Annotated in this window: 99 protein-coding genes; 45 read left to right on the forward strand and 54 right to left on the reverse strand. The window is 65.7% G+C overall.

From position 1 onward, the window contains the following. Positions 1–293: 293 nt before the first annotated feature. Genes LJ656_RS16000 through LJ656_RS16010 form a run of 3 tightly spaced genes read left to right on the forward strand, consistent with a single transcriptional unit; the run spans position 294 to position 6,312 of the window. Positions 294–1,535, forward strand: a complete 1,242-nt coding sequence (locus tag LJ656_RS16000; protein ID WP_230510380.1) for an efflux RND transporter periplasmic adaptor subunit — start codon at positions 294–296, stop codon at positions 1,533–1,535. Positions 1,536–1,553: 18 nt separating this feature from the next. Continuing rightward, positions 1,554–4,796 carry an efflux RND transporter permease subunit gene (locus tag LJ656_RS16005; protein ID WP_230510381.1) on the forward strand — a complete coding sequence of 1,081 codons (3,243 nt, stop codon included), beginning with the start codon at positions 1,554–1,556 and terminating at the stop codon, positions 4,794–4,796. A 1-nt stretch (position 4,797) separates the two neighbouring features. Next, on the forward strand, positions 4,798–6,312 hold the full coding sequence (locus LJ656_RS16010) for an efflux transporter outer membrane subunit (RefSeq protein WP_230510382.1): 1,515 nt from the start codon (positions 4,798–4,800) through the stop codon (positions 6,310–6,312). A gap of 237 nt (positions 6,313–6,549) precedes the next feature. Here the strand turns inward: LJ656_RS16010 and LJ656_RS16015 are convergent, their stop codons facing one another. Next, complete coding sequence (locus LJ656_RS16015) at positions 6,550–7,959, reverse strand: nucleobase:cation symporter-2 family protein (protein WP_230510383.1); 1,410 nt, start codon at positions 7,957–7,959, stop codon at positions 6,550–6,552. Between LJ656_RS16015 and LJ656_RS16020 the strand changes: the two genes are divergently transcribed. Then, a complete protein-coding gene (locus tag LJ656_RS16020) occupies positions 7,954–8,217 on the forward strand; it encodes a hypothetical protein (RefSeq protein WP_230510384.1) in 264 nt (87 codons plus the stop codon). The two genes, LJ656_RS16015 and LJ656_RS16020, sit on opposite strands and share 6 nt — an antisense overlap. A 130-nt stretch (positions 8,218–8,347) precedes the next feature. Then, positions 8,348–9,817, forward strand: a complete 1,470-nt coding sequence (locus LJ656_RS16025) for a xylulokinase (protein WP_230510385.1) — start codon at positions 8,348–8,350, stop codon at positions 9,815–9,817. Between the two features lie 158 nt (positions 9,818–9,975). Here LJ656_RS16025 and LJ656_RS16030 read toward each other — a convergent pair whose 3' ends face one another. From LJ656_RS16030 to LJ656_RS16045, 4 genes are all read right to left on the reverse strand, one after another. After that, positions 9,976–10,758 (reverse strand): metal ABC transporter permease, encoded by a 783-nt coding sequence (locus LJ656_RS16030; RefSeq protein WP_230510386.1) that lies wholly within the window; start codon positions 10,756–10,758, stop codon positions 9,976–9,978. Beyond that, the gene (locus LJ656_RS16035) at positions 10,751–11,716 is read right to left on the reverse strand and encodes an ABC transporter ATP-binding protein (protein WP_230510387.1); all 966 of its coding nucleotides are present in this window, start codon (positions 11,714–11,716) and stop codon (positions 10,751–10,753) included. Before LJ656_RS16035 ends, LJ656_RS16030 begins: the two co-directional genes overlap by 8 nt. Beyond that, positions 11,713–12,834: a metal ABC transporter solute-binding protein gene (locus LJ656_RS16040; RefSeq protein WP_230510388.1), complete on the reverse strand. Its 1,122-nt coding sequence runs from the start codon at positions 12,832–12,834 to the stop codon at positions 11,713–11,715. Before LJ656_RS16040 ends, LJ656_RS16035 begins: the two co-directional genes overlap by 4 nt. 85 nt (positions 12,835–12,919) lie before the next feature. Next, positions 12,920–13,414, reverse strand: coding sequence for a Fur family transcriptional regulator (locus LJ656_RS16045; RefSeq protein WP_230510389.1), 495 nt, complete (start codon positions 13,412–13,414; stop codon positions 12,920–12,922). 276 nt (positions 13,415–13,690) lie between these two features. Here LJ656_RS16045 and LJ656_RS16050 point away from each other — a divergent pair, with 276 nt between their 5' ends. The 6 genes from LJ656_RS16050 (at position 13,691) to LJ656_RS16075 (ending at position 19,919) form a co-directional block, all read left to right on the forward strand. Next, on the forward strand, positions 13,691–14,470 hold the full coding sequence (locus LJ656_RS16050) for an L-iditol 2-dehydrogenase (protein ID WP_230510390.1): 780 nt from the start codon (positions 13,691–13,693) through the stop codon (positions 14,468–14,470). 94 nt (positions 14,471–14,564) lie between these two features. Beyond that, positions 14,565–15,887: an ABC transporter substrate-binding protein gene (locus LJ656_RS16055; RefSeq protein WP_230510391.1), complete on the forward strand. Its 1,323-nt coding sequence runs from the start codon at positions 14,565–14,567 to the stop codon at positions 15,885–15,887. Positions 15,888–16,199: 312 nt separating this feature from the next. Further along, positions 16,200–17,132: a carbohydrate ABC transporter permease gene (locus LJ656_RS16060; protein WP_230510392.1), complete on the forward strand. Its 933-nt coding sequence runs from the start codon at positions 16,200–16,202 to the stop codon at positions 17,130–17,132. Then, a complete protein-coding gene (locus tag LJ656_RS16065; protein WP_230510393.1) occupies positions 17,129–18,004 on the forward strand; it encodes a carbohydrate ABC transporter permease in 876 nt (291 codons plus the stop codon). The genes LJ656_RS16060 and LJ656_RS16065 overlap by 4 nt, the downstream gene beginning before the upstream one ends. Then, a complete protein-coding gene (locus LJ656_RS16070; RefSeq protein ID WP_230510394.1) occupies positions 18,001–18,705 on the forward strand; it encodes an HAD family hydrolase in 705 nt (234 codons plus the stop codon). The genes LJ656_RS16065 and LJ656_RS16070 overlap by 4 nt, the downstream gene beginning before the upstream one ends. A 104-nt stretch (positions 18,706–18,809) precedes the next feature. Next, the gene (locus LJ656_RS16075; RefSeq protein WP_230510395.1) at positions 18,810–19,919 is read left to right on the forward strand and encodes an ABC transporter ATP-binding protein; all 1,110 of its coding nucleotides are present in this window, start codon (positions 18,810–18,812) and stop codon (positions 19,917–19,919) included. A 106-nt stretch (positions 19,920–20,025) separates the two neighbouring features. On the opposite strand, the gene LJ656_RS16080 is transcribed toward LJ656_RS16075, so the two are convergent. The 3 genes from LJ656_RS16080 to dalD all read right to left on the reverse strand — a co-directional run bounded on the left by LJ656_RS16080 (position 20,026) and on the right by dalD (position 24,039). After that, a complete protein-coding gene (locus LJ656_RS16080; RefSeq protein ID WP_230510396.1) occupies positions 20,026–20,976 on the reverse strand; it encodes a sugar-binding transcriptional regulator in 951 nt (316 codons plus the stop codon). 85 nt (positions 20,977–21,061) lie between these two features. Next, a complete protein-coding gene (xylB, locus tag LJ656_RS16085) occupies positions 21,062–22,543 on the reverse strand; it encodes a xylulokinase (protein WP_230510397.1) in 1,482 nt (493 codons plus the stop codon). Positions 22,544–22,626: 83 nt separating this feature from the next. Continuing rightward, positions 22,627–24,039 (reverse strand): D-arabinitol 4-dehydrogenase, encoded by a 1,413-nt coding sequence (gene dalD, locus LJ656_RS16090; protein WP_230510398.1) that lies wholly within the window; start codon positions 24,037–24,039, stop codon positions 22,627–22,629. A 395-nt stretch (positions 24,040–24,434) separates the two neighbouring features. On the opposite strand from dalD, the gene LJ656_RS16095 reads away from it, so the two are divergent. The 7 genes from LJ656_RS16095 to LJ656_RS16125 all read left to right on the forward strand — a co-directional run bounded on the left by LJ656_RS16095 (position 24,435) and on the right by LJ656_RS16125 (position 32,626). After that, positions 24,435–25,412 (forward strand): AraC family transcriptional regulator, encoded by a 978-nt coding sequence (locus tag LJ656_RS16095; RefSeq protein WP_230510399.1) that lies wholly within the window; start codon positions 24,435–24,437, stop codon positions 25,410–25,412. 154 nt (positions 25,413–25,566) lie between these two features. Further along, the gene (locus LJ656_RS16100; protein ID WP_230510400.1) at positions 25,567–26,550 is read left to right on the forward strand and encodes an ABC transporter substrate-binding protein; all 984 of its coding nucleotides are present in this window, start codon (positions 25,567–25,569) and stop codon (positions 26,548–26,550) included. A 97-nt stretch (positions 26,551–26,647) separates the two neighbouring features. Beyond that, a complete protein-coding gene (locus tag LJ656_RS16105; protein ID WP_230510401.1) occupies positions 26,648–28,168 on the forward strand; it encodes a sugar ABC transporter ATP-binding protein in 1,521 nt (506 codons plus the stop codon). Then, complete coding sequence (locus LJ656_RS16110; protein ID WP_230510402.1) at positions 28,155–29,156, forward strand: ABC transporter permease; 1,002 nt, start codon at positions 28,155–28,157, stop codon at positions 29,154–29,156. Before LJ656_RS16105 ends, LJ656_RS16110 begins: the two co-directional genes overlap by 14 nt. 46 nt (positions 29,157–29,202) lie before the next feature. Next, positions 29,203–30,291, forward strand: a complete 1,089-nt coding sequence (locus tag LJ656_RS16115; protein ID WP_230510403.1) for an alcohol dehydrogenase catalytic domain-containing protein — start codon at positions 29,203–29,205, stop codon at positions 30,289–30,291. A 56-nt stretch (positions 30,292–30,347) separates the two neighbouring features. Continuing rightward, entirely contained in the window at positions 30,348–31,892 is a 1,545-nt protein-coding gene (locus tag LJ656_RS16120; RefSeq protein ID WP_230510404.1) for an FGGY-family carbohydrate kinase, read from the forward strand. After that, complete coding sequence (locus LJ656_RS16125; protein WP_230510405.1) at positions 31,889–32,626, forward strand: SDR family oxidoreductase; 738 nt, start codon at positions 31,889–31,891, stop codon at positions 32,624–32,626. Before LJ656_RS16120 ends, LJ656_RS16125 begins: the two co-directional genes overlap by 4 nt. A 4-nt stretch (positions 32,627–32,630) precedes the next feature. On the opposite strand, the gene kynA is transcribed toward LJ656_RS16125, so the two are convergent. From kynA to kynB, 3 genes are all read right to left on the reverse strand, one after another. Further along, positions 32,631–33,599: a tryptophan 2,3-dioxygenase gene (kynA, locus tag LJ656_RS16130; protein ID WP_230510406.1), complete on the reverse strand. Its 969-nt coding sequence runs from the start codon at positions 33,597–33,599 to the stop codon at positions 32,631–32,633. A gap of 10 nt (positions 33,600–33,609) precedes the next feature. Then, complete coding sequence (gene kynU, locus LJ656_RS16135) at positions 33,610–34,860, reverse strand: kynureninase (RefSeq protein WP_230510407.1); 1,251 nt, start codon at positions 34,858–34,860, stop codon at positions 33,610–33,612. Positions 34,861–34,967: 107 nt separating this feature from the next. Continuing rightward, positions 34,968–35,600, reverse strand: a complete 633-nt coding sequence (gene kynB, locus LJ656_RS16140; RefSeq protein WP_230510408.1) for an arylformamidase — start codon at positions 35,598–35,600, stop codon at positions 34,968–34,970. Positions 35,601–35,730: 130 nt separating this feature from the next. Between kynB and LJ656_RS16145 the strand changes: the two genes are divergently transcribed. Next, positions 35,731–36,246, forward strand: coding sequence for an Lrp/AsnC family transcriptional regulator (locus LJ656_RS16145; protein WP_075302565.1), 516 nt, complete (start codon positions 35,731–35,733; stop codon positions 36,244–36,246). A gap of 74 nt (positions 36,247–36,320) precedes the next feature. On the opposite strand, the gene LJ656_RS16150 is transcribed toward LJ656_RS16145, so the two are convergent. Next, positions 36,321–36,830 carry a flavin reductase family protein gene (locus LJ656_RS16150; RefSeq protein ID WP_230510409.1) on the reverse strand — a complete coding sequence of 170 codons (510 nt, stop codon included), beginning with the start codon at positions 36,828–36,830 and terminating at the stop codon, positions 36,321–36,323. A 397-nt stretch (positions 36,831–37,227) separates the two neighbouring features. Between LJ656_RS16150 and msrA the strand changes: the two genes are divergently transcribed. Next, positions 37,228–37,767: a peptide-methionine (S)-S-oxide reductase MsrA gene (gene msrA / locus LJ656_RS16155; protein WP_230510410.1), complete on the forward strand. Its 540-nt coding sequence runs from the start codon at positions 37,228–37,230 to the stop codon at positions 37,765–37,767. On the opposite strand, the gene LJ656_RS16160 is transcribed toward msrA, so the two are convergent. The 3 genes from LJ656_RS16160 to pdxH form a co-directional block, all read right to left on the reverse strand. After that, positions 37,754–39,001: a DUF72 domain-containing protein gene (locus tag LJ656_RS16160; protein ID WP_230510411.1), complete on the reverse strand. Its 1,248-nt coding sequence runs from the start codon at positions 38,999–39,001 to the stop codon at positions 37,754–37,756. The genes msrA and LJ656_RS16160 overlap by 14 nt on opposite strands. 71 nt (positions 39,002–39,072) lie before the next feature. Next, positions 39,073–40,287, reverse strand: a complete 1,215-nt coding sequence (locus LJ656_RS16165) for an SAM-dependent methyltransferase (protein ID WP_230510412.1) — start codon at positions 40,285–40,287, stop codon at positions 39,073–39,075. Positions 40,288–40,426: 139 nt separating this feature from the next. After that, positions 40,427–41,068 (reverse strand): pyridoxamine 5'-phosphate oxidase, encoded by a 642-nt coding sequence (gene pdxH, locus LJ656_RS16170; RefSeq protein WP_230510413.1) that lies wholly within the window; start codon positions 41,066–41,068, stop codon positions 40,427–40,429. A 260-nt stretch (positions 41,069–41,328) separates the two neighbouring features. Between pdxH and tcdA the strand changes: the two genes are divergently transcribed. Further along, complete coding sequence (gene tcdA / locus LJ656_RS16175) at positions 41,329–42,186, forward strand: tRNA cyclic N6-threonylcarbamoyladenosine(37) synthase TcdA (protein WP_075302553.1); 858 nt, start codon at positions 41,329–41,331, stop codon at positions 42,184–42,186. Between the two features lie 71 nt (positions 42,187–42,257). On the opposite strand, the gene trxA is transcribed toward tcdA, so the two are convergent. Together trxA and LJ656_RS16185 are read right to left on the reverse strand one after the other, a co-directional pair. Next, positions 42,258–43,106, reverse strand: coding sequence for a thioredoxin (gene trxA, locus LJ656_RS16180; protein WP_230510414.1), 849 nt, complete (start codon positions 43,104–43,106; stop codon positions 42,258–42,260). Between the two features lie 150 nt (positions 43,107–43,256). Beyond that, positions 43,257–44,132, reverse strand: coding sequence for a pirin family protein (locus LJ656_RS16185; RefSeq protein WP_230510415.1), 876 nt, complete (start codon positions 44,130–44,132; stop codon positions 43,257–43,259). A gap of 186 nt (positions 44,133–44,318) precedes the next feature. Between LJ656_RS16185 and LJ656_RS16190 the strand changes: the two genes are divergently transcribed. Next, complete coding sequence (locus LJ656_RS16190) at positions 44,319–45,200, forward strand: EamA family transporter (protein WP_230510416.1); 882 nt, start codon at positions 44,319–44,321, stop codon at positions 45,198–45,200. A gap of 111 nt (positions 45,201–45,311) precedes the next feature. Here the strand turns inward: LJ656_RS16190 and LJ656_RS16195 are convergent, their stop codons facing one another. Together LJ656_RS16195 and tsaE are read right to left on the reverse strand one after the other, a co-directional pair. After that, positions 45,312–46,958 (reverse strand): N-acetylmuramoyl-L-alanine amidase, encoded by a 1,647-nt coding sequence (locus LJ656_RS16195; RefSeq protein WP_230510417.1) that lies wholly within the window; start codon positions 46,956–46,958, stop codon positions 45,312–45,314. Beyond that, positions 46,940–47,581 carry a tRNA (adenosine(37)-N6)-threonylcarbamoyltransferase complex ATPase subunit type 1 TsaE gene (gene tsaE, locus LJ656_RS16200; RefSeq protein ID WP_230510418.1) on the reverse strand — a complete coding sequence of 214 codons (642 nt, stop codon included), beginning with the start codon at positions 47,579–47,581 and terminating at the stop codon, positions 46,940–46,942. Before tsaE ends, LJ656_RS16195 begins: the two co-directional genes overlap by 19 nt. Positions 47,582–47,598: 17 nt before the next feature. Between tsaE and queG the strand changes: the two genes are divergently transcribed. The 3 genes from queG (at position 47,599) to xerD (ending at position 50,425) form a co-directional block, all read left to right on the forward strand. Further along, the gene (queG, locus tag LJ656_RS16205) at positions 47,599–48,843 is read left to right on the forward strand and encodes a tRNA epoxyqueuosine(34) reductase QueG (protein WP_230510419.1); all 1,245 of its coding nucleotides are present in this window, start codon (positions 47,599–47,601) and stop codon (positions 48,841–48,843) included. Between the two features lie 140 nt (positions 48,844–48,983). Next, positions 48,984–49,454 carry a methylated-DNA--[protein]-cysteine S-methyltransferase gene (locus LJ656_RS16210; protein ID WP_230510420.1) on the forward strand — a complete coding sequence of 157 codons (471 nt, stop codon included), beginning with the start codon at positions 48,984–48,986 and terminating at the stop codon, positions 49,452–49,454. Beyond that, complete coding sequence (gene xerD / locus LJ656_RS16215) at positions 49,451–50,425, forward strand: site-specific tyrosine recombinase XerD (RefSeq protein ID WP_230510421.1); 975 nt, start codon at positions 49,451–49,453, stop codon at positions 50,423–50,425. The genes LJ656_RS16210 and xerD overlap by 4 nt, the downstream gene beginning before the upstream one ends. A 7-nt stretch (positions 50,426–50,432) precedes the next feature. Here xerD and LJ656_RS16220 read toward each other — a convergent pair whose 3' ends face one another. Beyond that, a complete protein-coding gene (locus LJ656_RS16220; protein WP_230510422.1) occupies positions 50,433–51,995 on the reverse strand; it encodes a class I adenylate-forming enzyme family protein in 1,563 nt (520 codons plus the stop codon). A gap of 186 nt (positions 51,996–52,181) precedes the next feature. Here LJ656_RS16220 and ybaK point away from each other — a divergent pair, with 186 nt between their 5' ends. Both ybaK and plsY read left to right on the forward strand, forming a co-directional pair. Next, on the forward strand, positions 52,182–52,673 hold the full coding sequence (gene ybaK / locus LJ656_RS16225; RefSeq protein WP_230510423.1) for a Cys-tRNA(Pro) deacylase: 492 nt from the start codon (positions 52,182–52,184) through the stop codon (positions 52,671–52,673). Positions 52,674–52,825: 152 nt separating this feature from the next. Beyond that, positions 52,826–53,461 carry a glycerol-3-phosphate 1-O-acyltransferase PlsY gene (gene plsY / locus LJ656_RS16230; RefSeq protein ID WP_230510424.1) on the forward strand — a complete coding sequence of 212 codons (636 nt, stop codon included), beginning with the start codon at positions 52,826–52,828 and terminating at the stop codon, positions 53,459–53,461. A gap of 61 nt (positions 53,462–53,522) precedes the next feature. Here the strand turns inward: plsY and LJ656_RS16235 are convergent, their stop codons facing one another. Further along, on the reverse strand, positions 53,523–54,008 hold the full coding sequence (locus LJ656_RS16235; RefSeq protein WP_075302531.1) for a YajQ family cyclic di-GMP-binding protein: 486 nt from the start codon (positions 54,006–54,008) through the stop codon (positions 53,523–53,525). A 273-nt stretch (positions 54,009–54,281) separates the two neighbouring features. On the opposite strand from LJ656_RS16235, the gene murB reads away from it, so the two are divergent. Further along, complete coding sequence (gene murB, locus LJ656_RS16240; RefSeq protein WP_268998646.1) at positions 54,282–55,439, forward strand: UDP-N-acetylmuramate dehydrogenase; 1,158 nt, start codon at positions 54,282–54,284, stop codon at positions 55,437–55,439. A 140-nt stretch (positions 55,440–55,579) separates the two neighbouring features. On the opposite strand, the gene argF is transcribed toward murB, so the two are convergent. Then, positions 55,580–56,509 (reverse strand): ornithine carbamoyltransferase, encoded by a 930-nt coding sequence (argF, locus tag LJ656_RS16245; RefSeq protein WP_075302529.1) that lies wholly within the window; start codon positions 56,507–56,509, stop codon positions 55,580–55,582. Positions 56,510–57,009: 500 nt separating this feature from the next. Between argF and LJ656_RS16250 the strand changes: the two genes are divergently transcribed. Further along, a complete protein-coding gene (locus LJ656_RS16250; protein ID WP_230510425.1) occupies positions 57,010–57,357 on the forward strand; it encodes a DUF3579 domain-containing protein in 348 nt (115 codons plus the stop codon). Between the two features lie 255 nt (positions 57,358–57,612). Here the strand turns inward: LJ656_RS16250 and rpsT are convergent, their stop codons facing one another. Continuing rightward, a complete protein-coding gene (gene rpsT / locus LJ656_RS16255; protein WP_013090353.1) occupies positions 57,613–57,891 on the reverse strand; it encodes a 30S ribosomal protein S20 in 279 nt (92 codons plus the stop codon). 531 nt (positions 57,892–58,422) lie between these two features. On the opposite strand from rpsT, the gene murJ reads away from it, so the two are divergent. Next, positions 58,423–59,973: a murein biosynthesis integral membrane protein MurJ gene (gene murJ, locus LJ656_RS16260; RefSeq protein ID WP_230510426.1), complete on the forward strand. Its 1,551-nt coding sequence runs from the start codon at positions 58,423–58,425 to the stop codon at positions 59,971–59,973. A 5-nt stretch (positions 59,974–59,978) separates the two neighbouring features. Beyond that, positions 59,979–60,821: a SirB1 family protein gene (locus tag LJ656_RS16265; RefSeq protein ID WP_230510520.1), complete on the forward strand. Its 843-nt coding sequence runs from the start codon at positions 59,979–59,981 to the stop codon at positions 60,819–60,821. A gap of 154 nt (positions 60,822–60,975) precedes the next feature. On the opposite strand, the gene LJ656_RS16270 is transcribed toward LJ656_RS16265, so the two are convergent. The 5 genes from LJ656_RS16270 to lpxK form a co-directional block, all read right to left on the reverse strand. After that, on the reverse strand, positions 60,976–61,734 hold the full coding sequence (locus LJ656_RS16270; RefSeq protein WP_230510427.1) for a 3-hydroxyacyl-CoA dehydrogenase: 759 nt from the start codon (positions 61,732–61,734) through the stop codon (positions 60,976–60,978). A gap of 301 nt (positions 61,735–62,035) precedes the next feature. After that, a complete protein-coding gene (gene adk, locus LJ656_RS16275) occupies positions 62,036–62,701 on the reverse strand; it encodes an adenylate kinase (RefSeq protein ID WP_230510428.1) in 666 nt (221 codons plus the stop codon). A gap of 214 nt (positions 62,702–62,915) precedes the next feature. After that, positions 62,916–63,710, reverse strand: a complete 795-nt coding sequence (gene kdsB, locus LJ656_RS16280) for a 3-deoxy-manno-octulosonate cytidylyltransferase (RefSeq protein WP_230510429.1) — start codon at positions 63,708–63,710, stop codon at positions 62,916–62,918. Between the two features lie 212 nt (positions 63,711–63,922). Beyond that, entirely contained in the window at positions 63,923–64,126 is a 204-nt protein-coding gene (locus LJ656_RS16285) for a Trm112 family protein (RefSeq protein ID WP_007180583.1), read from the reverse strand. Further along, positions 64,107–65,123, reverse strand: coding sequence for a tetraacyldisaccharide 4'-kinase (gene lpxK / locus LJ656_RS16290; protein WP_230510430.1), 1,017 nt, complete (start codon positions 65,121–65,123; stop codon positions 64,107–64,109). Before lpxK ends, LJ656_RS16285 begins: the two co-directional genes overlap by 20 nt. 643 nt (positions 65,124–65,766) lie before the next feature. Here lpxK and xseA point away from each other — a divergent pair. The 3 genes from xseA to LJ656_RS16305 all read left to right on the forward strand — a co-directional run bounded on the left by xseA (position 65,767) and on the right by LJ656_RS16305 (position 68,968). Beyond that, positions 65,767–67,146: an exodeoxyribonuclease VII large subunit gene (gene xseA / locus LJ656_RS16295; RefSeq protein ID WP_230510431.1), complete on the forward strand. Its 1,380-nt coding sequence runs from the start codon at positions 65,767–65,769 to the stop codon at positions 67,144–67,146. A gap of 227 nt (positions 67,147–67,373) precedes the next feature. Further along, complete coding sequence (gene sodB, locus LJ656_RS16300) at positions 67,374–67,952, forward strand: superoxide dismutase [Fe] (RefSeq protein ID WP_013090345.1); 579 nt, start codon at positions 67,374–67,376, stop codon at positions 67,950–67,952. A 467-nt stretch (positions 67,953–68,419) separates the two neighbouring features. After that, the gene (locus LJ656_RS16305; protein WP_230510432.1) at positions 68,420–68,968 is read left to right on the forward strand and encodes a glycine zipper family protein; all 549 of its coding nucleotides are present in this window, start codon (positions 68,420–68,422) and stop codon (positions 68,966–68,968) included. Positions 68,969–69,230: 262 nt separating this feature from the next. Here the strand turns inward: LJ656_RS16305 and LJ656_RS16310 are convergent, their stop codons facing one another. Together LJ656_RS16310 and clpP are read right to left on the reverse strand one after the other, a co-directional pair. After that, positions 69,231–70,883 carry an NYN domain-containing protein gene (locus LJ656_RS16310; protein ID WP_230510433.1) on the reverse strand — a complete coding sequence of 551 codons (1,653 nt, stop codon included), beginning with the start codon at positions 70,881–70,883 and terminating at the stop codon, positions 69,231–69,233. 140 nt (positions 70,884–71,023) lie between these two features. Further along, positions 71,024–71,671 (reverse strand): ATP-dependent Clp endopeptidase proteolytic subunit ClpP, encoded by a 648-nt coding sequence (gene clpP / locus LJ656_RS16315; RefSeq protein WP_230510434.1) that lies wholly within the window; start codon positions 71,669–71,671, stop codon positions 71,024–71,026. Between the two features lie 259 nt (positions 71,672–71,930). On the opposite strand from clpP, the gene LJ656_RS16320 reads away from it, so the two are divergent. Next, positions 71,931–73,070 (forward strand): sigma-70 family RNA polymerase sigma factor, encoded by a 1,140-nt coding sequence (locus tag LJ656_RS16320; RefSeq protein ID WP_230510435.1) that lies wholly within the window; start codon positions 71,931–71,933, stop codon positions 73,068–73,070. On the opposite strand, the gene LJ656_RS16325 is transcribed toward LJ656_RS16320, so the two are convergent. The 3 genes from LJ656_RS16325 to LJ656_RS16335 form a co-directional block, all read right to left on the reverse strand. Beyond that, positions 73,026–74,300, reverse strand: a complete 1,275-nt coding sequence (locus LJ656_RS16325) for an EAL domain-containing protein (protein WP_230510521.1) — start codon at positions 74,298–74,300, stop codon at positions 73,026–73,028. The two genes, LJ656_RS16320 and LJ656_RS16325, sit on opposite strands and share 45 nt — an antisense overlap. Before the next feature lie 303 nt (positions 74,301–74,603). Continuing rightward, positions 74,604–76,070, reverse strand: coding sequence for a multidrug transporter subunit MdtD (mdtD, locus tag LJ656_RS16330; protein WP_268998648.1), 1,467 nt, complete (start codon positions 76,068–76,070; stop codon positions 74,604–74,606). Between the two features lie 126 nt (positions 76,071–76,196). Next, on the reverse strand, positions 76,197–77,615 hold the full coding sequence (locus LJ656_RS16335) for an aminotransferase-like domain-containing protein (protein WP_230510436.1): 1,419 nt from the start codon (positions 77,613–77,615) through the stop codon (positions 76,197–76,199). 158 nt (positions 77,616–77,773) lie between these two features. Between LJ656_RS16335 and LJ656_RS16340 the strand changes: the two genes are divergently transcribed. Then, positions 77,774–78,079, forward strand: coding sequence for a DUF2917 domain-containing protein (locus LJ656_RS16340; protein ID WP_230510437.1), 306 nt, complete (start codon positions 77,774–77,776; stop codon positions 78,077–78,079). A 28-nt stretch (positions 78,080–78,107) separates the two neighbouring features. Here the strand turns inward: LJ656_RS16340 and LJ656_RS16345 are convergent, their stop codons facing one another. Beyond that, complete coding sequence (locus LJ656_RS16345) at positions 78,108–79,352, reverse strand: citrate/2-methylcitrate synthase (protein WP_230510438.1); 1,245 nt, start codon at positions 79,350–79,352, stop codon at positions 78,108–78,110. 126 nt (positions 79,353–79,478) lie between these two features. On the opposite strand from LJ656_RS16345, the gene LJ656_RS16350 reads away from it, so the two are divergent. Next, positions 79,479–80,900 (forward strand): CoA transferase, encoded by a 1,422-nt coding sequence (locus tag LJ656_RS16350; protein WP_230510439.1) that lies wholly within the window; start codon positions 79,479–79,481, stop codon positions 80,898–80,900. Between the two features lie 144 nt (positions 80,901–81,044). On the opposite strand, the gene LJ656_RS16355 is transcribed toward LJ656_RS16350, so the two are convergent. Next, the gene (locus tag LJ656_RS16355) at positions 81,045–81,791 is read right to left on the reverse strand and encodes a GntR family transcriptional regulator (protein ID WP_230510440.1); all 747 of its coding nucleotides are present in this window, start codon (positions 81,789–81,791) and stop codon (positions 81,045–81,047) included. A 243-nt stretch (positions 81,792–82,034) separates the two neighbouring features. Between LJ656_RS16355 and LJ656_RS16360 the strand changes: the two genes are divergently transcribed. Continuing rightward, on the forward strand, positions 82,035–82,880 hold the full coding sequence (locus LJ656_RS16360) for an aldo/keto reductase (RefSeq protein ID WP_230510441.1): 846 nt from the start codon (positions 82,035–82,037) through the stop codon (positions 82,878–82,880). Between the two features lie 224 nt (positions 82,881–83,104). Here LJ656_RS16360 and LJ656_RS16365 read toward each other — a convergent pair whose 3' ends face one another. The 12 genes from LJ656_RS16365 to LJ656_RS16420 form a co-directional block, all read right to left on the reverse strand. Then, on the reverse strand, positions 83,105–83,578 hold the full coding sequence (locus LJ656_RS16365; RefSeq protein WP_230510442.1) for a Rap1a/Tai family immunity protein: 474 nt from the start codon (positions 83,576–83,578) through the stop codon (positions 83,105–83,107). Positions 83,579–83,906: 328 nt separating this feature from the next. After that, positions 83,907–84,737 (reverse strand): hypothetical protein, encoded by an 831-nt coding sequence (locus LJ656_RS16370; RefSeq protein ID WP_230510443.1) that lies wholly within the window; start codon positions 84,735–84,737, stop codon positions 83,907–83,909. A gap of 535 nt (positions 84,738–85,272) precedes the next feature. Continuing rightward, on the reverse strand, positions 85,273–87,531 hold the full coding sequence (locus tag LJ656_RS16375) for an ABC transporter ATP-binding protein (protein WP_230510444.1): 2,259 nt from the start codon (positions 87,529–87,531) through the stop codon (positions 85,273–85,275). Continuing rightward, entirely contained in the window at positions 87,528–88,448 is a 921-nt protein-coding gene (locus LJ656_RS16380; protein ID WP_230510445.1) for an ABC transporter permease, read from the reverse strand. The genes LJ656_RS16375 and LJ656_RS16380 overlap by 4 nt, the downstream gene beginning before the upstream one ends. After that, positions 88,445–89,473 (reverse strand): ABC transporter permease, encoded by a 1,029-nt coding sequence (locus LJ656_RS16385; RefSeq protein WP_230510446.1) that lies wholly within the window; start codon positions 89,471–89,473, stop codon positions 88,445–88,447. The genes LJ656_RS16380 and LJ656_RS16385 overlap by 4 nt, the downstream gene beginning before the upstream one ends. Before the next feature lie 79 nt (positions 89,474–89,552). Beyond that, complete coding sequence (locus LJ656_RS16390; protein ID WP_230510447.1) at positions 89,553–91,226, reverse strand: ABC transporter substrate-binding protein; 1,674 nt, start codon at positions 91,224–91,226, stop codon at positions 89,553–89,555. Between the two features lie 199 nt (positions 91,227–91,425). Then, positions 91,426–92,460, reverse strand: coding sequence for a HoxN/HupN/NixA family nickel/cobalt transporter (locus LJ656_RS16395; protein ID WP_230510448.1), 1,035 nt, complete (start codon positions 92,458–92,460; stop codon positions 91,426–91,428). Between the two features lie 28 nt (positions 92,461–92,488). Further along, the gene (locus LJ656_RS16400; protein ID WP_230510449.1) at positions 92,489–93,016 is read right to left on the reverse strand and encodes a cupin domain-containing protein; all 528 of its coding nucleotides are present in this window, start codon (positions 93,014–93,016) and stop codon (positions 92,489–92,491) included. Between the two features lie 258 nt (positions 93,017–93,274). Further along, on the reverse strand, positions 93,275–95,380 hold the full coding sequence (gene fusA / locus LJ656_RS16405) for an elongation factor G (RefSeq protein ID WP_230510450.1): 2,106 nt from the start codon (positions 95,378–95,380) through the stop codon (positions 93,275–93,277). A gap of 265 nt (positions 95,381–95,645) precedes the next feature. After that, on the reverse strand, positions 95,646–96,161 hold the full coding sequence (locus tag LJ656_RS16410) for a DUF192 domain-containing protein (protein ID WP_230510451.1): 516 nt from the start codon (positions 96,159–96,161) through the stop codon (positions 95,646–95,648). A 143-nt stretch (positions 96,162–96,304) separates the two neighbouring features. Continuing rightward, positions 96,305–96,502 carry a hypothetical protein gene (locus LJ656_RS16415; RefSeq protein ID WP_230510452.1) on the reverse strand — a complete coding sequence of 66 codons (198 nt, stop codon included), beginning with the start codon at positions 96,500–96,502 and terminating at the stop codon, positions 96,305–96,307. A 372-nt stretch (positions 96,503–96,874) separates the two neighbouring features. Continuing rightward, positions 96,875–97,444, reverse strand: a complete 570-nt coding sequence (locus LJ656_RS16420) for a pseudouridine synthase (protein ID WP_230510453.1) — start codon at positions 97,442–97,444, stop codon at positions 96,875–96,877. A gap of 393 nt (positions 97,445–97,837) precedes the next feature. Between LJ656_RS16420 and icd the strand changes: the two genes are divergently transcribed. Next, positions 97,838–99,094 carry an NADP-dependent isocitrate dehydrogenase gene (gene icd / locus LJ656_RS16425; protein ID WP_230510454.1) on the forward strand — a complete coding sequence of 419 codons (1,257 nt, stop codon included), beginning with the start codon at positions 97,838–97,840 and terminating at the stop codon, positions 99,092–99,094. Between the two features lie 198 nt (positions 99,095–99,292). Here icd and LJ656_RS16430 read toward each other — a convergent pair whose 3' ends face one another. Continuing rightward, complete coding sequence (locus LJ656_RS16430; RefSeq protein ID WP_007180614.1) at positions 99,293–99,499, reverse strand: cold-shock protein; 207 nt, start codon at positions 99,497–99,499, stop codon at positions 99,293–99,295. Between LJ656_RS16430 and LJ656_RS16435 the strand changes: the two genes are divergently transcribed. From LJ656_RS16435 to clpA, 3 genes are all read left to right on the forward strand, one after another. Then, positions 99,447–99,908, forward strand: coding sequence for a hypothetical protein (locus tag LJ656_RS16435; protein ID WP_230510525.1), 462 nt, complete (start codon positions 99,447–99,449; stop codon positions 99,906–99,908). The genes LJ656_RS16430 and LJ656_RS16435 overlap by 53 nt on opposite strands. A gap of 152 nt (positions 99,909–100,060) precedes the next feature. After that, positions 100,061–100,375: an ATP-dependent Clp protease adapter ClpS gene (gene clpS / locus LJ656_RS16440; RefSeq protein WP_008919570.1), complete on the forward strand. Its 315-nt coding sequence runs from the start codon at positions 100,061–100,063 to the stop codon at positions 100,373–100,375. Then, positions 100,372–102,669 carry an ATP-dependent Clp protease ATP-binding subunit ClpA gene (clpA, locus tag LJ656_RS16445; protein ID WP_230510455.1) on the forward strand — a complete coding sequence of 766 codons (2,298 nt, stop codon included), beginning with the start codon at positions 100,372–100,374 and terminating at the stop codon, positions 102,667–102,669. The genes clpS and clpA overlap by 4 nt, the downstream gene beginning before the upstream one ends. Before the next feature lie 114 nt (positions 102,670–102,783). On the opposite strand, the gene dut is transcribed toward clpA, so the two are convergent. From dut to LJ656_RS16475, 6 genes are all read right to left on the reverse strand, one after another. Further along, the gene (gene dut, locus LJ656_RS16450) at positions 102,784–103,230 is read right to left on the reverse strand and encodes a dUTP diphosphatase (protein ID WP_230510456.1); all 447 of its coding nucleotides are present in this window, start codon (positions 103,228–103,230) and stop codon (positions 102,784–102,786) included. Between the two features lie 28 nt (positions 103,231–103,258). Beyond that, a complete protein-coding gene (locus tag LJ656_RS16455; protein WP_230510457.1) occupies positions 103,259–104,266 on the reverse strand; it encodes an LLM class flavin-dependent oxidoreductase in 1,008 nt (335 codons plus the stop codon). Between the two features lie 88 nt (positions 104,267–104,354). Continuing rightward, entirely contained in the window at positions 104,355–105,572 is a 1,218-nt protein-coding gene (gene coaBC, locus LJ656_RS16460; protein WP_230510458.1) for a bifunctional phosphopantothenoylcysteine decarboxylase/phosphopantothenate--cysteine ligase CoaBC, read from the reverse strand. A gap of 114 nt (positions 105,573–105,686) precedes the next feature. After that, on the reverse strand, positions 105,687–106,181 hold the full coding sequence (gene lspA / locus LJ656_RS16465) for a signal peptidase II (protein WP_230510459.1): 495 nt from the start codon (positions 106,179–106,181) through the stop codon (positions 105,687–105,689). 14 nt (positions 106,182–106,195) lie between these two features. After that, the gene (ileS, locus tag LJ656_RS16470) at positions 106,196–109,033 is read right to left on the reverse strand and encodes an isoleucine--tRNA ligase (protein WP_230510460.1); all 2,838 of its coding nucleotides are present in this window, start codon (positions 109,031–109,033) and stop codon (positions 106,196–106,198) included. 164 nt (positions 109,034–109,197) lie between these two features. Next, on the reverse strand, positions 109,198–110,193 hold the full coding sequence (locus tag LJ656_RS16475) for a bifunctional riboflavin kinase/FAD synthetase (protein WP_075302445.1): 996 nt from the start codon (positions 110,191–110,193) through the stop codon (positions 109,198–109,200). A gap of 138 nt (positions 110,194–110,331) precedes the next feature. Between LJ656_RS16475 and purN the strand changes: the two genes are divergently transcribed. From purN to LJ656_RS16490, 3 genes are all read left to right on the forward strand, one after another. Continuing rightward, a complete protein-coding gene (gene purN, locus LJ656_RS16480; protein WP_230510461.1) occupies positions 110,332–110,985 on the forward strand; it encodes a phosphoribosylglycinamide formyltransferase in 654 nt (217 codons plus the stop codon). Next, positions 110,982–112,241: an RsmB/NOP family class I SAM-dependent RNA methyltransferase gene (locus LJ656_RS16485; protein ID WP_230510462.1), complete on the forward strand. Its 1,260-nt coding sequence runs from the start codon at positions 110,982–110,984 to the stop codon at positions 112,239–112,241. The genes purN and LJ656_RS16485 overlap by 4 nt, the downstream gene beginning before the upstream one ends. A gap of 93 nt (positions 112,242–112,334) precedes the next feature. Then, positions 112,335–113,744, forward strand: a complete 1,410-nt coding sequence (locus LJ656_RS16490; RefSeq protein ID WP_425605946.1) for a mechanosensitive ion channel family protein — start codon at positions 112,335–112,337, stop codon at positions 113,742–113,744. Positions 113,745–113,931: the final 187 nt, after the last annotated feature.

The raw sequence follows: 113,931 nt of genomic DNA on the forward strand, positions 1-113,931 counted from the left end.
TTACATGCATTCGTGAATGTATATATAATAGCACCCCACGATCGGATGGCCCAAGCCGTGACGACCGGTTAATATCCGTCACTGTTGCCTTTCAAAACACTCCCGCGCCTGTCCACACGGCAGGCGCCGTGCGGCATTCCCGGGTTGGCGCATTTCTCAGCAGGGTGCCTTTGCAGCGCGGTTGGCAGCGCTGGGCGTCCGGTCAAGCGTCGCAAGACGCCTGTGTGCGCTGTCGTCCCCGGGGTAGGGATGCGCGCACTTTTTCATTCTCAGTCTTTGACAGAGGTTGCTCCATGCGCGTCGAACGGGTTCCATTCCGCTTAATCAGTGCCGCGACGGCTGCCATTTTGCTGGCGGCATGCGGACCAAAACAATCAGCCCCGCCGCCACAGGCGCCCGAAGTCGGCGTCGTCACACTTGAGCCGACGACCGTGCCCGTCGTCACCGAACTGCCCGGCCGTACCAGTGCCTTCCTCGTCGCGCAGGTGCGCGCGCGGGTCGACGGCATCGTGCTGCGCCGCGAGTTCACCGAGGGTAGCGAGGTCAAGGCCGGCCAGCGTCTGTACAAGATCGATCCGGCGCCGTACATCGCGTCGCTGAACAATGCGAAGGCCTCGCTCGCGAAGGCGCAGGCGAACCTCGTGTCGACCACCGCGCAGGCGAACCGCTACAAGGTGCTGGTCGCGGCCAACGCGGTCAGCAAGCAGGACTACGACAACGCGGTCGCCGCGCAAGGCCAGGCCGCCGCCGACGTGGCCGCCGGCAAGGCCGCTGTCGACACCGCGCAGATCAACCTCGGCTACACCGACGTGACCTCGCCGGTGACCGGCCAGATCGGCGTGTCGCAAGTTACGCCGGGCGCATTCGTGCAGGCGAGCGCCGCGACGCTGATGGCCACGGTCCAGCAGCTCGATCCGGTCTACGTCGACCTCACGCAGTCGAGCCTGGACGGTCTGAAGCTGCGCCGCGAGATCCAGGAAGGCCGTCTGAAGACGTCCGGCCCGGGCGCCGCGCAAGTGTCGCTGGTGCTCGAAGACGGCCGCGTCTATCCCGAGAAGGGCAAGCTGCAGTTCACCGACGTGACCGTCGACCAGGGCACCGGCTCGGTCACGGTGCGCGCGATCTTCAAGAACCCGAACCGGGTGCTGCTGCCGGGCATGTTCGTGCGCGCGAAGATCGAAGAGGGCGTCAACCAGAACGCGCTGATCGTCCCGCAGATCGGCGTCACGCACGACCAGAAGGGGCAGCCCACCGCGCTGGTGGTCGGCGCCGACAACAAGGTCGAACTGCGTCAGCTGGCGACCGCCGGCACCTTCGGTACGTACTGGGTGGTCTCGGACGGTCTGAAGCAAGGCGATCGCGTGGTCGTGCAGGGCGTCGACAAGGCGCGCCCGGGCCAGCAAGTCAAGCCGGTGCCGGCGCAACTGCCGCCCACGCCGGCTTCCGGCGCGGCCGCAGGCGGCGCGCCCGCGGCAAGCGGCGCAGCCCCGGGGCAACCCGCGGCTCAACCCGCCTCCGCCGCGTCGGGCGCGTAATAACAGGGAGCCCGCCTCATGGCAAAGTTCTTTATTGATCGCCCGATTTTTGCATGGGTGATCGCCATCATTCTGATGCTCGCGGGTATCGCGTCGGTGTTCACACTGCCGATCGCGCAATACCCGACCATTGCGCCCCCGGCCGTGCAGATCAGCGCGAACTATCCGGGCGCATCGGCGAAGACGGTGGAAAACACCGTCACGCAGGTGATCGAGCAGCAGATGAGTGGTCTCGACCACCTGCTGTACCTCGCGTCGACTTCGGACGACTCGGGCACGGCCACCATCACGCTGACGTTCGCGGCCGGCACCAATCCCGACATCGCGCAGGTGCAGGTGCAGAACAAGCTGCAACTGGCCACGCCGCTGCTTCCGCAGGTCGTGCAGCAGCTCGGCACCAAGGTCACGAAGTCGAGCAGCAGCTTCCTGCTGGTGATGGCGTTCGTGTCCGAAGACGGCAGCATGACCAAGTACGACCTCGCGAACTACGTCGCGTCGAACATTCAGGATCCGATCAGCCGTATCGACGGCGTGGGTACGGTGACGCTGTTCGGCTCGCAGTACGCGATGCGGATCTGGCTCGACGCGAACAAGCTGAATAACTTCAGCCTCACGCCGGTCGACGTCGAAGCCGCGTTGCAGTCGCAGAACGTGCAGGTCGCGGGCGGCGGGCTCGGCGGCACGCCGTCGGTGCCCGGTCAGGTGTTGCAGGCCACCATCACGCAGGCCACGCTGCTCAACACCCCCGAGCAGTTCGGCAACATTTTGCTGAAGGTCAACAAGGACGGCTCGCAGGTGCGTCTGCGCGACGTCGCGCGGATCGAGCTCGGCGGCGAAAACTACAACTTCGACACCAAGTACAACGGTCAGCCGACGGCAGGCTTCGGTATCCAGCTGGCCACCGGCGCGAACGCGCTCGCCACCGCGAAGGCGGTGCGCGCGAAGGTCGCCGAACTGTCGAAGTATTTCCCGCACGGTCTGGTGGTCCAGTATCCGTACGACACCACGCCGTTCGTGCGTCTGTCGATCGAGGAAGTGGTCAAGACGCTGCTCGAAGGTATCGTGCTGGTGTTCCTGGTCATGTACCTGTTCCTGCAGAACCTGCGCGCGACGCTGATCCCGACGATCGCGGTGCCGGTGGTGCTGCTGGGCACGTTCGCGATCATGAGCATTGTCGGCTTCTCGATCAACGTGCTGTCGATGTTCGGTCTGGTGCTTGCGATCGGTCTGCTGGTGGACGATGCGATCGTGGTGGTGGAAAACGTCGAACGGGTGATGCAGGAGGAGGGCTTATCGCCCCGCGAAGCGACCCGCAAGGCGATGGACCAGATCACCGGCGCGCTGGTCGGCGTGGCGCTGGTGCTGTCGGCGGTGTTCGTGCCGGTGGCGTTCTCGGGCGGCTCGGTCGGCGCGATTTACCGGCAGTTCTCGCTGACGATCGTCGCGGCGATGGTGCTGTCGGTGCTGGTCGCGTTGATTCTCACGCCGGCTCTGTGCGCGACGATCCTCAAGCCGATTCCGAAGGGGCATCACGAAAAGGCCACCGGTTTCTTCGGCTGGTTCAACCGTACCTTCAATTCGAGCCGCGACAAGTATCACTCTGGCGTGCACCACGTGATCAAGCGCTCGGGCCGCTGGCTGATCATCTATATGGTGGTGATCTTCGCGGTGGGTCTGCTGTTCGTCAAACTGCCGAAGTCGTTCCTGCCTGACGAAGACCAGGGCACGATGTTCGTGCTGGTGCAAACGCCGTCGGGTTCCACGCAGGAAACCACCGCGCGCGCGCTGAAGGACGTTTCCGACTACCTGCTGGTCGACGAAAAGGCGATCGTCGAGTCCACCTTCACGGTGAACGGCTTCAGCTTCGCGGGCCGTGGCCAGAACGCGGGTCTCGTGTTCGTGCGGATGAAAGACTACGCGCAACGCCAGCATGCGGACCAGAAGGTGCAGGCGCTGGTGGGCCGGTTGTACATGCACTTCGCGGGCTACAAGAACGCGACCGTGTTCCCGGTCAATCCGCCGTCGATTCCCGAACTCGGCACCGCCGCAGGTTTCGACTTCCAGTTGCAGGATCGTGCCGGTCTCGGCCACGCGAAGCTGATGGAAGCGCGCAACATGCTGCTCGGTCTCGCCGCGAAGGATCCGACGCTCGCGCAGGTGCGTCCGAACGGCCTGAACGATACGCCGCAGTTCAAGGTGAACATCGATCGCGAGAAGGCGGAAGCGCTCGGGGTGTCCGTATCCGATATCAACACGACCTTCTCGGTCGCGTGGGCGTCGGCGTACGTGAACAACTTCCTCGATACCGACGGCCGGATCAAGAAGGTGTACCTGCAGGGCGACGCGCCGTTCCGGATGAAACCGGAAGACGTCAGCGCGTGGTTCGTGCGCAACAGCGCGGGCGCGATGGTGCCGTTCTCGGCCTTCGCGAGCACCGAGTGGATTTTCGGTTCGCCGAAGCTCGAGCGCTACAACGGCATCTCGTCGGTGGAAATCCAGGGCGCGGCCGCACCGGGCAAGTCGACCGGTCAGGCGATGGCGGCGATGGAATCGATCGTCACCAAGCTGCCGGCCGGGGTCGGCTACGAGTGGACGGGTCTGTCGCTGCAGGAACGCCAGTCGGGTTCGCAGGCGCCGATTCTGTACGGCATCTCGATCCTCGTCGTGTTCCTGTGTCTGGCGGCGCTGTATGAAAGCTGGTCGATCCCGTTCTCGGTGATCATGGTGGTGCCGCTCGGCGTGATCGGCGCACTGCTGGCCGCGACGCTGCGCGGGCTCGAGAACGACGTGTTCTTCCAGGTGGGTCTGCTGACCACCGTCGGTCTGTCGGCGAAAAACGCGATTCTGATCGTCGAGTTCGCGCGCGACCTGCAGCAAAAGGAGGGGATGGGGCCGATCGAGGCCGCGCTCGAAGCTGCCCGTCTGCGTCTGCGCCCGATCCTGATGACCTCGCTCGCGTTCATTCTCGGCGTGTTGCCGCTCGCCATCAGTAACGGCGCCGGCTCCGCCAGCCAGCACGCGATCGGTACCGGCGTGATAGGCGGGATGCTGACCGCGACCTTCCTCGCGATCTTCATGATCCCGATGTTCTTCGTGGTGATTCGCGCGAAGTTCGGCGGCGAGAAGGAAGACCCGGACGAGGCGCTCAAGCACTACGAACAGCATCATCCGCACGATCCGCAAGGCGGCGCGGCGGGTGACTCGGGCAACGCGCCGGATGGCAAGGATGCCGGCAAGGACTCGGGCAAGGATGGGCATTGAGATGCAAAAACACTCTTTGATTGCAGTGGCGGTGGCATTTCTGGCCGCGGGTTGCACGCTGGCGCCGCATTACGAGCGTCCGGCCGCGCCCACGGCGGCCACCTTCCCGAGCGGCGGCGTGTATGACCAGCAGCCGGGCACGGCTGGCGCGCGCAGCGCGAACGGCCAGGCCGCGGCCGACATCGGCTGGCGCGACTTCTTTGTCGATCAGCGTCTGCAGGAGCTGATCGCGATCGCGCTGAAGAACAACCGCGATCTGCGCGTGTCGGTGCTGAACATGCAGGCGTCGGCCGCGCAGTATCGGATCGTGCGCGCGGGCCTGCTGCCCACGCTCGACGCGGCTGCGTCGGGCACCCGCCAGCGCACGCCGAAGGATCTGACCTTCACCGGCCAGACGCTCTCCACCACGTATTCGGTCGGGCTGAACGCGTCGTGGGAGATCGACTTCTTCGGGCGCGTGCAAAGCCTGAAGGACCAGGCGTTGGCGACTTACCTGGGCACCGCGCAGGCGCGCAAGGCGGCGGAAATCTCGCTGGTCTCGCAGGTCGCGAACCAGTACATGACGCTGCTCGAACTCTACGATCTGCAGAAGGTCACCGAGGACACGCTGGCGAACGCGAAGGAGTCGTACCGGATCACCAAGGTCCAGTTCGACAACGGCACCGGTACCGAACTCGATCTGCGTCAGGCGGAAACGGTCGTCGAGACCGCGAACGCGAACCTGCAGTCGCAGGCGCGTCTGCTCGCGCAGGCCGAAAACGCGCTGGTGCTGCTGATCGGCGAGCCGTTGCCGGTCGATCTGCCGCGCGGCTTGCCGTCGGGCGACCAGAACCTGCTGACCGATATCCCGGCAGGGCTGCCGTCCGATCTGCTGACGCGTCGTCCCGACATCATGGAGGCCGAGCAGAATCTGCTCGCGGCCAACGCGAATATCGGCGCGGCGCGCGCGGCGTTCTTCCCGAAGGTCTCGCTGACCGGCAGCTTCGGCACGCTGAGCCCGACGCTCGGCGGGCTGTTCAAGCCGGGGTCGGCGGCGTGGAGTTTCGCGCCGTCGATCACGCTGCCGATCTTCGAGGGCGGCCAGAACCTCGCGAACCTCGATCTCGCCAACATCCAGAAGAAAGAACAGATCGCCACGTATGAAAAGGCGATCCAGACGGCCTTCCGTGAAGTGGCTGACGGCCTCGCCGCGCGCGGCACCTACGATCAGCAGATCGCGGCGCTCGAACGCGACACGGCGGCCGAGCAGCGCCGGCTCGATCTGTCGAACCTGCGCTACAAGAACGGCGTCGACAGCTATCTGACGGTGCTGACCGCGCAGACCGCGCTGTACGAGGCGCAGCGTTCGCTGGTGACCGCGCGGATGGAACGCCTGCAGAACCTGGTGACGCTGTATCAGGCGCTCGGCGGCGGCTGGATCGAGCACACCGGCGACCAGCCGCGTCCCGCGGACGCGCCGGTCGACTACGGTGCGGCGAGCGCGCCGGTCGCGGCTTCGGCGGCGACGGCGGGGTGAGCTTGATGAAGCGCTGAACGGCGCTCGCGTCATGCGGCGCGGCCTGCTCGAAAGGGTCGGCGCGCCGCGGATGCGCAAAGCGCTGCAGCAAAGCGAAAACGCCACGGCATGCCGTGGCGTTTTTTTATGCGCGGCATTCGGCGCCGCGCGGATCGAAGCGGTCGGCCCTGGCCTTAGCGAGCGCCTTGTGAGTCTCGCTGGCGACTCACCGCATGCCCCGCCGAGGCCGCACCTCGCTCAACGCAAATCCGCCGCGCGCAGCATTTCGTTGTGCTGCGGCTCGCCGCCCGTACGCGCATCGAGGTCGTGCCCGGCGCGGCGAATCTCGCACGTGGCCTTCTTTTCGCTCTTCACGCCGTTGAAGATCAGGTTCAGCACGACCGCCGACACCGACGCGAGCAGAATCCCGCTATGGAGCAGCGGCGACAACGCCGGCGGCAGCTGCGCGAAGAAGTGCGGCGACACCACCGGCACGAGCCCGAGCCCGATACTGACCGCGACGATGAACAGGTTGTGCTGGTTGCGCACGAAGTCGACCCGCGAGAGCACCTTGATGCCGTTCGCCGCGACCATCCCGAACATCACGATGCCGGCACCGCCGAGCACGAAGGGCGGCACCGACGCAACCACCTGCGCCATCTTCGGAAACAGCCCGAGCAGCACCAGAATCACGCCGCCCGTCGCGCAGACGAAGCGGCTCTTCACGCCGGTCACGCCGATCAGCCCGACGTTCTGCGAAAACGACGTATGCGGGAACGAATTGAAGATCCCGCCGATCAGCGTGCCGAGCCCGTCGACGCGCAGCCCGCGCACCAGCGTCTTCTGATCGACCGGACGATCGACCATGTCGCCGACCGCGAGGAACATGCCGGTCGATTCGATGAAGGTGACGAACATCACGGTGACCATCGTCGCGATCGACAGCGGATCGAAGTGCGGCAGTCCGAAATGAAACGGCATCACGAAGCCGACCCACGGCGCGTGGGTGACGCCGTCCATGTTGACGCGGCCGAGCAGCAGCGCGATCACGAAGCCGGCGACGATGCCGAGGAGCACTGCGATGTTGGCGATGAAGCCCTTTGCGAACTTGTTGATCAACAGGATCAGCGTGAGCACCAGCAGCGACAGGCCGAGGTACACCGGATTGCCGTACTCCGGATTGCCGACGCCGCCGGCCGCCCAGTTGATGCCGACTTCCATCAGCGACAGTCCGATCACCGAGATCACCACGCCGATCACGACCGGCGGAAAAAAGCGCAGCAGCTTGCCGACCGCCGGCGCGAGCACAATGCCGATCACGCCGGCCGCGATCGTCGAGCCGAAGATGTCGAGGATGCCGAGCGACGGGTTGGTGCCGATCGCGACCATCGGCCCGACCGCGGCGAAGGTGCAGCCCATGATGACCGGCAGGCGGATGCCGAAGATCCACAGCCCGAGTGTCTGGATCAGCGTGGCGATGCCGCACGAAAACAGATCGGCGCTGATCAGAAAGGCGATCTGATCCTTCGGCAGCTTCAGCGCCGCGCCGACGATCAGCGGCACCGCGACCGCGCCCGCGTACATGACCAGTACGTGCTGGATTCCGAGGGTGAGCAACTGGCCCGCGGGTAGGCGCTCGTCGCACGGGTGAACCGCGTTCGCTTGCATATCGTCTCTCTCCACCATCTCGTTTGGGATGACTCCAAGGTATCGGGGACGAAAAAGCGCAACAAGACCGCTGGCGCCTATTCCGGCATTCCCGGCGACGATATGCGGCGGCGTCGTTTGAAAGGCGAATTAAAGGTGCATGGCTGGGCGGCCGGTGAGCGATTGCTCGCGCAGCGGCGCCGGGCCCCGCTGGACGGCGGATACGCGCGGCGCGGCGCACGAGGACTGTCGATTCGTTGCGGGCGGGCATATGTGTGAGAATCAATGGCGTGTATCACGCCTCTCACATAGTCCTGTTTCGACGCGCGTCGCGGCGCGACGGGGTTAACCCGCGAAGCGGGATTTTTCTACACTTCATTTCGACGTCCTGACCGACGTCCCGACACCCATGAGTTTTCTCGGCATCGACCTCGGCACCGGCTCCCTGAAAGCGGCAATCGTCGACGAAGAGGGGCGCGAGCAGGCGGTGTCGAGCGTCGCGTATACGCTGGATACGCCGCATCCGGGTTGGGCCGAAATCGACGTGCGCATCTGGTGGCGCGCGCTCGTCGACGCGCTCGCACAGTTGCCGCGCGAGTTGCGCGACGGCGTGCGGGCGATCGGCTTTTCCGGGCAGATGCACGGCGTCGTGCTGGTCGATGCGGCCGGCGACGCGGTGCGGCCCGCGCTGCTGTGGCCCGACTCGCGCGCGCTCGACCTGCTCGACGCGTGGCCCGAGCCGCAGCCCAATCCGGTCGCGCCCGGCATGGCCGGGCCGCTGCTGCGGTGGATTTTGCGCCACGAACCCCAGAGCGCGCGCCGCACGCGCTGGGCGTTGCAGCCGAAGGACTGGCTGCGGGTCGCGCTCGGCGGCGCGTGCGTGACCGATGCGTCCGATGCGTGCGCGACCGCGCTCGCCAGTGCCGCCGGCGTGTGGGACGACGCGCTGCTGGCGCGTCTGGCGATCCCGCGCGAGTGGTTCGCGCCGTTGGCGCCGTCGTATGCGGCGGCCGGCAGGTTGTCGCCGCGGGCCGCGCAGGCGCTCGGCTTGCGCGCCGGCATCGTGCTCGCGACCGGCGCCGCGGATACGCCGTGCGCGGCGCTCGGCAGCGGTCTCGCGGACGACGGCGACGCGTTGCTGACCACCGGCAGCGGCGGCCAGATCGTCGTACTCGCGAATGACGAACCGGCGGCGCTGCGAGGTCTGCACTGCTATCGCGCGGCAAGCGATCACTGGTACCGGATGGCGGCGATGCAGAACGTCGGCATCGCGCTGGAGCGGGTGCGCGGGTGGCTGTCGTATGAATGGGCGGACGCTTATCGGGAAGCGTTTGGGGATCCGAACTATTCGGCGGCCGGCGGCGCGCCCGTTTGCGCATCGAATCTGACGTTCCTGCCGTACCTCACCGGCGAACGCACGCCGTGGCTCAACCCGCAGGCGCGTGGCGGCTGGCTCGGTCTATCGCTAGAACACACGCGCGGCGCGATGATGCGCGCCGCGTTCGAAGGCGTCGCGTTTTCACTGCGCGCGGGGCTCGACGCGATTCGTGCGAGCGGCGCGAGCGTGACCGCGCTGAAGCTCGCGGGCGGCGGGTCGGTCGACGCGCGCTGGCGAGAACTGCTCGCCGATGCGCTCGAGGTCGAGTTGTACGCGCTCGATTGCCCGAACGCGGCGCCGCGCGGCGCGGCGATCCTCGGCGGTGTTGCGTGCGGGCATTGGCAGACGCGCGATCTGGCCGCGCTCGCGCCCGGCGCGACGCGGGTGGCGGGTTCGAGTGGCGATGCGGCGCTCGCCGGGCGTTACGCGCGCTTCGTCGAGTTGTATGGCTGCGTGGTGCCATGGTTCGGCGGCGCGCCGCAGCGCTCTGGACAGAAGTAAGGGCACGGCAGCAAGCTCGCAGTGGCAATCGCCCAGCAAGACCTGGCGGCAATAACGGCGCGACAATAACGGCGCGGCAATCACTGCGCCGCCCGCAATGCAAAACGGCGGCACGTCACCGTGCCGCCGTTTTGCATTTCAACGAGTCCCGCGCCGGCTCAATGCCGCTTCAACAAACTCCCGCCATACACCAGCGCGGACAGCACGGTAATCCAGAAACTGGTCGGCCAGTCGGTATAGAACGCGAGCGTCAAACCGAGCCACGCCTGCGCGAGCGCGAACAGCGCGGCCAGCACCAGCCCGGTCGAGAGCCGCGTGCTGAGGTTCTGCGCGGCGGCGGCCGGACCGACCATCAGCGTGAACACCAGCAGCACGCCGACGATCTGCGTGCACGCGGCGACCGCCAGCGCGGCGATCGCCAGAAACAGCACCGACACGCGACGCAGCGACACGCCCTTCGCCTCCGCGAGTTCGGGCTGTAGCGACGCGAACAGCAACGGCCGCATGATCGCCGCGAGCGCGGCGAGGCTGACCACGCCCAACGCGGCCAGCACGCCGAGCGTCGATGCATTGACGCCGAGCACGTTGCCGAACAGCAGCGCGGTGACCTGGGTCGCATACGCGGTGAAGAAGTGCAGGAACAGCAGCCCGAAGCCGAGCGACAGCGACAGGATCACGCCGATCGCGACATCGCGTCCCGCGAGCCGCTCGCCGAGCGCGCCCATGCCGACGCCGGCCGCCAGCGTGAAGCCGATCATCCCCCAGATCGGCGAGATGCCGATCAGCACCGCGCCGGTCGCGCCGGTGAAGCCGACGTGCGACAGCGCGTGACCCGCGAAGGTCTGGCCGCGCATCACCAGAAAATAGCCGACCACCCCGGCCAGCACCGCGACGATCCCCGACGCCGCGAACGCGTTGACCATGAAATCGTATTCAAACATCGTGCGTGTGTCCGTCGCGAGAATCGTGCTGGTGGGAGTGATGGTGCGAATGCCCATGCTCGTGCGAATGGCCGTGCGCATGACCGTGCGAATGACCGCCGGCTTCGTCGTGTTCGTGCTCGTGATCGTGCTTCTCGACCTCGACGCCGCCCGACATCACGAAGATGCGGCCGTTCACGCGCATCACGTCGATCGGCGAACCATACAGACGCGACAGTACCGGCCGGGTGATCACTTCATCGACGGTGCCGAGCGCGGCCACGCCGCTGCCGAGATACAGCACGCGGTCGAGCGAATTGAGCAGCGGATTGAGTTCGTGCGCGGAAAACAGCACCGCGATGCCGAGTTCCCGCTGCACGCGCCGCACCAGTTCGACGACGCTTTTCTGATGATGCGGATCGAGGCTGATCAGCGGTTCGTCGAGCAGCAGAAGCTTCGGATTGCCGAGCAGGCATTGTGCGAGCAGCAGGCGCTGGCGCTCGCCGCCCGACAGTTCCGACAACGGCCGCAGCGCGAGCTTGCTCGCGCCGACCAGATCGAGCACCCGGTCCACTTCCGCGCGGGTGTTCGCATCCGCGTGCGGCAGGCCCCAGCGATGCCCGTCGGCGGCCATCGCGACGAAATCGCGGCCGCGCACGCGGCGTCCGGCGAGCGCGCTGCGCGTCTGCGGCATATAACCGATCGACGCGTTGCCGCGCTCGATCGCCTGCCCGAGCACGCGGATCGCGCCGCCGGCGGCCGGCACGAGGCCGAGCACCGCGCGCATCAGCGTGGTCTTGCCGGCGCCGTTCGGGCCCAGCACGCCGATGAATTCGCCCTGATTCACGACGAAGCTGGTGTCGCGCAGGATGGTGCGGCCGCCGAGTTCGAGCGTCACGTGCTCGAGTTCGAGCACCGGCGCGTTGCCGCGGGCGACGGCGGGCGTAGCCGCTGGCGCTTGCTGGCCAGTCGATGTCATGGGGTGGTTCCTTTGGTTCCTTTGGTTCCTTTGGTTCCTTCGGCGTTGGCTTCGCCCGCGGCGAGCGCCTGTTCGAGCGCGTCGAGCTGCGCGAGCATCCACGTCTGATAGGTCTTGCCGGCCGGCAGCGTTTCGGTGACGCTCAGCGTCGGCACCTTCGATTGCTGCGCGAGCTTCAACATACGTCGGGTCAGGGCCTCGGTTGCCTGGCTGTTATAGATCAGCACGCGCACGCGGCGCTCGCGCAGATCGCGTTCGAACGCGGCAATGTCCGCCGCGCTCGCTTCGGTGTCGTTCATCGCGGCGAGCTGGAAGCGCTGGTTGCGCATCTGCAAACCGATCGCGTCCGCCATGTAGCCGAACACCGGCTCGGTCGCGGTGACCGGCACGCCGGCATAGCGGCTGCGCAGCGCGGCGACCTTCGCGTCGATCGGCTTCAGCGAGTCGAGAAACTTCGCGAGGTTCGCATCGTACGCCGACTTGTGCGCCGGGTCAGCAGCGACGAGTGCGGCGCTGACCGCGCGCGCGACTTTCGGCATCGTCGCCGGGTCGTACCACAGGTGCGGATTGTCGCCACCTTTCCTGCCGGTCAGCTCGGCCGCGACGATCACCGTGCGCTGCGCGCCTTTTGAGGCGGCCAGCAGTTTGGCCATCCACGGATCGTAGTCGGCGCCGTTGTAGACGACGAGGCTCGCGTGCTGCAACGCGCGCGCGGTGGCCGGGCTCGCTTCGAACAGGTGCGGGTCCTGGTCGGGATTGCTGAGGATGCTGGTGACCGCGACGCGCTCGCCGCCGAGTTGGCGGACCACGTCGCCGTAGAAGTTTTCCGCCGCGACTACCGGGATCGGGCTCGCGGTGGCCGGCGCGGCTTTCGCGTCGGCGGCGCAGGCGGCATGGCCGAAACCGAGCGCGACGGTCGCGAGCAACCAGGCTGCCAGATGCGCGGATAAATTCGCAGACCGGGTGGCGGCGCGGTTCAGTGGCAACTGCGCGGATAACTGCGCGGGCAACTTCGCAGTCAGAGTCGCAGTCAGGGGCGCAGGCGCATGCGCCGGCAAACCCGTAGACAGCTTCAGCGCGCGGCGCGCGATCGTGAACATCGAACTGATTGTTTTCATCGTGGTGTCCTGCTGCTTGAGAGTTGTTCGAACCACCGCGGTGGCAATGACGGGTCCAGCTCGCGCTCGACGTCGGCGGCCGGCTTCATGAGGTCGGCGGCTCGCCAGGGCCCGCGCCGTCTTTCGCCGCGCGCGCACACTCGGCGCACAAACCGCTCAGCTCGATCACCTGCCGATGCACCTCGAAACCATGCGCGGGCGCACTGTGCGACAACTGATCGGCGAGTTCGGCGCCGGGAATTTCGACGGTCGCGCCGCAGCGATCGCACATCAGAAACTGGCTGCGATGCGGTACCCCGACCTCGCAGCAGGCGACGAACGCGTTCTTCGATTCGATCCGGTGCACGAAGCCATGCGCGACGAGAAAGTCGAGCGCGCGATAGACGGTGGTCGGCGGCATCCGGCCACGCTCGGGGGCGAGCGCGTCGAGCAGCTCGTAAGCGCCGATCGGCCGCTCGCTCGCCACGATCGCCGCGTACACCTGGTGGCGCAGCGGCGTGAGCGCGAGGCCCTGAGCCCGCGCGTGCGCTTCGGCGTGCGCGAGCCGCGCGGCGTGCCGGTCGGCGGGCAGGGTGGTCATCGGCGTGGGTCTCCTGATGGGCGAGGGGCGCACTAACGGACTTCAGACGTCCGAAGTGCGGCAAGGCCGAAATGATATAACGTATCGCGGCTTTTTGTCAGTGGGCGCCTTTCTTCCCCGCACGCCCCGCTGCCGCGCTGCACCATCGAAATCTGCCCGTTCACCTTGACATGACCCGGTCCGTATCCGATCATTCGACCACCAACAGAGCAAATGATCACGCAATGGGCGTTCGCTCACCGCGCGACAGCAAGTACAACGAACCGGAGACAGGCAGTGGCGCGATTGCAGGACAAAGTGGCCATCTTGACGGGCGCGGCCAGCGGCATCGGCGAAGCGGTCGCGCGGCGCTATCTCGACGAAGGCGCGCGCTGCGTGCTGGTCGACGTGAAGCCGGTCGAGAGCATCGGCGAAGCGTTGCGCGCCAGTCACGGCGAGCGCGTGCTGGCGGTCAGCGCCGACGTGCGGCGGCGCGAGGACATCGAGCGCATCGTCACGAGCACGCTCGGCCGCTTCGGCCAGATCGACATTCTCTTCAACAACGCGGCGCTGTTCGACATGCGCCCGCTCCTCGACGAATCCTGGGACGTGTTCGACCGCCTGTTCGCGGTCAACGTAAAGGGCCTGTTTTTCCTGATGCAGGCGGTCGCGCGGCAGATGGTCGAGCAGGGCCGCGGCGGCAAGATCATCAATATGTCGTCGCAGGCGGGCCGGCGCGGCGAGGCGTTGGTGTCGCATTACTGCGCGACCAAGGCGGCGGTGTTGAGCTATACGCAGTCCGCGGCGCTCGCGCTCGCGCCGCATAAGATCAATGTGAACGGGATCGCGCCGGGCGTCGTCGATACGCCGATGTGGGGCGAGGTCGACGCGCTGTTCGCGCGCTACGAGAACCGGCCGCTCGGCGAGAAGAAGCGCCTTGTCGGCGAGGCGGTGCCGCTCGGCCGCATGGGCGTGCCCGACGATCTGACCGGCGCCGCGCTGTTTCTCGCGTCGGCCGACGCCGACTACATCACCGCGCAAACGCTGAACGTCGACGGCGGCAACTGGATGAGCTGAACGAAAAAACTGGAAGCGGGCCCGCCGCTTGCTAATGGCGACCGATTCCGTCAACGCACGCAGCACCACATAACGTACGAGAAAGGAGACAACGATGAAACCATCTTTCAAATTCGCGCTGAAGACGGCCAGTGCCGGCGCGGCCGCCTGCTTCGCGCTGGGCGCGTCGGCGGGCACGGTGACGATCGCGACGCTGAACAATCCGGACATGATCGAGCTGAAGAAGCTCTCGCCGGCCTTCGAAAAAGCCAATCCCGACATCAAGCTGAACTGGGTGATTCTCGAGGAAAACGTGCTGCGTCAGCGCGCGACCACCGACATCACGACCGGCAGCGGCCAGTTCGACGTGATGACGATCGGCGCGTACGAAACCCCGCAATGGGGCAAGCGCGGCTGGCTCACGCCGATCACCAATCTGCCCGCCAGTTACGATCTGAACGACGTCGTGAAGACCGCGCGCGACGGGCTGTCCGCGAACGGCCAGCTGTATGCGCTGCCGTTTTACGTCGAAAGCTCGATGACCTATTACCGCAAGGACCTGTTCGACAAGGCCGGCCTGAAGATGCCCGATCAGCCGACCTACGAGCAGATCGCGCAATTTGCCGACAAGCTCACCGACAAATCGAAGGGGCAGTACGGCATCTGCCTGCGCGGCAAGGCCGGCTGGGGCGAGAACATGGCGTACGGCACGACGGTGGCGAACACCTTCGGCGCCCGCTGGTTCGACGAGAAATGGAACGCGCAGCTGACCTCGCCGGAATGGAAAAAGGCGATGACGTTCTACGTCGATCTGCTGAAGAAAGACGGCCCGCCGGGAGCGAGCTCGAACGGCTTCAACGAAAACCTCACGCTGATGTCGTCGGGCAAGTGCGCGATGTGGATCGACGCGACGGTCGCGGCCGGCATGCTCTATAACAAGCAGCAGTCGCAGATCGCCGACAAGGTCGGCTTCGCGGCGGCGCCGGTCGCGGTCACGCCGAAGGGCTCGCACTGGCTGTGGGCGTGGGCGCTGGCGATTCCGAAGTCGTCGAAGCAGGCCGACTCGGCCAAGAAGTTCATCGCGTGGGCGACCTCGAAGGATTACATCGAACTGGTCGCGAAGGACGAGGGCTGGGCCTCGGTGCCGCCGGGAACCCGCCAGTCGACCTACGCACGGCCCGAGTACAAGCAGGCCGCGCCGTTCGGCGACTTCGTGCTGAAGGCGATCGAGACCGCGGACCCGGATCATCCGACGCTCAAGCCGGTGCCGTACACCGGCGTGCAGTTCGTCGGGATTCCTGAGTTCCAGTCGTTCGGCACGGTGGTTGGACAGAGCATTTCCGGCGCGATCGCCGGGCAGATGACGGTCGACCAGGCGCTGGCGGCCGGCAACGCGGCCGCCGATCGCGCGGTCAAGCAGGCCGGCTATCAGAAGTGAAGCAGAAGTGAAGCGCCGCGGCCGGCGCGTCGCGATCGTCGCGTGTGGATGACGCGCCATCGGCGACGCCGAACAGTGGCGTGGATAAGCGACGCAGATAAGCGGCGTCGATAAGCGGCGCCGCTAGCCGGCGCGCGGACCCGGTCAACGAGCCGCGCCGCCGGGCCGCCCTATCGAGCGATGCGGCCGGCCGGGTTCACCCGTCGACCGCGCCCGGCCTCGGGCCAGCTCCGGCAACCAGGCCGGATTGCGTTGAAATTGCGGAGAGCCGGCGCTCGCCGGCGCTGCCGCGCACCTCGAAGTGAGGCCATCATGCAGCAACTTGCTACTCCCGCTCCTCCGCCGCTCGCACAGCAAGGCGGACTCGATCGCAAAGGTGCGTCGTCCGCGCGCTGGCTGGTCATGCCGTCGGTCGGCGTGCTGGTGTTGTGGATGACGATTCCGCTCGCGATGACGATCTGGTTTTCGTTCTCGCGCTACAACCTGCTGAACCCGGATGTGCGCGGTTTCGCGGGCCTCGACAATTACCGCTTTCTGGCTACCGATCCGTCGTTCTGGCCGTCGATCGCGCACACGATCCAACTGATCGTCGCGGTGCTGGTCATCACCGTCGGCGGCGGCGTGCTGATGGCGATCCTGTTCGATCGCAAGTTCTACGGGCAGGGCGTCGCGCGCCTCCTGGCGATCGCGCCGTTCTTCGTGATGCCGACCGTCAGCGCGCTGATCTGGAAGAACATGATCCTGCACCCGGTGTACGGGCTCGTCGCGCAAGGGATGCTCGCGCTCGGCATGACGCCGGTCGACTGGTTCGCCGACTACCCGCTGACCGCGGTGATCATGATCGTCGCGTGGCAGTGGCTGCCGTTCGCATTCCTGATTCTGTTCACGGCGATCCAGTCGCTCGACCAGGAGCAGAAGGAAGCGGCGAAGATCGACGGCGCCGGGCCGTTCTCGATGTTCTTCTACATCACGCTGCCGCACTTGCGGCGCGCGATCGCGGTCGTCGTGATGATGGAGACGATCTTCCTGCTGTCGATCTTCGCCGAAATCTATACGACCACCGGCGGCGGTCCGGGCAACGCGACCACCACCCTGTCGTACCTGATCTTCTCGCTGGGCCTGCAACAGTTCGACGTCGGCCTCGCATCGGCGGGCGGGATTCTCGCGGTCGTGCTGGCCAATATCGTGTCGTTCTTCCTCGTGCGGATGCTGGCGAAGAACCTGAAAGGGGAGTACGAAAAATGAGCCACGTTGCCTCTACCCCGGCGTCGACCGCGCAGCCGGTCGCGGTGCCGGCCAAGTCGCCGTTCGAACCGGTGCTGCGGGCGATTCCGGGCGTGCTCGCCTGGCTGGTCGCACTGCTGCTGTTCTTCCCGATCTTCTGGATGGCGATCACCGCGTTCAAGACCGAGCAGCAGGCATACGCGTCGTCGCTGTTTTTCGTGCCGACGCTCGACAGCTTTCGCGAGGTGTTCGCGCGCAGCAACTACTTCGCGTTCGCGTGGAATTCGGTGCTGATCTCGGTCGGCGTCACGCTGCTGTGCCTGATCCTCGCCGTGCCCGCCGCATACGCGATGGCGTTCTTCCCGACCCGCCGCACGCAGAAAGTGCTGTTGTGGATGCTGTCGACCAAGATGATGCCGTCGGTCGGCGTGCTGGTGCCGATCTATCTGCTGTGGAAAAACAGCGGGCTGCTCGACACGGTGTCCGGGCTGATCATCGTCTATACGCTGATCAATCTGCCGATCGCGGTGTGGATGGCGTTCACCTACTTCGCCGAGATTCCGCGCGACATTCTCGAAGCGGGCCGCATCGACGGCGCGGCGACCTGGCAGGAGATCGTCTATCTGCTGATGCCGATGGCGTTGCCGGGGCTCGCGTCGACCGCGCTGCTGCTGGTGATTCTTTCGTGGAACGAAGCGTTCTGGAGCATCAACCTGTCGAGTTCGAACGCCGCGCCGCTGACCGTGTTCATCGCGTCGTATTCGAGCCCTGAGGGGCTGTTCTGGGCCAAGCTGTCGGCCGCGTCGCTGCTCGCGGTCGCGCCGATCCTGATCGTCGGCTGGCTGTCGCAGAAGCAACTGGTGCGCGGCCTCACGTTCGGGGCGGTCAAATGACGGCAGACCCGGCGGCCGTGGGGCGCTTCGCGCTGATCTGCGATTGCGACGGCGTACTGATCGACAGCGAGGCGGTGGCCGCGCGCGAGCTGGTGCGCGAACTGCACGCGCGCTGGCCCGGCACCGACGTCGAACCGGTGCTGCTGCCGCTGCTGGGCTTGCGCATCGAGCGCGTGTTGCAGGACAGCGCGACGCAGCTCGGCAGAGAGCTCAGCGTTGCCGATATCGACGCGATCCGCCGCTCGGTCGAAGCGGCCGCGATGCAGGCGCCGGCGGTCGACGGTATCGACGCGGCGCTCGCCCAGGTGCCGCTCGTGAAGGGCTGCGCGAGCAACAGCTTTCGCCCGTATGTCGAGTCGGTGCTGGCGCGCACCGGCCTGAAGCGCTTCTTCGGCGAGCGGCTGTTCTGCGCGGATGCGGTGGCCAATCCGAAGCCCGCGCCCGACGTCTATCTGGCGGCCGCGCAAGGCTTCGGGCTCGCGCCGGGCGCGTGTCTCGTGGTCGAGGACAGCGTGACCGGCGTTACCGCGGCGGCGGCGGCGGGCATGGCGGTGCTCGGTTTTATCGGCGGCGGCCACGCGAGCGACGCGCAGATCGACCGCCTGCACGCGGCCGGCGCGCGGCACGTATTCGACGATATGCGCGAGTTGCCGGAGCTGGTCGCGCAATGGACCGTCAGCGCGACCGCGGCGGCGCGTTAGCCACCCAGGTACACCGGAACAAACCGGCTGAAACCAGCCAACCGGAACAAGCCAGCGGAAATGAGCAGCACCACGTATCGGACAGCATTACACGGAGACACATCATGGCAAGCGTAACCTTGCGCAACATCCGAAAGGCCTACGACGACAACGAAGTGATGCGCGACATCAATCTCGACATCGCGGATGGCGAGTTCGTCGTGTTCGTCGGACCGAGCGGTTGCGGCAAATCGACGTTGATGCGGATGATCGCGGGCCTGGAGGACATCAGCGGCGGCGACCTGACGATCGATAACACCCGCATGAACGACGTGCCGCCGGCCAAGCGCGGCATCGCGATGGTGTTCCAGTCGTACGCGCTGTATCCGCACATGACGCTGTACGACAACATGGCGTTCGGGCTGAAGCTCGCCGGCACGAAGAAGCCGGAGATCGACGCGGCGGTGCGCAATGCGGCGAAGATCCTGCACATCGACCATCTGCTCGATCGCAAGCCGAAGCAGCTGTCCGGCGGGCAGCGCCAGCGCGTCGCGATCGGCCGCGCGATCACCCGCAAGCCGAAGGTGTTCCTGTTCGACGAGCCGCTGTCGAATCTCGACGCCGCGCTGCGCGTGAAAATGCGGCTCGAATTCGCGCGGCTGCACGACGAGCTGAAGACCACGATGATCTACGTGACGCACGACCAGGTCGAGGCGATGACGCTGGCCGACAAGATCGTCGTGCTGTCGGCGGGTAATCTGGAGCAGGTCGGCAGTCCGACGATGCTGTATCACGCGCCGGCCAATCGCTTCGTCGCGGGCTTTATCGGCTCGCCGAAGATGAACTTCATGGAAGGCACCGTGCAATCGGTGACGCGCGACGGCGTGACCGTGCGCTATGACACCGGCGAGACGCAGCGCGTGTCGGTCGAGCCGGGTTCGGCGAAGCAGGGCGACAAGGTGACGGTCGGGATTCGCCCCGAGCATCTGCACGTGAGCACGAACGAAGACGGGATCGACGCGCGCACGATGACGGTCGAATCGCTTGGCGACGCCGCCTATCTGTATGCGGAGTCGAGCGTCGCGCCCGATGGTCTGATCGCGCGAATTCCGCCGCTCGAGAGGCACGCGAAGGGCAATGTGCAAAAGCTCGGCGCGACGCCCGAGCACTGTCATCTGTTCAATAGCGACGGCAAGGCGTTCCAGCGCAAGATCGTCGAAGTGCTGGCGGCTTGAACCGGACCGGCGGATGAAAACAGCGGCTCACACGTGAGCCGCTGTTTTGTTTGCTCGCCTGGCGCTCGTCCGGCGCTTGCCTGGCGCTTGCCTGGCGCTTGCCTGACTATCGCGCCGCCAACGCCGCCCGCGCGCACAGCTCGTCGGTCACCAGCCCCGACAGCCAGCCGCCCTTGAGCACCGCGATCAGCGCTTCGCGCTTGCGCTGGCCGCCGGCGAAACCGATCGTCGGCCGGCTTGGCGGCGCATCGAGCGCGATGCTGGTCACGCGCCGGCCGGTCGGCGATTCGACGTGCGCGCCGGCCGCGTCGATCGGTAGGCCGAGCATCTCGGCGACCGCGCCGTTCTGCAGCAGCTCGTTGACCTCCGCCTCGGTGATGAAGCCGTCCTCGTGCAACGGACACGTCATGCCGATATTGCCGATCCCGACGAACGCGACGTCGGCCTGCGCGGACAGCGACTCGACGATCCGGTACAGCCGGTGATTGCACCACTGCGCGCGCTCGGCCTCGCTGTCGGCGAGCAGCGGCGCGGGCAGCAGGAAATGCTTGCCGCCGGTCTTCTCCGAGATATGCAGCGCGACGTCGTAACGGTTCGACGAGCCGTCCTGCGCGATCGCGCCGACCATCGACACCAGCCGATGCTGCGGCCGGTCGAGCTGGGCGATCTGATCGACCGCGGCCTTCAGCGTGCGGCCGCTGCTGACCGCGACGACCATCGGTTTTTCCGCGCTCAGATAGCGCTCCATCACCTGCGCGCCGGCCACCGCGAGCTTGCGGTCGACCTCTTCGGGCGTGTCGCCGTCGATCGGCACGACTTCGCACATGGTGAGGCCGTAGCGCCTGGACAGCTGCTCGGCGAGCGACAGGCAATCGGCGAGCTGATGATCGACGCGCACGCGGATCAGATTTTTTTCGACCGCGAACGCGACCAGCCGCTGCGCGACCGGGCGCGACACCTGCAGCTTCTCGGCGATTTCGTTCTGGGTGTTGCCCGCGACGTAGTAGAGCCACGCGGCGCGCGTGGCGAGATCGAGTTTTTCTGTGGACCTGGGCACGATAGGATTCGCTCGAGTTTTGCTTGGAGTGTGCCGATGATAGCCGCCGGCCGCGCAAGCGTGCGGGCCGGCTGCCGTGCAACGCTCAGGCGAGCGGCGCGCGCGCGGGATCGAACAGCGGCCGCACGTGCCGGTACAGCGCGCGATACGCTTCGAGCCGGCTGCGCAGCTGAGTGTGGCGGTGCGGATTCGGCGTGAACTCCTTTTCGACGGGCGGCTTGGTCAGCACCACGGCCGGGTCGCCGCCCGCGGCGAGCCAGCCGAGCCGGGCCGCGCCGAGCGCCGCGCCGGTTTCGCCGCCGCCGTGCTTGACGGTGACCGTGTCGAGCGCGTCGGCGAGCAGTTGAGCCCAGTAATCGCTGCGGGCGCCGCCGCCGAGCAGCGACAGCACCTTCGCTTCGGTGCCGGCCGCGCGCAACGCGTCGAGGCCGTCGGTCAGCGCGAGCGTCACGCCTTCGAGCACCGCGTAGCCGAGCAGCGCGCGATCGGTCGCATGATTCATCCCGAAGAACACGCCTTGCGCGTACGGGTCGTTGTGCGGCGTGCGCTCGCCCGACAGATACGGCAGGAACAGCGGCGCGGTCGTAAGCGCATCGGCGGGCAGCGCTTCGATTTCGGCGAGCAGCGTCGGCTCGTCGGTCGAGGTCAGTTTGCAGACCCAGCGCAGACAGCTCGCCGCCGACAGCACCACGCTCATCTGATGCCAGCGGTCCGGAATCGCGTGACAGAACGCATGTACGGCCGAAGCCGGATTCGGCCGGAAGCTGTCTCCGACCACGCACAGCACGCCCGAGGTGCCGAGCGACACGAAGCCGTCGCCGGGCTGCGTCGCGCCGATGCCGATCGCGCTGGTCGCGTTATCGCCGCCGCCGGCCGCGACGATCACGTCTTCGCTCAGGCCGAATTCGCGCGCGAGTTCCGGCAGCAAGGTGCCGGCCGGCGCGCTGCCTTCGCGCAGCGCCGGCATCTGCGCGCGCGTCATGTTGCAGGCGGCAAGCAGCGAATCGGACCAGTCGCGCTTCGCGACGTCGAGCCACAACGTGCCGGCCGCGTCCGATGGATCGGACACCTTACCGCCGGTCAGTTGCAGGCGCAGATAGTCTTTCGGCAGCAGCACGCAGGCGGTGCGCGCGAAGATTTCCGGTTCGTGCCGCGCGACCCAGAGCAGCTTCGGCGCGGTGAAACCGGGCATCGCCAGATTTCCGGCGATCTCGTGCAGTTGCGGCGCGCGTTCGGTCAGTTCCGCGCATTCCTTGTCGCTGCGCATGTCGTTCCACAGGATCGCGGGACGCAGCACGCTGTCGTGCGCGTCGAGCAGCACCGCGCCGTGCATCTGCCCGGACAGGCCGATGCCGCGAATCCGCGCGAACTCAATCGGATGACGCGAGCGCAACGCGGCGAGCGCCGCGCGGGTGCCGGCCCACCAGTCTTGCGGATTCTGTTCGGCCCAGCGCTGATGCGGGCGCGAAACGGTAAACGGCGTGCCCGCAGTGCCGACCACGCGGCCGTCGGAGGCGAGCAGCAGAACTTTCACTTCGGACGTGCCGAGGTCGATGCCTAGGTACATGGGCGCGAAACCTTCGTCGTTGGGGGATGCGCTACTTTAGCCGCTGAGCGCGCGCGCTGTCATGGGCATTAAGCCTGGCACGCTCATAGCGCGCCGCGCCTGGCGAGCCACGCGTCGACACGCGCGAGCGCGCCGGCGAGCGCCGCTTCCAGCTCCGGCGTTTGCGCCATCCCGCCCCATAGCAGCCGGTCGGCGGCAAACGCGCGCAGCGGCTCGGGCGCGTTGAAGATACCATGCGCGACCTTCTCGTCCATCACGCCGTCCTGATACGCGTACGGCAACCTGCCGGTGTGCCAGCGTTCGAGAAAGCGGAAAAACAGCGCGGGCAGCATCGCGGTCGCGGCCGGCGTGACGCCGCGTTCGAAGCATTCGGCGAGCGTCGGTGCAATGAAGCCGGGCAGCTTCGAGAAGCCGTCGGCGGCCACGCGCTGGTTGGTGTCGAGAATGTGCGGATTGCTGAAGCGTTCGAGCACCACGTCGCGATAGCGTTCGAGATCGAGCGGACTTGGGGTGAGGCACGGAATCACGTCCTCAGTCACGTAGTCGTACGCGAACTGGCGGATGTCGGGGTCGAGCGTACCTTCGTGGATGAACTTCAGACCGACCAGCGTGCCCGCCCACGCGATGCAGCTATGCGTCGCATTGAGGATGCGGATTTTCGCTTCCTCGTACGGCAGCACCGACTCGACCAGCTCCGCGCCGACCTTTTCCCATTGCGGCCGTCCGGCGCTGAAGCGGTCTTCGATCACCCATTGAATAAACGCTTCGCCCATCACCGGCGCGTTGTCGTCGACGCCGGTCGCGGCCCGCACGCGTTCGCGCACGTCGGGCGTCGGCCGCGGCGTGATCCGGTCGACCATCGAGCACGGCGACGACGTGTTGGCGTCGAACCATTGCGCGAGGTCGGTGGCGCCGCGCCGTTCGAGAAACTCGCTCATGCCCGCGTGAAAACGCTCGCCGTTGCTGCGCAGGTTGTCGCAGGTTTGCAGCGTGACGGGGCCCGCGCCGCGTTTCATCCGGGCGTCGAGAATCGCCGCGAGCGCGCCGTAGATGGTGGTGTGGCCACCGGCGAGGTCGGCCGCGAGATCGGGGTTCGCGGTGTCGAGCCGGTGGTGTTCGTCGAGGTAGTAGCCGCCTTCGGTGACGGTGAACGCGATGATCTTGCAGGCCGGATCGGAGCCCGCTTCGATCAGGCCGGCGAGGTCCGCGCTCCACGGCAGCACGCGTTCGATCGAGCGGATCGTTTCGTACGCGCGCTCGCCTTGCGGCGTGACGGTTTCGAGCGTGTAGACGCCGTGCTGCGCGGCCAGCGCGTCGAGCACCGCGTTCATGTCGCTGCGGATATTGCCGACCGTCAGCGACCAGTGCGGTTCGCCGGCCAGCTTCGCGTCGTTGAGCCGGTGCAGATACCAGGCCTGATGCGCGCGATGAAACGATCCCGCGCCGATGTGCAGGATCACGTGTGCGGCCGCGCCGCTGTCTTGCCCGCTGTTCATGGTTGTCTCCGTTGTCGACCGTGGGTCGAGGTGTCGCCCTCGCCGCGGTCCTGTGCAATGCATTGCCCCAGGCTGTTATGATCATTTGCTCTGTGTGTGAGCGAATGATCGTACCCGCCGGAACGAAAGTCAAGGCGAGCGCGCGGGGTTTTCGTGGCGCAGCGCGGCATGGAGAGCCGGGGGTGACTTGGCCGATCGCGCGACTTATCCATATTGCATTGCATCAAATTTGACTTCCGTGGCACGCGGGCTCGGCCGGGTGCAAAAAAGTATCGATCCACGGTGTCTTTTCTAGTGGTGGCCGGCGCGTTTGGCGATTAACTTTCGCTGTACAAGATCAAGATCGGCGGTGCCCGGTGACGTTCGACCCGCGGCCCGCTTCATGGAGGCAGACAGTGCAACCCGATCTCGAAATCGTGGCGGTGCGCCACGACGAATCGTTCAAGGTGTGGTCGCATGGCTATCCGTATCGCACGGTGCGCTGGCACTTTCACCCGGAGTACGAAATTCATCTGATCGTCGAGACGAGCGGCAAGATGTTCGTCGGCGATTACATCGGCAGCTTCGCGCCCGGCAATCTCGTGCTGATGGGGCCGAACCTGCCGCATAACTGGGTCAGCGACGTGCCCGAAGGCGAGAGCATCGCGCAGCGCAATCTGGTGGTGCAGTTCGGTCAGGAGTTCGTATCGAATTGCGCCGGCAGTTTTCCGGAGTGGCGTCAGGTCGAGGCGATGCTTGCCGACGCGAGGCGCGGGCTGTCGTTCGGCGCGCAAACGTCCGCGCGGATCACGCCGCTGTTTCTCGAACTGCTCGCCGCGCGCGGCCTGCGCCGGCTGGCGCTGTTCATGTCGATGCTCGAAATCCTGCTGAACGCGCAGGATCGCGACACGCTCGCGTCGCCCGCGTATCAGGCCGACCCGACCAGCTTCGCGGCGACCCGCATCAATCACGTGCTCGCCTATATCGGCAAGAACCTCGCGAACGAGTTGCGCGAGTCGGAACTTGCGCAACTGGCGGGCCAAAGCGTCAGCGGGTTCTCGCGCTATTTCCGCCGTCATACCGGGCTGCCGTTCGTGCAGTACGTGAACCGGATGCGCATCAATCTCGCGTGCCAGTTGCTGACCGATGCCGAGCTGAGCGTGACCGACATCTGCTTCAAGTCGGGCTTCAATAACCTGTCGAATTTCAACCGGCAGTTTCTCGCGGTCAAGGGGATGGCGCCGTCGACGTTTCGCCGCTATCAGCAGTTGAACGATGCGAGTCGCGACGCTTCCGAGGAAGCGGCCGCGCATGGCCGAGGTATCGACAACGCACCGGCGATCGTGCTCGCGCCGGGTTTGCCGCCGCCGCGGCCGGCTTATCCGCTGAGTTAGCTGTGGTTAGCCGTGCTTAGCCGTGCCCGGCCGCGGCTGACCGTGGCTTGTGCGCTCAGGTAGTTCGTAGTCCCACCCACTCGCGTTTCAACGCGCCTCGCGCTGTGTCCGCACAGCGTGACGGGCGTGCTCACTTCAAAAAATGGAGACAACCATGAAGTCATCGGTTTTTCAGCGTCGCTCGCAGGCCGCTATCGGCGTGGCCACTGCTTCGTCCCCGTTGCCCAAAGTCGCGCGCCGGCTCGCCGCGCTCGGCGGCGGTTTGTCGCTCGCGTTCGCCGCGGCTGGCGCGCAGGCCGCGCCGCTGAAAATCGGCATGACCTTCCAGGAGATGAACAACCCGTACTTCGTGACGATGCAAAAGGCGCTGAACGATGCGGCCGCATCGACCGGCGCGACGGTGATCGTTACCGATGCGCATCACGACGTCAGCAAGCAGGTCAGCGACGTCGAGGACATGCTGCAGAAAAAGATCGACATCCTGCTGGTCAATCCGACCGACTCGACCGGGATCCAGTCGGCGGTCACGTCGGCGAAGAAGGCGGGCGTGGTGGTGGTCGCGGTCGATGCGAACGCGAATGGTCCGGTCGATTCGTTCGTCGGCTCGAAGAACTACGACGCCGGCGTGATGGCCTGCGAGTACCTCGCGAAGTCGATCGGCGGCAGCGGTGAGGTCGCGATTCTCGACGGCATTCCGGTCGTGCCGATTCTCGAGCGGGTGCGCGGCTGCAAGGCGGCGCTCGCGAAGGCGCCGGGCGTGAAGCTGGTCGATACACAGAACGGCAAGCAGGAGCGCGCGACCGCGCTGTCCGTCACCGAGAACATGATTCAGGCGCATCCGAATCTGAAGGGCGTGTTCAGCGTGAACGACGGCGGCGCGATGGGCTCGCTGTCGGCGATCGAATCGTCGGGCAAGGACATCAAGCTGACCAGCGTGGACGGCGCGCCCGAAGCGATCACCGCGATCCAGAAGCCCAATTCGAAGTTCGTCGCGACCTCCGCGCAATTTCCGGCCGACCAGGTGCGGATCGCGCTCGGCATCGCGCTCGCGAAGAAGTGGGGCGCCAATGTGCCGAAGGCGATTCCGGTCGACGTGAAGCTGATCGACAGGAGCAACGCGAAGGGCTTCAGCTGGTAAGCGACACGAGCGACTGAAGCGACTGAAGCGCAGCACGCGCCGGCCGCCGTCCGCAGCGATCCGCCTGCGGCGGCAGCCGGCGGCACGGGAGCACCCGATGGACACGATTCTGAAGCTCGAGAACATCAGCAAAAGCTTTCCCGGCGTGAAGGCGCTGCAAGGCATTCATCTCGAAGTCGAGCGCGGCGAGATTCACGCGCTGCTCGGCGAGAACGGCGCGGGCAAGTCGACGCTGATGAAAATCCTCTGCGGCATCTATCAGCCGGACGACGGCACGATCACACTCGACGGCCAGACGCGCCACTTCGCGAACTATCACGACGCGGTGGCCGCCGGCGTCGGCATCGTGTTTCAGGAGTTCAGCCTGATTCCGTATCTGAACGCGGTGGAAAACATCTTTCTCGGCCGCGAACTGCGCAACCGCTTCGGGCTGCTCGCGCGCGGCCGGATGCGGCGCGCGGCGGCGGCGATTTTCCGGCGGCTCGGTGTGGCGATCGATCTGGCGGTGCCGATCCGCGAACTGTCGGTCGCGCAGCAGCAGTTCGTCGAAATCGGCAAGGCGTTGTCGCTCGATGCGCGCATTCTGATTCTCGACGAACCGACCGCGACGCTGACGCCGGCCGAGGCCGCGCATCTGTTCGCGATCATGCGCGAGCTCAAGCAGCAGGGTGTCGCGATGATTTTCATCTCGCATCACCTCGAAGAAATTTTCGAGGTGTGCGACCGCATCACGGTGCTGCGCGACGGTCAGTATGTCGGCACCACCACGGTTGCGCAGTCCGACGTGAGCCGGCTCGTGCAGATGATGGTCGGGCGTCGCATCGAAAGCAGCTTCCCGCCGAAGCCGCCGCCGCGCGCGGACGCGAAGATCGTGCTCGACGTGGTGCGCTTGCAGCTGTTCAAGGACAGCCCGCAGTTGAGCTTCACGCTGCGCGAGGGCGAGATTCTCGGCTTCGCGGGCCTGGTCGGCTCGGGGCGCACCGAGACCGCGCTCGCGGTGATCGGCGCGGAGCGGGCGTACGCGAAGGAGATTCGCATCAACGGCGCGGCCGCGAAGCTCGGCGATCCGGCCGACGCATTGCGCTCGGGCGTCGGCATCCTGCCGGAAAGCCGCAAGACCGAGGGGCTGATCACCGACTTCTCGATCAAGCAGAACATCTCGATCAACAACCTGGGCAAGTATCGCTCGCTGCGCTTCTTTATCGACCAGCGCAGCGAAGCGCGCGCGACCGCCGACATCATGAAGCGCGTCGGCGTGAAGGCGCCGACGATGCACACCGAGGTCGCGACGCTGTCTGGCGGCAACCAGCAGAAGGTCGTGATCGCACGCTGGCTCAATCACCACACCAATATCCTGATCTTCGACGAACCGACGCGCGGGATCGACGTCGGCGCGAAGGCCGAAATCTATCTGCTGATGCGCGAACTCACCGCGCGCGGCTACTCGATCGTCATGATCTCGTCCGAGCTGCCGGAGATCGTCGGCATGTGCGACCGCGTCGCCGTGTTCCGGCAGGGCCGCATCGAAGCCATGCTCGAAGGCGACGCGATCGAATCGAATGCCGTGATGACCTATGCGACCGCCGGTTCGCTCGGAGCCAATCATGAACACGCCTGACACCTCGCCGAAAACCTCGACCGTTGCGAGCGACACGCCCGGCGCGCCAGTGCGCTTCACCTGGGCCGCGCTGAAACGTTCGACACTGTTCTATCCGTTCATCGGCCTGCTCGCGGTGTGCATCGTGATGGTGTTCGCGAGCGACAGTTTTCTGTCGGCCGCGAACATCGAGAACGTGCTGCGCCAGGTGTCGATCAACGCGATCATCGCGGTCGGCATGACCTGCGTGATCCTGACGGGCGGCATCGATCTATCCGTCGGTTCGGTGATGGCGCTGGCCGGCACGCTGTCGGCCGGGCTGATGGTCGCCGGGATGAACGCGGTCGCCGCGCTCGCGATCGGCCTCGCGGTCGGGCTCGGCTTCGGCGCGGCCAATGGCTTCTTCGTCGCGTTCGCCGGGATGCCGCCGATCATCGTCACGCTCGCGACGATGGGCATCGCGCGCGGCCTCGCGCTGATCTACACCGGCGGCTATCCGATCGACGGGCTGCCCGAGTGGGTCAGCTTCTTCGGCAGCGGCAAGATTCTCGGTGTTCAGGCGCCGGTCGTGATCATGGCGGTGATCTACGTGATTGCGTGGCTGCTGCTCGAGCGGATGCCGTTCGGCCGCTATGTGTACGCGATCGGCGGCAACGAGCAGGCCACGCGCCTGTCGGGCGTGCGGGTCGCGCGGGTGAAGCTGATCGTCTACACGCTCGCCGGGTTGACCTCCGCGTTCGCCGCGATCGTGCTGACCGCGCGGCTGATGAGCGGCCAGCCGAACGCGGGCGTCGGCTTCGAACTCGATGCGATCGCCGCGGTCGTGATGGGCGGCACGTCGATCTCCGGCGGGCGCGGTTCGATCGTCGGCACGCTGATCGGCGCGCTGCTGCTCGGCGTCCTGAATAACGGCCTGAACATGGTCGGCGTGAATCCGTACGTGCAGAACGTGATCAAGGGCGGAATCATTCTGCTCGCGATCTATATCAGCCGCGACCGCAGAAAGTAACGTCTTTGTCCTCACTCCACACCTTCTCTATTGCCGGGACCATGCAATGACGACTCAATCCGATACGACGAACATGACCGCCATCGTCTGTCATGCGCCGAAAGACTATCGCGTCGAACAGGTGACAAAGCCGAGCGCGCGCGCGCACGAACTGGTGATCCGGATCGCCGCGTGCGGGATCTGCGCGAGCGACTGCAAATGCCATTCGGGCGCGAAGATGTTCTGGGGCGGTCCGAGCCCGTGGGTCAAGGCGCCGGTGATTCCGGGCCACGAGTTCTTCGGATATGTCGAAGAACTCGGCGAAGGCGCGGCCGAACATTTCGGCGTGCGCAAGGGCGATCGCGTGATCGCCGAGCAGATCGTGCCGTGCGGCAAGTGCCGCTACTGCAAATCCGGCCAGTACTGGATGTGCGAAGTGCACAACATCTTCGGCTTCCAGCGCGAAGTCGCCGACGGCGGAATGGCCGAATACATGCGTATTCCGCCGACCGCGATCGTCCACAAGATTCCGGACGGCATCTCGCTCGAAGACGCGGCGATCATCGAGCCGCTGGCGTGCGCGATTCATACGGTCAATCGCGGCGACGTGCAGCTCGACGACGTAGTGGTGATCGCCGGCGCGGGGCCGCTCGGTCTGATGATGACCCAGGTCGCGCACCTGAAGACGCCGAAGAAGCTGGTCGTGATCGATCTGGTCGAGGAGCGCCTCGCGCTCGCGCGCGAATACGGCGCGGACGTGACGATCAATCCGCAGAAGGACGACGCGCTCGCGATCATCAAATCGTTGACCGATGGTTACGGTTGCGACGTCTATATCGAAACGACCGGCGCGCCAGTCGGCGTGAATCAGGGGATGGACCTGATCCGCAAGCTCGGGCGCTTCGTCGAATTCTCGGTGTTCGGCGCCGACACGACGCTCGACTGGTCGGTGATCGGCGATCGCAAGGAACTCGACGTGCGCGGCGCTCATCTCGGACCGTACTGCTATCCGATCGCGATCGATCTGCTCGCGCGTGGACTCGTCACGTCGAAGGGAATCGTCACGCACGGCTTTTCGCTGGAAGAGTGGGATGACGCGATCCGGATCGCGAACTCGCTCGATTCGATCAAGGTGCTGCTCAAGCCGCGCGGGTGACAGTAGTGGATGAGCGAGCGCCTGATTCACGTGCGGCAGCTGTCAACGGAGACTCTATGAACTACGTCATCGGCGTCGATATCGGCACGCAGAGCACCAAGGCGCTGCTCGTCGATCAGCACGGCGCGATCGTCGCGCAGCACTCGGCTGCGTATCAGCCCGACACGCCGAAGCCGCTGTGGGCCGAGCAGTGGCCCGCGGTGTGGGTGAACGCGGTGCGCGAATGCGTGGCCGCGTGCGTCGCCGACGCGAAAGCGGCCGGCATCGCCGCCGCATCGATCAAGGCGCTGTGCGTGAGCAGCCTGTACGGCGGTTCGGGCATCGCGGTCGACACAGAGATGCGGCCGCTCGCGCCGTGCCTGATCTGGATGGACCGGCGCGCGACCGCGCAGGTCGAGTGGGTGCGCGAAAACGTCGATCTCGAACGGCTTTATACGATCACCGGCAACGGCGTCGACAGTTACTACGGCTACACGAAGATGCTGTGGCTGCGCGAGAACCAGCCGGACGTATGGGCGCATACGCGCTACTTCCTGCCGCCGAACGCGTACGTGATCTATCTGCTGACCGGCGAGATTGCGGTCGATCACAGTTCGGCCGGCAATCTCGGCGGCGTGTACGACATCGCGCGGCGCGACTGGTCCGACGAAGCGCTCGACATGCTCGGTATTCCCGCAACGATGATGCCGGAGCGTCTGGTCGAATCGTCGGAGGTGGTCGGCGGGCTGTTGTCGCAATGGAGCGCGCAGCTAGGGCTGGACGCGGGTACCGCGATCGTCGCGGGCGGCGTCGATGCGGCGATGGCGACCTTCGCGGCCGGCGTCACGCGCGCCGGCCAGCATGTCGCGATGATCGGCACCAGCATGTGCTGGGGCTACATCAACCAGCGGGTCGACGCGCGCCACGGTTTGATCAGCATGCCGCACGTGTTCAACGGCGCTCAGGATATCTACGTATTCGGCGGCGCGATCACCGCGGGCGCGTCGGTGACGTGGTATCGCGAGCAGTTCTGTCACGCGGAGATCGAGGCCGCGCGCGCGACCGCGCACGGCGATCCGCACCGGCTGCTCGAAGAGTCCGCCGCGCAGGTGCCGGCCGGCGCCGACGGCGTGCTGTTCCTGCCGTATCTGATGGGCGAGCGCAGTCCGGTGTGGGATGCGCAGGCGAGCGGCGCGTTTGTCGGGTTGAGCCTGTTTCATACCCGCGCGCATCTGTATCGCGCGGTGCTCGAAGGGGTGTCGTTCGCGCTGAAGCACAACATCGACGCGGGCCGCCAGGGCGCGCAATCGCTCGACGACAAACTGATCGTGGTCGGCGGCGCCGCGCATTCGGACCTGTGGATGCAGATCATCGCCGACGTCACCGGCTATCCGGTCTACACGATCGAGCAGGACGTCGAAGCCGCGATGGGCGCCGCGCTGCTCGCTGGGGTCGGCGCCGGGCTGGTGTCGCGCGAGGCCGCGCAGCGCGGCTGGGTCACGCTGGTCGAGCGCGCGCAGCCCGACGCGCGACGGATGGCTTTATACGAACAGCGCTTCGGCGTGTACAAGGACCTCTATCCGGCGTTGAAGCCGGTCATGCATCGTCTGCAAACATCATGAACGCTACTTTCGATTTTTCCGGCCGCTCGATCCTCGTGACCGGCGCCTCTAGCGGGATCGGCCGCGCGACCGTCGAAGCGCTGTGCGCGAGCGGCGCGTCGGTCGTCGCGGCCGCGCGCAACGTCAATGAACTGGCGCGGCTCGCCGAGCAAACCGGCTGCGAGCCGTTGACGCTCGACGTCGGCGACCCCGCCGCGATCGACGCGGCGCTCGCCGAGCTGCCGGTATTCGATGGACTGGTCAATTGCGCGGGGATCGCGCTGCTCGAACGCGCGGTCGATACGACCGCCGACAGTTTCGATCGCGTGCTCGCGGTGAATACCCGCGGCGCGGTGCTGGTCGCAAGGCACGTCGCGCGCGCGATGCTGGCGGCCAAGCGCGCGGGCAGCATCGTCAATGTATCGAGCCAGGCGGCGCTGGTCGCGCTCGACGATCACCTGAGCTATTCGGCGTCGAAGGCCGCGCTCGATGCGGTCACGCGCGCGCTGTGCATCGAATTGGGACCGCACGGGATTCGCGTGAACAGCGTGAACCCGACGGTCACGCTGACGCCGATGGCGGTGCTCGCGTGGAGCGATCCGGTCAAGCGCGACCCGGCGCTGGCCGCGATCCCGCTGCGGCGTTTCGCCGAGCCGGCGGAGGTCGCCGCGCCGATCATGTTTTTGCTGAGCGACGCGGCGTCGATGATCAGCGGCGTGTGCCTGCCGATCGACGGCGGCTATACGGCGAGATAAGCACTCACAGCATCGTGCGCACGTGCCACAGCTCGGGGAACAGCACCACGTCGAGCATCTTGCGCAGATACGGCGCGCCGCTGGTGCCGCCGGTACCCTGCTTGAAGCCGATGATGCGCTCGACGGTGGTCACGTGGCGGAAGCGCCATTGCCGGAACGCGTCTTCGAGATCGACCAGTTCCTCGGCCATCTCGTACAGCTCCCAATGCTGCGACGGATTGCGATAGACCTCGAGCCAGGCCGCTTCGACCGATGCGTCGTGTTCGGTCGGCCGGCTCCAGTCGCGTTCGAGCCGCGCCGGCGCAATCGCGAAGCCGCGGCGCGCGAGCAGGCGCACGGCTTCGTCGTAGAACGACGGCGCTTCGAGCGACGCCTTCACCTCGGCGTAGATGTCGTCGCGATGCGCGTGCGGCTTGAGCATCTGCTCGTTCTTGTTGCCGAGCAGGAATTCGATCTGCCGGTACTGATACGACTGGAAGCCCGACGAACTGCCCAGGTACGGGCGCATCGCGGTGTATTCGGACGGCGTCATCGTCGCGAGGACGCTCCACGCCTGCACCAGCTGCTCCATGATGCGCGACACCCGCGCGAGCATCTTGAACGCGGGCGGCAACTCGTCGCGATGCACGGCCGCGAGCGCGGCGCGCAGTTCGTACAGCGCGAGCTTCATCCACAGTTCGCTCGTCTGATGCTGGATGATGAACAGCATCTCGTTGTGATCGGGCGATAGCGGATGCTGCGCGTCGAGCACCTTGCCGAGCGACAGATAATCGCCGTAGCTCATCGACCCGGAGAAGTCGAGTTGCGCGTCGTGCCAGCCGGTGTCGGCGGAGGCGGAGGCGGAGGCGCTGGAAGTATTGGAAGCATTTGAAGCGCCGGCCAGGGCCGTTGCCGGGTTCCGCCCATACCCAAACGGGCAGCCTTGCGCGGCCGGTTCTTCCGGCAAGCCCGGCGTGTGCATGTGATCGTTCATTCCCGACTCCTCAGGTCACCGCGCCGCGCGCGGCAAATTCCGGGGCTCGCCAGCTTTCGCGAGCCAGCACGTCGCGCAGCGTTTCGACCGCATCCCACACATCGACGAAGCGCGTATAGAGCGGCGTGAAGCCGAAGCGCAGCACATGCGGTTCGCGATAATCGCCGATCACGCCGCGCGCGATCAGCGCCTGCATCACTTCATAGCCATGCGGATGTTCGAAGCTCGCATGCGAGCCGCGTTGCACGTGCTCGCGCGGCGTGACGAGCTTGAGCGCAAACTCGCCGCAGCGCGACTCGACCAGCTCGATAAACAGATCGGTCAACGCGAGCGACTTGCGGCGGATCGCCTGCATATCGGTTTGCAGGAACACGTCGAGCCCGCATTCGACCAGCGCCATCGACACCATCGGCTGCGTGCCGCACAGATAGCGCGCGATGCCCGGATCGGGCTGATACGTCGGATTCATTTCGAACGGCGCGCGATGTCCCCACCAGCCCGACAGCGGCTGCGCGAATTCGGCCTGATGGCGTTTGGGCACCCACACGAACGCGGGCGAGCCGGGGCCGCCGTTCAGATACTTGTAGGTGCAGCCGACCGCATAGTCCGCGCCGACGCCGTTCAGATCGACCGGCACCGCGCCCGCCGAGTGCGCGAGGTCCCACAGCGCGAGCGCGCTCTTGTCGTGGATCAGCTTCGTCAACGCGGCCATGTCGTGCATAGAGCCGGTGCGGTAGTTCACGTGCGTGATCATTGCGATCGCGGTGTCGTCGCCGATTGCGGCGGGCAACTCCGAAGGGTCGTCGACGAGGCGCAGTTCGTAGCCGCGATCGAGCTGCTCGATCAGGCCTTGCGCGATATACAGGTCGCTCGGGAAATTCGAGCGCTCGGACACGATCACGCGCCGCTTCGGATCGCGTGCATAGGCGACCCGCAGCGCGGCCGACAGCACCTTGAACAGGTTGATCGAAATCGTATCGGTGATCACGACTTCGTCTTCGGCCGCGCCGATCAGCGGCGCGAGCTTGTTGCCCAGGCGCCGCGGCAGCGCGAACCAGCCCGCGCTGTTCCAGCTGCGGATCAGGCCTTCGCCCCATTCGGCGCCGATCACGGTTTGCGCGCGCTGCGCGGCCGCGGCCGGCGGCACGCCGAGCGAGTTGCCGTCCAGGTAGATGGTGGTCGGCGACAGCGCGAACTGGTCGCGCAGCGGCGCGAGCGGGTCGGCGGCATCGAGCGCCAGGGCTTCGTCACGATGGTTCATGGTGGGTCCGGGGTACGGTCGGGAGGGTGGGTCTGTAGTGTTGGTCTGGAGCGGGGGTTCGGGTCGAGCGCTCAACTGCGCTCAATGTCCGTTGGTGTCCGTCAGTGTCATTCGGGCAGCAAACGCAGTACCGCGCGCACCGGGCTCGCGTCGAGCGTGGTCAGCTTCAGCGGCAGCGCGATCAGTTCGTAGTCGCCGGGCTCGACCGCGTCGAGCACGATCCCTTCGAGGATCGCCATCCGGTGCGCGCGAATCCGCTGATGTGCGTCCATCGTCTTCGATTCCTGCGGGTCGAGCGACGGCGTATCGATGCCGATCAGCTTCACGCCATGTTCGGCGAGCAGGTCGATGGTCTGCGGCGCGACCGCGCAGAAACCGCTGTCCCACTCGCGCGTCGGCGCCTTTTTGTAAGTGCGTAGTAAGACTCGCGGCGGCAGGTCGTCGAGCGCGCCGGTCAGGTGTTGTGGCGTCACAACAGGCGATGCGCCGATGCAATGAATCACCCGGCATATACCCAGATAGGTATCGAGCGGCACGTCGCCGATCGCGGCGCCGTTCGCGTCGTAATGGAGCGGCGCGTCGGTGTGCGCGCCGGTGTGCGGCGAGATCGTCAGACGCGCGACGTTGACCGGCGAGCCCGCGTCCATGCGCCACACGCGCTCGATGCCGACCGGTGTGTCGCCTGGCCAGACGGGCGTGCTGCTGTCGACGGCGGGGGTAATGTCCCAGAGGGTGCGCATGGCGGCGGTCGCGGAAAGTGTCTATGGGGGAATGATAGTAGTGAGGCCGCGCAATGTGATTGCGAAATAATCTCCTTCTTCGGCGTGTCTTGGAACATAATTTGAGTCAAACGGAAAAGGGAGACCGAATATGAACGCGATCTCACTCGACGCCACCGATTGCCGTATTTTGACGGTGCTTCAGCAGGAAGGACGGATCAGCAATCTGGATCTCGCGGAGCGCATCTCGCTATCGCCATCGGCCTGTTTGCGACGCTTGCGTCTGCTGGAAGAGCAGGGCGTGATCGAACACTATCGCGCGTGCCTGAACCGCGAAGTGCTCGGCTTCGAACTCGAAGCGTTCGTGCAGGTGTCGATGCGCAACGACCAGCAGAACTGGCACGAGCGCTTCGCCGACGAACTGCGCGACTGGCCGGAAGTGGTCGGCGCGTTCGTCGTCACCGGCGAGACCCATTACCTGTTGCGGGTCCTCGCGCACAATCTCAAACACTATTCGGATTTCGTGCTCAACCGCCTGTACAAGGCGCCGGGCGTGATGGACATTCGCTCGAACATCGTGCTCGAGACGCTGAAGGAAGATTCCGGCGTGCCGGTGTCGCTGGTGAAGAAGACGAGCGGGCATGGGGCCGCGCACAACGACCGGTGACGAGGGCGGGGCTGCCGCCGGTTGCGCGAGTTAGCGCGACGCGCGCACTTTGCTGTGGCGGCGCGGCGCTTCACTCAAAGCGGATCGAGACCGTGGAATTTGCCGCCCTGGAACACCAGCGGCGAAATCTCGGCGGCCTTCTCGTGCACGCCGCAACGCTCCACTTCGCCGACGAAAATCACGTGGTCGCCTTCGTCGTAGCGGCTGCGGTTATGGCATTCGAACCACGCGAGCGCGCCGTCCAGCACCGGCATTCCGGAGTCGCCCGCGGCGTGCGACACGCCTTCGAAACGATCCCCTTTGACAGTCGCGAAGCGCTTGCACAGATCGAGCTGCGACGCGGCCAGCACGTTGATCACGTAGTGGCTGTTCGCGCGGAACACCGGCATCGACGCCGAGCGCGTCGCGAGCGACCACAGCACCAGCGGCGGATCGAGCGAAACCGAGTTGAACGAACTGGCGGTGATGCCGACCAGCTGGCCGCTCGCCGCGCGCGTGGTGATCACGGTGACGCCGGTCGCGAACTGGCCGAGCGCCTGCTTGAATGCGGTCTGGTCGAAGTTGGGAGGGCTCGCGCGCTTCATCGGGGCAGGGTCCCCGGCACGCGCGGTGCTGAGACCCGGCGCAGGCGCGAATAAGAGCGCAGAGTTGCGCGGCTGGAAGCGAGTGATTCGAAAGTCATGGTGAAAATCGTCGATTTCCGCAATTTTAACTGCAATCGATGCGGGCGCCGCAGCGCAATGCGTGCCGTTTTCAATACGCATGCCGGGGCGGAGCGTTCGAACTCGCGCCGTCCATCTTCTTCACCCGACCCGCGCGTGCGTTTCTATACTCGATACACTGAGCCGCACGATTCGCTCGACGCGGCACCGCGCGTTCACGATCTTTTGACACGCGTTTTCGGCCATATATTCCGATCCGGTGGCGGTTGCAATGCGGGCCGCCGGTCATTTTTCTGTATCTGATTCTGGGGTGAAGCTTATGAACGAGACGGCAACGCTCGGTGGCGGGTGTTTCTGGTGCCTGGAAGCGGTGTATCTGGGTGTCGAAGGCGTGAGCGCGGTCGAGTCCGGCTATGCGGGCGGTCATACGCGCGAGCCGAGCTACGAGCAGGTTTGCGACGGCGAGACCGGCCACGCGGAAGTGGTGAAGGTCGAGTTCGATCCCGCGAAGATCAGCTATCGCGAGATTCTCGACATCTTCTTCGCGATTCACGATCCGACCCAGCTGAACCGGCAGGGCAACGACGTCGGCACGCAATACCGGTCGGTGATCTACACGCATTCCGACGCGCAGCGCGATACCGCGCTGCAGGCGATTCGCGAGATCGGCGAGCAACGCATCTACGACGGCAAGATCGTGACCGAGGTGGTGCCGCTCGACGGCAACTACTGGCCGGCCGAGGCGTATCACCAGAACTACTTCGCGCAGCATCCGAATCAGGGTTACTGCTCGTTCGTGGTCGCGCCGAAGGTCGCGAAATTCCGCCAGAAGTTCGCGCACCGGATCAAGGCGGGGTGACAGGCGCGGCTTCGCTTTTTGCGTCGCGCTCCTGCGCAAGTCGCGCATATGCCTCGACGATCGCTTCGGCGAGCTTCACGCAGCTGAGCGGCGCCGAACCCTCCGCCTTGTTGTTCACTGCGATCACCACCGGCTGGCCGGCCAGCGCATAGCGCGCGGCCAACTCGGCGAGCGACGCGCGCGTCGCCGGGTCTTCGTCGACGAGCCGGCTGAACGGCTCGTACTTCGCCTTCGCCTGCTCGTATTTGAAGCCGCCGTGCAGACTCCAGCGCACGATCAGCGGACCGGCCGGCTCGCCGTCGAGCAGCGCGAGCGCCGCCGCCTGGCGCAGCGGATCGGGCATCCGCGCATGAATGCCGACGCAGTAGCGCACGCCCGCCGCCTTCAGCATCCGGATGAAACGCGGCGTCAGCAGACTCGCGTCGCGAATCTCGACCGCGTAGCAACTGCCGTCGGGCAGCGTCGGCAGCGCGCCGAAAAACTCTCCAAGACGTTCGACGAACACCGCCGGCTGCGCGAGCATCTGATCCGGCAGCGGCGAGAACTGGAACACCAGCGCGCCGGCTTTCGCGCCGAGTCCTTCGAGACAGGGCGTGACGAACTCGTCGATCGCCATCTGCGCGTTCAGAAAACACGGATTCAGCGATACCGGCTCGCCGCGTTCGGCGCGCACGGTTGCGTCGGTGATCGTCATCGGCGCTTTGACGATGAAGCGGAAGTGCTCGGGCACCTGCTGCGCGTAACGTAGGTATTCGGTGACGGTCAGCGCCTGGTAGAACGAACGGTCGATGCTGACCGTCTTTAGCAGCGGATGCGCGCCGTACGCGCTCAGGCCTTCGCGCGAGAGTTTGCTGTTGCTGTAATCGTCGCCGTAGACGATTCCGCTCCAGCCGGGAAACGACCATGTCGATGTGCCCAGGTGAATCTGCGGCGGCAGTTGAGCGGCGAGCGCGAGCAGTTCCGGCGACGGCGGCGCGGCGAGGATTTCTCGGGTACGGCGTTTTTTCGGTGGCGCCGAGGATGCGGGGGCGGGGGCGGGGGCGGGTCGATCGTCCGCAGCCGAAGCCGTGGCCTCTGCCGTGGCCTCGGCCGCCGCTGGCGGCGCGGCCCCGGGTTCGACCGGCATCCCGAACAGATCGAACTGCCCGGCGTCGCCGGCAGCCTGCTGTGCAACTTCGCGATTGCCGTCGCCGTTCAACGGCTCGTCAACTTCACTCGTGCCACTGTGGTCCATCGATATCCGGTCTGCTGTTCAGGATTGCGCCGCGGCGAGCGTCTCATGCACGCGGCTGCGGCGCAAGCGCGTCACAGCGGTTTTTCGTACATGTAGCGGCGCGACCACGGCAGGGTCTTAGCGCTGCGGCCGGCTTTGCGGCACACCACCTGGAAGATCGACACGTCGTCGTTTTCGAACGCATACGCGCAGCCGGCCAGATACACGCGCCAGATGCGGAATTTTTCGTCGTCGACGAGCTTGCGGGCTTCGTCCGCGTGGGCCTCGAAATTCTCGGCCCACAGGTCGAGCGTGTGCGCATAGTGACGGCGCAGGCTTTCGACGTCGACCGCTTCGAGCCCGCCGCGCTGCATCGATTCGAGCGCGAGGCTGATGTGTGGCAGCTCGCCGTCGGGGAACACATAACGGTCGATGAATTCGCCGCCGCCGAGCGCGGTTTCGCCGCTATCGGCGTCGCTCGACGTAATGCCGTGGTTCATCGCGACGCCGTCGTCGGCGAGCAGATCGTGGATCTTCTGGAAATAGCCGGGCAGATTCTTGCGGCCGACGTGTTCGAACATGCCGACGCTGGTGATGCGATCGAACTGCCCGGTGACGTCGCGATAATCCTGCAGGCGGATTTCGATCTGGTTTTCGAGTCCGGCCGCCTTGACGCGCGCGGTCGCCAGATCGAACTGGTTCTGCGATAGCGTCACGCCCACGCATTGAGCGCCGAACTTCTGCGCGGCGCGCAGCACCAGCGCGCCCCAGCCGCAGCCGATGTCGAGCAGACGCTGGCCGGGCTGCAGCTGGATTTTGGTCAGGATGTGATCGATCTTCTTGATCTGCGCGGTCGCGAGGTCTTCGGTGCCGGTCTCGAAGTACGCGCACGAATAGACCATGTTCTCGTCGAGCCACAGCTTGTAGAACTCGTTCGACACGTCGTAGTGATACTGGATCGCCTTTTTATCCGAGCTCTTCGAGTGATTGAAGTAGCGTCGCACGCGCGCCAGCTTGCTCGCGCTCGTCACGGTGCTGCGCGCGAGCTGATAGCCGATATTGATGATGTCCGACAGCTTGCCCTCGATGTCGATCTTGCCCTTCACGTACGCCTCGCCGAGATTGTCGAGGCTCGGTTCGAGCAGATAGGGCAGCGCGGTGGCGCTCTTCACGTGTAGCGTGACCTGGGGCGCGGCGAACTGCCCGAAGTCGTGTTGCTGACCGTCCCACAGCACGAGGCGTGCAGGCAGGTTAGCTTTGGATTTGACCTCTTCAACCCACTGCGCCAGCTTCTTCTCCCAGAACATGCGATCTCTCCGTGTTCGTTGAATTAAAGCAAAGCTTGTGTGGATCGCAGGGCGCGACGCTTTTGCGCGAGTCGCGCGACGCAATCCGGCCGACGTGTGCCGCTACCTGGGCACGCGCCGGCGTGATCTTTTTATTTGCTCAGGGCGACAGGCGGGCGATCTGCCACGGGCTGCCTTCGTCCACGCGCGTGAACTGCAGGCGATCGTGCAGACGCGACGGGCGTCCTTGCCAGAACTCGATCGCGTCGGGCACGACGCGATAGCCACCCCAGTGCGGCGGACGCGGAGGATTGTCGCCGTATTGCAGGCTGATTTCGCGTTCGCGCACTTCGAGCTGCGAACGGCTTTCAATCACCTGACTCTGATTCGATGCCCACGCGCCGATCCGCGAGCCGAGCGGCCGCGACGCGAAATAAGCGTCGCTGTCCGCCTCGCTCGTCTTGACGACGCGGCCCTCGATACGCACCTGGCGCTCGAGTTCGATCCAGTGAAACAGCAGACTCGCGTACGGGTTCGCGTTTATTTCGCGGCCCTTACGGCTTTCGTAATTGGTGAAGAACACGAAGCCCCGTTCGTCGACGCCCTTGATGAGCACGATGCGTGCCGAAGGCCGGCCGCGCGAGTCGACCGTGGCCAGGGTCATCGCGTTCGGCTCGGGGAGTTGGGCGTCGATCGCCTGCTGGAACCACGTGTTGAACTGGCGGAACGGATCGTGGTCGACGTCGGCTACGTCGAGGGAGCCCAGCGAATAGTTTTTTCGAAGCTCGGCGAGTGAGATCATGTTCTTATGCGAACGCTACAGTCAGGAAAGTATAGCCAGGCGGCCAGTTTTTTGCCTGCGATTACATCAACCTGTGATGCACTGCGCGCCGCTCTGGTGCGAAGCTGCACGCTCGTGTGGCGGCACTCGATCCCGCGCGGTCCCGCGGGTCGCCACGCCCGCCGCGGGCGATCAGGCAAAATACCGGCTGCGCGCGCCCGTGTTCCACCGTGGCGCAGCGGCTTTTTTTCGTTCCGCCCGTGTTTTCGAGTCCTGCCACCATGTCCAGCACTACTGCGCAATCCGATCTTACTACCAGCCCCGATGCGAATGAAACCGCCGACCGCGCGCGGCGTTTCGGCGGCATCGCGCGTCTGTACGGCGCGCCCGCGCTCGCCGCGTTCGAAGGCGCGCACGTCGCGGTGATCGGCATCGGCGGGGTCGGCTCGTGGGTCGCCGAGGCGCTCGCGCGCAGCGCGGTCGGCACGCTGACGCTGATCGATCTCGACAATGTCGCCGAGAGCAACACTAACCGGCAGATCCACGCGCTCGACGGCAACTACGGAAAACCCAAGGTCGAGGCGATGGCCGAGCGGATCGCGGCGATCAATCCGTACTGCGACGTGCGGCTGATCGAGGACTTCGTCGAGCCGGACAATTTCGCGGCCACGCTCGGCGGCGGCTTTGACTACGTGATCGATGCGATCGACAGCGTGCGCACGAAGACCGCGCTGATCGCGTGGTGCGTCGAGCGCAAGCAGCCGCTGATCACGATCGGCGGCGCGGGCGGGCAACTCGATCCGACCCGCATCCGCATCGACGATCTCGCGCTGACGATCCAGGATCCGCTGCTCTCGAAAGTGCGCGGCCAATTGCGCAAGCAGCATGGCTTTCCGCGCGGGCCGAAGGCGAAGTTCAAGGTCAGCGCGGTGTATTCGGATGAGCCGCTGATCTATCCGGAAGCGGCGGTCTGCGATATCGATACGGAAGCGGAGCACGTCAGCACGTCGCCGGGCCACACCGGGCCGGTCGGGCTCAATTGCGCGGGTTTTGGTTCGAGCGTGTGCGTGACCGCGAGCTTCGGTTTCGCGGCCGCGGCGTATGTGTTGCGGGAGTTGGGGAAGCGGGCGGCGGGGTAGTTGCTCAGGCGGCGGCTCTTTGCAGAGAGCCGCTACCCGACACAAACATTTGAATCGATCGGTTCAGCGGATCAGTTCAGCGCCGCGCTCAGCTTGCGCCGCCATTGCGCGACCAGCTCGGGCTGATGCGCGGCCAGGTCGAACACCGACAGCATCGTCTTGCGGCCGATATCGTCACGGAACGCGCGGTCGCGTTGCACGATTTCCAGCAGATGTTCGAGCGCGTCCGCGTATTTGCGCCGCGCGATCAGCGCGCTCGCCAGATCGAAGCGCGCTTCGAGATCTTCCGGATGCTGCGCGACGCGTGCTTCGAGCGCGTCGGTCGGCGGCAGGTCGGCGGCGGCATCGAGCGCGTCGAGCCGGGTCTTGATCGCGTTGAAGCGTGCGTCGATCCCCTGGGTCGTTTTCGGCGACAGCAGATCGACTTCGTTGCGTGCTTCGTCGATGCGGTTGTCTTCGAGCAGCATCTCGATACGGTCCATGCGCGCGTCGTCGAAGCCGGGGTCGTACGCGAGCGCATCCTGCAGCAGCGCGTACGCATCTTCGCGGCGGCCTTCGGCCAGCGCGGTCTGCGCATCGGCGCGCGAGGCCGGCGCGCCTTGCGGCACCAGCCGTTCGAGGAACTCGCGCAGTTGTCCTTCCGATAGCACGCCGACGAACTGATCGACCGGCTGCCCTTCGGCGAACGCGATCACGTGCGGGATGCTGCGCACCTGGAAATGCGTGGCGAGTTCGTGATTCTCGTCGACGTTGACCTTGACGAGCTTCCATTTGCCGGCGGCTTCGGCTTCGAGCTTTTCGAGCAGCGGGCCGAGACTCTTGCAGGGGCCGCACCACGGCGCCCAGAAGTCGACCAGCACGGGCGCCAGAAGCGACGCCTTGATGACGTCCTGTTCGAAAGTGGCCAGAGTGGTGTCCATTACGTCCTCGTCGATAATTTCGGGATTGCGGCTAGGTGGGGCCGAATCGTGTCACTTCAATACGGGCTGGCGATGCGCGGCCTCCCGGTTGCCGCGCGCTCGCGAGCGAGCCGGCTACGGTCACTCGCGTTTATTTGCGCTCGCTTCTGTTCATTTGCGTACCGGCAGCGGAATCCATTCGGTCTCGCCGGGCACGTGGCCCATTTCCTGATTGGTCCACGCGAGCTTCGCGGCCTCGATCTTCTCGCGCGAGCTGGCAACGAAATTCCATTCGATAAAGCGTTCGCCGTCGAGTTTCTCGCCGCCGAGCAGCATCACGCGCGCGCCGTGGGTGCTCGCCAGCGTGACCGTTTCGTCGAGCGCGAGCACGGCCATCGTTGCCACTTCGAGCGGCGTGCCGTCGATTTCCAGATCGCCGTCGACCAGATACACGCCGCGCTCCTCGTGTTCCGGTTCGAGCGCGAACGCGCTGCCCGGCGTGAATTCGGCCGCTACATACAGCGTGCCCGAAAAGGTCGACGCCGGCGAGGTCGCGCCGAACGCGGTGCCGGCGATCACGCGCAGCGTCACGCCGTTGCGTTCGATGACCGGCAGCGTCGCGGCCGGGTGATGCGCGAAAGACGGCTCGGTGTCTTCGTCGGCGAGCGGCAGTGCGACCCAGGTCTGGATGCCGTGAATGGTCTGGCCGCGCGCGCGGTCTTCCGGCGGGGTGCGCTCCGAATGCACGATGCCGCGTCCGGCGGTCATCCAGTTGACGTCGCCGGGCAGAATTTTCTGCTCCGAACCGAGGCTGTCGCGATGCATGATCGCGCCGTCGAACAGATAGGTGACGGTCGCGAGACCAATATGCGGGTGCGGGCGCACGTCCAGACCCGTGCCGGGTTCGAGCGTTGCCGGACCCATGTGGTCGAAGAAGATGAACGGGCCGACGAGGCGCGCGGCCATTGCCGGCAGCACCCGCCGCACGGCCAGATTACCGATGTCGCGTATATGCGGTTTCAGAACGGCTTTGATCGAGGTAGTCATGGGCGGGCTCGGCGAAAAAGTGGCGGGAGAGAGGCTCAATGGGCGATTCTACTGCGCGTTGCGCATGCTCGACGGTAACGGCGCGCGCGGGGCATGAGCGACGAGCACTTGCCCGCTCACGCGGTAATGCAGCGTCCGCTACACTGCCGGATCGAATCGTCATTTATCACTATCGTGGAGAGCCGGATGTCGCCCAGGGATTTGCTGCTCGCGCTGGTCGTCGTGGTTGCGTGGGGCGTCAACTTCGTCGTGATCAAGGTCGGCCTGCACGGCGTGCCGCCGATGCTGCTCGGCGCGCTGCGCTTCACGCTCGCCGCGGTGCCGGCGGTGTTCTTCGTCAAGCGCCCGCAGATGCCGTGGCGCTGGCTGTTCGCGTACGGCGCGACGATCTCGTTCGGCCAGTTCGCGTTCCTGTTCTCGGCGATGTACGTCGGCATGCCGGCGGGCCTCGCGTCGCTGGTGCTGCAGGCGCAGGCGTTTTTCACGCTGATTTTCGCGGCGCTGTTCCTGCACGAGCGCTTCCGTGTGCCGAACGTCGTCGGCCTGCTGATCGCCGCGGCCGGGCTCGCGGTGATCGGTTTGCAGGGCGGCCATACGATGTCGGTAGCCGGTTTCGTGCTGACGCTGTGCGCCGCGTGCATGTGGGCGCTCGGCAACATCGTCACCAAGAAGGTCGGCAACGTCGACCTCGTCGGGCTCGTCGTGTGGGGCAGCCTGATTCCGCCGCTGCCGTTTTTCGCGGCGTCGTTCGCGTTCGAAGGGCCGCACGAGATCGCCGCCGCGCTGACGGGCATCAGTGCAATGTCGATCTTCGCGGTCGTCTATCTCGCCTTTATCGCGACGCTGGTCGGCTACAGCTTGTGGAGCCGCTTGCTGTCTCGCTATCCGGCCAGCCAGGTCGCGCCGTTCTCGCTGCTGGTGCCGATCGTCGGACTCGCGTCGGCTTCGTTGCTGCTCGGCGAGCAGTTGTCGCTGGTGCAGGTGGCCGGTGCGTTGCTGGTGATGGCGGGGCTCGCGGTCAATGTGTTCGGCGGCTGGGTCGCGCAGCGGCTGCTGCCGGCGCGTTGAGCGATGTCTTTCGCGCGTGGAGAGGGCGCGGTAGGTGATGCGCAAATAAAAAAACGGCCGTGAGGCCGTTTTTTTATTGCTGCGAACGCCGCGTGTCACGCGCGTGGGTCGTCACGTCATGCGGCTCTTCGCGAGCGGCGGGTTGGCCGCGAAATAGCGTTTGATGCCGGTCATGATCGCGCTCGCCATCTTGTCGCGATACGCGTCGTCGTTCAGACGCTTTTCTTCGTCCGGATTACTGATGAACGCGGTTTCGACGAGGATCGACGGAATGTCCGGCGCCTTCAGCACCGCGAAGCCGGCCTGCTCGACCGAGCCCTTGTGCAGCTTGTTGATGTCGCCGATTTCCTTCAGCACGAAGTTGCCGTAGCGCATCGAGTCGCGAATCTGCGCGGTGGTCGACATATCGAACAACGCGCGATTGACGGCCGCGTCGGCGGACTTCACGTTGATCCCGCCGATCTCGTCCGACGAGTTTTCCTTGTTAGCCATCCAGCGTGCGGCCGCGCTCGACGCGCCGTGCTGCGACAGCGCGAACACCGACGAGCCGCGTGCCTCCGGCGTCGTGAACGCGTCCGCGTGAATCGACACGAACAGGTCGGCGCCGACCCGGCGCGCTTTCTGCACGCGCACGTTCAGCGGGACGAAGAAGTCGGCGTCGCGCGTCATCATCGCGCGCATGTTTGGCTGCGCGTCGATCTTCGCGCGCAGCTTCTTCGCGATGTCGAGCGCGATGTGTTTTTCGTAGGTGCCCGAGCCGCCGATCGCGCCCGGATCTTCGCCGCCATGACCCGGATCGATCGCGACGGTGAGCAGGCGCACCGTGTTGCCGCGGTTCGATTTCGGCGTGGTGAAACCGTAATTGTCGTCGTTGCCGGCGAGGTTGTCGGCGCTGTCCTCGCGCGGAGCGGCGCTGCCCTTATTGCGTGCGATCGCGGCGGGCGGCGCGTTCGGCGTCGCGGGCGCGGCCGGCGGAGTGGACGGTCTGCTGGCGATGATCGGCGGCGTGCCCGCGCTCGTGCCCGGAGTCGTGCCCGGCGCCGCGCCGCGCGTGGGCGCATGCGCATGCGGCGCGGCCGGCGTGCCGCTATTGCCGCCGCTGCCTGCGCCGCCGTTTTGCGCGTAGCGCTCGAAGAACGCTTCGCTGTTGTCGGTGGGCGGCGGCGTGGAGCCGGGACCGGCGAGCGTCGCCGGCGGCGGCGCGTTGTTTTCCGCGTTCAGCGCGTCCTGCTTGCGCTCGCTCTGCGCGAGCAGCTCCATCAGCGGATCCGGCGCGACGGCCGGATAGAGGTCGAACACCAGCCGGTATTTATACGTGCCGACGGGCGGCAGCGTGAACACCTGGGGCTTTACCGAGCCCTTCAGGTCGAACACCATGCGCACCACGTGCGGCTGATACTGACCGACCCGCACCGACGAAATTTGCGGATCGTTCGGGGTGATCTTCGAGACCAGATCCTTCAATTCCTGATCGAGGTCGAGGCCACTCAGATCGACGACCAGCCGGTCAGGTCCCTGCAACAGTTGCTGGGTGTTCTGCAGCGGTTGATCGGATTCGATCGTCACGCGCGTGTAGTCGCGCGCGGGCCACACGCGCACGCCGAGCACCGAGCTCGCAAACGCGAGACGCGGCGCGACCAGACCGAGCAGCAGCGTCGACGCGCCGGCGCGCAGCATCTGCCGGCGGCGCCAGTTGTGCGTGGCGGTTGCCGCCGATTCGATCGAGTGAAACGGTTTGATCAACATCTTTCGAGACATGCCTTTCCTGATTCGCTATAGGCCCGGGCGACGAGTCTGCGCGCATCCGCGTCGCCTGCGAGTTCGAGCGAGAAGACGAGATCCGGCACGCCGAGCAGCGAGCCCGCGCGTTGCGGCCATTCGACGAGGCAGACCGCGCCGCTGTCGAAATATTCGCGAAAGCCCGCGTCGGCCCATTCGGCCGGATCGGTGAACCTGTACAGATCGAAGTGATAGAGCGCGAGTTCCCCGGCGGGACGTTCGAGCACGTATGGTTCGACGAGCGTGTAGGTGGGACTGCGCACGCGGCCGGCGTGGCCGAGGCCGCGCAGCGTCGCGCGCACGAGGGTGGTTTTGCCGGCGCCGAGGTCGCCGAGCAGTTGCACCTGCAAGCCGGTGAACGCGGGATGGTTCGCGCTGCCAGGTGTTTGGGCCGGCTGGGTTGACGTTTGTGCTGACGTTTGGGTTGACGTTTCGGTGTGCGGTTGAGCCGCTTGCGCAAGCGACGCCGCGCGCACACTTTCGAGCGCCTGCGCGAAGCGCGCGCCGAACGCCTGAGTGGCGGCTTCGTCCGCGAGCGCGATAGTGCGTTCGAGCAGAACGGGAGCGGACGGCAGGGTCGCGTGATCGGGATTGACAGGCATTCTCGTAAAATGGCGTGATGAACCGAAGTCCGACGTCCCCTGTTTCCAGCACGCCCGCGGCGGCCGATGGTGCCGCGCGCACTGAACTTCCTATCGGTGCACCAGCGCTCGCCGCGCTCGCGCTCGACATCAAGACGTGGGGCCGAGAACTTGGTTTCGGGGCGATCGGCATCAGCGATACCGACCTGTCGGCCGCCGAAGCGCCGCTTGCAGCGTGGCTCGAAGCGGGGTGCCACGGCGAGATGGATTATATGGCCAAACACGGGATGAAACGCGCGCGGCCGGCCGAGCTTGTGGCCGGCACGCGACGTGTGATCACCGCGCGGATCGCCTATTTACCGGCGAATACGTCGGCCGGAAAAGCGGTAGAGGATGCAGCTGACGGGGCGCTTGCGGCGGCGCGCGACTGGCGCGCGGCCGAGCATGCGCGGCTCGCCGATCCAGCGGCGGCGGTAGTGTCGATCTACGCGCGCGGCCGCGACTATCACAAGGTGATGCGCAACCGGCTGCAACAGCTAGCCGACCGGATCGCCGCGGCGATCGGGCCGTTCGGCTATCGCGTGTTCACCGATTCGGCGCCGGTGCTCGAAGTCGAACTCGCGCAGAAAGCCGGCATCGGCTGGCGCGGCAAGCACACGCTGCTGCTGCAACGCGACGCCGGCTCGCTGTTCTTCCTCGGCGAAATCTACGTCGATCTGCCGCTGCCGACCGACGCCGAAACCTCACCCGAGACCGCTCCCGAAACGCCCGGCTCGCATTGCGGAAGCTGCGCGCGCTGCATCGGCGCGTGCCCGACCGGCGCGATCGTCGCGCCGTACAAGGTCGACGCGCGCCTCTGCATCTCATATCTGACGATCGAATTGAAAGGCAGCATTCCCGAAGAGTTGCGGCCGCTGATCGGCAATCGCGTGTACGGCTGCGACGATTGTCAGCTCGTGTGTCCGTGGAACAAGTTCGCGCAGGCCGCGCCGGTCGCCGATTTCGATGTGCGGCATGGGCTCGATCGCGCATCGCTGGTCGAACTGTTCGCATGGAGCGCGGATGAATTCGACACCCGTATGCAGGGCAGCGCGATTCGCCGGATCGGCTACGAGAGCTGGCTGCGCAATCTCGCGGTCGGCATGGGCAACGCGCTGCGCGCCGCGCCCGCGAGTCTGTCCGCCGCTGCGCGCGCGGCGATCGTGCAGGCGCTGCGGCAACGCGCGGACGATCCGTCGGCGCTCGTGCGCGAGCATGTGGAGTGGGCGCTCGAAGCGGCGTAAAGTAGCGGCAATTCGCGGCGGCCGGGTTTTGCTGTAGGGTGCCCGCGCTCCATGCAGGCGCGCAATGCGGCGAACCATGGGACGCACCCACGCACCCACGCAGCCCGTCGCCATACCCCGCGACTGAGGAGCAGGCAATCATGTTCAACGCAGTGATCGATGCGCCGTTCGGCAAGGTCGGCATTCGTGTCGAAGGCGAGGCCGTGCGCGAGATCGTCTATCTGCCGGAGTCGAGCCGCAATATCGCGCCCGATACGCCGCTCGCGCGCGCGGCGGTCGAGCAGATCGAACGCTATTTCGAGCGTGCGTCGGCGGGCTTCGACCTGCCGCTCGCCGATGTCGGCAGCGCGTTTCAGCGTCGCGTGTGGCAGGCCATTAGCGAAATTCCGCCGGGCGTCGTGCTGACCTACGGACAACTCGCGAAGCAGCTCGGCAGCGCGCCGCGCGCGGTCGGCCAGGCGTGCGGCGCGAATTTCTTTCCGATCGTGATTCCGTGTCACCGGGTGGTGAGTTCGAGCGGTATCGGCGGCTTCGCGCATCACGGCGGCGACGGTTTTTTCCGCAACGTGAAGCGCTGGCTGCTCACGCATGAGGGTGTGCCGTACGCATGAGCATCGACGCAAGCATTACCGAAACCGCCGCGCAAACCGACAGCGCAAGCGCGCAAGCGAACCACGCAGCGGGGCCGCTGTTAGCGGCCAGCAACGCGTCGATCGATGCGTTCTGCGACGCGCTGTGGCTCGAACACGGCCTGTCGCGCAACACGCTCGATGCGTATCGCCGCGACCTGCGACTGTTTTGCGAATGGCTCGCGCACACCCGCAACGGCTCGCTCGACACCGTCAGCGAAGCCGACCTGAACGCGTATAGCGTGGTCCGTCAGAACGACAAGGCGACCTCGGCGAACCGGCGGCTGTCGGTGTTTCGCCGCTACTACGCATGGGCGGTGCGCGAACATCGCGCGACGAGCGATCCGACGCTGCGCATCGTGTCGGCGAAACAGCCGCAGCGCTTTCCGTCGACGCTCAGCGAGGCGCAGGTCGAAGCGCTGCTCGGCGCACCGGACATCGGCACACCGCTCGGTCTGCGCGACCGCACGATGCTGGAGCTGATGTATGCGAGCGGTCTGCGCGTGACCGAACTCGTCACGCTGAAGACGGTCGAGGTCGGGCTCAACGATGGGGTGGTGCGGGTGACCGGCAAGGGTTCGAAGGAGCGGCTGATTCCGTTCGGCGAAGAAGCGCACGCGTGGATCGAGCGTTATCTGCGCGACGCGCGTCCGGCGCTGCTCGGCGCGCGCGCGGCCGATGCGCTGTTCGTGACCACGCGCGCGGAAGGGATGACGAGGCAGCAGTTCTGGAACATCATCAAGCGGCACGCGGCGGCGGCCGGTGTGGATGCGCCGTTGTCGCCGCATACGCTGCGCCATGCGTTCGCGACGCATCTGCTCAATCACGGCGCGGACCTGCGGGTCGTGCAACTGCTGCTCGGTCATACCGATATTTCGACGACGCAGATTTACACGCACGTCGCGCGTGAGCGCTTGAAGTCGCTGCATGCGCAGCATCATCCGCGCGGGTGATTGCCGCTCAAACGAACTCGCGCAAGCGGTGCTTGAGAATCTTGCCGGTCGATGCCGCCGGCAGCGCCGCCAGCACTTTCAGTTCGGCCGGCCGCTTATACGGCGCGAGCCGCTCGCCGCACCACGCGATCAACTCGGCCGGCGTCACCGTCGCGCCCGAAACGAGTTCGACGAACGCGACCACCTCCTCGTTGCCTTCCACCGCGCGTCCGATCACCGCCGATTGCACGACCTGCGGATGCGCGTTCAGCACATGCTCGACCTCGGCCGGATAGACGTTGAAGCCCGAGCGGATGATCAGCTCCTTGCTGCGCCCGACGATATGCAGCGAGCCGTCCGCCAGCTGACGCGCGAGGTCGCCGGTCTTGAGCCAGCCGTCCGCGGTGACGGTCGCGCGAGTCTGCTCGGGGTTGCGGTAATAGCCGAGCATCACGTTCGGCCCGCGCACCCACAGTTCGCCGACTTCGCCGGGCGCCGCCTGCGCGCCGTCGAGCCCGACGAATTTCACCTCGACGCCCGGAATCACGTCGCCGACCGAGCAGTCGTCGCGTGGCGCATCGAGCATCGTGTGCGACACGGTCGGGCTGCTTTCGGTCATTCCGTAGCCGTTGTGCAGCGGCAGACCGTAGAGCGCCTCGGCTTGCGCTTTCAGCGCGGCGTCGAGCGGCGAGCCGCCCGAATACGCGAAGCGCAGTTGCGGCGCCGACCACGGGTGGCCGCTGGTTTGCAGATGTTCGAGCAGCTTCGCGTGCATTGCCGGCACGCCCTGGAAGATCGACACGCGTTCGTCGGCGAGCGCGCGACGCACGGCCTCCGGTGCGAAGCGCGGCGCGAGCCGCAACGTCGCGCCCGCATGCAGGCTGCCCAGGCACACCGACGCGAAGCCGTACACGTGCGAGATCGGCAGTACCGCATAGACGACATCGTCGGGGCCGACCTTGCGCAGGCGGCTCGAGACCGCCGCGATGTACAGCAGATTGCGATGCGACAGCATCACGCCTTTCGGCGTGCCGGTAGTGCCGGTCGTGTAGATCAGCGCGGCGCATTGGCGCTCGTTGCTCGTTTCGACCGGTTCGGGCTGCACGGTGTCGTCTAGCGCATAGGCCCATGCGCCGATGTCCGGCGTGAGCGCCGGCGCGGCCGCGGCCTGATGGCGTTGCGCGTGCTGGCGCGCATCGGGCGAGCTTTCCACGCCGTAAGCGATGACGCGCGGCTGCGCGTGCGCGCGGATGGCATCGAGTTCGGCCACCGACAGACGCGCGTTCGACACGAGCGCCCAGGCGTCGAGTTTCGCGGTCGCGAACAGCAGCACGATCTGCGCGATGCTGTTTTCCGCGACGATCATCACGCGGTCGCCGCCGCGCACGCCCCACTCGCGCAGCAGCGCGGCGGCGGCGTCGACCGCTTGCAGCAACTGCGCGCTGGTCAGGCTGCGCGCGTCCTCGATCAGCGCGACATGCAGCGGATCGCGCGCGGCGGCGAGCGCCGGGATTTCGCTGATGCGCGCGGGCAGGGCGGCGAGCAGCGCGGGGATGTCGATGGGGGTGTGGATGGGTGATGCCTGGTTCAACGCTGTCTCCTGTCGATCCGGAGTTGGCGCTTTAGCGCTTACTCCGGTCCCATGCAAAGCTCTTACTGCGGTTCGATGCAATGCGGTCGGCGCACATATCCGAACGATCGTGCCACAAGCCCGAACCCCGCACAATTAGCCGTTCGGCAAATAGCCGCGCCGCAAACTGGCCATTACAATGCGCCGATGAGCAAATCCAGACACGTGTCCGAAACGCCCGCGACCCAGCTGCTGCGCCGTCACGGCATCACGTTCGGCGAACATCCTTACGATTATGTCGAGCACGGCGGGACTGCGGAATCGTCGCGCCAGCTCGGAGTCGACGAGCATCAGGTCGTGAAGACGCTGGTGATGGAAGACGAACACGCGAAGCCGCTGATCGTGCTGATGCACGGCGATCGTACCGTCAGCACCAAGAATCTCGCGCGGCAGATCGGCGCGAAGCGCGTCGAGCCGTGCAAGCCCGAAGTCGCGAACCGGCATTCCGGTTATCTGATCGGCGGCACGTCGCCGTTCGGCACGCGCAAGCAGATGCCGGTGTACGTCGAGGCCAGCATCCTCGAGATGGACAAGGTCTGGCTGAACGGCGGCCGGCGCGGCTTTCTCGTCAGCATCGAGCCGCGGGTGTTGACCGAGCTGCTCGCCGCGAAGCCGGTGCAGTGCGCGAGTGTCGATTGACGCGCGGGCGCCTGTCGTTTGCCTGACGTTTGGTTGAATGTTTTTCGCGCACGCACGTTCGGTAGAATGTGCGCCGCCCCCGTTCCAGGCGGCTTGCCCCGATGCGGTTCGGGCGTCGAGTGTCATGCCGCGATACCTATAAGAGCTCTGAGATGCAAAACCTGATCGTCGCCGTCGTTGCCTATCTGATCGGATCGTTGTCGTTTGCCGTGATCGTGAGCGCCGCGATGGGGCTCGACGACCCGCGTTCGTACGGCTCGGGCAATCCGGGCGCGACCAATGTGCTGCGCAGCGGCAGCAAGAAAGCCGCAATCCTGACGCTGATCGGCGACGCGTTCAAAGGCTGGCTGCCGGTCTGGTTCGTCGTGCACTTCGGCGCGCGTTTCGGGCTCGACGAGCGCTCGATCGCGATCGCGTCGATCGCGGTGTTTCTCGGCCACCTGTATCCGGTGTTCTTCCGCTTCAAGGGCGGCAAGGGCGTCGCGACCGCGGCCGGCGTGCTGCTCGCGATCAATCCGACGCTCGGCGTCGCGACCTTGCTGACCTGGCTGATCGTCGCGTTCTTCACGCGCTATTCGTCGCTCGCCGCGCTGTGCGCCGCGTTGTTCGCGCCGCTCTTCTACGTGTTCCTGTTCGGGCCGCGCATCGTCGCGCTGTCGATTCTGGCGATGAGCGTGCTGCTGGTGTGGCGCCATCGCGGCAATATCGCGAAGCTGATGCGCGGGCAGGAGAGCCGGATTGGCGACAAGAAAAAGGCGGCGACGCCGGCGGCGGGGAACGATCTTTGAAGTAGGCGGTTGCCGGGGCACACGCGCGAGGCGAAAAAACCACCCCCGCGCGGCGCCTTGCTTAATCGCGGAAGTTGTTGAAGTCGAGCGGCGTGTCGGTCACGTCCTTGCGCAGCATCGCGATCACGCTTTGCAGGTCGTCGCGCTTCGCGCCGGTGATACGCACCGCATCGCCCTGGATGCTCGCCTGCACCTTGATCTTGCTGTCCTTCACGAGGCGCACGATCTTCTTCGACAGATCGCCGGACACGCCCTTCTTGATCTTGATCACCTGCTTGACCTTGTCGCCGCCGATCTTCTCGATCTTGCCGTAGTCGAGGAAGCGCACGTCGACGTTGCGCTTGGCCATCTTCGACAGCAGCACGTCCTTCACCTGGCCGAGCTTGAACTCGTCGTCGGCGTACGCGGTGATTTCGTTTTCCTTGTGCTCGACGCGCGCGTCGGAGCCCTTGAAGTCGAAGCGCGTCGAAATCTCCTTGTTGGATTGCTCGATGGCGTTCTTGACTTCGATCATGTTCGCTTCGCAGACGACGTCAAACGATGGCATTACTCTCTCCCAATAGTGCGGCGATGCGCGACGCGGCCGGTCGGCTGCGCGCGGGGCACTCGCTATAATCACGGACCGGACGTCATTTTACCGACGCCGCTCCCTTTTGCCCAAGGCCGCCGCGCAGTGCCGCGCGGGCGAGCGATCCGGCGCCGGGTGGCGCCGCGTTGGCGTGATTCGGCTGGATTCGCCGCCGTTCGCCGCCGGCTGTTGCCGCTCGCTGCCGTTCGCTGAGGCTTGTCGCGAGTTGTCGTTTCCCCTGTTGCCATTCCGATGTCCCAATCCGATTCCGCCGCTGGCCGTGCCGTCTCCGCTGCCTCTGCTGCATCCATTCCTGATGGCGCCTGCGCGTCTGCTCCCGCCGTTGCCTCGTTGATCGCCGGCTATCCGTTAAAAGCGCACAACACGTTCAGTTTCGACGTGCGCGCGCAGTTCGCGTGCCGGATCGAACGTGAGGAGCAATTGCTGGCCGCGGTGCGCGATCCGCGCGTGGCCGGCCTGCCTCGTCTGGTGCTCGGCGGCGGCAGCAACGTGGTGCTGACCGGCGACTTCGCCGGCCTCGTGCTGCTGGTTGCGCTGCGCGGGCGCCGCATCGTGCGCGAGGACGCCGACGCGTGGTATGTCGAGGCGGCCGGCGGCGAGCCGTGGCACGAGTTCGTCGCGTGGACGCTCGAGCAGGGCTTGCCCGGTCTGGAAAACCTCGCGCTGATTCCGGGCACGGTCGGCGCGGCGCCGATCCAGAACATCGGCGCGTACGGACTGGAGATGTGCGAGCGCTTCGCGTCGCTGCGGGCGATCGAGCTGGCCAGCGGCGAAGCGCTCGAACTCGACGCCGATGCGTGCCGCTTCGGCTACCGCGACAGCTTCTTCAAGCGGGAAGGGCGCGAGCGGTTCGTGATCACGTCAGTGACCTTCCGTCTGCCCAAAGCGTGGCAGCCCCGCGCCGGCTACGCGGATCTGGCCCGCGAACTGGCCGCGCGCGGTTGCGCAGCGAATGCGGGCCAGACGGATGACGCGACCGGGGCGGCCGCCCCAGCGGCGCCGACCGCGCAGGCGATCTTCGATGCGGTCGTCGCGGTGCGGCGCGCGAAGCTGCCCGACCCGCTGGAACTGGGCAACGCCGGCAGCTTTTTCAAGAACCCGGTGATCGACGCCGCGCAGTTCGACGCGCTGAAGCACCGCGAGCCGGAGCTCGTCTCCTATCCGCAAGCCGACGGCCGCGTGAAGCTGGCCGCAGGCTGGCTGATCGATCGATGCGGCTGGAAAGGCCGCGCGCTCGGCGCGGCGGCGGTGCATGACCGGCAGGCGCTGGTGCTGGTCAATCGCGGCGGCGCGAGCGGCGCGCAGGTGCTGGCTCTCGCGCGGGCGATCCAGCAAGACGTGCGAGAGAAATTCGGGGTGGAACTGGAGGCGGAGCCGGTTTGCCTGTAGGCGATCGGTGATTTGCCGTGCCGCGCCGCAAGCGCGGCGGCGAAAAGAAAAAGGCGCTGGGAAGCAATTCCCAGCGCCTTTTTCTTATTCCGGCTCCAGCAGTGGTGCCTCGTCTTCAAGGCCCGCCACGGATTCCGGCGTCAGTGATTCAGCTTGCCGAGCAGCAGGAACTCCATCAGTGCCTTCTGCACGTGCAGGCGGTTTTCCGCCTCATCCCACACGACGCTCTGCGGCCCGTCGATCACTTCCGCGCTGACTTCCTCGCCGCGGTGCGCGGGCAGGCAGTGCATGAACAGCGCATCCGGATTCGCGCGCGCCATCATGTCGGCGTCGACGCACCAGTCCGCAAAGGCTTTCTTGCGCGCTTCGTTTTCGGCCTCGAAGCCCATGCTGGTCCAGACGTCCGTGGTGACGAGGTCGGCGCCCGCGCAGGCTTCGTTCGGATCGTCGAATTCCTCGTAGAACGGCGCGCTTTCCGCCGCGACCAGCGCGCGATCGAGCTTGTAGCCGGGCGGGGTGGACAGGCGCAGCTTGAAGCCGAGAATCTGCGCGGCTTCGATCCACGTGTACAGCATGTTGTTGGCGTCGCCGACCCACGCGACCGTCTTGCCGCGGATCGGGCCGCGATGCTCGAAGTACGTGAAGATGTCCGCCAGCACCTGGCACGGATGGTATTCGTTGGTCAGTCCGTTGATCACCGGCACGCGCGAGTTTTCCGCGAAGCGCTGGATGATGTCCTGGCCGAACGTGCGGATCATGATGATGTCGACCATCCGCGAGATCACCTGCGCGGCGTCTTCGATCGGCTCGCCGCGGCCGAGCTGGGTGTCGCGGGTGCTCATGAATACCGCGTGGCCGCCGAGCTGGAAGATGCCGGCTTCGAACGACAGGCGCGTGCGGGTGGAATTCTTTTCGAAGATCATCGCCAGCGTGCGGTCGTGCAGCGGGTGATAAGTCTCGTAGTTCTTGAATTTGCGTTTCAGGATGCGCGCGCGTTCGAGCACGTACTCGTAGTCTTCCAGCGAGAAATCCTTGAACTGCAGGTAGTGGCGAATTTTCTTGGCAGTCATGAAACAAATACGGCGGTCTCACCCGGCAGGATTGCCGGACTGCGCCGCCGTCGTTTGGTGGTAACTCAATGCAGCATAAAGGATTTCGCCGAGTTTGACGAGTCGGCTGGCAGGCCGGGCAAGCTCGTTGAAAGCGTCGCGCGACCGTCTCCGGGCACTTGTGTGCGGTGCGGAAAAAGGTCCGCTGCGCTATAATCTCGGGGTTATCCCAAAGCCCAGCAGACCGCCGTTTAGTGTCAGGAAACGCGGCGCGCATGGCGCGGAAAAGCCTGTCACGGCGGCCTGTTACGGCGCGGCCGTGCGGCAGGCGCAGAGCGGTTCAGCCGGTCCTCCGCAGCGGTTCTCGTGGTGCGGTTCGTCATTGTTGCGTCAGCGCCAGGTCGTATGTAGCAGGCGGTTCGCCGCCTGCCGTGCATGCCGCTTGCGGCGAGTTCGAGCGCATGGCCGGCGTGGCGCCGGTTAGCCGTCATTCCGCCGGGCAGTCACACAGGTATTCCTACATGGCCGAAACAGCTCCAATCGAATATTTCATTCAGGGCATCACGTCGACCGGAAAGAGGTTTCGGCCGAGCGACTGGTCGGAGCGGCTCGCGGGTGTGATGTCGTCGTTCGGACCCGGTGTGAGGAAGGGGCCCAACGCCTATATGCAGTACTCGGCGTACGTGCGTCCCACCATGATCGGCGACCTCAAGTGCGTGATTCTCGATTCGCGGCTGCGCGATATCGAGCCGATGGCCTTCGATTTCGTGCTCAACTTTGCCAAAGACAACGATCTCGTCGTCACCGAGGCGTGCGAACTGGAACTCGAGCATGCGCCGCCGGTGCAGGCGAAGCGCCATGTGATCTAGCGCAGCCGGGCCGCAGCGCCGGCTCGCTACCGCTAAAAAACAGAAACCCGCAATTGCGGGTTTTTTTATGGCCGACGCAAAAGCTCGGCGCACATGGGGATTTGCTCCGCCGCGAATTGCTTGCCGCACGCGCAAGACACGTAAGCGCAGAGCGGGGAGCCCGAAACAACGCGGCACCAAACAAAAAAGCCCGCCAAAGCGGGCTTCTTGTGCAGCGGAAACAGGAGGTAGCCCACCGAAGCGGGCTGACCGGAATTACTGCGCTGCGGGCGCTTGCAGACCCTTAATGGCTGCAGCGAGGCGGCTCTTGTGGCGAGCTGCCTTGTTCTTGTGAATGATGTTCTTGTCGGCGATGATGTCGATGGTCTTCGACGATGCCTTGAAGATTTCAGCGGCCTTAGCCTGGTCGCCTGCATCGATTGCCTTGCGGACGGCCTTGATAGCCGTGCGGAACTTCGAGCGCAGTGCCGAGTTGTGCGAGTTTGCCTTCGCGGCCTGGCGGGCGCGCTTGCGTGCTTGTGCGGAGTTAGCCATGACGGTTCCTTATCCTGTTCCTGTTTCCAGTACCCGGCCTTCGAAGTAATTTGAAAGGCGAGGTGCTGCTTCTCGATCCGAACCCCTGGAAGCGATTGCCCAGGAGCGCAAAAGTGTCGAAAAAATCGATTGAACTACGCGAAGGCGGGCTCGTGTTCCTGGGTGTTCGGCATTGACGGGCGGCTTGGCGCCAATCTGACCAACTGGGTAATGCCGGCCGAAAACCGTTCGAAAACTGAGCGAGCTTCGAAAGCCGACGATTATAGCAACAAAAACAGGCAGGTGGCAACGAGAAAGCTTGGCCACTTGTTGGGAGCGCGACCGGTGTGCGGCCGGAACCGGCGCCGACACGGCTGCAACCAGGCGTTCATCATGTGTGTCGACCCGGCGGCAAGCCGCGGCCGGAAGCACAGAAAACGCGAAAATTCGGGTTTTACAGTGCGGCCCAGCGAACGTCCGCGTGTCAAATCGGTCCGAATCGCTCCCTAGGCTCGTCGCCCGCTTTGGCGGGACCCGTATAATAAGCGCCCCATGAATCTATTCCGAGCCCTGCTGACGGTCAGCGGCTTCACGCTGCTGTCGCGCGTGACCGGACTGGCCCGTGAAACGTTGATCGCCCGTGCGTTCGGCGCCAGTCAATACACCGACGCTTTTTACGTCGCCTTCCGTATCCCGAACCTGCTGCGCCGTATTTCCGCCGAAGGTGCGTTCTCGCAAGCCTTCGTGCCGATCCTCGCCGAGTTCAAGAACCAACAGGGGCACGACGCCACCAAGGCGCTCGTCGACGCGACCTCGACGGTGCTCGCGTGGGCGCTCGCGGTGCTGTCGCTGCTCGGCGTGCTCGGCGCGTCGGGCGTCGTGTTCGTGGTCGCGTCGGGTCTCGCGCACGAGGGCCACGCGTATCAGCTCGCGGTCACGATGACGCGCATCATGTTCCCGTACATCATCTTCATCTCGCTGACGTCGCTCGCGTCGGGCGTGCTGAACACGTACAAGAACTTCTCGCTGCCCGCGTTCGCGCCGGTGCTGCTGAACGTGTCGTTCATCGCGGCGGCCCTGTTCGTCGCGCCGTACCTGAAAACGCCGGTGTATGCGCTTGCGTGGGCGGTGATCGTCGGCGGCGTGCTGCAGTTCGTCGTGCAACTGCCGGGTCTGAAGAAAATCGACGTGGTGCCGCGCATCGGTCTGAATCCGTTGCGCGCGCTCGCGCATCGCGGCGTGAAGCGGGTGCTGTCGAAGATGGTGCCCGCGATGTTCGCGGTGTCAGTCGCGCAGATCAGCCTGATCATCAACACCAACATCGCGTCGCACATCGGCCCGGGCGCGGTGTCGTGGATCAACTACGCGGACCGGCTGATGGAGTTTCCGACCGCGCTGCTCGGCGTCGCACTCGGCACGATCCTGCTGCCGAGCCTGTCGAAGGCGCACGTGGACGCCGATGCGCACGAATATTCGTCGCTGCTCGACTGGGGACTGCGCGTCACGTTCCTGCTCGCGGCGCCGAGCGCGGTCGCGCTGTTTTTCTTCGCGCAGCCGCTGACCGCGGTGCTGTTCAACTACGGCAAGTTCGACGGCAACTCGGTCGTGATGGTGAGCCGCGCGCTCGCCGCCTACGGCGTCGGCCTGATCGGCCTGATCATGATCAAGATCCTCGCGCCCGGCTTCTACGCGAAGCAGGACATCAAGACGCCGGTGAAAATCGGCGTCGGCGTGCTGATCGTCACGCAGCTGAGCAACTACCTGTTCGTGCCGATGTTCGCGCATGCGGGCCTGACCTTGAGCGTCGGGCTCGGCGCCTGCGTGAATGCGTTGCTGCTGTTCGTCGGTTTGCGCAAGCGCGGCATTTATATGCCGTCTCGCGGCTGGCTCAAATTCTTCGTGCAGCTGCTCGGCGCGTGCCTCGTGCTGGCCGGCACGATGCGCTGGCTGTCGATCAGCTTCGACTGGATCGGCATGCATACCCAGCCGGTCAATCGGATAGTGCTGCTCGGCGCGTGTCTCGTGCTGTTCGCCGCGCTATATTTCGGTATGCTTTGGCTGATGGGCTTCAAATACGCGTATTTCAAAAGGCGAGTGAAGTGATCACGATGACGCGGGTTCTCGACTATTTCAGCACGCTCGTCGCCGAAGACGAGAGCCTGCCGTTGACCGAGGCGGCGCTCTCGCTCGCGCAGGACGCCTATCCGGACCTCGATCTGCAGGCGGCGCTCGCCGAGATCGACGAGCTGGTGCTGCGACTGCGCCGCCGCATCGCGGACGACGCCGACATCCGCCAGAAGGTCGGCGTGCTGAATCGCTTCTTCTTTCGCGAGCTCGGTTTCGCGAGCAATGTGAACGATTACTACGACCCGGACAACAGCCATCTGAACGTCGTGCTGAAGCGCCGTCGCGGAATTCCGATTTCGCTCGCGGTGCTGTATCTGGAAATGGCCGAGCAGATCGGCATTCCGGTGCGCGGCGTGTCGTTTCCCGGGCACTTCCTGTTGCGCGTGACGACCCCCGACGGCGACGTGATGCTCGACCCCACCAGCGGTCATTCGCTATCCGAAGCGCAGATGGTCGAGATGCTGGAGCCGTACGTCGCGTCGGCCGGCGACTCGGTCGGACGCGCGCTGCGCATGCTGCTGCAGCCGGCCACGCGGCGCGAGATCGTCGCGCGGATGCTGCGCAATCTGAAAGCGATCTATCTGCAGACCGAGCGCTGGCAGCGTCTGCTCGCAGTGCAGCAGCGGCTGGTCATTTTGCTGCCGGACAATATCGAGGAAGTGCGCGATCGCGGTTTCGCGTATGCGCGGCTCGATTATCTGCGGCCGGCGCTGGAGGATCTCGAAAGCTATCTGGGCGACCGCCCCGATGCCGAGGATGCAACGGTGGTCGAGTCGCAGCTTCATGAGTTGCGGCAGCGTACGCGGCACGACGGCAGCGTGTAGCGCGCAAGCTTTATTCAGCTCCGCACAAAAGACAACGCCTGCACAGGCTTCCCCTGTGCAGGCGTTTTTGTTGCCGACCGTTTCCGTCGCGCGTTGTGTGTTGCGCATTGCACGCCGCGTGAAGCGGCATGCGCGGCATGCGCTCGAACGCGCGTTACTTCGGCTGCATCCGGATCGCGCCGTCCAGCCGGATCACTTCGCCGTTGAGCATCGGATTATCGAAAATCTGCTTGGCCAGCATCGCATACTCGGCCGGCTTGCCCAGGCGCGGCGGGAACGGCACCATCGCGCCCAGCGCGTCCTGCACTTCCTGCGGCATGCCGAGCAGCATCGGCGTTTCGAAGATGCCGGGCGCGATCGTCATCACGCGGATCGCGTTGCGCGACAGGTCGCGTGCGATCGGCAGCGTCATGCCGACCACGCCGCCCTTCGATGCCGAGTAGGCCGCCTGGCCGATCTGACCGTCGTAAGCGGCGACCGATGCGGTGTTGATGATCACGCCGCGCTCGCCATTCGCGTTCGGCGGGTTCTTCGACATTTGCGCGGCGGCGAGCCGGATCATGTTGAACGTGCCGATCAGATTGATCGAGATCGTGCGCGTGAACAGATCGAGCGCATGCGGTCCGTCCTTGCCGACCGTCTTCGCAGCCGGCGCGACGCCCGCGCAATTGACGAGGCCGCGCAGCGTGCCGAGTTTCGTCGCGGTTTCGACGGCGTTCAGCCCGTCTTCCTCGCGGCTCACGTCGCATTTGACGAACACGCCGCCGAGTTCCTTCGCGAGCGCTTCGCCCGCGTCCAGATTCAGGTCGGCGAGCACGACCTTGCCGCCGTTCTCGACCAGCAGGCGCGCGGTTGCCGCACCCAGACCCGATGCACCGCCGGTGATCAGGAACACGTTGTCACGAATCTCCATGTCTTCTCCTTTGCTACGGTTGTTCAGTGCTGTGTCGATCGATGCCGTGTCGACTGCTCGATCGATTGTAGCGGCTATGCTGCACCGCGGAAAGCGAAGCGGGCAGGGCGGTGGCGCATAGCCGCGCTGCCCGGAGCGCCTGTTCGAAGCGCTACGGAAAACTAACTATTGCGCTGATGAAATGGCTTCGCACCGCATCGCGTGTTGCACGTGGCCTTCCGAGACCCGCGTCGCCGCGGCGCCAATAAAAAACCCGCCAACGGGGGCGGGTTTTTTATCGAATGCAAACAGCGGCTGACGCTTACTTCAGTGCGTCGAACACGCGGGCACGGATCTCGTCGACACTGCCGAGGCCCGAAATGCGGCGGTATTGCGGCGCCTTCAGCGACGTCGATGCATCGCCGTTCTTCGCCCAGCCGTTGTAGTACTCGATCAGCGGCTTGGTCTGCGATTCGTACACTTCGAGGCGCTTCTTGACCGTCTCTTCCTTGTCGTCGTCGCGCTGGATCAGCGGCTCGCCGGTCACGTCGTCGACACCGGCGACCTTCGGCGGATTGAACGTCACGTGATAGGTGCGGCCCGAAGCGGGGTGCGAGCGGCGGCCGCTCATGCGCGCGATGATCTCGTCGAACGGCACGTCGATTTCGAGCACGTAGTCGATCGCGACGCCGGCCTGCTTCATCGCTTCCGCTTGCGGAATGGTGCGCGGGAAGCCGTCGAACAGATAGCCGTTCGCGCAGTCCGGCTGCTGCAGGCGTTCCTTGACGAGATTGATGATCAGTTCGTCGGTGACGAGCTCGCCCGCGTCCATGAAGCGCTTCGCTTCGAGGCCGAGCGGCGTGCCTGCCTTGACGGCCGCGCGCAGCATGTCGCCAGTCGAAATCTGCGGAATACCGAATTTTTCCTTGATGAAGTTTGCCTGAGTGCCCTTGCCCGCGCCCGGTGCACCCAACAGGATCAAACGCATGTGATATCTCCAGATCTATGTGAATTCTTTGTTGGCGCGGCGTGCTCCCGGCGACGCTCACAGGGCCCGCATCGATCGTCATTGCCTGTCTCGCGCTGCACGTCCAGCTGGACGGCGCTGCAAGATCGCAATGGCGCGACCGGGATAAACCTGGATGTCACCCAAAAGCTGGGAGGCGCGCACAACCGTCCGATTATGCCATGCCTTCCGGCGCTCAAGACCCGAATAAAGCCCGGACGCGCGCGAGATCGGCGGGGGTATCGACGCCGGGCAGCGGCACGTCCTGTGTGACGAGTACCGCGATGCGTTCGCCGTGCCACATCGCGCGCAACTGCTCGAGCGCTTCGACCTGCTCGATCGGCGAGATCGCGAGGCTCGGGTAGCCGCGCAGGAATTTCGCGCGATACGCATACAGGCCGATATGCCGGTACACGACGGCGGGCGCCGGCGGGGTCGGCAGCGCCGCGACGTTGGGCCAGTGCGGCTGATACGCGTCGCGTGCCCACGGGATCGGCGCGCGCGAAAAATACAGCGCGACGCCGCGTGCATCGGGCACGACCTTGACGACGTTCGGATTGAAAATTTCGGCGGGGTCGTTGATCGGATGCGCGGCGGTTGCGATCGCGCAGCCGCTCGCGGCCGCGAGATGCGCGGCGACTCCGCGCACCAGCGCCGGATCGATCAGCGGCTCGTCGCCTTGCACGTTGACGACGATCGTGTCGTCGCTCCAGCCGAAGCGCGTCGCGACTTCCGCGAGGCGGTCGGTGCCCGACGGATGATCGGCGCGCGTGAGCACCGCGTCGAAGCCGTGGTCGTGCGCGGCGTCGAGCACTTCCTGTGAATCGGAGGCGACCAGCACCTGCTGCGCGCCCGATTCGCGCGCACGCTCGGCGACGCGCACGACCATCGGCTTGCCGCCGATGTCCGCGAGCGGCTTGTTGGGCAGACGCGTCGACGCGAGGCGGGCCGGTACGACAGCGATAAACGGAGGCGTGGCGGAGTGGGTCATCAGAGCAGGGGCGGCGGCGATAAGGGCGAGGCAGGAAGCGGTCGCGCGGGCGGCGCTTACGCGAATTCAGATTAATACCGGCAACGCTAACGAGCGGGAGGAAGGGGGATCGGCGCGGCGGGCAGTGGCATTTGCTGCGGCTTTGAATTCAGCCTCAGCCTGAGCTTCAGCGCGACGCCGCGTGCCGCAACGTGCGCGGCACGCGCCGCGCGTCAGGCGACCGAGCCCGGATTCAGATCGACCGGCGTGCCTTCGACCGTTTGGCGTGCTTCGTCGACCAGCATCACCGGGATGCCGTCGCGAATCGGATAAGCGAGTTTGTCCGCGTTGCAGATCAGTTCCTGCGCGGCGCGGTCGTAGCTGAGCGGGCCCTTGCAGATCGGGCAGACGAGAATTTCAAGCAGGCGAGCGTCCACGGACTTTCTCCACAACTAATGCAGTGAGGCGATGATCGAGCGCGGCTTCGACCGGGACAACCCAGATGCGCGCATCGTGCCAGGACCCCAATTTTACCGCATCCTTTTCGGTTATCAGGATCGCGTCGGCGTCGATTCCAGTGAACGGATTGCGCTCGAACGCGTAGTGATCGGGCAGCGCGCGAGTCTCGGGCGCGAGGCCGGCCGCGCGCAGTGTCGCGAAAAAACGCTCCGGCGCGCCGATGCCGGCCGCGGCCAGCACCCGCTGGCCGGCGAACTGCGCGAGCGGGCGACGCAGCGCCGGATTGTCGAGATGCCACGCGTCGCCGGGCGCGAGTTGCAGCGCGAAGGTGTTCGGCCACGCGGGCAGCGTGCGCGCGTACGGATCGTTGATCAGCGTCGCGTCGCGGCGGCGCGACAGCGGCTCGCGCAGCGGTCCGGCCGGCAGCAGGAAGCCGTTGCCGCCGAGCCGGTGATCGAATACGACCAGCTCGACGTCGCGCGCGAGACGGTAGTGTTGCAGGCCGTCGTCGCTGACGATCACGTCGATGTCGCGATGCGCGGCGCACAGCGCCAGCGCGGCGGCGACGCGGTCCGGGCAGACCCACACCGGCGCACCGGTGCGGCGCGCGATCAGCAACGGCTCATCGCCGCCGACGCTAGCCGACGAGCCCGGCGTCACCACGGTCGGCGTGCTGACCCGCGCGCCATAGCCGCGCGACACGACGCCGGGTGTGAAGCCGGCTGCGCGCAACGCTTCGACGAGCGCGATCACGGTCGGCGTCTTGCCGGTGCCGCCGACGGTCACGTTGCCGACCACCACGACCGGCACGCCGATGCGGACCGACTTCAGCCAGCCAAACGAAAAGGCGGCGCGGCGCGCGGCCGCGACTGCGCCGAACACGCAGGCGAGCGGGGTCAGCGCCCACGCGAGCGGGCCGCGCTGTTGCCATTCGCGCGCGAGGCGCGCTTCGAGACGGTGCTTGAGTTCGCTCATGGGCGGGCCGCGGTGGCAGCCTGCGCGCGGTTCGCCGGATGCGGGCGAAGCGGTGGCGTGAAGGCATCGTGTGCGATACGCGGGATCTGCATCAACACGGTTCTCCGGACATTCGAAAGTTGCGGCGGCTCGACGCGAAACGGGCGCGGCTCGCGCCCGTCGGCCGGTTGCTTCAGCGCGCGTCTGGCCGGTTCGGTGACAGGCGGGCGCCGGGCCATGGGTTGCTTTACATGCCGGCGCAGCCATCCGACACACGCTGGCGGGCGCGCTTGCCCATGCCGTCGAACCCGCCACTCTAGCGCGGCGGTGGGCCGCCCGGCAAGCCGCTCGCGGTATGCCGCACGCCTGCCGACGCTATGTGCGCTTGCCCACAGTCTGTGGATAACTTTGTGGAGAACCGGCCTTCCGATCGCCGGGAAGCGCCGCCACGCCGCATCCGAATCGGCGGCGCGCCGTCCTGGGCAGTTATAAACGCCATATAAATCAAAGGCATGCCCTAAATTCTCGCGCGGCGATTCAGGCTCTGGCGTAATTCGTCAGGCGGTTCCCGCCATGTGGACACTTTTAACAGTTCTGCGATCACGCTGGACGTCGCTGGCCGGTCGGTCTATCGTCTGTCCGGCCAGTTCAATTTATTCCTCGCATGAATCCCGAAAGCCCCTTTGCTTCGCCGGCGACGCCCGGCGGTGAGGTCGTCGTTCCCGTTTCCGCGCTCAATCGCGCGATCGGCTCGATGCTCGAACGCTCGTTTCCGCTCGTCTGGGTGGCCGGTGAAGTTTCCAACTTCACGCGCGCCGCGAGCGGCCACTGGTATTTCTCGATCAAGGACGCGCAGGCGCAGATGCGCTGCGTGATGTTTCGCGGCCGCGCGCAATACGCGGAATTCACGCCGCGCGAAGGCGACCGCATCGAAGTGCGCGCGCTCGTCACCATGTACGAACCGCGCGGTGAGCTGCAACTGAACGTGGAAGCGGTGCGCCGCACCGGCCAGGGCCGTCTGTACGAAGCGTTTCTGCGGCTCAAGGCGCAGCTCGAGGCCGAGGGGCTGTTCGCGGCCGAGCGCAAGCGCGCGCTGCCCACCCATCCGCGCGCGATCGGCATCGTCACGTCGTTGCAGGCGGCCGCGTTGCGCGACGTGCTGACCACGCTGTCGCGGCGTGCGCCGCATATTCCGGTGATCGTTTATCCGGCGCCGGTGCAGGGCGCGGGCGTGAGCGCGAAGCTCGCGGCAATGGTCGAGGCGGCCGGCGCGCGGCGCGAAGTCGACGTGCTGATCGTGTGCCGCGGCGGCGGCTCGATCGAAGACCTGTGGGCGTTCAACGAAGAGGTGCTCGCACGCGCGATCGCGCAGAGCGTGATCCCGGTGGTCAGCGGCGTCGGTCACGAAACCGATTTCACGATCGCCGACTTTGCTGCCGACGTGCGCGCGCCGACCCCGACCGGCGCCGCCGAACTCGTCAGTCCGCAGCGCGTGATGCTGCTGCGCGAGCTGGATCACCGGCACGCGACGCTCGCTCGCGCGTTCGGCCGCATGATGGAGCGGCGCGCGCAGCAACTCGACTGGCTCGCGCGCCGGTTGGTGTCGCCGGCCGAACGGCTCGCGCGGCAACGCACGCATCTGCAACAGCTGCGGGTACGGCTCGCATCGGCGGGCGCGCGGCCGGTCCGCGATGCGCGGGCCCGCTTCGCACTGCTGCAGATGCGCTGGCAGCGCTGGCGTCCGGATCTCGCGGCCGAACAGGCGCGCGTGAATAATCTCGCGCAGCGTTTGAATGCGGCGTTGTTGCGCCAGCACGAACGTCAGCACGCGCGAATCGATACGCTGGCCGCGCGGCTCGAAGTGCTCAGTCCACAGCGCACGCTCGAACGCGGCTATGCGGCGGTACTCGACGCCCAAAGCGGTCGCGCGATTCGCGCGCCGTCGTCGCTGAAACCCGGCCGACGTCTCACGGTGCATCTCGCCGACGGCTCGGCCGATGTCGCGCTCGCCGATGTGCAAGCGCGCCTGACCGACGCTTTCTGACGTTTCATCGCTGATTCGCCGCCGCCTCGGCGGGGCGTCGTGATGCTCTTTTGCGAGGCCTTGGCACGCGGTGTGCGCACCCGTTCCGGAGGCCTTACGCACCGCGTGTTTACCATGCTGGGCATAAAGTCCGTTGGTTTGCGGGGTTATTCCAACTCGCCTACAATCGAGTGCTCGAAAGCGTCATCCGCAGACTCCCCACAACAGATACTGAGAAGGAAAGCACCATGGAACATACGCTCCCGCCGCTGCCGTTCGCGAAAAACGCGCTCGCACCGCACATGTCGGAAGAGACGCTCGAGTTTCACTACGGCAAGCATCACCAGACCTATGTGACCAACCTGAACAATCTGATCAAGGGCACGGAATTCGAAAACCTGTCGCTGGAAGAGATCGTCAAGAAGTCGTCGGGCGGCATCTTCAATAACTCGGCTCAGGTGTGGAACCACACGTTCTTCTGGAACAGCCTGTCGCCGCAGGGTGGCGGTGCTCCGACCGGCGCGCTCGCCGATGCGATCAACGCCAAGTGGGGTTCGTTCGACAAGTTCAAGGAAGAATTCGCGAAGACCGCAGTCGGCACGTTCGGCTCGGGCTGGGCATGGCTCGTGAAGAAGGCCGACGGTTCGCTCGACCTCGTGTCGACGAGCAACGCCGCCACGCCGCTCACCACCGACGCCAAGGCACTGCTGACGATCGACGTGTGGGAGCACGCGTACTACATCGACTACCGCAATGCGCGTCCGAAGTTCGTCGAAGCGTACTGGAACATCGTCAACTGGGACTTCGCTGCGAAGAACTTCGCGTAAGAGCCGGTTGCTGCGCGCCGCGCGCGGTCGTGACATGACGCGAGGCTCGACCGGTTCGAACTGATTTCGCCGGTTGCGGTCGATTGCGGCGGCAAAAATGAGAAAGCCCTCCTTGCGAGGGCTTTTCGTTTTTGGGCGGGCGTTTATTTTTCTGGCGCTATGTTGAGGCGGGCGCGCGCGGTTGCGGGTATCTTTCTTGCGGCCGGCCGGAAACAAGATTGTCACAGTTGGTAACTGCGGGTGGGGTGGGCGCGGCGAGCGAAGTGGGCGGTGGAACACGCTGGTTTTTCGCAGCTTGCTGATTGCTTTCGTGTTGGATAAGACCGGCGCAGCGGCTTGCCGTCTTTTCTCGCCACTTACGTCGGGGCGACGATGCAGTGACGAAAAACTTTCTGTAACGAAGCGGTAACCACGGAATTTAGCGATTAGCCTAACGTTTGAATTTCAATCGTTCGAAGTGCACTACCATGATTTCCAGCAATAAATCGGTTCTCCTCGCTGTTCCCGTCGCCGTCTTGGCGCTTGCGCTCGGTGGCTGCGCGGTGGTGCCGCCGAGCGGCCCGAGCGTGGTCGCGATGCCGTACCGCGGCGAGCCGCTTAGCGAGTTCCAGCAGCACGACTACGAGTGTCGCGATTACGCGAACCACACGACTAACTCGTCCGGCGCCGCCCAGGCCGCTACGACGAACAGCGTGAACAGCGCGGCGCTCGGCACGTTCGGCGGCGCGGCAGTCGGCGCGCTGTTGGGTGCGGCAGCGGGCAATGCGGGCGCGGGGGCGGCGATAGGTGCGGGCAGCGGTTTGCTGATCGGTGGCGCGAACGGTGCGAATGGCGCCCAATACTCGGCGTCGGGTCTGCAGGCACAGTACGACGCGGCCTACGCACAGTGCATGACCTCGAAGGGCGACACCATCGCGCAACCGCAGCCTTACTACGCGCCGCAGCCGGTATATGTCGCGCCCCGGCCTTATTACGCGCCGCCGCCGGTCATGTATTCGCCTTATCCGTACTACTGAGCGGTGATCCCTTTCTTCTGATCTGATCAACAGAGCTGCTCGCTTCCGCCGTTCTGCAATGCATCGTGCAGAGCAAGTGCCGCAAGCGGGCGTTGCAAAGATTCGTTCACGTCTGGCAGATCGGCGCTAAGCGAAGCGGTAGCGCCGTCTGCGTTGTTACGGAAACCTGAATGAACCGCGCGCTGCGATCTGGATGCCGGAGCGGCGAAGCGTGCGCGGTGTCCGGCTTGTTGCGCAGCTTACCGAACGCGTTGTTTCGCGTTTATTCAGCGTTGTCCGTTGCTCCCGCTTTGCGCGGACGACGACCGCGCGACGGGGTCTTGCGAGCCGTCTTTTTAGCCGCCGCGGGCGCCTGCTCCGCACTGGCCGCCGAAGTACCATCCTCGGGTGGTGCTGCGATTTCCGGCACTTCATCGATCGTTCGCGGCGGGCTCTTCTTCACCTTCTTTGCAGCCGTTTTTCGCGATGCGCGTTTTTTCGCGGGTTGCGGCTGTTCTGCTTGCCCGACGTCTGAGAGCGGGGCAGCTTCGTCTTCGTGACCGATGGCGGCCGGTTCCGCGCCAACATCTCGTGGTGCGGCGCTGGAGCGGGTTTGGCGCAGGTCGCCTGCCGACTCCGCTGCGGACGGCCTCCGCTCGTGTGTTTCCCCGTGCGCCTGCTGCTGCGGGACGCGCGTCACATGTTCAGCACGTTCGTCATCTGTGGCCGCTTCTGACTGCGCGGCAACAACCGGTTCGATCACACTGGCTTGCCGATGAGCAGCCTGTTCGCGAGCGGATTCGTCACGAGCGGCGTCCTGCTGCGCACGAGCCGCCTTGCGATTACCCCGGTCCTTGCGCCGCGACTTGTGCTTGCCGCCCGACTCGAAGGACGCCGCTTGCGCGGTCTGAGCCTCATATGAATGAGCCGCCGCCGGCTCGCCCGTTCGTGCCTCGGCCGGCTCATTCACGGTTTCATTCGCCGCTTCGTTTGCAGCCTGATTCGCTGCTTCACTTGCCGCTTCATTCGCCGCTTCATTCGCCGCATCACTTACGGCTTCATTCGAGGTCTCCCCGGGGGCCTCGCCGGCGACGCTCACCGCCGTGCTCCGGTACACATACGCCCCCGACTTCTCATCGCGGCCGAACTCGAGCAGTCCGCGCGCCTGGGCCTCTTCCAGCAGATTGCCGAACGCGCGAAAACCGTAGTACGTCTCGTTGAAATCGGGTTTGCGTCGTTTGATCGCGTTTTTCAGCACGGACGCCCAGATCTTGCCGCTGTCGCCGCGTTCGGACGCGAGTGCATCGAACGTCTGCACGGCAATTTCGACCGCCTTGCTGCGGCGTTTTTCGAGGTCTTCCTTCGGCCGCGCCTTTTCTTCGTCCGGTGCGCGTTTCGCTGCCTGCTGCGCGTTCGGCTGCTGGCGCGACGACTCGCGCCGCGCGACCGCGCGCTGACTTTCGCGCACGAGGTCGTCGTAAAAGAAGAACTCGTCGCAGTTCGCGATCAGCAAATCCGACGTGGATTGCTGTACGCCGACGCCGATCACCTGCTTCGCGTTCTCGCGCAATTTCGACACGAGCGGCGAAAAATCCGAGTCGCCGCTGATGATCACGAATGTGTTGACGTGCGATTTCGTGTAGCAGAGGTCGAGCGCGTCGACTACCAGCCGGATGTCGGCGGAATTCTTGCCCGATTGACGTACGTGCGGAATTTCGATCAGCTCGAAATTGGCCTCGTGCATCGCCCCTTTGAAACTCTTGTAGCGGTCCCAGTCGCAATACGCTTTCTTGACGACGATGCTGCCCTTCAGCAGAAGCCGTTCGAGTACCAGCTTGATGTCGAACTTGTCGTACTTCGCGTCGCGCACGCCGAGCGCGACGTTTTCGAAGTCGCAAAACAGCGCCATGCTGACGTTTTCGTTGGATGCCGCCATGTATCTCTCCATTGAAGCGGTCGTCGAACTCGACGAATCGCGACATGATAGCGACTCCAGCGAAGGTGAGCAGCTTTTGTGCTCCGAGCGCACCGACAGGTGCGCGCAACTCTCCGGCAAACGGGCACATGTTCGTTCCGTCACGCATGTTCATGATGAGGTACGGGGCCCAGCGCTGCCCGGGTTTCCAGCACTTCGTCGATCAACCCGTAGTTTCTCGCTTCGAGCGCCGACATGAAGTTGTCACGGTCGGTGTCGCGCGCGATTTCCTCGACGCTACGCCCGGTTCGCTCGGCCATCATCGCGTTCAGACGCGCGCGGTTGTACAGCACCTCTTTCGCCTGAATCTCGACGTCCGCGGCGGTGCCCTGACCGCCGCCGGACGGCTGGTGAATCATGATCCGGGCATTCGGGAGTGCGTAGCGTTTGCCGCGCTGGCCCGCGGTGAGCAGGAAGGTGCCCATGCTGGCGGCGAAGCCCGTGCACAACGTGGAGACCTCGGGCTTGATGAACTGCATGGTGTCGTAAATCGCGAGGCCGTCGTACACCGAGCCGCCCGGCGAATTGATGTAAAACGAAATATCCTTATCCGGATTCTCCGATTCGAGAAACAGCAGTTGCGCGACGATCAAGCTGGCCGACTGCTCGTTCACCGGACCGATCAGAAACACGATGCGTTCGCGCAGCAGGCGCGAGTAGATGTCATACGCGCGCTCGCCGCGCCCCGACTGTTCGATCACGGTTGGCACGAGGCCGAGACCGGAAATGGATGGATAGCTCGACGACATAGGCTCCTCGTTCTATGGCGACTGGGTGGCGCGATTGCGCAGGCGGCGCCAGACGCGGAGTTGCTCGCGCCGCGCGCCGGTTGTTGTTCATTTGACGACGCAGCGGTCGCCCGTGTGACAGGATTATTTTTGTGTTTCGCTGTCACATCTCTAGTGGCCGACGCGTCAAGCTCAGGTATGCCGTCGCTGGTGCGCGCCTGAACTGCACCGCGGCCCGGCTCGCGTTTCTTTTTCACCGCACGAATCTGGAGGTCTACGCATGACGGAACAGGGAATCGACAAGGCATCCAGCTTCGAAGCGGCGCGCGCCCGGTTGCTGGCGCTTGCGTACCGGATGCTCGGCAGCCGCGCGGAAGCGGAAGACGTGGTGCAGGACGTGTGGCTCAAATGGCATCTGGCGCAGACGCAGGCGGTGCAAACGCCGGCCGCGTGGCTGACCACACTGACCACGCGTACCGCCATCGACCGGCTGCGGCACGCGCAGCGCGAGCGCTCGTCGCAGGCCAGCGGCTGGTTGCCGGAGCCGTGGCTCGATCAGGTCGCGCCATCGGCGGAGGAGTTGGCGCTGCGCGCGGCGGATATGTCATATGGCGTGATGCTGCTGCTCGAGCATCTGAAACCCGACGAACGCGCGGCATTCGTCCTGCACGAGGCGTTCGACTGCGACTATGCGGAGATTGGGTCGATTCTCGAGCGCACGCCGGCCGCTTGCCGGCAGATCGTCCACCGGGCCAAAGCGCGTTTGCGCCGTGCGGGCGCACCGTTGGAGCGGCCCGATCCGGTGGTGCACGCGCGTATCGTCGAGCGTTTGCGCGCGGCTTTGGAAGCCCAGGACCGGACCAGCCTGCTGCGGCTCTTCAGCAGCACGCCCGAACTGATCAGCGACGCGCCGTTGGGCGCGTCGTTGGTTCCGCCGCAGGTTCTGCCACGGCATGAGCCGGCACGTACTGCGCTGCACGCGCCGCTCGAACCGTCCGTGAAAGACCCCGCCGGCGTCAGCTGCAGCGCCTCGCTCAGCGCGCCGTCCCGCACAGCTGCAGCCGCATCGGCGCACAGCGGCGAGCCGGTTGGCGGCCCGGGATGGATGGGGACGATCGCAGCGCTCGCGCGGCAAGCGGGTCACGCGGAGGTCGTGTCGATGGCGGGAGCGCTGTGTATCGCGTTGTGTTGCGACGGCGATGTGGTCGGCGTGATCGACGTGCTGACGGACGGCGCAACAGATGAATCAGCACGGATCGTCTCTGTGCGCATCGTGACCAGCGCCGCGCGCTTGCAGGCGGCCAACCAGCTGCTGGGTCGGGAAGCGGTCCGCCAGCTGCTGGCCCGGATCCGGGATCAACCGGGCGCTTCAGCTTCAGTTGCGGTGAGCCGCGACTTCCCAGTTGATGTCGACGCATAACACCTGAGTGCCATGCGGAGTATGTGCAGCAATCGAAGCGGTGACGCACAGGTGCGCTTCGTTGATCGACAGGTACGGCGGCGTCAGATGCACTCGTCCAGGTTGGCGCATCGCCTGAATAAAGTACGGCCGGCGTTCCCAGCTCGCGCCTTCGGAATGCAGCAGCGGGCGGAAGCGTTTCGCGCGTTGCGACGTCCTGCCCGGCGGCAACTGGTTGTCGCCGATCTGGCGGCCCGAGCCGTCCAGCACGAAGCAGCGGGCCGTTTCGCCCAAGGTGAGCAGCGGCGCGGTGGCATCGGCGATCGGCTCGCCGGCAAGCAGTTGCGCGGCGGCGGTCTCGAGCGCGGTGACATACGGTGCAAGGCGAGCGGACTGCGCTTTTTCGCGAGCGGCAACGCGTTCACGCAGTGCCGCCGACAGCGAATCCATCAGGCTGGCGGCAACTTGCGGTTTGACCGGCTCGACGCTCGGGCCCGCGAAGAAGGTGCCCTGAACGAAGTCCACGTTGCACTCGAGCGCGATCAGCGCGTCCCGTTCGGTGCTCAGGCCACCCATCAGCACCAGTTGCCCGGACTCGTGCAGCAGCGAAACGAGGCCCGGCAGCACGCGCTCGATATGCGAGTGTTCGCTCGCTTGCGCAAGGATGCAGCGGTCGAGCGTGACGATGTCCGGCCGCAGATTCCACACGCGGTCGATATTCGAATGCTTCGCGCCGAAGCCGTCGAGCGCGATCAGAAAGCCGGACTTGCGCAGCGAATCGATGATGTCCGCGAAGCGCGTGGTTTCGCCGCCAGCCTGCTCGGAGACTTCGAGCACGACGCGTTGCGGCGGCAGGCCGAGCGTCTTCAGGCCGGCGAGCAATGCGTCGCCGTAGCTGGTGTCCATCAGCGCGGCCGGATGCAGGCTCAGAAAGAGCCATTCGTCGTGGCTGTCGAACGCATTGAAATTGCCAAGGTGCAAGGATTCGGCGAGTCGCCCGAGCTCGAGCAGGTCGCCACGGCGCGCGGCCTGGGTGAAGACCTCGTGCGAGGGCACTTGCCGCGAGTGCTCGTCGTGCGCGCGCAGCGACGCGTGATAGCCGATCGCGCGGCGGTGCGACACGGAGAAAACCGGTTGGAACACACTGAACACGGTGTAGCCGCCGTACAGAACGGTACGCCGCGAACCTTCATCGCCGGCTATCGGGCGTGGCGGTTGGAAGCCGGGAGGATCGAGTTCGATCATGCTCATCATGTCGGTCGTGTGGAGGTGGCGGTGCTTTCCGGGCTCGGCACGGCTTTGCACGCGCCGGCCAAGAGTTTACAGGATAGGCGAGCAAGAACTATGCGAGTGCGCAAACACATGCGGACCGTTCAGCTGCCGTGCGTCGCGACGCTAATTGTGCGCCCCCCGGGGTGCGAACGCGGCGACTCGCACTGCGCTGGTGCGGTGTACGCCCTTTTGCGGGTCGGCGGCGATCGACATGCGCGCGCTTCGCAACAGGCAGTCGGCACGCGTTTGAGCTCTGATCCACAGCAGCGTCACCCCGAACCCTCAGGTCCGCTCCGAAGGATCGGTCTTCTTCGCGGGCGTGCGGATGTCCGGCGACAGCTGCGCGAAGATCCACGACGAGCACGCGGTGATGATGCCGACACACAGGAACGTCGCATGAAAAGCGGGCAGCGAATTGGCGGCGGTCACCCGGTGCATGATCCCGGTGAAGGTCGTCAGCAATGCGCCAGCAACGGTCACGCCGAGGCTCATCGACAGCATCTGCACGAGCGAGAACAGGCTGTTGCCACTGCTCGCGCCGCCGGTGCCGAGGTCTTTCAGCGTCAGCGTATTCATCGCGGTGAACTGCATCGAGTTCACGCCGCCGAACACGGCCAGTTGTACGACGCGCAACCACAACGGCTGATCGGTGCTGGTCAGCGCGAAGCTCGCCATCATCAGCCCGACCAGAATCGTGTTCGCCATCAACACGCTCCGGTAGCTGTATCTGGTAATCAGCTTCGTCACGAGCCGCTTGGTCGCCATCCCGGCGGCGGCGACCGGCAGCATCATCAGGCCGGCTTCGAACGCGCTATAGCCAAGACTGATCTGCAGCAGCAGAGGAATCAGATACGGCATCGAGCCGCTGCCGATCCGCGCGAACAGATTGCCGAGCAGGCCAACGCTGAACGTGTGGATCTTGAACAGCTCGAGCGGGAAGATCGGCGCGGGTACGCGCACCGCGTGCAGGCCGTAGGCGACGAAGCACGCAAGGCTCAGAATCAGCAGCACCAGCACGGTCGCGTGCTGAATGCCGAATTCGGTGCGGCCGTCGAGCGCGAACGAAATCGCCACCATGCCGACTACCAGCAGCAGATAACCGCCGAGGTCGAACCTGCCGGTGTGTTCGTTGCGGCTATCCGGCATGAAGATGAACGTGGCGATGCAACCCACGATGCCGACCGGCACGTTGATCAGAAAGATCCAGTGCCACGACGCGATCTTCACGAGCCAGCCGCCCAGCGTCGGCCCGATCAGCGGTCCGATCAGGCCGGGGATCGCGACGAACGACAACGCCGGCAAATAGCGCTCCGCGGGAAAGGTCCGCAGCACCGCGAGTCGGCCGACCGGCAGCAGCATCGCGCCACCCACGCCTTGCACAATGCGGAAGTACACCAGCTGGTTCAGCGTGTGCGCGTTCGCGCACAACAGCGAGCCGATCGTGAATACCAGGATCGCGCTGAAGAACACGCGCCGGGTGCCGAGCTTGTCCGCGAGCCAGCCGGACACCGGAATCATCACGGCCATCGTCAGCGAATAGGCAATCACCACCGACTGCATCCGCAGCGGCAACTCGCCGAGGCTCGTCGCCATCGCGGGGAGCGCGGTGTTGACGATCGTCGAGTCGAGCGTCTGCATGAAGAAGCCGGTGGCGACGAGCCACAGCATCACGGTCAGCGAACGGGGCGACGGACCCGGTGCGGTTTCGGTGTCGGGGGACAGGGCGGGCGGAGTCGGCGTCGTGGACATGGCGGGCGGCTGGGCGCGCGGGGGCGGTCTGGGACTCGCTATTCTAGGGAAAAGCGGGGCGCCGCGCAGCTTGCGGCGGGCGAGTGGCCGCGTCATGCACTGCGGCGGCCACGCGGCGCGGTGTTTCTACCGGTCGGGCGGCAGCGCCGCGGCCGCGCGGAAAAAAGCCAGCGCGCGCGGCTCGTTGCCGAAGGCCACATGCACCCGGATCCACGGGCTCACCTCCCGGTTCGGCCGGAAGTGCTGCCCGGGCAGCACCGTCACCCCGAGCGGCTCGCCGCACTTCACGAGGCGCTCGGCATCGGCGACATGCGGCACGCGCGCCCATACGAACTTGCCGCCCGTCGGCTCCGCGAAAATCTCCCAGCCGGCGTTTTCGAGCGTCTGGACGGTCGAGCCCAGCGCCGCGCGCATCTGCCGGCGCAGTCGTTCCAGATATTTGCGGTACGCGCCGCGCTCGAGCATCGATACCGCGACGGCTTCGGCAAAGCGCGAGCCGCCGAGGCTCGTCAGCATCTTGATATCGACCAGATCCTTGAGGATCGCGTGGCTCGCCACCACGCAGCCGATCCGTAGCGACGACGACAGCGTCTTCGACAAGCCGCCCACGTAGATCACCTGTTCGAGTTGATCGAGCGTCGCGAGGCGGTCGGTAAGGTCGGTCTGGAAATCGGCGTAGATGTCGTCTTCGATGATCTGGAAGCCGTGCTCGCGCGCCAGTTGCAGCAGCCGGAACGCGACCTGCGGTGCGACCGTCGTGCCGGTCGGATTGTGGAATACGGTGTTGATCAGCAGCAGCCGCGGACGGTGCAGCTTGAGCTGCTCCTGCATCACGTCGAGATCGGGACCGCTGCGAGTGCGTGGAATGCCGATCAGCTTCATTCCGTGAAGTCGCAGCAGGCCGTACAGGTTGTAGTAGCCGGGGTCCTCGACAAAGATCGTGTCGCCGGGCTTGAGCATGTAGCGCAGCAGCAGATCGAACGCCTGACTCGCGCCGTTGGTGATCAGGATTTGCGAGGTGTCGGCCTGAATCCCCAACTGGCCGATGCGGGTTCTCAGGTGCTCGCGCAGGGCCGGATTGCCGATCGGCATCGCGTAATCGACCATGCTCGCCGGGTCGGTGCGTGACACGTGGCGAATCGCCTGCGCAAGGCTGTCCATGTCACGCCAGCTTTCCGGGATGAAGCCGGTGCTGAGCTTGAGCGTTTCTCCCGGGTAGTTGAATTCGTGCAGCAGATGGCCTGATTCCACTTCCGCACGGCGTGGGTCCGACGCGCCCTGGCAGCGTTCGGCGACCGGCTGACGATCGGCGACGTAGAAGCCGGAGCCGTGGCGCGAGTCGACATGACCGAGCGATACCAGCCGGTCGTAAGCCTCGATCACCGGGAAGCGGCTAACGCCGAACTCCGCGGCGAATTGACGGATCGACGGCAGCTTCGAGCCGGGATGCGCATTGCGCGAGCGGATCCATGCTGTGACACCGGCGACGATCTGTTCGGTGAGGGGGACGCCGTTGTCGCGATCGAGTTGAATATCGAGCTTCATGGCTGGCTTTCCTTATCCGGTCGCCGCATCGAGACATGCCAACTGTCCGGTTTTTTGACTGAACAGTTTCGATGAAAGTGTTCGGAACTGTTCATGGGTCTCCGATCATCGCACGTCAATAATCGATACAACAGAAAAGTTCTTCAAGGAGAGCGGCAATGCGAGAAGTCCGGATTTTCGAGCTGGAACATGACGAGCCCGCGGCGGCGTGGCGTGTCGCGCGGCCGTCGATTATCAACGTGGTCTCGGGCGAGATCTGGCTGACCGTCGCCGGTGAGCACGAGGATCATTGGCTCGCGGTGGGGCAGTCGATCGAGCTGGCGCGCGGCGCGACCGCGTGGATCAGCGCGGGGCAGACGGGCGCGCGTTTTGCGCTGGCGAGCGGTTCCGGGCGCGCAGTGCGTAGTGCGCTGTTCGGCGGCGCGTGGCAGGGTTGGTTTGGGCGGCGGCCGGGTGTGGTTTGAACGGAGGCGGCGTGCGCTGGCTGGACGCTCAGCTACCTCCGTCCCCCAACGGACACTCCCCGACATACCGCGCCCGCGGCCGGATCAACCGGCCGTCGCCGCTCTGTTCGATCGCGTGCGCGATCCAGCCGACCACTCGCCCCACCGCGAACAGCGTGAACGCGCTACCGGCCGGCAGGCCGAGCACGCGCTCGAGCGCGGCCAACGCGAAATCGACGGTCGGCTTCGCGCCGGTCGTGTCGCGCACCGCGCGCGCCAGATTCAGCACGTCATTGAGCGGCGAGCGCGCCGGCGCGCAGTCGGCGAGCATCGACAGCAATAGCCGCGCGCGCGGATCGCCGTCCGGATAGAGCGGATGACCGAAGCCGGACAGCACCGCGCCCGGCGCACCGGATTCGTGATGCGCGAGACGGTTCGCGAGGTAACGGTCCAGGTCCGGCGCGCGCGCTGCCTCTTCAAGCAGCGCCGCGATCCGCACCGTCTCGCCGCCGTGGCGCGGCCCCGCCAGCGCGGCGAGGCCGCCCGCGACCGCGCCGAACAGATGCGTACCGGTCGACGTGATGCAGCGGACCGTGAACGTCGAGGCGTTCAGTTCGTGATCCGCGCAGGCGACCAGCGCCGCGCGCAGCAGAGCGCCTTGCTGCCGGTTGCGCACTCCCCAGGCCGTGGCGATCTGCCGATGCAGCGGCTCGTTCGACGGCGCGGCCGGCAGCATCGCGGCCGCCAGCAGCCGCATCACCGCGCATGCGGTGTCGAGCTGCGCATCGCGCCCGAGCGCCCACACCCGCGGCATCTGCGCGGCGGCGGCCGGCAACAGCACTAGCGCGCGATCGAGCGGCGTGCTGTCGCTCCACAGCTTCAGCCACGCGGCCCATTGCGCGGGCGCGAGCGGCACGGGCGGCGCATCGGCGATGCGTCGCGGGGTGCATTCCCACAGCAGCGCGGCGACCTCTTCGAGCGACGCGCTGCGCGCGAGCTCGATCGCGTCGCGTCCGCGATACAGCAGGCGACCGTCCGCGACCAGCGTGATCGACGATTCGAGCACCGGCACGCCCCAGTCGAGCACCTTCTGCACGACCTTGCCGGCCCGTTTGCCGTCGGCCTTGCGCCGCGCGAGGCGGCGTACCTCGGCCGCGTCGTAGAGCCGGTGCCGGCTATGCGCATCCGCCGACGAACCGAGCATCCCGCGGCTCACGTACGCATACAGCGTGGTTACGCTGACGCCGAGCGTCGCGGCGGCTTCGGCCGCGGTCAGAAAAGTTGGGTTGGGCATAAGCGGTCGCAGAAACCGAACAAATCAATATATGTTGATTATGATAATCAAGATTGATCGCGGCAATTGGGAATCCTAGACTCGGAGCACTTTCTCTCTGCCCGCGTGACGAACGCGTTCGCTTTCATGACACCCGAACTCGCCCTCAAGCACATCTGGACTCTCGCCGGCTGCGATCCGGTCGCGCTGCACTCGGTCGCGCTGAGCGGCGCCGACCCCGAGTTGCCGTCGGTCTATCGGGTCGGCACGCTCGCGTCCGCGACGGTCGCCGCGACGGGGCTCGCCGCGGCCGAATACTGGCGCTTGCGCAGCGGCCGCCGGCAGCAGGTGTCGGTACAGATGCGGCGCGCGCTGGCGGCGTTTCGCAGCGAACGCTATTTGCGCATCGATGGCGGGCCGCCGCCCGCGCTGCGCGATCCGGTCACCGGTTTCTACGAAACGCGCGACGGTCGCTGGATCCAGCTGCACACGAATTTTCCGCATCACCTGCAAGGCGTGCTGGAACTGCTCGGCTGCGACAACGGCCGAGCGGCGGTGGCCGCGGCGATTCGCGGCTGGGACGGCGCGGCGCTCGATAGCGCACTTGCCGACGCGGGACTGTGCGCCGCATTGATTCGGACACCGGACGAATGGGCCGCGCTCGAACAGGCGCGGGCGATCGCGGGTTTGTCGTTGTTCGAAATCGAGCGCATCGGCGATGCAGCGCCCGAGCCGCCGTGCGTTGCCGGGCGGCACGCAGCCACCGGCTCCGCTTCCATCGTTGATCGGCCGCTCGCCGGCGTGCGCGTGCTGGACCTGTCGCGGATCATCGCGGGGCCGGTGGCCGGCCGCGCGCTCGCGCATCACGGCGCGGACGTGCTGATGATCAACGGGCCGCATCTGCCGAACATCGCGCCGCTCGTGATCGACAACGGTCGCGGCAAGCGCTCGGCGCTGCTCGATCTGCGCGACGCGGCCGGTCGCGACACGCTCCGCACACTCGCGCGCGATGCCGACGTGTTCTTGCAGGCGTATCGGCCGGGCGCGCTGGCGGCGCGCGGCTTCGGTCCCGGCGATCTCGCGCGGGTGCGTCCGGGCATCGTCTATGTCTCGGTGTGTGCGTATGGGCACAGCGGGCCGTGGGCGCAGCGGCGCGGCTTCGATAGCCTGGTGCAGTCGGCGAGCGGGATCGCGTGGCACGAGCGCGCGGCGGCGGGCGGTGAGGAGCCGCGCCATCTGCCGTGCCAGGCGCTCGATCACGCGAGCGGCTATCTGGCCGCGTTCGGCGCGATGGTCGCGCTTGCGCGGCGGGCTCGCGAGGGCGGCAGCTGGCACGTGAAGGTATCGCTCGCGCAGACGGGGCGCTGGCTGCAATCGTTCGGGCTGCTTGAGAATGGTCAGCAGGCAGCGGATCCGTCGCTCGACGAAGTACGCGATTGCGTGGCGAGTGTGCAGTCGGAGTTCGGCAGCGTGCTGGCGGTGCAACCGGCGGAGCAGTTGGAATTGACGCCGGCGTTTTATGCGTTGCCGCCGGTGCGCGTCGGCGCTCACGACGCGAAGTGGTTGTAGCGGGTGGCACGCGTTAGCGGGCCGCTTCCGGGCCGCTTCCGCGTCGCTTTTGCGTCGCTTCTGCGCCGTGGCGAAGCACAGTACCGTTGGGCCCAGGCGGCCATCGCAACGCCAACCGCTTAACGCCCGGCCCGCCACCGCCGTCTACTTGCGCAACTCCGCCACAAAATCGTAGTAATCGTTACGGCAATACGTATCCGTCAACTCGATCGCCCGCTGATCCGCCGTATATCCGACCCGCGTAATCAGCAACAGCGCGTCGTTCGGCGCAATGCTCATCTGCTGCGCGATTTCCTCGCTCGCATTGACCGCGCGGAAATGCTGCAACGCGCGCACGATCGTCAGGCCGCGATTTTCCAGGTACGTGTACAGCGAGTCGCCGATCGCCTGCGGATCGGGAATGACCGAGGCCGGAAACGTCGAGTTCTCGACCGCCATCACGATGCCGTCGGCGAGCCGCAGCCGTCGCAACCGCGCGACCGCCGCGGCCGGCGACAGCCCGAGCTGGATCACCTCGTCGCGATTGGCCGGCGAAATTTCACGCGACAGCCATCGCGAGCTCGGCGTAAAGCCGCGCCGTCGCAGCATTTCGCTGAAGCTCGACAGCCGCGACAGCGGATCTTCATAACGCGGTGTGATGAAGCTGCCCGCACCCTGGGTGCGGCGAATCAGGCCCTGCTCGACCAGTAGCGCAATCGCCTTGCGCGACGTGATGCGCGACACGCCGAGCGCTTCCGACAGCACGCGCTCCGACGGCAGCGCTTCGCCGGCGTTCCAGCGATTTTCGTGGATCGCGCTGCCGAGCTTGCGAGCGAGTTGCAAATAAAGCGGCGTGTCGTTTTCCGGGTCCGGGCGCAGATCGCGCCAGCGGTCTTCCGAGGCAGTGGTCATGGGGCTAACGCGAGAAGGGCAAGCGGCAATTCTAGAACATCGGCGCGCCGCGTTATAGCGGGCTTTCGTCAGATGCACGGTCGCCGGGCCGCCGAATCGCTACACTCGTCGCTATGTTTCCGGGAGCCGGCGGCGCGTGTCGCGCGCGGTCATCTGGTGCGCCCGCGTTGAGCGCCCGTCTCGACCAGCCGGGCGGCGCCGCGCATCGAACCAAACCAGATCGAACTACTTCGAGGAGTCACTATGACGAGCGAAATCGCAAGCGTGAGCCTGCCTGACGGCGAGCGCATTCCGGCATTGGGGCAGGGCACGTGGGAGATGGGCGAACAGCCGTCGCGGCGCGCGGCCGAAATCGACGCGCTGCGCTGCGGCGTCGAACTCGGGATGACGCTGATCGACACCGCCGAAATGTACGGCGACGGCGCGACCGAAACGCTGCTCGGCGAAGCGCTGGCGGGTCTGCGCGACAAGCTGTTTCTGGTCAGCAAGGTGTATCCGCACAACGCCAGCCGGCGCGGCGTGATCGCCGCCTGCGAGCAGAGTCTGAAGCGTCTGCGGACCGACCGGCTCGATCTGTATCTGCTGCATTGGCGCGGTTCGGTGCCGCTCGCGGAAACCATCGACGGCTTCGAGGCGCTGCGCCACGCGGGCAAGATCCGCCACTGGGGCGTCAGCAACTTCGACACCGACGATTTGGAAGAGCTCGTCGCCACGCCGGGCGGCGACGCGTGCGTGACCAATCAGATTCTTTACAACGTCGCGCGGCGCGGTCCGGAGTTCGACCTGCTGCCGTGGCTGGCCGCGCGCGGGATGCCGGCGATGGCGTACAGCCCGGTCGATCATGCGCGCTTGCCGAAGCGCTCGCCGCTCGACGATATCGCCGATGCGCGCGGCGTGTCGGTGTTTCAGATCGCGCTCGCGTGGGTGCTCATGAAGCCCGGGGTCTGCGCGATTCCGAAGTCGGGGCGCGTCGAGCACGTGCGCGATAACTATCGCGCATCGCAATTGCAGCTGCGGGCCGACGAGCTTGCCGCGCTCGATGCGTACTTCAAGCCGCCGCGCAGCAAGCGCGCGCTCGAAATGCTGTGAGTGAGGCGGGGGAGGGAAGCGCGACCGCCGCGCGTTGGGGGCGCGGCGGTGGGCGAGGCGGGCGGATCGGCGCGGATGTGCGGTGGAGGCGCCGCGTGCGGGCTGGGAGAAGCAACCTGAGCCGCCAAAGGATCCCGGCGAAGAGGCCGCATAAGCGATCCAACTAAGCGACCGAACTAAGCGACCCAACTAAGCGACCTTCCCAGCCACCGCGCCCGACGCCGTCAGGTGCACGGGTGATGCATATGCACCGAGCCGAGTACCGCGACTTCGGCGGGGGTGTGCTGCAGGGACTCCACGTCGACCTGGGCGGCGTCCGCGAGGAAGTCGTCGACGATCGACGACACCGGCACGTCGCGCAGGCACAGCGACACGCGTTGGGTTTCGTTCGCCGGCAGTGTCCCGCGTTGACCGAGGAACAGCACGCCGTACTGGTAGCCGTGGATGATCCCGCGGATCGCGCCGACGCATTGAGCTTGCGCGACGTTGTCGTTACGTTGCTTGCAGGACTGCACCAGCGAGTAGGCGGAGAACGTTGGATCGACCGGCGGGGCGGCTTGCGACAGGGTTTGCTGCAACGGCTGCGGCGCTTTGGGCGCCGGCGTTTGCGCATTGGCGAGCGATGCGAGGCCCAGCGCGGCAGCCATCAGCACGGTGGCGACCGTGCGTGTCGCGGCAGGGGGGACGTTTCGTTGCATGTTGTGGGCCCTCATATCGAACGATGAATCTGATATGAGGCGGTCGTCTCGGATTGGTTCCATAACACTCGCACGCGATGGGGGTTGTGTTCCCGGCGCTCGCGGCAGGCTGCGCGTGACGGCGCGGGACGCATCTGACGCGCGTTCTCCGCGGGGCTCCGTCGGCGCAGATGCCGCTGGCGGCCGGGCCGCTCCGACCGGCCTCGGGCGGTGACGCTCGACCGGGGGATCGAGTGTCACCGCCGTTGCCGGCGGATAGCGGACAGTATGCCGGGACATGCCGCCGGCGGGTAGGGCGCTCAGCCCTTACCGAACGCGCGGGCCACTGCTAGTGCCCGTTGCCGCCGCCGTTGCCGCCACCGCCATTGCCGCCGCCACCCTTGCCTCCGTGACCGCCGCCGAAGCCTCCGCCAAAGCCCCCGCCAAAGCCGCCACCGAAGCCGCCGCCAAAACCACCACCGAAGCCACCACCGAAGCCACCACCGCCGAAGCCACCGCCATGCCCACCTGCGCCTTGCCCACCACCGCTGGAGCCGCCGCCCTGGCCGCCGCCGGAGCCTCCGCAACCGCAGCCGCCGCTCCCGCCGCCGCCGCTGCTTCCGCCACCGCCGCTGCTGCCGCCGCCACTGCTTCCACCACCGCTACTTCCACCGCCACTACTTCCACCACCACTACTTCCACCACCGCTACCGCCGCTATTGCCTTTGCCGCTCCCGCCCGCGCCACCGCCGCCCCCTGCGCCCGCCGCGGCACCGCCGCCGGTGCCGCCGCCGCCGCCGGTTCCGCTATTGCTGCTCGCCGCTGCGCCGCCGTTCGCCGAACCCGCCGCGCTTCCATTGCCGCTGCCGCCGCCATGCGGTCCGCAGCCGCCCAGGCCCAAACTGCCGCAACCGGCCGGCGCGAAGACGGCGGCTGCATCGTCGGCGGCTGTCGGCGTGTTGGCTTGCGTGCCGGTGGCCGCGCCGTCGTTCTGCGCGAGCAGCAGCGGCGCGGACCCCGCGGGCGCCGGCGCACTCGCGGCGGCGATCTGCCGCCACTGCGGGACCACGTCCGTCGAGGCCGCGTAGCCGAACTCGCTCGCGAGCGCCGTTAGCGTCGCGACGATTAACGCATCGCGTCGAACCCCACAGTAGTACTGACTGAATTTTCTGGTCTTCATCGCGCATCTCCCGAGCGAGCGACGGTACCTCGTTGCCGCCATCGCAAACTGCTCCAACGGCGGTCGACCTGTCTGCGCGCGGGTCTTCGCATCCCGAGTCCGTTGTCGTCGAAGCGATGCGCGCGGCGTTGCAGACGCGCCCGGGCTTCGAATCCATGCGGGCCAAATTAGCGATATCCATGCCACGGTGCGCAAAGTCTTGAGGCGGCGCGGGCATGGGCGCAATGTGCGATGCGCGCACGGCGAAAACGCGGCAAAACGTTTCGGCGATGAAACGCGCGGCCCCGCACAGCCCGATTCGGCGCGGGATTCGTTAAGGGCGGCGTGAGCGAGAGGGGCGCGCGGTGAAACGCGAACGCATTAACGACGGCTAACCGGCGCTTCGCGCGCTTCGTCAAAGTTCTCAGTGGATCGACGGGAACCGGATCGGCCGCGAAGCCAATCGATGCGTCGCGAATCGGCTCGGCGCGCAATGCATTGAACGGGGCGTTGGATCGCGAGAACAGGATGCAACGGGACGACGAGCGATGCGCGGCTAACCGCCATCATGCGGCGAGTCATTTGGGCCGAGCCGGTTCGTCGTATCGCGGTCGCCACCGCCACCGCCACCGCCACCGCCGTCGTTGCCATGCTCACGCGCAGCGCGTTGCAGCTCGCGCAGCGTAGCCACGGGAATATGGCAACGAATCCGATGCACGGATGCTTGAGCCGCATCGCCCGAATCGCCCGCATCGCCCGCATCGACAAACGGCGGATCCTGCTGCTCGCAGATCGCGCCGAGCTTGCGCGGACAGCGCGTATGGAACACGCAACCGGACGGCATCGCGCCCGCGCCCGGCAACTCGCCCGACAGCCGGATCCGCGCACGCTGCGCGTCGGGTCGCACGTCGAGCATGCCATCGCCATGCAGCGTCGGCACCGCCGACAGCAACGCCTCCGTATAAGGATGCTGAGGTCCGTCGAACACCGCGGCGGCCGGGCCGATCTCGAGCAGCCGGCCGAGATACAGCACCGCGATGCGATCCGACACGTAGCGCACCACGTGCAGATCGTGCGAGATGAAGATGTAGCTGACGCCGCGCTCGCGTTGCAGTTCGGCAAGCAGGTTCAGGATCGCCGCCTGCACCGACACGTCGAGCGACGACGTCGGTTCGTCGCAGACCACCACGCGCGGCTCGCCGGCAAACGCGCGGGCAATCGCGACGCGCTGCTTGAGGCCGCCCGACAACTGCCGCGAGCGCGCATCCAGATAACGCTCGGGCAAGCGCACGTCGGCGCTCAGCGTCGCGAGCCGCTCGTCGATCGCGTCCCCGCGCAGCGCGGTGAAACGCGCGAGCGCGCGGCCGATCAGCCGCTTCACCGAATGCGCGCGATTGAGCGCCGAGTCCGGGTTCTGGAACACGATCTGCAGCGACTTCAACTGCTCGTCGCTGCGGCGCGTTACGCGCGCGGCGAGCGGCGCGCCGTCGAGTTCGAGCACGCTGCCAGCATCGGGTGTCGTGAGGCCGAGCAGCAGCCGGGCGAGCGTCGTCTTGCCGCTGCCCGATTCGCCGACGAGGCCGAGCGTCTCGCCGCTCGCCAGTTCGAGCGACACGTCATCGACCGCGCGCAACGGCGCGCCGCTCACGTGGAAAGTCTTCGACAGATTGCGCGCACGCAGTACCGGGGCAGTGCGCGTGGATGAGCGAACGTCACCTGCTGCAGCGGGCGGAAATTCTGTCGAATGCTCCGCCGCCGCGCGCGGCAACTCGATCGCGCGCTCGTGATAGTGGCAGCGCGCCATCTGATCGCCATGGGTGGCCGCGAGCCGGTACGGCGGCGGCGCTTCGCGACGGCAGCGCTCGTCCGCCAGCCGGCAACGCTCCGCGTAGATGCAGCCCTGCGTGACCGAACCGGGCAGCGGCAGGCCGCCGGCGATCGTATCGAGCGGCTCGCGGTCCTTGCTGCGTCCCGCGCTCGGCAGGCAGCGCAGCAGGCCGACCGTGTACGGATGGCGTGGCCGCGTGAACACGTCCGCGGTCGCGCCTTCCTCCACCAGCTTGCCCGCGTACAGCACGCCGACGCGCTCGCACATCCGCCCGATCACCGCGAGGTTGTGGCTGATGAACAGCACCGCGGTGCCCAGTTCCGCGCGCAGCTGCGCAACGAGGTCGAGCACTTCGGCTTCGACGGTCGCATCGAGACCGGTGGTCGGTTCGTCGAGAATCAGCAGCGCCGGGTTCGATGCGAGCGCCATCGCGATCACTACGCGCTGCTGCATGCCGCCCGACAATTGATGAGGATAGCTGTCCATCACGCGTTCGGGCGCGGCGATGCGCACACGTTCGAGCATCTCGAGCGTGCGCCGCAGCGCTTCGTCGCGCGCGACGCCCGCCGCTTCGAATGCTTCGGAGACCTGACGGGCCACCGTCAGCGACGGATTGAGCGCGCGCCCCGGATCCTGATAGACCATCGACACCGTGCTCGCGCGCAGCTCGCGCAACGCGTCGGCGCCGAGTTTGTGCACATCGTCGCCGGCGATCAGGATCTTGCCGGCCTTCACCTTGCCGTCGCGCGGCAGATAGCGCAGCGTCGCCATTGCGACGGTCGACTTGCCGCAACCCGATTCGCCGACGAGTCCATACGCTTCGCCGCGCCGCACCCGCAGCGACACGTCCTGCAACACCTCGCGATCGCGTCCGCGAATCCGGTAGGTGACCGTCAGGCCGACGATCGTCAGCGCATCGGTGCGCTCGCTCTTCGACACGTCGAATGCGGCGAACGGGGAAGACTGGGAGGGCGGCGCGCCGTTCATCGGTCGAGCACTCCTTGCACGCCATCGGCGAGCAGATTGACGCCGACCACCAGCGACGCAATCGCGCCCGCCGCGAACACCACGGTCCACCATGCGCCGCCCGCCATTAGCGTGTACGACTCGGACAGCGCGAGCCCCCAGTCGGCCGACGGCGGCTGGATGCCGAAGCCGAGAAACGACAGCGTCGCGACCGCGAAGATCGCATAGCCGAGCCGCACGGTCGCCTCGACGACGATCGGTGGTAGCACGTTCGGCAGGATCTCGACGAACATGATGTACGGCGCGCGTTCGCCGCGCAGTTGCGCGGCGGCCACGTAGTCCAGATGGCGTTCGCTGAACACCGCGGCGCGCACGGTGCGCGCGGTGATCGGCGTGAACGTGAGGCCGATCACGACAATCACGGTCAGGTTCGATGCGCCGAGCGCGGCGAGCGCGAGCAGCGCGACGATCACGAGCGGCAGCGCGAGCACCGCATCGATCACGCGGCCGACCACGTGATCGACCCAGCCTTCGAAGTAGCCGACCAGCAGACCGAGCGCGGTGCCGGCGACGGTGCCGAGCAGCGTCGCGAGCGGCGCGATCGTGAGGATGTCGCGCGCGCCGACGATCACCCGCGAGAACACGTCGCGGCCGAGCTGATCGGTGCCGAACCAGTGGGTGCGATCGGGCGGCGTCAGCGAGTTCAGCGGATCGGATGCGTACGGATCGAGATGCACGAACCACGGCCCGGCGATCGCGCAGACGATCCACCACGCGACGATCAGCGCGCCGACGACGAAGGTCGGCGAGCGCAGCAGTTGTTGCGCGCGGGGATAGCGCGGCTCGCGTGCAGCGGGCGGCGCGGCCGGAGCAGGCGAACCGGGTGATCCCGGCGCCCCTGGCCCGCTCGACCCGTTCGGCGGCACAGTCGCGCTCATTCGGCGCTCCCCACCCGCAAGCGCGGATTGAGCAGCACGTACAGCGCATCGGCGAGCAGATTCGCGAGCGTATAGACGACCCCGACCGTCAGTACGCCGGCTTCGAGCATCGGAAAGTCCTTCGCCTTGGCCGCGTTGTAGATCAGCGAGCCGATGCCCTGGTAGTGAAACAGCGTTTCGACCACCACGAGGCCGCCGATCATGTAGCCGAGCTGCGTCGCGGCGACCGTGATGGTCGGCAGCAGTGCGTTGCGCAGCACGTGCCGCCAGATCACCACGTGACGCGGCAGGCCTTTGAGAATCGCGGTGCGGGTATAGTCCGCGTCGAGCGCTTCGACGGTGCCGGCGCGCGCCATCCGCGCGATGTAGCCGAAGAACACCAGCACCAGCGGCAGCACCGGCAACACCAGGTGCCGCAGCTGTTCGAGCACGCCGGCATCCGGCGGATATGTCGCTTCGATCGGCAGCCAGCGCAGCCACACGCCGAACACCAGAATCAGCACGATCGACGACACGAACTCCGGCACCACGGTCGCCGCGAGCCCGCCGATGCTGATCGTGCGATCGAGCCAGCGGCCCGCGTGCATCGCCGACCACATGCCGCCCGCGATCCCGAGCGGCACGACGACGATGAACGCGAGCAGACCGAGCTTCGCGGAATTGGCGAGCGCGTCGGCGATGAACGGCCGCACCGGCTCGCGATACGCATACGAGAGCCCCATGTCGCCGCGCAGGAAATGCGTGATCCAGTCGACGTATTGCGTGAGTAGAGGCCGGTCCGCGCCGAGCTGATGATTGAGCGCGGCGACCGCGCGCGCGTCGGCGAGCGGGCCGAGCACCGCGCGGCCGATGTCGCCGGGCAGCAACTGGCCGCCCGCGAACACGATTAGCGACAGCAGCCACAGCGTGATCAGCGCGAGCCCGGCGCGGGTCGCCAGAAAGCGCGCGACGCGTCCCGCATTGCCGCGCGCCGCGCTGGACGCGCGGGTTGTCGCGGAAGCGGGAGAGGGCGCCAGAGCCGACATCGTGAGTCCTCGTGAAAGAAGGGCGACGTGCGTGCGAACTGCGTGCAATCCACTCGCAAGCTGCGCGCATGTTGCGCGCTCAACTGAGCGTCGCGCGATCGAAATAGAGCTGCGCGAGCGCGGTGAAACGCACGCCGTTCACGCCCTTGCGCATCGCGATCAGCTGATCGTAGAAGAACGGAATGATGATCGGCGTCTCGTCGAGCAGCAGCCGTTGAATCTCGCCGGAGATCTTTCGCTGCGATGCGAGGTCGAGCGCCCCGACGAATTGCGCAACCAGTTGGTCGTACTGAGGGTTCTTGAAGTGCGCGGCGTTCCATGTGCCGTTGCTGGTCAGCGGCGCATTGAGGAACACGTTCGGCACGCCGCGATGGCCATAGTCGGTGATGCCGAGCGGCGAGTCGAGCCAGTCGGACTTGCCGGGCGTGCCCGCGCCGTAATACAGCGACTGGCTTTCGACCTTCAGATTGATGCGCACGCCGATCGCCTTCGCGGCGTTCTGCACGACCACCGCGAGGTCTGGAATCTCCATGTATTTCTCGGTGGTCAGCGTGACGTCGAAGCCGTTCGGCACGCCGGCTTGCGCGAGCAGTTGCTTCGCCTTCTCGACATCGAGCTTGCGTTGCGGCACGCCCGCGTCCGACGACGGAAACACCGGCGCGAACGGACTGTCGTTGCCGAGCTGCGCGCGACCCTTGAACAGGCCGCGCACGATCACCTCGCGATCGAGCGACAGCGCGAGCGCCTCGCGCACGCGTTTGTCCTTGAACAGCGGACTGTCGTTGCGCATGTGAATCTGCCGGTGCGCGCTCGACTTCACGCCGACCGCCTTGTACTCCGGATTGTTCAGGATAGCCGCGCCGCCCTGCACGGTGAAGGTGCCCATCACGTCGGCCTGATGACCTTGCAGCGCGAGCAGCTGCGCCTGCTGGTCGGCGTAGAAGGTGAACTGCACGCGCTGCGGCAGCGCCTTGTCGCCCCAGTAGTCGGGATTGCGCACGAACGACGCGCCGACCTTCGGCTGATACTTTTCGAACTTGAACGGGCCGGTGCCGGGAAAGCTCTTTTCGTAATTGCCCGCGTAATTCGCGGGCAGGATCACCGCGTTGTAATTGTCGGAGGAAACGTAGTACGGGAAGTTGCCGTTCGGCGCGTCCAGATGAAACGCGACCGTGCGTTCGTCGACGACCTTCGCACCGCCTTTGGACAGCACACCCTTCAGCACCGACAGCGCGGCCGAGCCGCTGGCCGGATCGGCGAGCCGGTCGAAGGTGGCGACCACGTCTTTCGCGCCGAAGCTCTGGCCGTCGTGGAACTTGACGTTCTCGCGCAGTTTGAAGGTCCACACGTCGCCCTTGTCGTTCGGCTTCCACGACAGCGCGAGCGCGGGTTTGAGCAGCAGCTTTTCGCCGTCGTCGTCGATCAGGAATTCGCCGGTCTGATTCAGCAGCGCGAGGCTCGCGGCGTCGGTCACGGTCAGCGGATCGACCGCGCCGGCCGGCGTCAGATGCGCGACGCGGATCGTCTGATTGCCGGGCGCCGTCGCGCCTTGGGCGTGCGCGCGCGGCGTGCCGAGCAGGCCGCCGCCCGCCAGCGCTAAGCCGATCACGCTCGCATGACGCAGCAGTTCGCGGCGCGTGATGCGGCCGGCGAGGAATTCATCGAGAGCGTGGTTGCCGAGGGCGTCGGCGGTGCGGCGGGTGGGGTCGAGTGCGCGGGGCAGCGCGGGAAAGCGATCCACGGGCGTTTTCATCGATGGCGTGTCCAGTCCGTTCTGTTGCCGGTTCTTGAGCGTCGCGCCGTGCTTAGGGCAGCGCGACAGCGCGAGGGACAGCGGGCTGTCGTGAACGCGGCGCAAACCGGTGTCGGCCGGCCGCGCTGACGACAGCGGCAGCGCTGCGCAAAGCCGTTTCAGTGTAAGCGATTGCTCGCGGCGCTGCCGCACTACGGCGTCACCGCGTCACCGCCGCCGGCCGCCGCCAGCGATGAAACAGCACCGAGCCGATCCAGCACGCGATGAACGCCGCGACGATCGCATAGCCGAGCGAGCCGAGATGCTCGTTCAGGCTCGCGAGCGCATCCCACACGCCGCCGCTCAGGCCGAAACGATCCGACAGCAGCCCGAGCGCCTCGATGCCGCCGATCACGATCGCGACCAGCGCCGACACAAACGTGATGCTCGCGTTGTAGTAGAGCTTGCGCTTCGGGTCGTCCATCGCCCAGCCGTACGCATGGACCATCAGCACGTTGTCGGTCGAATCGACCAGCGTCATGCCGGCGGTGAACAGCGCGGGGAACACGAGGATCGAGTAGAGCGGCAAACCGGTGCTCGCCTGCGACGCGGCGATCGCGAGCAGGCCGATCTCGGTTGCGGTGTCGAAGCCGAGCCCGAACAGCACGCCGATCGGGTACATGTGCCAGCTTTTCGTGACCAGCCGGAACAGCGGCCGCAACGCGCGCGACAGCAGTCCGGCCGGCGCGAGCGTGTCGGCCGCGGCCACACTGTGCGCGGCCGGGTCGCCGGCGCCATCGCGCTGCGCGTGCCGGTAGCGGCGCCAGACGTCGCGCAGAATCAGGAGGTTCACGGTCGCGAGCACCAGCAGAAAGCTCGCCGACACCAGCGTGCCGATCGTGCCGCCCACTTCCCTGAAGTTCTCGAAGCGCGCATGCAGCGAATGCGTGGTCCAGACGATGCCGAGCGTCGCCGCGATCACGATCGACGAATGCCCGAGCGAAAACGCGAGACCGATGCCGAGCGGCCGCTTGCCGGTCTGCATCAGCTTGCGGGTGACCGCGTCGATTGCCGCGATGTGGTCGGCATCGACCGCGTGACGCAGGCCGAAGCCGTACGCGAGCAGCGCGGTGCCGAGCAGCAGCGGATAGTGGCGAAACGCGATCAGCGCCCATAACCAGGCGCCGAGATTGGCGGCGATCAGCACCGCGTAGAGGGTGACGAGGCGAGGGCGCAGCGAGGCGGTGGGCGTCATGTGGCGCAATGCGAAGTGAGCGGAGGTGTTAGTGATCGTGCGGATGCTTATGGATCGGATCGACCCAGTAGACGGTCTCGGGCTGTTCGACCGCGTCGATGTTCAGATTGACCACGACCGCTTCGTTGTCGCTGCGCACCAGCACGCATTCGAGCGGATCGTCGGTGCTCGCGTTGATCTCCTGATGCGGCACGTACGGCGGCACGAAGATGAAGTCGCCGGGGCCGGCCTCGGCGGTGAATTCCAGATGCTCGCCCCAGCGCATCCGCGCCTGACCGCGCACGACGTAGATCACGCTCTCGAGCGCGCCGTGATGATGCGCGCCGGTCTTTGCATTCGGATGGATCGTCACGGTGCCGGCCCAGATTTTCTGCGCGCCGACCCGCGCCGCGTTGATCGCGGCCGCGCGGTTCATGCCCGGCGTCTGCGCGGTGTTGCTGTCGAGCTGATCGCCGCGGATGACCTTCACGCCGTGCTCGCGCCAGTCGATCTGCGCGGCGGCTTCGGCTGCCTGATGCTCGTCCCGGTAGTGCGGGTGTTCGTGATCCTGGCTCATGGTTGTCTCCTGTCCGGCTTCTGTGCCACGCCTGGGTGCTTGATCGCGGGGATTCGATCGACGGTGCGTCGTGCATCACGACCGGCGCACTGCTGTCCGGCATTCTGGCACGTTCAAAAAACACATGCTGCACCGCGCGCACAGCCAGGCGGCTCGCATTGGCCGCGCGATGAAAAAAGCCCGTTCGCAAGGAACGGGCTTCGGTTCTCTGCGCGGGCGGCACAATGCTTGCGCCGCCCACGCCGGATGCTCAGCGCCTCACTTCTGCTTCGCGTTGATCACCGCCTCGGCCACGTTGTTCGGCGTTTCCGCGTAGTGCTTGAACTCCATCGAGTAGGTCGCGCGGCCCTGGGTGGCCGAGCGCAGCGAGGTCGAATAGCCGAACATCTCGGCGAGCGGCACTTCGGCGCGCACCAGCTTGCCGCCGCCGCCGGCGATGTCTTCCATCCCCTGCACCATCCCGCGACGGCTCGACAGATCGCCCATCACGTTGCCCATGAAGTCCTCGGGCGTTTCCACCTCGACCGCCATCATCGGTTCGAGCAGCACCGGTTTGGCCTTGCGCATCGCTTCCTTGAACGCCATCGAGCCGGCCATGCGAAACGCGTTTTCGTTCGAGTCGACGTCGTGGTACGAACCGAAGGTCAGCGTCACCTTCACGTCGACGACCGGATAGCCGGCCAGCACGCCGGCCTTCAGCGTTTCCTGGATGCCCTTGTCGACCGCCGGGATGAATTCGCGCGGAATCACGCCGCCCTTGATCGCATCGACAAATTCGTAGCCTTTACCTTGTGCGGACGGCTCCAGCGTGATCACCGCGTGACCGTACTGGCCGCGCCCGCCCGATTGCTTGACGAACTTGCCTTCGACGTCCTCGACCTTGTTGCGCACCGTCTCGCGATACGCGACCTGCGGCTTGCCGACGGTCGCCTCGACGCCGAACTCGCGCTTCATCCGGTCGACCAGAATTTCCAGGTGCAGCTCGCCCATCCCGGAGATGATCGTCTGGCCGGATTCCTCGTCGGTCTGCACGCGGAACGACGGGTCTTCCTGCGCCAGACGGTTCAGCGCGATGCCCATCTTTTCCTGGTCGGCCTTGGTCTTCGGCTCGACCGCCTGCGAGATCACCGGGTCCGGGAAGATCATCTTTTCGAGGATGATCACGTGGTTGGGATCGCAGAGCGTATCGCCGGTGGTCGCTTCCTTCAGGCCGACCGCGGCGGCGATGTCGCCGGCATACACCTCCTTGATTTCCTTGCGCTCGTTCGCGTGCATCTGCAGGATGCGGCCCAGACGCTCCTTCTTCTCCTTGATCGCGTTGTAGACCGTGTCGCCCGAATTGACGACGCCCGAGTACACGCGGAAGAAGATCAGCTGGCCGACGAACGGGTCGGTCATGATCTTGAACGCGAGCGCCGAGAACGGATCGTCGTCGTTCGGATGACGCTCGATCTCCTTGTCGTGCTCGTCGTGGCCGGTGATCGCGGGCACGTCGACCGGCGACGGCAGATAGTCGATCACCGCGTCGAGCATCGCCTGCACGCCCTTGTTCTTGAACGCGCTGCCGCACAGCATCGGCACGATTTCATTGGCGACCGTGCGCGCGCGAATCCCGTGCTTGATTTCCTCTTCGCTCAGCGGCTCGCCGCCGAGGTACTTTTCGAGCAGCTGTTCGTTCGCTTCGGCCGCGGCCTCGACCATCTTGTCGTGCCATTCCTTCGCGGTCGCCGCAAGTTCGGCCGGAATATCGCGGTACTCGAACTTGATCCCCTGGCTCGCGTCGTCCCAGAAGATCGCCTTCATCTTCACGAGATCGACCACGCCCTGGAAGTGCTCTTCGGCGCCGATCGGAATCTGGATCGGTACCGCGACGCCCTTCAGGCGATCGCCGATCTGCCGCTGCACGCGGAAGAAGTCCGCGCCGACCCGGTCCATCTTGTTGACGAACGCGATGCGCGGCACCTTGTACTTGTTCGCCTGGCGCCACACCGTTTCCGATTGCGGCTGCACGCCGCCGACCGAGTCGTAGACCATGCAGGCGCCGTCGAGCACGCGCATCGAGCGCTCGACTTCGATCGTGAAGTCGACGTGCCCGGGGGTGTCGATGATGTTGATCCGGTGCTCCGGATAATTGCCGGCCATCCCTTTCCAGAACGCGGTGGTGGCCGCCGACGTGATCGTGATGCCGCGCTCCTGCTCCTGTTCCATCCAGTCCATCGTCGCCGCACCGTCGTGAACCTCGCCGATCTTGTGGGTCACGCCGGTGTAGAACAGGATGCGTTCAGTGGTGGTGGTTTTGCCGGCATCGATGTGAGCGCTGATGCCGATATTCCGGTAGCGCTCGATGGGAGTCTTGCGGGGCACGTGAACCTCCTTGGAATGGCGCGCCTGAAACGCATGCCGGGCGACCGCGTGGGCCGCCCGGGGAGTGGGGTGCTGCTTTTTCGAGATTACAAGGATAGCGCGTCGGTTGGTCTTTTGCATGAATCCTGCCAGCCGGCGGCGAGGCCGCTCGCGCGGGGCTCGGCGGACGAAAAAAAACCGGCGCCCCCGGGAAGGGGCGCCGGCATTTCTCGCGGCGGCAACGCGCTGGAGCGGCGCCGCGCCGCGTGCCTCTGCAAGCGTTTTATTACTGTGTCACGCCCGGCACCGGCGGCAGACCCTTGATCTGCATGCCCGGCTTGATGCCTTTGGACGCGAACCAGCCCTTGTTCATCTCCAGCGCGAACACGCCGTTGTGAGTCGGGCAGTGGTTGTCGGTGGTCTCGGCCTGCATCTCGGCGATGTCGGTGATCGTGCCGTCCGCGCGGATGAACGCGATCGACAGCGGGATCAGCGTGTTCTTCATCCAGAAGCAGTGACCGGCGTTTTCGTTGAACACGAACAGCATGCCTTCGTTCGGCGCGAGCTGCGTGCGATACATCAAGCCCTGTTCGCGGTCCGCGTCGTTGGCGGCGACGGCCGCGTCGATCACGTACATGCCGGCGGTCAGCTTCACGCGCGGGAAGTCGCCCGGCTGCTTCGCGCCCGGCGGCATCTGCTGCGCGTGAGCGGGAACGGTGGTGGCGGCGAACGAGAGTGCCGCGAGCGGCAGGGCAACGGCAATGGCCAGACGCGCCATCGACGAGCGCAGGGAAAATCGCACGGCAAGACTCCTTGCTGAAATTGACTCGCGCATGTTACGCGAGCGCGCCAAAAACAAAAAGGCAGATCGCCTTGCGGTGATCTGCCTTACAACGCCGTAAGAACGGCAGTGAAGCTGTTCTTGACTGCGTCTTTACAAGCAACTTACTCCGAAGCTGCCGAAGCTGCTTCTGCAGCTGCTGCCTTCTTGTGCGACTTCTTGTGAGCGTGGTGCTTGGTGGTCTTCTTTGCCGACGAAGCTGCTGCTGCCGGAGCTGCCGAAGCTGCTTCCGGTGCCGATGCTTGTGCGAATGCTGCCGTTGCGAAGAGGCCAGCGACCAGAGCGGCGATCAGTTTGTTCATTGTGTGAATCCTCAGCTTGAGTTAATTAACCAAATGACCCGGCATATGTAGAGTCATGTCGGTAAACGTGCCATCCACCTTTCGGTTGACAGCCGCATCGAACAATTTTTTCGACGCGTCTGCTAGCGTTCGGACTTTCGTATTCGCCCACGTACGGCGGCTTATGCAAAGGTCTTTAATGCTCAATGCCGGATAGCTTCTGCGGCATCTGCGTCGAATAACGCGTGGGGTTGCGCGGCGGTTGACGCGAATTTTTCAGAAATTTTTGGCGCGCGCAAATGCGTGCAAATACAACGGCCTGGCGCACTCGTCAGCGCGCGCGAAATGCATTTTGAGCGGGGACGTACCGCACATTTGCAACGTCTCGTATCTTCACTTGACACCGTCCCACGGTGCGTTCGCGCGCAATTCGATGCTCTCGCCGGGCTGCAAGCCAAGTGAAAAAATGTCAAGCGCACCGATGCCGACGCGCACCAGACGCAGCGTCGGAAAACCGACCGCAGCCGTCATGCGGCGCACCTGACGGTTCTTGCCTTCGGTGATCGACAACTCGATCCACGTGGTTGGAATCGCCGCGCGAAAACGGATCGGCGGCGTGCGAGTCCACAGCGCTGGTGAAGGCTCGACGTAAGTCGCGCGACACGGCCGTGTCACGTAATCGCCGAGATCGACACCGCGCGCGAGTTTCTGCAACGCGGCGGCATCGACGGCGCCTTCGACTTGCGCCCAGTAGCGTTTGACGAGTTTGTGGCGCGGCTCGGCGATACGGGCCTGCAACGCGCCGTCGTCGGTGAGCAGCAGCAGGCCTTCGCTATCGGAATCGAGCCGGCCGGCCGGATAGACGCCCGGCACCTTGACCCAGTCGGCGAGCGACGCGCGCGTCTCATGCGGCGAGAATTGACAGATGGTGCCGAACGGCTTGTTCAGGGCGAGAAGGCGCATAGCGAAGAGGGTCGGCACAGAGAGGGAGGGCGCGCACGAGGCGGCCGCGTGGTGATCGAGCTGCGCGGGCAGCCGCCGGCAAAACTGTCACGCACTGTGTCGTGACGAGCCAGTGACGGCAAACGGCGACTTCGCGCGAGATCGGTCCATCGATGGATGGCGCGATGATAATGCATAAATCGGGATGACGATTCTTGTATCTTATAGAGGAGCGCGGCACGATCGGGTCTTCGTCCATGTTGGGAAAACCCCGAGCCGCGGGGCGTCGGGACGCGCGCAGGGCGTGGGCTAGAATACGGCCAGGCCGCTCGCGGGCGTTCGGCAGTGCGCGGCGAGAGGCATCGCTTGCGCAGTCTTCCATCAGCTTTTGCACCGTTTTCACTGGAGTCGATCATGCCGTATCAGCACATCAAGGTTCCGACCGGTGGCGACAAGATCACCGTCAACGCCGATTTCTCGCTCAATGTTTCGGACCAGCCGATCATCCCGTACATCGAGGGCGACGGCACCGGTGTGGACATTACGCCGGTCATGATCAAGGTCGTCGATGCGGCGGTCGAAAAAGCCTATGCGGGCAAGAAGAAGATTCACTGGATGGAAATCTTCGCGGGCGAGAAAGCGACCCGCGTGTACGGCCCGGACGTGTGGCTGCCGGAAGAGACGCTGGAAGTGGTGAAGGAATACGTGGTGTCGATCAAGGGGCCGCTCACCACGCCGGTCGGCGGCGGGATCCGTTCGCTGAACGTCGCGCTGCGCCAGGAACTCGACCTCTACGTGTGCCTGCGGCCGGTCCAGTATTTCAAGGGCGTGCCCTCGCCGGTGCGCGAGCCGGAAAAGACCAACATGGTGATCTTCCGCGAGAACTCCGAAGACATCTATGCGGGCATCGAATGGCCGGCCGGGTCCGAGCAGGCGAAGAAGATCATCCAGTTCCTGCGTGAAGAGATGGGCGTGAAGAAGATTCGCTTCCCGGACAGCTCGGGCATCGGCGTCAAGCCGGTCTCGCGCGAGGGCACCGAGCGGCTGGTACGCAAGGCGATCCAGTACGCGATCGACAACGATCGCCGCTCGGTCACACTGGTGCACAAAGGCAACATCATGAAGTTCACCGAAGGCGCATTCCGCGACTTCGGCTACGGCCTCGCGCAGAAGGAATTCAACGCGGAGCTGATCGACGGCGGTCCGTGGATGAAAGTCAGGAATCCGAAGACGGGCAGCGACATCGTCATCAAGGACGTGATCGCCGACGCGTTCCTGCAGCAGATCCTGCTGCGCCCGGCCGAATACGACGTGATCGCGACGCTGAACCTGAACGGCGACTACATCTCGGACGCGCTGGCCGCGCAGGTCGGCGGCATCGGCATCGCGCCGGGGGCGAACCTGTCGGATTCGGTTGCGATGTTCGAGGCGACCCACGGGACTGCGCCGAAATACGCGGGCAAGGACTATGTGAACCCGGGTTCGGAAATCCTCTCGGCCGAAATGATGCTGCGCCACCTCGGCTGGTTCGAGGCGGCGGACCTAATCATTAGTTCGATGGAAAAATCGATCCTGCAAAAACGCGTGACTTACGATTTCGCCCGTTTGATGGAAGGGGCGACCCAGGTATCGTGTTCAGCATTTGGGCGAGTAATGATCGAGAATATGTAAATGATGCGCTGCGATTATGCGGCGCACATTAATACCCCGGCGCCGGAAGGCGGCCGGGGTATTTTTTTAGCGGTAGTCCCGGCGCGTATTTACGGCCGAAAGATCCGCATTGCAAAAAGCCGGCCGCAAAAAAGAAAACCCGGCATAAAGCCGGGTTTTCCAAAGACGGATAACAACCCGCCTCAGAACGAAGCCGCTTCAGGCGGGTGCCTGAATGTTCGATGCCTGTTTGCCTTTCGGGCCTTGCACGACCTCGAAAGTCACCTTCTGGCCTTCCTTGAGGGTTTTGAACCCGTTCATCTGGATTGCCGAGAAGTGCGCAAACAGATCCTCACCGCCTTCGTCAGGCGTGATGAATCCGAAACCTTTGGCGTCGTTAAACCATTTGACCGTACCAGTTGCCATTTCCAACTTCCCCTGTAACTCATGTCACTACCACGAGCCCTCGAAAAGCCACGACTACACAAGGCAGTCGCTTCCTCCTCACAAGCTCACCATCGGCATTTTTTCGAAATTATTGCTTGGTGAAAAAAGTGCCAGCTTGATTGTTGAGGCTCTTTATTCGAGTGTCAAGGAAATTTTGAGACGCCGTTGTCGCGTTGCAAACACGCTGCTTTTCCAGGGTTTTTACCGCTTCCGTTATGTGCGGTTGCGCAAGCGGCAGGCCTTGAAAAGTCGCATAATCGTCTCACCTGCTGACAGTGCCCGAGGCGCCGGCGCCCAGCGCCGCGAGCGCTGCCAGCCAGCTCCGGCAGGTTGTGCGATACTCGATCCGACCGCGCTGCAGCACCTAGCGCGCAGCAGGACAGGATAGGGGCCGGCACCGCGATCGGCCCGTCGAAAGCGAGCGTGCCACGGCGATCATGACAACATCGTGACGGCCGGGCGGCGGCGAACGGGTTCACCGGCCGGGCGGCCGGGTTTTGACAGGATTGCGGGCCTGTCCTAGTTGTTTAGAATGGGTGTATGGCGATTATCCCGGACAAGCAGGACGGCACCGTACTGGAGCGGCAGGAGCAGAAGCTCAAGCCGCCCTCCATGTACAAGGTGGTGCTGCTGAATGACGACTTCACGCCGATGGAATTCGTCGTGATGATCGTGCAGGAATATTTCAATAAGGATCGTGAAACCGCAACGCAGGTTATGTTGAAGGTGCATCGCGAGGGCAGGGGAGTTTGTGGGGTCTATACGCGGGACATCGCGTCGACCAAAGTCGAGCAAGTCGTTACCCACGCACGGCAGGCCGGGCATCCGCTGCAGTGTGTGATGGAGGAAGCATGATTGCCCAGGAACTGGAAGTCAGCCTGCACATGGCGTTCATGGAAGCACGCCAGGCAAGGCACGAGTTCATAACGGTCGAACATCTTTTGCTTGCGCTGTTGGACAACCCGACGGCGGCAGAAGTGTTGCGTGCATGCGCGGCCAATATCGAGGATCTGCGCCAGAACCTGCGCAACTTCATTCATGACAACACGCCGACCGTGCCGGGCACGGACGACGTCGACACGCAGCCCACGCTCGGTTTCCAGCGTGTGATCCAGCGTGCGATCATGCATGTGCAGTCCACCTCGAACGGCAAGAAGGAAGTGACCGGCGCCAACGTGCTGGTCGCGATCTTCGGCGAGAAGGACTCGCACGCGGTGTACTACCTGCAGCAGCAGGGCGTCACGCGCCTGGACGTGGTCAATTTCATCTCGCACGGCATCGCCAAGACGAGCAGTTCGGCTGCCGCGAAGGCCAGCGACGCGAATGCCGAGTCCGACGAAGCCGCCGCGCAGAAGGAAACGCCGCTCGCCCAGTTCACGCAGAACCTGAACCAGATGGCGAAGGACGGCCGCATCGATCCGCTGATCGGGCGCGAGTCGGAAGTCGAGCGCGTGGTGCAGGTGCTGTGCCGCCGGCGCAAGAACAATCCGCTGCTGGTCGGCGAGGCCGGGGTCGGCAAGACCGCGATCGCCGAAGGGCTCGCGTGGCGCATTACGCGCGGCGAAGTGCCGGACATCCTTGCGGACGCCCAGGTCTATTCGCTCGACATGGGCGCGCTGCTCGCCGGCACCAAGTATCGAGGCGACTTCGAGCAGCGTCTGAAGACGGTTTTGAAAGAGCTGAAGGAGCGTCCGCACGCGATCCTGTTCATCGATGAAATCCATACGCTGATCGGCGCGGGCGCCGCGTCGGGCGGCACGCTGGATGCATCGAATCTGCTGAAGCCGGCGTTGTCGTCGGGCACGCTCAAGTGCATCGGCGCGACCACCTTCACCGAATATCGCGGCATCTTCGAGAAAGACGCTGCGCTGTCGCGGCGCTTCCAGAAGGTGGATGTCACCGAGCCGACCGTCGAGCAGACGGTGGCGATCCTGCGCGGACTGAAGTCGCGTTTCGAAGAGCATCACGGCGTCAAGTATTCGTCGGGTGCGCTGTCGGCGGCGGCTGAGTTGTCGGCGCGCTTCATCACGGATCGTCATCTGCCGGACAAGGCGATCGACGTGATCGACGAAGCGGGCGCGGCGCAACGCATTCTGCCGAAGTCGAAGCAGAAGAAGACGATCGGCAAGAACGAGATCGAGGAAATCATCTCGAAGATCGCGCGGGTGCCGGCGCAAAGCGTGTCGCAAGACGACCGCAGCAAGCTGCAGACGCTCGACCGCGATCTGAAGAGCGTCGTGTTCGGCCAGGATCCGGCGATCGACGCACTGTCGGCCGCGATCAAGATGGCGCGCGCGGGTCTGGGCAAGCTCGACAAGCCGATCGGCGCGTTCCTGTTCTCGGGCCCGACCGGCGTCGGCAAGACCGAAGTCGCGAAGCAGCTCGCGTTCACGCTCGGCATCGAGCTGATCCGCTTCGACATGTCGGAATACATGGAGCGTCATGCGGTGAGCCGGCTGATCGGCGCGCCGCCGGGCTACGTCGGTTTCGACCAGGGCGGCCTGCTGACCGAAGCGATCACGAAGAAGCCGCACTGCGTGCTGCTGCTCGACGAAATCGAGAAGGCGCATCCGGACATCTTCAACGTGCTGCTGCAGGTGATGGACCACGGCACGCTGACGGACAACAACGGCCGCAAGGCGGATTTCCGCAACGTCATCATCATTATGACGACGAACGCGGGCGCCGAGGCGATGGGCAAGTCGGTGATCGGCTTCACGAACCGCCGGGAGGCGGGCGACGAGATGGTCGACATCAAGCGCATGTTCACGCCGGAGTTCCGCAACCGTCTGGATGCGACGATCAGCTTCCGTGCGCTGGATGAAGAAATCATCATGCGCGTGGTCGACAAGTTCCTGATGCAGCTGGAAGATCAGCTGCACGAGAAGAAGGTCGACGCGCTCTTCACCGACACGTTGCGCAAGCATCTGGCCAAGCACGGTTTCGACCCGCTGATGGGCGCGCGGCCGATGCAGCGCCTGATCCAGGACACGATCCGTCGCGCGCTGGCCGACGAGTTGCTGTTCGGCAAGCTGATGAACGGCGGCCGCGTGACGGTCGACGTCGATGCGGAAGACAAGGTGCAGCTGACCTTCGACGAGCATCCGGCGCCGCGCAATCCGAATCCGGAAGCGGTGGAAGTGGAGTAATACGCGGGCCCGGCTCTGCACGAAGCCGGATCAGCAGAAAGCAGAACGGCGCGGGTTTTATCCCGCGCCGTTTTTTTTTTGAGCGTTGATTTCCGTGGGCTCAGCCCAGGTCAATCAATGCTTGCCGGTGCTGCCGAAGCCGCCCGCGCCCCGCTCGCTTTCCGCGAAGTCGTCGACGATATTGAATTCGGCCTGCACGACCGGCACGATCACCAACTGCGCGAGGCGCTCCATCGGATTGAGCACGAACGTGGTCTGGCCGCGGTTCCACGTCGAGATCATCAGTTGACCTTGATAGTCGGAGTCGATCAGACCGACCAGATTGCCGAGCACGATGCCGTGCTTGTGGCCGAGACCCGAGCGCGGCAGGATCAGCGCCGCATAACCCGTATCGCCGACGTGGATCGCGAGGCCGGTCGGCACCAGCGCGGTTTCGCCGGGCGCGAGCGTCAGCGGTTCGTCGAGGCACGCGCGCAGATCGAGGCCGGCGCTGCCGGTCGTCGCGTAGGCGGGGAGCTGTTCGCGCATGCGCTCATCGAGAATCTTCAGGTCGAGTTTCATTCAGGTTCGAAAGAGGATGGGTTGGGCGTTAGTTCGAGCCGAGCTGGAATGCCTCGGCGAGAAGTTCATAGGAGCGCAGCCGCGCGCGATAGCTGCCGGCCACGGTCAGCACCATCAGCTCGTCGGCCCGGAACTGCTCCTGCAAGTCTTTCAGCCGTTCGGTGACCTGTTCGGGTGTACCGACGATGCTGCGCGGCTTTTCCCGGTCGATCACCAGCTGTTCGCGCTCGCCGTATTCCTGCGCGAGGCCTTGCGCGATCGACGGAATCGGTTCGTTCAGGCCGTACGCCATCTGCACGCGGCGCAGATCGACGGCCTTCTCGAGGTCCGCCGCTTCCTGCTCGGTGTCCGCGCAGATCACGAACACCGCCGCCGCGAGATACGGCTGCGCCGCTTCCGGGCCGGCCTGGAAACGCTCGCGATACGCGAGCGCGACCGGTTTGCCGAAATGCGCGTTGATGAAATGCGCGAACGCGAAGCGGATGCCGAGTTGCGCGGCCAGCAGGCCGCCGAATTCGCTCGAGCCGAGCATCCACAACTGCGGACGCGTATCGATTTGCGGCTGCAGCAGCACGCCTTGCGCGAGATGATCATCGGGCAGCGTGCCGTGCAGCAGCCCCTGCAGCTCGGCGACCTGCTGCGGGAAAATCTCGCCGCGATTGTAGGTGCCGGCCGCGACCGCTTGCGCGGTGCGCATATCGCCGCCGGGCGCGCGGCCGACGCCGAGGTCGACGCGGTTCGGGAACAGCGCCTCGAGCATCATGAACTGCTCGGCGACCTTGAACGGGCTGTAGTACGGCAGCATCACGCCGCCCGAGCCGAGGCGAATGCGTTTGGTCACGCTGCCGAGCCGCGCGAGCATCACTTCGGGGCACGGGTTCGACAGGCCGCGCAGGCCATGATGCTCGGCGCACCAGTAGCGCGTGTAGCCGAGGTCGTCGGCGAGTTGCGCGAGTTCGACGGTCGCGGCGATCGCGTCCGCCACCGAATGGCCGGCGATCACCGGCGTTTGATCGAGCACGGAAAGTAGCGTCATGACAGTAGTGCTCCAGATGATTCAGGCGCTTCGGCGAGAGAGCGGGGCGGTGAGGCGGTAAGGACCGCCGCCGCGCCCGCTGACTCGCTCAAAGAACCGGCCCGGCGACGGGCGGCAGGCGCTTCGCGATTTCCGTAATCAGCGCGCGCGCGAGCGTCTGCTTGTCGGCGCGCGGCAGCTTCGTTGCTTTGCCTGCTTCGAACAGGATCACTTCGTTGTCGTCAAGTCCGAAGGTTTGCGGACCCAGGTTGCCGATCAGCAGCGGCACATTCTTGCGCGCGCGTTTTTGTTCGCCGTGGACGTCGAGGTTGTCGCTCTCCGCCGCGAAGCCGACCGTGAACGGCGGCTTCGGCAGCTTCGCGACCGCGGCGAGGATGTCGGAATTCTCGACGAACGAAAAGCTCGGCAACGCACGCTCGGCGCTCTTCTTGATCTTCTGCTCGCTGACATGATCGACGCGCCAGTCGGCCACCGCCGCGACGCCGATGAAGATGTCCGCGTCGGCGACCGCGTGCATCACCGCGTCATGCATCTGCTGCGCGGTCTGCACGTCTTCGCGGAACACGCCCCAAGGCGTGTCGAGCGCGACCGGGCCGGCCACCAGATGCACGTCGGCACCGGCCTGCTGCGCGGCGCGCGCGAGCGCGAAGCCCATCTTGCCGCTCGAGCGGTTGGTGATGCCGCGCACCGGGTCGAGCGGTTCGAAGGTCGGTCCGGCGGTCAGCAGCACGCGCCGGCCGGCGAGAATCTTGGGTGAGAAGAACGACGCGATCGCTTCATAGCTGGCGGCCGCTTCGAGCATGCGCCCGTCGCCGACTTCGCCGCACGCCTGCGGACCCGAATCGGGACCGAGCACTTCGATGCCGTCCGCGCGCAGCTGCGCGACATTGCGTTGCGTGGCCGGGTTCTGCCACATCTGCCGGTTCATCGCCGGCACCACCAGCAGCGGACAGTCGCGCGCGATGCAGAGTGTCGACAGCAGATCGTCGGCCATCCCGTGCGCGAGCCTGGCGAGAAAGTCGGTGGAGGCGGGCGCGATCACGATCGCATCCGCTTCGCGCGACAGATCGATATGCGCCATGTTGTTCGGCACGCGAGCGTCCCACTGGCTGGTGTAGACCGGCCGGCCGGACAGCGCCTGCATCGTGACGGGGGTGATGAACTGGGTGGCCGCTTCGGTCATCACGACCTGCACGGTTGCGCCTGCCTTGGTCAGCAGGCGCGTGAGTTCGGCGATCTTGTAGCAGGCGATGCCACCCGTCATGCCGAGGACGAGGTGTTTGCCTGCGAGTTCTGCGGTTGCCAACGAAAGCCTCCGACAAAGCGTGATCGCGCGGCGGCGCGAGACCTTGCCCGCCGTTGCCGCCGCGCCTTTAAACGGACGCGGGCAGGGCCGTGGCGGCCGCGCCCGCGGGCGACGTTAGCGTGAGCCGCGTACGCGCCGCAGCTCGTCGAGCACGAGCAGGATCGCGCCTACCGTGATCGCGCTGTCGGCGAGGTTGAACGCCGGCCAGTGCCAGCCGCCCACGTGGAAATCGAGGAAGTCGATCACGTGGCCGTACATCAGCCGGTCGATCACATTGCCGAGCGCGCCGCCGAGAATCAGCGCGAGCGCCGTGCAGAACATCTTCTGCCCGCTGTGGCGCTTGAGCAGGTAGCAGATCACCAGCGCGGCGACCACGCCGAGCGCGGTGAACGCCCAGCGCTGCCAGCCGCCCGCCATCGCGAGGAAGCTGAACGCGGCGCCGCGGTTGTACACGAGGATCAGGTTGAAGAACGACGTGACCTCATGCGGCACCCCATATTCGAACACCTTGCGCACCGCGATTTTCGTCAGCTGATCGAACAGGATGACGATCAGCGCGATGCCGAGCCAGGGTGCCAGCGAACTGCTTCGGGCCGATGTTTTCGACATGCTGCTGCCTGCCATTATGCCGCGCTCCTCGTTTCGCCATTGCTGAACAGGTTGCTGAAGCACCGGCCGCACAGCGACGGATGTTCGGCGTTCGCGCCGACGTCCGCGCGGTAGTGCCAGCAGCGCTCGCACTTCAGGTACTTCGATGCGATCACTTCGACGCCTTCGTCCGCTTCGCTGTCCACCTTGACGACGCTGGCCGCCGACGTGATCAGCACGAACTTCAGGTCGTCGGCGAGACTCGTGAGCGCGTCGTAACGCGCGCCGCTCGCGCGGATTTCGACTTCCGCCTGCAGCGACGAGCCGATCAGGTTCGCGACGCGCGCCTCTTCCAGCGCCTTGGTCACGTCGCTGCGCGCCGCGCGCAGCAGCGTCCACTTGTCGAGCAATGCGCCCGCTTCAGGCACCGCCGGATACGCGTGATAGGTCTCGGTAAAAATCGTTTCGCTGTTGGGCTGGAACACCTTCCACGCTTCTTCCGCGGTGAACGACAGGAACGGCGCCATCAGACGCAGCAGGCCGTGCGCGACGTGATACAGCGCGGTCTGCGCCGAGCGGCGCGCGACCGAGTCGGCCGCGCTCGTGTACAGGCGGTCCTTCAGCACGTCGAGATAGAAGCCGCCGAGGTCTTCCGAGCAGAACGTCTGCAGCTTCGCGACGACCGGGTGGAATTCGTACTTCTCGTAGTGCGCGAGGATGTCGTTCTGCAGGTTGGCCGTCAGCGCGACCGCATAGCGATCGATTTCGAGCCAGTTTTCGACCGGCTGCGCGTGCTGCGCGAAGTCGAAATCCGACAGGTTCGCGAGCAGGAAGCGCAGCGTGTTGCGGATCCGCCGATAGGCTTCCGTCACGCGCTTGAGAATTTCCTCGGAGATCGCCAGTTCGCCCGAGTAGTCGGTCGACGCGATCCACAGGCGGATGATTTCCGCGCCCAGACGGTTCGCGACTTCATGCGGATCGATCCCGTTGCCGAGCGACTTGCTCATCTTGCGGCCTTCGCCATCGACGGTGAAGCCGTGCGTGAGCAGCGCGTTGTACGGCGGGCGGCCGTCGAGCATCGATGCGGTCAGCAGCGACGAGTGGAACCAGCCGCGGTGCTGGTCCGAGCCCTCCAGATACAGGTCGGCCGGAAATTGCAGCTGGTCCTTGTGCGAGCCGCGCAGCACGTGCCAGTGCGTGGTGCCCGAGTCGAACCACACGTCGAGCGTGTCGCGGTTCTTTTCGTACAGGTTCGCGTCGTCGCCGATCAGCTCGCGCGGGTCGAGCGTCTGCCATGCCTCGATGCCTGCCTTCTCGACGCGCTGCGCGACCTGCTCGAGCAATTCGAGCGTGCGCGGGTGCAGCTCGCCGGTTTCCTTGTGCACGAAGAACGCCATCGGCACGCCCCACTGGCGCTGACGCGACAGCGTCCAGTCCGGCCGGTTGGCGATCATGCTGAACAGGCGCTGCTTGCCCCACGACGGATAGAACGCGGTGTTCTCGATCCCTTCGAGCGCGGTTTCGCGCAGCGTCTTGTCGGTGTCGTTCGGCTTCACGTCCATGCCGGCGAACCACTGCGAGGTCGCGCGATAGATGATCGGCGTCTTGTGGCGCCAGCAGTGCATGTAGCTGTGCGAGTACTTCTCGGTGCGCAGCAGCGAGCCGGCGCCTTGCAGCGCCTCGACGATCTGCGGATTGGCCGCCCAGATCGACAGGCCGCCGAACAGCGCGAGCGATTCGATATAACGGCCGTCGCCCATCACCGGGTTGATGATGTCCGAGTCCGCCATGCCGTGCGCCTTGCACGACACGAAGTCTTCGACGCCGTACGCGGGCGACGAGTGCACGACGCCGGTACCTGTTTCGGTGGTCACGTAGTCGCCGAGGTAGACCGGTGCGGTGCGCTTGTAAGCCGGATGCGCGGACGCGAGCGGGTGGTTGAAGCGCAGGTTCGCGAGCTTTGCGCCCGGCGTGGTCGCGACGACCTTGCCTTCGAGACCGTACAGCTTCAGGCACGCTTCGACGCGTTCCTCGGCGAGGATCAGCAGCCCGCGCGGCGTGTCGACCAGCGCGTAGACGATTTCCGGATGCAGGTTCAGCGCCTGGTTGGCCGGGATGGTCCACGGCGTGGTGGTCCAGATCACGATGCCGCCTTCGTTGCGCGGCAGCGCGGCAAGGCCGAAAGCCTGCGCGGTCTTTTCCGGCTCGGCGAAGCTGAACAGCACGTCGATGGTCGGATCGGTCTTGTCCTTGTACTCGACTTCCGCCTCGGCCAGCGCCGAGCCGCAGTCGAAACACCAGTTGACCGGCTTCAGGCCGCGGAACACGTAGCCCTTTTCCATGATCTTCGCGAGCGCGCGGATTTCGCCGGCTTCATTCGCGAAGTTCATCGTTTTGTACGGATTGTCCCAGTCGCCGAGCACGCCCAGGCGGCGGAAGCCGGCCTTCTGCTTTTCGATCTGCTCGGTCGCGTACGCGCGCGCCTTCTGCATCACTTCGGCCGCCGGCAGCGACTTGCCGAACTGCTTTTCGATCTGGATTTCGATCGGCATGCCGTGGCAATCCCAGCCCGGCACGTAGACCGCGTCGAAGCCCGCGAGGTTTCGCGCCTTGACGATCATGTCCTTGAGGATCTTGTTCACCGCGTGGCCGAGGTGGATGTCGCCGTTCGCATACGGCGGGCCGTCGTGCAGGATGAACTTCTTGCGGCCCTTCGAAGCCGCGCGGATCGTGTCGTAGACCTTGCGTTCCTGCCATTGCTTGACCCATTGCGGCTCGCGCTTGGGCAGGTCGCCACGCATCGGAAACGGCGTGTCGAGCAGGTTGACCGGGTAGCGGGACTGCGGTTTCGAATCGGCTTTCTTATTGCTCATGATGTGAGTGGCGGTGAATGCGTTGGAATGCGTAGCGGCGCGCGGATTGCGCTGAGCCGTGGCGTGGGACGCGCCCGGCGGGCGGCTCGCGTGAAGCCCGGACGCCCTTCGATGCGCGTGGCGGCGATTCGTGCGGCGCGGCGCGCCGGCCCGAATCGCGGCGGCTATCTAATTCGGTCGGTGGCCGAGGTGGCGAAACCGGTGGAGCGGCTGCCCGGTGTGCCGGCGCCGACGGCCGCGAACCATGCGCGGGCATTGGCGACGTCGCGGGCGATCGCGGCGGTCAGCGTTTCGAGGTCGGCGAACTTTTCCTCGTCGCGCAGCTTCTTCAGGAATTCGACGCGCACGAGTTTGCCATACGCGTCGCCGTGCCAGTCGAGCAGATGCACTTCGAGCAGCACGCGGCCGGAATCGTCGACGGTGGGGCGCAGGCCGAGGCTCGCGACGCCCGGCAGCGGGTGATCGGCGATGCCGTGCACCTGCACGACGAAGATGCCGGCGAGCGCCGGGCGCTTGTGCGCGATCGGCAGGTTCAGCGTGGGGAAGCCGAGATCGCGGCCGAGCTTCATGCCGTGCGTGACGTGGCCGCTGATCAGATAGTCGCGGCCGAGCGCGCTGCGCGCCGCGTCGAGGTCGCCGGCGATCAGCGCCGCGCGCACCCCCGAGCTGGAAATGCGCGCGCCCGACGGGTCGGCCACCGTGGCCATCTGCTCGACTTCGAAGCCGTACTGCTCGCCGGCCTTCTGCAGCGACGCGAAATCGCCGGCGCGCTTCGCGCCGTAGCGGAAGTCGTCGCCGATCATGACCCAGCGCGCATGCAGCCCGTTGACGATGATCCGCTCGACGAACGAATCCGGCGACTGGCTCGCGAAAGTGTGATTGAAGTGCTCGACGACGACCCGGTCGACCCCGTTGGTGCGCAGCGCCTCGAGTTTGTCGCGCAGCATCGCGATGCGCGGCGGCGCGCTGGCCGGGTTGAAGAATTCGCGCGGGTGCGGTTCGAAGGTCATCACGCAGACCGGCAGGCCGCGCGCATCGGCGGCCGCGCGCACGTGGGCGAGCAGCGCCTGATGGCCGCGGTGGACACCGTCGAAGTTGCCGATGGTCAGCGCGCAGGGCGCGCGGCTCTCGGCATTGGGAAGACCGCGGAAGACTCTCACGATAGCGGGTTGCAGCGGTTGCGGCGGTTGGGTTGCAGTGGCGGCCGGAGTGCCGCAAAACAATCGATTATAAACGCTTGGCGCAACGCAGGGCTGCGCGGTCGCTGGATCGCGACGGCCGAATGATAAAATCCGCGCATGAAAAAACTCGTCATCCTGATTTCCGGACGGGGCAGCAACATGGAAGCCATCGTGCGCGCTTGCGCGAGCGAGGGCTGGCCGGCGCAAATCGCCGCCGTGATTGCCAACCGTCCCGATGCCGCGGGGCTCGCTTTCGCGGCCTCGCACGGCATCGCGACCGCCGTGGTCGACCATCGCGAGTTTCCGGATCGCGATAGCTTCGACGCGGCGCTGGCCGAGCGGATCGACGCGTTCGCACCGGACCTCGTCGTACTCGCCGGCTTCATGCGGGTGTTGACCGCACGCTTCGTCGACCATTACGCCGGCCGCATGCTGAACGTGCATCCGTCGCTGCTGCCGAGCTTCCCGGGCCTCAAGACTCACCAGCAGGCGCTGGACGCCGGCGTGCGGCTGCACGGCGCGTCGGTGCATTTTGTCACCTCGCAGCTCGATCACGGGCCGATCGTCGTGCAGTCGGCGGTGCCGGTCGTCGCCGGCGACACCCCCGCCACGCTCGCCGAACGCGTGCTGGCAACCGAACACATCATTTATCCACGCGCGGTGCGCTGGTTCGTCGAAGGGCGTCTCGCTCTGGACGGCCTGCGCGTCACGCTAACGCCGTCGGAGCCGCAATGGCTCTTTGCCGGTCACACCGCCGGAGAGGGCGCATGAGATTGCATGGTTTTCTGATTGGACAAACTGAAACGCTGCTGGCCGAAGTGCTGCGGCTCAACGGCCCGGCCGACGCCACCACCAGCCGGTTCTTCCGCGCGCATCCGAAGCTCGGCCACAGCGAGCGCGGCGTGATCGCCGAGGCGGTGTTCGCGGTGCTGCGCCGGCGCATGGAATTCGCCCATCTGGCCGAGAGCGGCTCGGGCAATCCGGCGCGCCGGATGGCGCTGCTGGGGCTGATGCAGACGGTCGGGCGCAACGCGCTGAAGCCGTTCGTCAGCGAGGCCGAGGCGACCTGGCTCGAACATGTCGCGAAGATCGATCCGGAAAGCCTGCCGCTGCGGATTCGCCTGAACCTGCCCGGCTGGATCAGCGACGCGCTCAGCACCCGCATCGAGCCCGCCGAACTCGCGCAGCTGGCCGCCGCGCTGAACTACCCGGCGCCGCTCGATCTGCGCGCGAACCCGATCAAGGCGACTCGCGACGACGTGCTCGGCGCATTGCAGAAGGCCGGCATCGAGGCCGGCGCGACGCCGTTCGCGCCGTTCGGCGTGCGGGTGGTCGGCAAGCCGGCGCTGACGAAGCTCGACGCGTTCCAGCAGGGCTGGCTCGAAGTGCAGGACGAGGGCAGCCAGTTGCTGTGCTCGCTGGTCGCGCCGCGGCGCGGCGAGATGATCGTCGACTTCTGCGCGGGCGCGGGCGGCAAGACGCTGGCGCTCGGCGCGGCGATGCGCTCGACCGGCCGTCTGTACGCGTTCGACATCTCCGAGCGGCGTCTCGCCAAGCTGAAGCCGCGTCTGGCGCGCAGTGGGCTGTCGAACGTGAACCCGGTGCTGATCGACAGCGAGCACGACGCGAAGATCAAGCGTCTGGCCGGCAAGATCGACCGCGTGCTGGTCGATGCGCCTTGCAGCGGTCTCGGCACGCTGCGCCGCAATCCGGACTTGAAGTGGCGCCAGTCGCCGGAGTCGGTCGCCGAGCTGGCGCCGAAGCAGGCGTCGATTCTGGCCAGCGCCGCGCGTCTGGTGAAGAAGGGCGGGCGCCTCGTCTACGCGACCTGCTCGATCCTCGAAGCGGAAAACGAGGCGGTCGTGCAGCAGTTCCTCGCCGACCACCCCGAGTTCGCGCTGGTGCCGGTTCGCGACGTGCTCGCCGAGCAGCGCATCGAACTCGAAATGGGCGACTACCTGTCGCTGTGGCCGCATCGCCATGCGACCGACGGCTTCTTCGCCGCCGTGCTCGAGCGCCAGAGCTAAGCGCACCCGCCTCACCTGCGGCGCGCGTGGGCTCGTAACAGCCCGCGCGCGCCGGCCGCTTCCGGCGACCTCATGAACACCACCTTTCCTCACATGTTCGACGACATCTGGCGCGACTTCGGTCAGCCCGTGATGTTGTGGCAGGTCGGCATCCTGCTGGCGACGCTCGCCGTCGCATGGCTGCTCGCGGGACTGTTGCGCCGGCGGCTGGCCAAACCGCAGTCGCAGTCGCCGCTTCAGTTGCAGCTTCAGTTGCCGCGATACCAGGGCCTGCGCTTCGGGATGGAAAGCCTGAACCGTGCGGCCTTTCCGCTGATCGGCGCGGCGCTGGTGTGGATCGCGCGCGCGATCGCCGGCCAGTTCATGCACACGGCGCTGCTCAATGTGGCGCTGGTGCCGCTGGTCGGGATCGGCCTGATCTATATCGTGTTTTTCTTCGCGCGGCGGGTGTTCAACCGCGACGGCGGCGTGCATCCGTGGCTGTTCCTCGTCGAGAAGACCGTGTCGGTGGTCGTATGGATCGGCATGGTGCTGACGCTGCTGGGCATTCAGGAAGACGTGATCGAGTGGATGGGCAGCGTGCGCTTTCGCGTGGCCAATGCGCACATGACGCTGCTGTCGCTGGCGACCGGCCTGCTGTGGGTCGGCGTCACGATGATCGTCGCGATGTGGCTCGGCTCGACCTTCGAAGAACGCCTGATGCGCTCGAAGACGCTCGATGCGAACCTGAAGGTGGTGGTCGCGCGGGTCGGCCGGGCGGCCTTCGTGCTGGCGGCGATCCTGATCAGCCTGTCGATCGTCGGAATCGACATCACGGTGCTCGGCGTGTTCGGCGGCGCGCTCGGCGTGGGCCTCGGCTTCGGCATGCAGAAGATCGCCAGCAACTACGTGTCGGGCTTCATCATCCTGCTGGACCGCTCGCTGCGGATCGGCGACACGATCAATGTGAGCGGACTGGCGGGGCGGGTCACGCAGATTCGCACGCGCTACACGGTGGTGCGCGGGCTCGACGGGATCGAAACGCTGATCCCGAACGAGAAGCTGATCACCGACGTCGTGCAGAACCAGTCGTCGTTTCTGACCCGCGGCTACGCGAAGGCGACCGTGCAGATCGCCTACACGTCCGACGTCGAACAGGCGATGGCGCTCCTCGCCGAGGCAGCCGCCGACGTGCCCCGGGTGCTGCGCGAGCCGGCGCCGACGCCCTATCTGGCCGGCTTCGGGGCGGACGGGATCAATCTGGAGCTCGGTTTCTGGATCGAGGACGCCGCGACCGGTACATCGGGCGTGCGCTCGAGCGTCAACCGCAACATCTGGCGCCTGTTCTCCGAACACAACATCTCGATTCCGTTCGCCCAGCGCGAGGTGCGGATCATCGGGCCGGTGGGCGGCGTGATACCGCAGTCGGTAGCAATGACCGATCCGGTTGGCGGCGGCGGGGTGAACGCCACGTCCGAAGCCGCCTCCGCGCCTGTGGACGGCGCCGCCAACGACGTTCGCTGACGGCCGTTTCCCGTCGCCGCGCACTGCGTCCCGGTGCCGCGGCGAGCGCTATCGTGTTGATAGCACACAAAAAAATCCCTATTTGTTACAAACACTTGGAACGCTTCCAGTAGAATGTCGTCCAATCCCGCGTTATGCTTTCACTTTCTTGACACACGCGCCGCGTGTGCTCCGAATTTCTCGTTCT

It is taken from the genome of Paraburkholderia sejongensis, assembly GCF_020880815.1.
Classification (GTDB): domain Bacteria; phylum Pseudomonadota; class Gammaproteobacteria; order Burkholderiales; family Burkholderiaceae; genus Paraburkholderia; species Paraburkholderia sejongensis.

Bases quoted from the DNA above. Each gene is read 5' to 3' on its own strand.
- LJ656_RS16000 (WP_230510380.1), top strand. From the start codon at position 294: ATGCGCGTCGAACGGGTTCCATTCCGCTTAATCAGTGCCGCGACGGCT.
- LJ656_RS16005 (WP_230510381.1), top strand. From the start codon at position 1,554: ATGGCAAAGTTCTTTATTGATCGCCCGATTTTTGCATGGGTGATCGCC.
- LJ656_RS16010 (WP_230510382.1), top strand. From the start codon at position 4,798: ATGCAAAAACACTCTTTGATTGCAGTGGCGGTGGCATTTCTGGCCGCG.
- LJ656_RS16015 (WP_230510383.1), bottom strand. From the start codon at position 7,959: ATGCAAGCGAACGCGGTTCACCCGTGCGACGAGCGCCTACCCGCGGGC.
- LJ656_RS16025 (WP_230510385.1), top strand. From the start codon at position 8,348: ATGAGTTTTCTCGGCATCGACCTCGGCACCGGCTCCCTGAAAGCGGCA.
- LJ656_RS16030 (WP_230510386.1), bottom strand. From the start codon at position 10,758: ATGTTTGAATACGATTTCATGGTCAACGCGTTCGCGGCGTCGGGGATC.
- LJ656_RS16035 (WP_230510387.1), bottom strand. From the start codon at position 11,716: ATGACATCGACTGGCCAGCAAGCGCCAGCGGCTACGCCCGCCGTCGCC.
- LJ656_RS16040 (WP_230510388.1), bottom strand. From the start codon at position 12,834: ATGAAAACAATCAGTTCGATGTTCACGATCGCGCGCCGCGCGCTGAAG.
- LJ656_RS16045 (WP_230510389.1), bottom strand. From the start codon at position 13,414: ATGACCACCCTGCCCGCCGACCGGCACGCCGCGCGGCTCGCGCACGCC.
- LJ656_RS16055 (WP_230510391.1), top strand. From the start codon at position 14,565: ATGAAACCATCTTTCAAATTCGCGCTGAAGACGGCCAGTGCCGGCGCG.
- LJ656_RS16060 (WP_230510392.1), top strand. From the start codon at position 16,200: ATGCAGCAACTTGCTACTCCCGCTCCTCCGCCGCTCGCACAGCAAGGC.
- LJ656_RS16065 (WP_230510393.1), top strand. From the start codon at position 17,129: ATGAGCCACGTTGCCTCTACCCCGGCGTCGACCGCGCAGCCGGTCGCG.
- LJ656_RS16070 (WP_230510394.1), top strand. From the start codon at position 18,001: ATGACGGCAGACCCGGCGGCCGTGGGGCGCTTCGCGCTGATCTGCGAT.
- LJ656_RS16075 (WP_230510395.1), top strand. From the start codon at position 18,810: ATGGCAAGCGTAACCTTGCGCAACATCCGAAAGGCCTACGACGACAAC.
- xylB (WP_230510397.1), bottom strand. From the start codon at position 22,543: ATGTACCTAGGCATCGACCTCGGCACGTCCGAAGTGAAAGTTCTGCTG.
- dalD (WP_230510398.1), bottom strand. From the start codon at position 24,039: ATGAACAGCGGGCAAGACAGCGGCGCGGCCGCACACGTGATCCTGCAC.
- LJ656_RS16100 (WP_230510400.1), top strand. From the start codon at position 25,567: ATGAAGTCATCGGTTTTTCAGCGTCGCTCGCAGGCCGCTATCGGCGTG.
- LJ656_RS16105 (WP_230510401.1), top strand. From the start codon at position 26,648: ATGGACACGATTCTGAAGCTCGAGAACATCAGCAAAAGCTTTCCCGGC.
- LJ656_RS16110 (WP_230510402.1), top strand. From the start codon at position 28,155: ATGAACACGCCTGACACCTCGCCGAAAACCTCGACCGTTGCGAGCGAC.
- LJ656_RS16115 (WP_230510403.1), top strand. From the start codon at position 29,203: ATGACGACTCAATCCGATACGACGAACATGACCGCCATCGTCTGTCAT.
- LJ656_RS16120 (WP_230510404.1), top strand. From the start codon at position 30,348: ATGAACTACGTCATCGGCGTCGATATCGGCACGCAGAGCACCAAGGCG.
- LJ656_RS16125 (WP_230510405.1), top strand. From the start codon at position 31,889: ATGAACGCTACTTTCGATTTTTCCGGCCGCTCGATCCTCGTGACCGGC.
- kynA (WP_230510406.1), bottom strand. From the start codon at position 33,599: ATGAACGATCACATGCACACGCCGGGCTTGCCGGAAGAACCGGCCGCG.
- kynU (WP_230510407.1), bottom strand. From the start codon at position 34,860: ATGAACCATCGTGACGAAGCCCTGGCGCTCGATGCCGCCGACCCGCTC.
- kynB (WP_230510408.1), bottom strand. From the start codon at position 35,600: ATGCGCACCCTCTGGGACATTACCCCCGCCGTCGACAGCAGCACGCCC.
- LJ656_RS16145 (WP_075302565.1), top strand. From the start codon at position 35,731: ATGAACGCGATCTCACTCGACGCCACCGATTGCCGTATTTTGACGGTG.
- LJ656_RS16150 (WP_230510409.1), bottom strand. From the start codon at position 36,830: ATGAAGCGCGCGAGCCCTCCCAACTTCGACCAGACCGCATTCAAGCAG.
- msrA (WP_230510410.1), top strand. From the start codon at position 37,228: ATGAACGAGACGGCAACGCTCGGTGGCGGGTGTTTCTGGTGCCTGGAA.
- LJ656_RS16160 (WP_230510411.1), bottom strand. From the start codon at position 39,001: ATGGACCACAGTGGCACGAGTGAAGTTGACGAGCCGTTGAACGGCGAC.
- LJ656_RS16165 (WP_230510412.1), bottom strand. From the start codon at position 40,287: ATGTTCTGGGAGAAGAAGCTGGCGCAGTGGGTTGAAGAGGTCAAATCC.
- pdxH (WP_230510413.1), bottom strand. From the start codon at position 41,068: ATGATCTCACTCGCCGAGCTTCGAAAAAACTATTCGCTGGGCTCCCTC.
- tcdA (WP_075302553.1), top strand. From the start codon at position 41,329: ATGTCCAGCACTACTGCGCAATCCGATCTTACTACCAGCCCCGATGCG.
- trxA (WP_230510414.1), bottom strand. From the start codon at position 43,106: ATGGACACCACTCTGGCCACTTTCGAACAGGACGTCATCAAGGCGTCG.
- LJ656_RS16185 (WP_230510415.1), bottom strand. From the start codon at position 44,132: ATGACTACCTCGATCAAAGCCGTTCTGAAACCGCATATACGCGACATC.
- LJ656_RS16190 (WP_230510416.1), top strand. From the start codon at position 44,319: ATGTCGCCCAGGGATTTGCTGCTCGCGCTGGTCGTCGTGGTTGCGTGG.
- LJ656_RS16195 (WP_230510417.1), bottom strand. From the start codon at position 46,958: ATGTCTCGAAAGATGTTGATCAAACCGTTTCACTCGATCGAATCGGCG.
- tsaE (WP_230510418.1), bottom strand. From the start codon at position 47,581: ATGCCTGTCAATCCCGATCACGCGACCCTGCCGTCCGCTCCCGTTCTG.
- queG (WP_230510419.1), top strand. From the start codon at position 47,599: ATGAACCGAAGTCCGACGTCCCCTGTTTCCAGCACGCCCGCGGCGGCC.
- LJ656_RS16210 (WP_230510420.1), top strand. From the start codon at position 48,984: ATGTTCAACGCAGTGATCGATGCGCCGTTCGGCAAGGTCGGCATTCGT.
- xerD (WP_230510421.1), top strand. From the start codon at position 49,451: ATGAGCATCGACGCAAGCATTACCGAAACCGCCGCGCAAACCGACAGC.
- ybaK (WP_230510423.1), top strand. From the start codon at position 52,182: ATGAGCAAATCCAGACACGTGTCCGAAACGCCCGCGACCCAGCTGCTG.
- plsY (WP_230510424.1), top strand. From the start codon at position 52,826: ATGCAAAACCTGATCGTCGCCGTCGTTGCCTATCTGATCGGATCGTTG.
- LJ656_RS16235 (WP_075302531.1), bottom strand. From the start codon at position 54,008: ATGCCATCGTTTGACGTCGTCTGCGAAGCGAACATGATCGAAGTCAAG.
- murB (WP_268998646.1), top strand. From the start codon at position 54,282: ATGTCCCAATCCGATTCCGCCGCTGGCCGTGCCGTCTCCGCTGCCTCT.
- argF (WP_075302529.1), bottom strand. From the start codon at position 56,509: ATGACTGCCAAGAAAATTCGCCACTACCTGCAGTTCAAGGATTTCTCG.
- LJ656_RS16250 (WP_230510425.1), top strand. From the start codon at position 57,010: ATGGCCGAAACAGCTCCAATCGAATATTTCATTCAGGGCATCACGTCG.
- rpsT (WP_013090353.1), bottom strand. From the start codon at position 57,891: ATGGCTAACTCCGCACAAGCACGCAAGCGCGCCCGCCAGGCCGCGAAG.
- murJ (WP_230510426.1), top strand. From the start codon at position 58,423: ATGAATCTATTCCGAGCCCTGCTGACGGTCAGCGGCTTCACGCTGCTG.
- LJ656_RS16265 (WP_230510520.1), top strand. From the start codon at position 59,979: ATGACGCGGGTTCTCGACTATTTCAGCACGCTCGTCGCCGAAGACGAG.
- LJ656_RS16270 (WP_230510427.1), bottom strand. From the start codon at position 61,734: ATGGAGATTCGTGACAACGTGTTCCTGATCACCGGCGGTGCATCGGGT.
- adk (WP_230510428.1), bottom strand. From the start codon at position 62,701: ATGCGTTTGATCCTGTTGGGTGCACCGGGCGCGGGCAAGGGCACTCAG.
- kdsB (WP_230510429.1), bottom strand. From the start codon at position 63,710: ATGACCCACTCCGCCACGCCTCCGTTTATCGCTGTCGTACCGGCCCGC.
- lpxK (WP_230510430.1), bottom strand. From the start codon at position 65,123: ATGAGCGAACTCAAGCACCGTCTCGAAGCGCGCCTCGCGCGCGAATGG.
- xseA (WP_230510431.1), top strand. From the start codon at position 65,767: ATGAATCCCGAAAGCCCCTTTGCTTCGCCGGCGACGCCCGGCGGTGAG.
- sodB (WP_013090345.1), top strand. From the start codon at position 67,374: ATGGAACATACGCTCCCGCCGCTGCCGTTCGCGAAAAACGCGCTCGCA.
- LJ656_RS16305 (WP_230510432.1), top strand. From the start codon at position 68,420: ATGATTTCCAGCAATAAATCGGTTCTCCTCGCTGTTCCCGTCGCCGTC.
- LJ656_RS16310 (WP_230510433.1), bottom strand. From the start codon at position 70,883: ATGGCGGCATCCAACGAAAACGTCAGCATGGCGCTGTTTTGCGACTTC.
- clpP (WP_230510434.1), bottom strand. From the start codon at position 71,671: ATGTCGTCGAGCTATCCATCCATTTCCGGTCTCGGCCTCGTGCCAACC.
- LJ656_RS16320 (WP_230510435.1), top strand. From the start codon at position 71,931: ATGACGGAACAGGGAATCGACAAGGCATCCAGCTTCGAAGCGGCGCGC.
- LJ656_RS16325 (WP_230510521.1), bottom strand. From the start codon at position 74,300: ATGAGCATGATCGAACTCGATCCTCCCGGCTTCCAACCGCCACGCCCG.
- mdtD (WP_268998648.1), bottom strand. From the start codon at position 76,070: ATGTCCACGACGCCGACTCCGCCCGCCCTGTCCCCCGACACCGAAACC.
- LJ656_RS16335 (WP_230510436.1), bottom strand. From the start codon at position 77,615: ATGAAGCTCGATATTCAACTCGATCGCGACAACGGCGTCCCCCTCACC.
- LJ656_RS16340 (WP_230510437.1), top strand. From the start codon at position 77,774: ATGCGAGAAGTCCGGATTTTCGAGCTGGAACATGACGAGCCCGCGGCG.
- LJ656_RS16345 (WP_230510438.1), bottom strand. From the start codon at position 79,352: ATGCCCAACCCAACTTTTCTGACCGCGGCCGAAGCCGCCGCGACGCTC.
- LJ656_RS16350 (WP_230510439.1), top strand. From the start codon at position 79,479: ATGACACCCGAACTCGCCCTCAAGCACATCTGGACTCTCGCCGGCTGC.
- LJ656_RS16355 (WP_230510440.1), bottom strand. From the start codon at position 81,791: ATGACCACTGCCTCGGAAGACCGCTGGCGCGATCTGCGCCCGGACCCG.
- LJ656_RS16360 (WP_230510441.1), top strand. From the start codon at position 82,035: ATGACGAGCGAAATCGCAAGCGTGAGCCTGCCTGACGGCGAGCGCATT.
- LJ656_RS16365 (WP_230510442.1), bottom strand. From the start codon at position 83,578: ATGCAACGAAACGTCCCCCCTGCCGCGACACGCACGGTCGCCACCGTG.
- LJ656_RS16370 (WP_230510443.1), bottom strand. From the start codon at position 84,737: ATGAAGACCAGAAAATTCAGTCAGTACTACTGTGGGGTTCGACGCGAT.
- LJ656_RS16375 (WP_230510444.1), bottom strand. From the start codon at position 87,531: ATGAACGGCGCGCCGCCCTCCCAGTCTTCCCCGTTCGCCGCATTCGAC.
- LJ656_RS16380 (WP_230510445.1), bottom strand. From the start codon at position 88,448: ATGAGCGCGACTGTGCCGCCGAACGGGTCGAGCGGGCCAGGGGCGCCG.
- LJ656_RS16385 (WP_230510446.1), bottom strand. From the start codon at position 89,473: ATGTCGGCTCTGGCGCCCTCTCCCGCTTCCGCGACAACCCGCGCGTCC.
- LJ656_RS16390 (WP_230510447.1), bottom strand. From the start codon at position 91,226: ATGAAAACGCCCGTGGATCGCTTTCCCGCGCTGCCCCGCGCACTCGAC.
- LJ656_RS16395 (WP_230510448.1), bottom strand. From the start codon at position 92,460: ATGACGCCCACCGCCTCGCTGCGCCCTCGCCTCGTCACCCTCTACGCG.
- LJ656_RS16400 (WP_230510449.1), bottom strand. From the start codon at position 93,016: ATGAGCCAGGATCACGAACACCCGCACTACCGGGACGAGCATCAGGCA.
- LJ656_RS16415 (WP_230510452.1), bottom strand. From the start codon at position 96,502: ATGAACAAACTGATCGCCGCTCTGGTCGCTGGCCTCTTCGCAACGGCA.
- LJ656_RS16420 (WP_230510453.1), bottom strand. From the start codon at position 97,444: ATGCGCCTTCTCGCCCTGAACAAGCCGTTCGGCACCATCTGTCAATTC.
- icd (WP_230510454.1), top strand. From the start codon at position 97,838: ATGCCGTATCAGCACATCAAGGTTCCGACCGGTGGCGACAAGATCACC.
- LJ656_RS16435 (WP_230510525.1), top strand. From the start codon at position 99,447: ATGAATCCGAAACCTTTGGCGTCGTTAAACCATTTGACCGTACCAGTT.
- LJ656_RS16430 (WP_007180614.1), bottom strand. From the start codon at position 99,499: ATGGCAACTGGTACGGTCAAATGGTTTAACGACGCCAAAGGTTTCGGA.
- clpS (WP_008919570.1), top strand. From the start codon at position 100,061: ATGGCGATTATCCCGGACAAGCAGGACGGCACCGTACTGGAGCGGCAG.
- clpA (WP_230510455.1), top strand. From the start codon at position 100,372: ATGATTGCCCAGGAACTGGAAGTCAGCCTGCACATGGCGTTCATGGAA.
- dut (WP_230510456.1), bottom strand. From the start codon at position 103,230: ATGAAACTCGACCTGAAGATTCTCGATGAGCGCATGCGCGAACAGCTC.
- LJ656_RS16455 (WP_230510457.1), bottom strand. From the start codon at position 104,266: ATGACGCTACTTTCCGTGCTCGATCAAACGCCGGTGATCGCCGGCCAT.
- lspA (WP_230510459.1), bottom strand. From the start codon at position 106,181: ATGTCGAAAACATCGGCCCGAAGCAGTTCGCTGGCACCCTGGCTCGGC.
- ileS (WP_230510460.1), bottom strand. From the start codon at position 109,033: ATGAGCAATAAGAAAGCCGATTCGAAACCGCAGTCCCGCTACCCGGTC.
- purN (WP_230510461.1), top strand. From the start codon at position 110,332: ATGAAAAAACTCGTCATCCTGATTTCCGGACGGGGCAGCAACATGGAA.
- LJ656_RS16485 (WP_230510462.1), top strand. From the start codon at position 110,982: ATGAGATTGCATGGTTTTCTGATTGGACAAACTGAAACGCTGCTGGCC.
- LJ656_RS16490 (WP_425605946.1), top strand. From the start codon at position 112,335: ATGTTCGACGACATCTGGCGCGACTTCGGTCAGCCCGTGATGTTGTGG.